The 115,343-nt window shown below is 40.1% G+C and carries 89 protein-coding genes, 2 tRNA genes and 6 pseudogenes (2 of these 97 cut by a window edge); 34 read left to right on the forward strand and 63 right to left on the reverse strand.

All coding sequences use genetic code 11. The features are described 5' to 3' along the window. Positions 1-660, reverse strand: the 5' portion of a protein-coding gene (locus tag C427_RS13860; RefSeq protein WP_007638704.1) for an ice-binding family protein. It extends 486 nt beyond the left edge of the window; the window shows 660 of its 1,146 coding nt (coding positions 1-660); the start codon lies at positions 658-660; its stop codon lies off the left edge, out of view. Between the two features lie 1,653 nt (positions 661-2,313). Between C427_RS13860 and C427_RS13865 the strand changes: the two genes are divergently transcribed. Both C427_RS13865 and asnB read left to right on the forward strand, forming a co-directional pair. Continuing rightward, a complete protein-coding gene (locus tag C427_RS13865) occupies positions 2,314-4,785 on the forward strand; it encodes a CehA/McbA family metallohydrolase (protein WP_007638706.1) in 2,472 nt (823 codons plus the stop codon). 131 nt (positions 4,786-4,916) lie between these two features. Then, positions 4,917-6,833, forward strand: coding sequence for an asparagine synthase (glutamine-hydrolyzing) (asnB, locus tag C427_RS13870; RefSeq protein ID WP_007638708.1), 1,917 nt, complete (start codon positions 4,917-4,919; stop codon positions 6,831-6,833). A gap of 52 nt (positions 6,834-6,885) precedes the next feature. On the opposite strand, the gene C427_RS13875 is transcribed toward asnB, so the two are convergent. The 3 genes from C427_RS13875 to C427_RS13885 all read right to left on the reverse strand — a co-directional run bounded on the left by C427_RS13875 (position 6,886) and on the right by C427_RS13885 (position 9,261). After that, entirely contained in the window at positions 6,886-7,713 is an 828-nt protein-coding gene (locus tag C427_RS13875; protein ID WP_007638711.1) for a cache domain-containing protein, read from the reverse strand. 99 nt (positions 7,714-7,812) lie between these two features. After that, positions 7,813-8,490 carry a spermidine synthase gene (locus C427_RS13880; protein ID WP_007638713.1) on the reverse strand — a complete coding sequence of 226 codons (678 nt, stop codon included), beginning with the start codon at positions 8,488-8,490 and terminating at the stop codon, positions 7,813-7,815. 270 nt (positions 8,491-8,760) lie between these two features. Beyond that, positions 8,761-9,261 (reverse strand): lactoylglutathione lyase family protein, encoded by a 501-nt coding sequence (locus C427_RS13885; protein ID WP_007638715.1) that lies wholly within the window; start codon positions 9,259-9,261, stop codon positions 8,761-8,763. A 92-nt stretch (positions 9,262-9,353) separates the two neighbouring features. On the opposite strand from C427_RS13885, the gene C427_RS13890 reads away from it, so the two are divergent. From C427_RS13890 to C427_RS13905, 4 genes are all read left to right on the forward strand, one after another. Continuing rightward, complete coding sequence (locus C427_RS13890) at positions 9,354-10,226, forward strand: LysR family transcriptional regulator (protein WP_081589021.1); 873 nt, start codon at positions 9,354-9,356, stop codon at positions 10,224-10,226. 94 nt (positions 10,227-10,320) lie between these two features. Then, on the forward strand, positions 10,321-10,737 hold the full coding sequence (locus tag C427_RS13895) for a DUF3429 domain-containing protein (protein WP_007638719.1): 417 nt from the start codon (positions 10,321-10,323) through the stop codon (positions 10,735-10,737). A gap of 1 nt (position 10,738) precedes the next feature. Next, complete coding sequence (gene ubiG / locus C427_RS13900) at positions 10,739-11,341, forward strand: bifunctional 2-polyprenyl-6-hydroxyphenol methylase/3-demethylubiquinol 3-O-methyltransferase UbiG (protein WP_015430968.1); 603 nt, start codon at positions 10,739-10,741, stop codon at positions 11,339-11,341. A gap of 617 nt (positions 11,342-11,958) precedes the next feature. Continuing rightward, entirely contained in the window at positions 11,959-12,558 is a 600-nt protein-coding gene (locus C427_RS13905) for a Yip1 family protein (protein WP_007638727.1), read from the forward strand. An 82-nt stretch (positions 12,559-12,640) separates the two neighbouring features. On the opposite strand, the gene purF is transcribed toward C427_RS13905, so the two are convergent. The 20 genes and pseudogenes from purF to C427_RS13995 form a co-directional block, all read right to left on the reverse strand. After that, on the reverse strand, positions 12,641-14,158 hold the full coding sequence (gene purF, locus C427_RS13910; RefSeq protein ID WP_007638728.1) for an amidophosphoribosyltransferase: 1,518 nt from the start codon (positions 14,156-14,158) through the stop codon (positions 12,641-12,643). Between the two features lie 13 nt (positions 14,159-14,171). Further along, a complete protein-coding gene (locus C427_RS13915) occupies positions 14,172-14,660 on the reverse strand; it encodes a CvpA family protein (protein WP_007638736.1) in 489 nt (162 codons plus the stop codon). A 179-nt stretch (positions 14,661-14,839) separates the two neighbouring features. Beyond that, complete coding sequence (locus C427_RS13920) at positions 14,840-15,505, reverse strand: SPOR domain-containing protein (RefSeq protein ID WP_007638738.1); 666 nt, start codon at positions 15,503-15,505, stop codon at positions 14,840-14,842. A gap of 4 nt (positions 15,506-15,509) precedes the next feature. After that, positions 15,510-16,799 (reverse strand): bifunctional tetrahydrofolate synthase/dihydrofolate synthase, encoded by a 1,290-nt coding sequence (gene folC, locus C427_RS13925; RefSeq protein ID WP_007638739.1) that lies wholly within the window; start codon positions 16,797-16,799, stop codon positions 15,510-15,512. A gap of 3 nt (positions 16,800-16,802) precedes the next feature. Then, on the reverse strand, positions 16,803-17,651 hold the full coding sequence (gene accD / locus C427_RS13930) for an acetyl-CoA carboxylase, carboxyltransferase subunit beta (protein WP_007638740.1): 849 nt from the start codon (positions 17,649-17,651) through the stop codon (positions 16,803-16,805). A gap of 150 nt (positions 17,652-17,801) precedes the next feature. Next, on the reverse strand, positions 17,802-18,587 hold the full coding sequence (gene truA, locus C427_RS13935) for a tRNA pseudouridine(38-40) synthase TruA (protein ID WP_007638741.1): 786 nt from the start codon (positions 18,585-18,587) through the stop codon (positions 17,802-17,804). 114 nt (positions 18,588-18,701) lie between these two features. Beyond that, the gene (locus C427_RS13940; protein ID WP_007638742.1) at positions 18,702-20,048 is read right to left on the reverse strand and encodes a sigma 54-interacting transcriptional regulator; all 1,347 of its coding nucleotides are present in this window, start codon (positions 20,046-20,048) and stop codon (positions 18,702-18,704) included. Continuing rightward, on the reverse strand, positions 20,048-20,614 hold the full coding sequence (locus C427_RS13945; protein ID WP_007638744.1) for a hypothetical protein: 567 nt from the start codon (positions 20,612-20,614) through the stop codon (positions 20,048-20,050). Before C427_RS13945 ends, C427_RS13940 begins: the two co-directional genes overlap by 1 nt. Continuing rightward, a complete protein-coding gene (locus tag C427_RS13950) occupies positions 20,611-22,017 on the reverse strand; it encodes a sensor histidine kinase (RefSeq protein ID WP_007638745.1) in 1,407 nt (468 codons plus the stop codon). The genes C427_RS13945 and C427_RS13950 overlap by 4 nt, the downstream gene beginning before the upstream one ends. Positions 22,018-22,110: 93 nt before the next feature. After that, on the reverse strand, positions 22,111-22,386 hold the full coding sequence (locus C427_RS13955) for an EF-hand domain-containing protein (protein ID WP_007638746.1): 276 nt from the start codon (positions 22,384-22,386) through the stop codon (positions 22,111-22,113). Positions 22,387-22,852: 466 nt separating this feature from the next. After that, positions 22,853-23,296, reverse strand: a complete 444-nt coding sequence (locus C427_RS13960) for a tellurite resistance TerB family protein (protein WP_007638747.1) — start codon at positions 23,294-23,296, stop codon at positions 22,853-22,855. 6 nt (positions 23,297-23,302) lie between these two features. Then, positions 23,303-24,328, reverse strand: a complete 1,026-nt coding sequence (locus C427_RS13965) for an NAD(P)/FAD-dependent oxidoreductase (protein WP_007638748.1) — start codon at positions 24,326-24,328, stop codon at positions 23,303-23,305. After that, a complete protein-coding gene (locus C427_RS13970; RefSeq protein WP_007638749.1) occupies positions 24,325-25,380 on the reverse strand; it encodes an ABC transporter ATP-binding protein in 1,056 nt (351 codons plus the stop codon). Before C427_RS13970 ends, C427_RS13965 begins: the two co-directional genes overlap by 4 nt. Positions 25,381-25,387: 7 nt before the next feature. Next, positions 25,388-27,052 carry an ABC transporter permease gene (locus C427_RS13975; RefSeq protein ID WP_187292361.1) on the reverse strand — a complete coding sequence of 555 codons (1,665 nt, stop codon included), beginning with the start codon at positions 27,050-27,052 and terminating at the stop codon, positions 25,388-25,390. Between the two features lie 43 nt (positions 27,053-27,095). Next, on the reverse strand, positions 27,096-28,109 hold the full coding sequence (locus C427_RS13980) for a Fe(3+) ABC transporter substrate-binding protein (protein ID WP_007638751.1): 1,014 nt from the start codon (positions 28,107-28,109) through the stop codon (positions 27,096-27,098). 83 nt (positions 28,110-28,192) lie between these two features. Next, positions 28,193-28,663, reverse strand: a complete 471-nt coding sequence (locus C427_RS13985) for a GNAT family N-acetyltransferase (RefSeq protein WP_007638753.1) — start codon at positions 28,661-28,663, stop codon at positions 28,193-28,195. Between the two features lie 19 nt (positions 28,664-28,682). After that, positions 28,683-28,892: an ATP-binding protein gene (locus tag C427_RS27590; RefSeq protein ID WP_226991174.1), complete on the reverse strand. Its 210-nt coding sequence runs from the start codon at positions 28,890-28,892 to the stop codon at positions 28,683-28,685. A 371-nt stretch (positions 28,893-29,263) separates the two neighbouring features. After that, positions 29,264-29,722 (reverse strand): annotated as a pseudogene (locus C427_RS27595) (PP2C family protein-serine/threonine phosphatase); the annotation flags it as partial. Further along, positions 29,647-30,327 (reverse strand): response regulator, encoded by a 681-nt coding sequence (locus tag C427_RS27600; RefSeq protein ID WP_015430972.1) that lies wholly within the window; start codon positions 30,325-30,327, stop codon positions 29,647-29,649. The pseudogene C427_RS27595 and the gene C427_RS27600, both read right to left, overlap by 76 nt. A gap of 17 nt (positions 30,328-30,344) precedes the next feature. Next, a complete protein-coding gene (locus C427_RS13995; RefSeq protein WP_007638755.1) occupies positions 30,345-30,650 on the reverse strand; it encodes an STAS domain-containing protein in 306 nt (101 codons plus the stop codon). A 153-nt stretch (positions 30,651-30,803) separates the two neighbouring features. On the opposite strand from C427_RS13995, the gene C427_RS14000 reads away from it, so the two are divergent. The 3 genes from C427_RS14000 (at position 30,804) to pheA (ending at position 33,295) form a co-directional block, all read left to right on the forward strand. After that, the gene (locus C427_RS14000) at positions 30,804-31,124 is read left to right on the forward strand and encodes an SUI1 family translation initiation factor (protein WP_007638757.1); all 321 of its coding nucleotides are present in this window, start codon (positions 30,804-30,806) and stop codon (positions 31,122-31,124) included. 24 nt (positions 31,125-31,148) lie between these two features. Then, entirely contained in the window at positions 31,149-31,949 is an 801-nt protein-coding gene (locus C427_RS14005; RefSeq protein ID WP_007638769.1) for a response regulator, read from the forward strand. A gap of 161 nt (positions 31,950-32,110) precedes the next feature. Continuing rightward, a complete protein-coding gene (pheA, locus tag C427_RS14010) occupies positions 32,111-33,295 on the forward strand; it encodes a prephenate dehydratase (RefSeq protein WP_007638772.1) in 1,185 nt (394 codons plus the stop codon). A gap of 1,373 nt (positions 33,296-34,668) precedes the next feature. Here pheA and rpsO read toward each other — a convergent pair. From rpsO to C427_RS14065, 11 genes are all read right to left on the reverse strand, one after another. Further along, positions 34,669-34,938 carry a 30S ribosomal protein S15 gene (gene rpsO, locus C427_RS14015; protein ID WP_007638781.1) on the reverse strand — a complete coding sequence of 90 codons (270 nt, stop codon included), beginning with the start codon at positions 34,936-34,938 and terminating at the stop codon, positions 34,669-34,671. 155 nt (positions 34,939-35,093) lie between these two features. Beyond that, a complete protein-coding gene (gene truB, locus C427_RS14020) occupies positions 35,094-36,053 on the reverse strand; it encodes a tRNA pseudouridine(55) synthase TruB (RefSeq protein ID WP_007638783.1) in 960 nt (319 codons plus the stop codon). A gap of 5 nt (positions 36,054-36,058) precedes the next feature. Further along, positions 36,059-36,487, reverse strand: a complete 429-nt coding sequence (gene rbfA, locus C427_RS14025) for a 30S ribosome-binding factor RbfA (RefSeq protein ID WP_007638784.1) — start codon at positions 36,485-36,487, stop codon at positions 36,059-36,061. Between the two features lie 103 nt (positions 36,488-36,590). Further along, a complete protein-coding gene (infB, locus tag C427_RS14030) occupies positions 36,591-39,191 on the reverse strand; it encodes a translation initiation factor IF-2 (RefSeq protein ID WP_007638786.1) in 2,601 nt (866 codons plus the stop codon). Positions 39,192-39,212: 21 nt separating this feature from the next. After that, the gene (gene nusA / locus C427_RS14035; protein ID WP_007638788.1) at positions 39,213-40,706 is read right to left on the reverse strand and encodes a transcription termination factor NusA; all 1,494 of its coding nucleotides are present in this window, start codon (positions 40,704-40,706) and stop codon (positions 39,213-39,215) included. Between the two features lie 50 nt (positions 40,707-40,756). Further along, a complete protein-coding gene (gene rimP, locus C427_RS14040; RefSeq protein ID WP_007638790.1) occupies positions 40,757-41,215 on the reverse strand; it encodes a ribosome maturation factor RimP in 459 nt (152 codons plus the stop codon). Positions 41,216-41,867: 652 nt separating this feature from the next. Beyond that, positions 41,868-41,944: transfer RNA gene (locus tag C427_RS14045), tRNA-Met, on the reverse strand. Between the two features lie 99 nt (positions 41,945-42,043). Then, a tRNA-Met gene (locus C427_RS14050) sits at positions 42,044-42,120 on the reverse strand. A 237-nt stretch (positions 42,121-42,357) separates the two neighbouring features. Continuing rightward, positions 42,358-42,660, reverse strand: coding sequence for a 4a-hydroxytetrahydrobiopterin dehydratase (locus tag C427_RS14055; RefSeq protein ID WP_007638792.1), 303 nt, complete (start codon positions 42,658-42,660; stop codon positions 42,358-42,360). A 169-nt stretch (positions 42,661-42,829) separates the two neighbouring features. Then, positions 42,830-45,523 (reverse strand): TonB-dependent receptor domain-containing protein, encoded by a 2,694-nt coding sequence (locus C427_RS14060; RefSeq protein ID WP_007638793.1) that lies wholly within the window; start codon positions 45,521-45,523, stop codon positions 42,830-42,832. Between the two features lie 318 nt (positions 45,524-45,841). Beyond that, entirely contained in the window at positions 45,842-46,291 is a 450-nt protein-coding gene (locus tag C427_RS14065; protein ID WP_007638795.1) for a MaoC family dehydratase, read from the reverse strand. 141 nt (positions 46,292-46,432) lie between these two features. On the opposite strand from C427_RS14065, the gene C427_RS14070 reads away from it, so the two are divergent. Beyond that, positions 46,433-47,335: a LysR family transcriptional regulator gene (locus C427_RS14070; RefSeq protein WP_007638797.1), complete on the forward strand. Its 903-nt coding sequence runs from the start codon at positions 46,433-46,435 to the stop codon at positions 47,333-47,335. Between the two features lie 422 nt (positions 47,336-47,757). Here the strand turns inward: C427_RS14070 and C427_RS25015 are convergent, their stop codons facing one another. After that, complete coding sequence (locus tag C427_RS25015; RefSeq protein WP_007638799.1) at positions 47,758-47,994, reverse strand: hypothetical protein; 237 nt, start codon at positions 47,992-47,994, stop codon at positions 47,758-47,760. Between the two features lie 301 nt (positions 47,995-48,295). On the opposite strand from C427_RS25015, the gene C427_RS25935 reads away from it, so the two are divergent. Next, entirely contained in the window at positions 48,296-48,418 is a 123-nt protein-coding gene (locus C427_RS25935) for a nucleotidyl cyclase domain-containing protein (protein WP_007638801.1), read from the forward strand. 263 nt (positions 48,419-48,681) lie between these two features. Here C427_RS25935 and modC read toward each other — a convergent pair whose 3' ends face one another. The 8 genes from modC to C427_RS14115 form a co-directional block, all read right to left on the reverse strand. Then, complete coding sequence (gene modC / locus C427_RS14075; protein WP_007638803.1) at positions 48,682-49,821, reverse strand: molybdenum ABC transporter ATP-binding protein; 1,140 nt, start codon at positions 49,819-49,821, stop codon at positions 48,682-48,684. After that, on the reverse strand, positions 49,811-50,506 hold the full coding sequence (gene modB, locus C427_RS14080) for a molybdate ABC transporter permease subunit (protein ID WP_007638805.1): 696 nt from the start codon (positions 50,504-50,506) through the stop codon (positions 49,811-49,813). The genes modC and modB overlap by 11 nt, the downstream gene beginning before the upstream one ends. Next, entirely contained in the window at positions 50,503-51,282 is a 780-nt protein-coding gene (gene modA / locus C427_RS14085; protein ID WP_007638807.1) for a molybdate ABC transporter substrate-binding protein, read from the reverse strand. The genes modB and modA overlap by 4 nt, the downstream gene beginning before the upstream one ends. A 290-nt stretch (positions 51,283-51,572) precedes the next feature. Further along, a complete protein-coding gene (locus C427_RS14090) occupies positions 51,573-52,112 on the reverse strand; it encodes a DUF924 family protein (RefSeq protein WP_007638809.1) in 540 nt (179 codons plus the stop codon). 46 nt (positions 52,113-52,158) lie between these two features. After that, positions 52,159-52,533: a DUF6768 family protein gene (locus tag C427_RS14095; protein WP_007638810.1), complete on the reverse strand. Its 375-nt coding sequence runs from the start codon at positions 52,531-52,533 to the stop codon at positions 52,159-52,161. Positions 52,534-52,790: 257 nt separating this feature from the next. Beyond that, positions 52,791-53,084, reverse strand: coding sequence for an RNA polymerase sigma factor (locus C427_RS14105; protein WP_007638812.1), 294 nt, complete (start codon positions 53,082-53,084; stop codon positions 52,791-52,793). A 95-nt stretch (positions 53,085-53,179) separates the two neighbouring features. Beyond that, positions 53,180-53,632, reverse strand: coding sequence for a rhodanese-like domain-containing protein (locus tag C427_RS14110; RefSeq protein WP_161601926.1), 453 nt, complete (start codon positions 53,630-53,632; stop codon positions 53,180-53,182). Between the two features lie 23 nt (positions 53,633-53,655). Further along, on the reverse strand, positions 53,656-54,126 hold the full coding sequence (locus C427_RS14115; RefSeq protein WP_007638817.1) for a CreA family protein: 471 nt from the start codon (positions 54,124-54,126) through the stop codon (positions 53,656-53,658). A 308-nt stretch (positions 54,127-54,434) separates the two neighbouring features. On the opposite strand from C427_RS14115, the gene C427_RS14120 reads away from it, so the two are divergent. Further along, positions 54,435-55,724: a DEAD/DEAH box helicase gene (locus tag C427_RS14120; RefSeq protein ID WP_007638818.1), complete on the forward strand. Its 1,290-nt coding sequence runs from the start codon at positions 54,435-54,437 to the stop codon at positions 55,722-55,724. 477 nt (positions 55,725-56,201) lie between these two features. Here the strand turns inward: C427_RS14120 and C427_RS14125 are convergent, their stop codons facing one another. Next, a complete protein-coding gene (locus C427_RS14125) occupies positions 56,202-57,020 on the reverse strand; it encodes a LytR/AlgR family response regulator transcription factor (protein ID WP_007638821.1) in 819 nt (272 codons plus the stop codon). Continuing rightward, positions 57,017-58,024: a sensor histidine kinase gene (locus tag C427_RS14130; protein ID WP_007638823.1), complete on the reverse strand. Its 1,008-nt coding sequence runs from the start codon at positions 58,022-58,024 to the stop codon at positions 57,017-57,019. The genes C427_RS14125 and C427_RS14130 overlap by 4 nt, the downstream gene beginning before the upstream one ends. A 392-nt stretch (positions 58,025-58,416) precedes the next feature. Between C427_RS14130 and C427_RS14135 the strand changes: the two genes are divergently transcribed. Further along, positions 58,417-59,991, forward strand: a complete 1,575-nt coding sequence (locus tag C427_RS14135; RefSeq protein WP_007638825.1) for a sugar porter family MFS transporter — start codon at positions 58,417-58,419, stop codon at positions 59,989-59,991. 360 nt (positions 59,992-60,351) lie between these two features. On the opposite strand, the gene C427_RS14140 is transcribed toward C427_RS14135, so the two are convergent. Genes C427_RS14140 through C427_RS14150 form a run of 3 tightly spaced genes read right to left on the reverse strand, consistent with a single transcriptional unit; the run spans position 60,352 to position 65,675 of the window. Next, a complete protein-coding gene (locus C427_RS14140; protein WP_007638827.1) occupies positions 60,352-61,299 on the reverse strand; it encodes a glycoside hydrolase family 17 protein in 948 nt (315 codons plus the stop codon). Then, a complete protein-coding gene (locus C427_RS14145) occupies positions 61,289-62,176 on the reverse strand; it encodes a glycoside hydrolase family 17 protein (RefSeq protein ID WP_007638828.1) in 888 nt (295 codons plus the stop codon). The genes C427_RS14140 and C427_RS14145 overlap by 11 nt, the downstream gene beginning before the upstream one ends. A gap of 52 nt (positions 62,177-62,228) precedes the next feature. Further along, positions 62,229-65,675, reverse strand: a complete 3,447-nt coding sequence (locus C427_RS14150; RefSeq protein ID WP_015430975.1) for a hypothetical protein — start codon at positions 65,673-65,675, stop codon at positions 62,229-62,231. A 902-nt stretch (positions 65,676-66,577) separates the two neighbouring features. Here C427_RS14150 and C427_RS14155 point away from each other — a divergent pair. The 6 genes and pseudogenes from C427_RS14155 (at position 66,578) to C427_RS14180 (ending at position 75,558) form a co-directional block, all read left to right on the forward strand. After that, entirely contained in the window at positions 66,578-69,547 is a 2,970-nt protein-coding gene (locus tag C427_RS14155; protein WP_007638839.1) for a TonB-dependent receptor, read from the forward strand. A gap of 254 nt (positions 69,548-69,801) precedes the next feature. Then, positions 69,802-71,354 (forward strand): annotated as a pseudogene (locus tag C427_RS14160) (tryptophan halogenase family protein). A gap of 75 nt (positions 71,355-71,429) precedes the next feature. Next, positions 71,430-72,158 carry a SapC family protein gene (locus C427_RS14165; RefSeq protein ID WP_007638842.1) on the forward strand — a complete coding sequence of 243 codons (729 nt, stop codon included), beginning with the start codon at positions 71,430-71,432 and terminating at the stop codon, positions 72,156-72,158. Between the two features lie 31 nt (positions 72,159-72,189). Beyond that, complete coding sequence (locus C427_RS14170; RefSeq protein ID WP_007638843.1) at positions 72,190-73,206, forward strand: cupin-like domain-containing protein; 1,017 nt, start codon at positions 72,190-72,192, stop codon at positions 73,204-73,206. 124 nt (positions 73,207-73,330) lie between these two features. Beyond that, a complete protein-coding gene (locus tag C427_RS14175; protein WP_051075221.1) occupies positions 73,331-74,767 on the forward strand; it encodes a tryptophan halogenase family protein in 1,437 nt (478 codons plus the stop codon). Positions 74,768-74,838: 71 nt separating this feature from the next. Next, positions 74,839-75,558: a DUF6445 family protein gene (locus tag C427_RS14180; RefSeq protein WP_007638845.1), complete on the forward strand. Its 720-nt coding sequence runs from the start codon at positions 74,839-74,841 to the stop codon at positions 75,556-75,558. A 342-nt stretch (positions 75,559-75,900) separates the two neighbouring features. On the opposite strand, the gene C427_RS14185 is transcribed toward C427_RS14180, so the two are convergent. Beyond that, the gene (locus C427_RS14185; protein WP_007638846.1) at positions 75,901-77,352 is read right to left on the reverse strand and encodes an MFS transporter; all 1,452 of its coding nucleotides are present in this window, start codon (positions 77,350-77,352) and stop codon (positions 75,901-75,903) included. Between the two features lie 368 nt (positions 77,353-77,720). Between C427_RS14185 and C427_RS14190 the strand changes: the two genes are divergently transcribed. The 4 genes and pseudogenes from C427_RS14190 to C427_RS14200 all read left to right on the forward strand — a co-directional run bounded on the left by C427_RS14190 (position 77,721) and on the right by C427_RS14200 (position 84,388). Further along, the gene (locus C427_RS14190) at positions 77,721-79,952 is read left to right on the forward strand and encodes a glycoside hydrolase family 3 N-terminal domain-containing protein (RefSeq protein ID WP_007638848.1); all 2,232 of its coding nucleotides are present in this window, start codon (positions 77,721-77,723) and stop codon (positions 79,950-79,952) included. A gap of 79 nt (positions 79,953-80,031) precedes the next feature. Continuing rightward, positions 80,032-80,891 (forward strand): annotated as a pseudogene (locus C427_RS27605) (glycoside hydrolase family 3 protein); the annotation flags it as partial. Beyond that, on the forward strand, positions 80,865-81,782 hold the full coding sequence (locus C427_RS27610) for a glycoside hydrolase family 3 protein (protein ID WP_236613784.1): 918 nt from the start codon (positions 80,865-80,867) through the stop codon (positions 81,780-81,782). The pseudogene C427_RS27605 and the gene C427_RS27610, both read left to right, overlap by 27 nt. A gap of 845 nt (positions 81,783-82,627) precedes the next feature. Further along, positions 82,628-84,388, forward strand: a complete 1,761-nt coding sequence (locus C427_RS14200; RefSeq protein WP_187292363.1) for a protein adenylyltransferase SelO — start codon at positions 82,628-82,630, stop codon at positions 84,386-84,388. Between the two features lie 196 nt (positions 84,389-84,584). On the opposite strand, the gene C427_RS14205 is transcribed toward C427_RS14200, so the two are convergent. After that, entirely contained in the window at positions 84,585-86,489 is a 1,905-nt protein-coding gene (locus C427_RS14205) for a propionyl-CoA synthetase (protein ID WP_007638864.1), read from the reverse strand. 248 nt (positions 86,490-86,737) lie between these two features. Between C427_RS14205 and C427_RS14210 the strand changes: the two genes are divergently transcribed. Beyond that, positions 86,738-87,637, forward strand: coding sequence for a DMT family transporter (locus C427_RS14210; protein WP_081589022.1), 900 nt, complete (start codon positions 86,738-86,740; stop codon positions 87,635-87,637). Positions 87,638-87,797: 160 nt separating this feature from the next. Here C427_RS14210 and C427_RS14215 read toward each other — a convergent pair whose 3' ends face one another. Beyond that, positions 87,798-88,472: an exonuclease domain-containing protein gene (locus tag C427_RS14215; protein WP_007638868.1), complete on the reverse strand. Its 675-nt coding sequence runs from the start codon at positions 88,470-88,472 to the stop codon at positions 87,798-87,800. 9 nt (positions 88,473-88,481) lie between these two features. Continuing rightward, entirely contained in the window at positions 88,482-90,359 is a 1,878-nt protein-coding gene (locus C427_RS14220) for a putative nucleotidyltransferase substrate binding domain-containing protein (RefSeq protein WP_007638870.1), read from the reverse strand. A 332-nt stretch (positions 90,360-90,691) separates the two neighbouring features. On the opposite strand from C427_RS14220, the gene C427_RS14225 reads away from it, so the two are divergent. The 5 genes from C427_RS14225 (at position 90,692) to C427_RS14245 (ending at position 95,640) form a co-directional block, all read left to right on the forward strand. After that, entirely contained in the window at positions 90,692-90,946 is a 255-nt protein-coding gene (locus C427_RS14225; RefSeq protein WP_034899515.1) for a DUF4212 domain-containing protein, read from the forward strand. Further along, complete coding sequence (locus tag C427_RS14230) at positions 90,946-92,682, forward strand: sodium:solute symporter family protein (RefSeq protein ID WP_007638871.1); 1,737 nt, start codon at positions 90,946-90,948, stop codon at positions 92,680-92,682. The genes C427_RS14225 and C427_RS14230 overlap by 1 nt, the downstream gene beginning before the upstream one ends. A 214-nt stretch (positions 92,683-92,896) precedes the next feature. Next, a complete protein-coding gene (locus tag C427_RS14235) occupies positions 92,897-93,334 on the forward strand; it encodes a hypothetical protein (RefSeq protein ID WP_007638876.1) in 438 nt (145 codons plus the stop codon). Between the two features lie 316 nt (positions 93,335-93,650). Next, on the forward strand, positions 93,651-94,202 hold the full coding sequence (gene gloA / locus C427_RS14240; protein WP_007638878.1) for a lactoylglutathione lyase: 552 nt from the start codon (positions 93,651-93,653) through the stop codon (positions 94,200-94,202). A gap of 499 nt (positions 94,203-94,701) precedes the next feature. After that, positions 94,702-95,640: an IS4 family transposase gene (locus C427_RS14245; RefSeq protein ID WP_148285918.1), complete on the forward strand. Its 939-nt coding sequence runs from the start codon at positions 94,702-94,704 to the stop codon at positions 95,638-95,640. A gap of 874 nt (positions 95,641-96,514) precedes the next feature. On the opposite strand, the gene cyoE is transcribed toward C427_RS14245, so the two are convergent. From cyoE to C427_RS14285, 7 genes and pseudogenes are all read right to left on the reverse strand, one after another. Then, positions 96,515-97,450 carry a heme o synthase gene (gene cyoE / locus C427_RS14255; RefSeq protein WP_007638883.1) on the reverse strand — a complete coding sequence of 312 codons (936 nt, stop codon included), beginning with the start codon at positions 97,448-97,450 and terminating at the stop codon, positions 96,515-96,517. 10 nt (positions 97,451-97,460) lie between these two features. Then, on the reverse strand, positions 97,461-97,784 hold the full coding sequence (gene cyoD / locus C427_RS14260; RefSeq protein WP_007638889.1) for a cytochrome o ubiquinol oxidase subunit IV: 324 nt from the start codon (positions 97,782-97,784) through the stop codon (positions 97,461-97,463). Next, entirely contained in the window at positions 97,784-98,431 is a 648-nt protein-coding gene (cyoC, locus tag C427_RS14265) for a cytochrome o ubiquinol oxidase subunit III (RefSeq protein ID WP_007638890.1), read from the reverse strand. Before cyoC ends, cyoD begins: the two co-directional genes overlap by 1 nt. After that, positions 98,428-100,413, reverse strand: a complete 1,986-nt coding sequence (gene cyoB / locus C427_RS14270) for a cytochrome o ubiquinol oxidase subunit I (RefSeq protein ID WP_007638891.1) — start codon at positions 100,411-100,413, stop codon at positions 98,428-98,430. The genes cyoC and cyoB overlap by 4 nt, the downstream gene beginning before the upstream one ends. Before the next feature lie 5 nt (positions 100,414-100,418). Next, a pseudogene (cyoA, locus tag C427_RS14275) lies at positions 100,419-101,318 on the reverse strand (ubiquinol oxidase subunit II); the annotation flags it as partial. Positions 101,319-101,498: 180 nt separating this feature from the next. After that, entirely contained in the window at positions 101,499-101,900 is a 402-nt protein-coding gene (locus C427_RS14280) for a hypothetical protein (protein WP_226991172.1), read from the reverse strand. An 860-nt stretch (positions 101,901-102,760) separates the two neighbouring features. Further along, positions 102,761-103,741, reverse strand: coding sequence for a hypothetical protein (locus C427_RS14285; protein WP_007638899.1), 981 nt, complete (start codon positions 103,739-103,741; stop codon positions 102,761-102,763). A 130-nt stretch (positions 103,742-103,871) separates the two neighbouring features. Between C427_RS14285 and C427_RS14290 the strand changes: the two genes are divergently transcribed. The 3 genes and pseudogenes from C427_RS14290 (at position 103,872) to C427_RS14305 (ending at position 109,735) form a co-directional block, all read left to right on the forward strand. Continuing rightward, a complete protein-coding gene (locus C427_RS14290; protein WP_081589023.1) occupies positions 103,872-104,513 on the forward strand; it encodes an AAA family ATPase in 642 nt (213 codons plus the stop codon). Between the two features lie 826 nt (positions 104,514-105,339). Next, positions 105,340-105,558: a hypothetical protein gene (locus C427_RS14300; RefSeq protein WP_007638908.1), complete on the forward strand. Its 219-nt coding sequence runs from the start codon at positions 105,340-105,342 to the stop codon at positions 105,556-105,558. A gap of 753 nt (positions 105,559-106,311) precedes the next feature. Further along, positions 106,312-109,735 (forward strand): annotated as a pseudogene (locus C427_RS14305) (PAS domain-containing hybrid sensor histidine kinase/response regulator). On the opposite strand, the gene C427_RS14310 reads toward C427_RS14305, so the two are convergent. Next, on the reverse strand, positions 109,736-110,392 hold the full coding sequence (locus tag C427_RS14310; RefSeq protein ID WP_007638911.1) for a response regulator: 657 nt from the start codon (positions 110,390-110,392) through the stop codon (positions 109,736-109,738). A 104-nt stretch (positions 110,393-110,496) separates the two neighbouring features. Next, positions 110,497-112,435: pseudogene (gene acs, locus C427_RS14315) on the reverse strand (acetate--CoA ligase). A gap of 151 nt (positions 112,436-112,586) precedes the next feature. Here acs and C427_RS14320 point away from each other — a divergent pair. After that, positions 112,587-113,705 (forward strand): DcaP family trimeric outer membrane transporter, encoded by a 1,119-nt coding sequence (locus tag C427_RS14320; RefSeq protein ID WP_007638915.1) that lies wholly within the window; start codon positions 112,587-112,589, stop codon positions 113,703-113,705. Between the two features lie 770 nt (positions 113,706-114,475). Next, positions 114,476-114,937, forward strand: coding sequence for a PaaI family thioesterase (locus C427_RS14325; protein WP_007638917.1), 462 nt, complete (start codon positions 114,476-114,478; stop codon positions 114,935-114,937). A gap of 368 nt (positions 114,938-115,305) precedes the next feature. Here the strand turns inward: C427_RS14325 and C427_RS14330 are convergent, their stop codons facing one another. Continuing rightward, on the reverse strand, positions 115,306-115,343 hold the 3' portion of the coding sequence (locus C427_RS14330; protein WP_015430984.1) for a PAS domain S-box protein. Its footprint extends 3,901 nt past the window's final position; 38 of the gene's 3,939 nt are visible here — the last part of the coding sequence; the start codon falls outside the window, past its right edge; it ends in the stop codon at positions 115,306-115,308.

Below are 115,343 nucleotides of genomic sequence, written 5' to 3' on the forward strand. Positions count from 1 at the left end.
GTTTGCGGCTACAGTCACAGCAGTTCCTTCCCAGACTCCAGCCTCAAAAATAGCACTTCCATAACCCACATCCAATTCAAAATCAGAATCGAGGCTAGATAAGACTTCTTGGGCACTAACTATTTGTTCTAAAGCTGCGTCGACGTCAAAGGTATCTTTATATAAACTAATATCAGAAGCAGTAGAAATAAAAGCTGTTTTGCTGTTTGCCCCATCGCCAGTGATGGCCGCTGCGGCATATACGTCTTGTGAAATAGAAAGCGCGCCCAGAGTGACTGCTGCGGCAGAATAGATATTTCCAGCCAAACCACTAGCGGCCAATGTAACGGCGGCGTAAGAGTATATGTCTCCAGAAGAAGCGCCAGCCCCAACACCTGCGGCTGCGCCGGCATATATGTTTCCAGCGCTCCCCAAAGCCCCCGTAGAAACGGCGCCAGTGCTAGAAGATAGATTAGCGGTATTAGAGCCAGCACCGGTACCAATGAAAGCAAATGCTGCGACATCATTTGTTACAAGTGCTTCTGCTGATATATTAAGTGCGGCGCCAGACACCGCAGAATACCCAATCAAATCAGGACCGAGCAATAAGATTGCTGCAGGCCCTGTTGAGATAGATAATAATATGCTTCCTAAAAACAGTTTTGATAATTTACTGTTCATGATGAGTCCTAGTTTGAAATATAAACATTATTGATAATTCCATTGATGTTGTTACCAACAGCTAACTCTAATGTCGGCTTTCAAGTAATAAACAGTGCTGAAAAAGGAGAAAGGCATATCTCTCACCTATTGACTTTTTAGAGCAGAATTAACAGCGTCTTTTTATGCAGAGATTGCTTTTATAAATTTGCCTTCAATACAGCTTAGAATACCCTCTAATTCGCTAAGGTTTGATACCTGAGCACTTGCCTAAATATTGAAACCTTAATCTTACAACATTATAAAACTTATAAAGCTTGCCCGAAATTGAACTTTAGTATGTTGAACTTTAGTCTCATAAGGATCTGTATGCAGAAACTAGTTGGATAGCATTGCGCTAAATAAAGTCACCACATATCTAATTGAATAGAGCTTGATATCAGATAACTACCGCACGTACTAAGAGCTAATCTTGAGAATGAGAAGTAGAAAAAATTGTTGCGAAGGCTAGCTAATAAATCGATTTAAAACATTTAAGAACGCTTCAAAAATCAGTGTTGAGCATCCAAATGTGGGGTGTTGAAGTGCTTTTAGGGCGATCAGAACAGTTAAATTGACTCGTGAACACTTGTGGTAATGTATAGCTGTTCATAAAAACTTTTGATACTCAAAATTGAGCTTCAAAAGTGGATGATAAGCTGACACTGATTAAATTTAATAATCTTATAACAATGAGTTCACTTGGCGTTAACCACTACATTTTTAATTGCCGTTTTTAAGAGCGTTAAGATAAAAATTTATTGCGGGCTATACTTAGTTCGGGATAGCACATGTCAATGCTATTCTGGTTTGAGAAATAATCCCAGTGCGTTTTAAAATACTTTAATTCAGCATATAGTTGCATTCTTGGCCACTTGATGCGTGAAACTCCCGCCTCAGTTTTTTATCCAGAGTGCAACGGTTTCCTTCAATACATCCAACGAACAATCTAAATTGTGTAAGCGGCTCAGGGAGCGCGTATCATACCAAGGGTATCATCTGCCTGAAGATTGAGCTGGTATGTGACTGCGCCTAATTGTTGTTGCTACATCATTCGGTTAACCGGTAAAGCAAGTTGAGTGAGTTTTTTCTTACTTTTGTTACTGACTTTTTAATGTGCTTTATGGTGACCCGACAATAAAACTTTATGTGTCAGTCGAAAACAGAATCACTAAGATAAAAGTATCCTTCAGTAGACCATTCATAGCTTACGTCATTAAAATTAGAGATGGCATTATAAGAACAGCGGCTCTGACGATAAGGTTACTTTGTTTTATTTTTAACCATCCGCAAGCCATGTATCAAATCTAACATCTACTTTTATACTCACTACAAAACATACATTTTAGGTTAAGGTCCTGAATTAATTAGTAATAGTAATTAGGCTATGAAGTAGTGAAAACTCTTACTTGCTTGACTTAGCTAAGGTTACTCAAAAAATGACATAGCATATATTTCTAAGGTTCAAGCAGAATCCAATTAACTTTTTTACAGTATTTACATTTTTACCAACTTTACAAATAGAGTATTCGCAAATGACGCTAGTTACCCGAACAAGTTGTATCGTACAACTTGTATCGAACAAGGTATAATTGTATGTTGGTTTATATTCAGATAACTGGAATCAAATAGTTCATGCCAAGTCACAATAAAGCACCCGTGTATTTGCTACCCGCATCATTCTTACTGACTGTATTGATCATAATACAGCTGTTTTCAAATGTTGCGTTAGCGCAATGGGTTAATCACTACCCAAAACTTGATGATTTTGGTCATCATACTTACCTAGAGCAACATGAATTACCCATACTTGCATACGGTGTAACCGACCCCGCCCCCTCTCCTGATGGAAAAAGTATCGCCATCGCTTCTAAGGGTTGGCTATGGTTATTGGATATAGAAACGGGTGTGGCTAAGCGTTTAACAAATACAGAGGGTAATGATTCTCGTCCTCGCTGGTCACCTAATGGCAAGCGTCTAGCTTTTGTTCGGGATTATGGCAACGACACAGCGGTTGTGATCAAAGACATTAATAGTGGCAAAGAAACCCTTATTAACAGTACTGCTATTGATCTTGATCCTGAGTTTTCTGATAACTCAAGATTCTTGTTTTATACCAGCGGCATTTCAGGATCTCTTGAGCTGTACCAAAGAGATATTCAAAGTGGCACTCAACAGCAAATAACTTCATTGCCCGCTGTGGTCAGAAATACAAGACGTGTGGCCAATCAGCAAGGCATAGTTTACCTACACGGTAATGGCGCCCATCGTGTGTTAAGGCATCGTGATTTTTTGACTGGTTCCGATGAGATAATTCAAGCTCAAACCCTTGCTTATCATTTATCCAGCGATGTGCACCCCACTCTGCCATTGCTGGTTTATAGCGCTCCGATAGACAACAACTACCACCTGTGGACCATGGATATGTCTGATAAAAGAGTCAAACATAGGTTAACTGATGGTGAAAGTTTTGCTCTCACACCGGCCTTTAGTGCCGATGGAAATCATATCTATTTTGTTGAACTGGACGAAAACCGACAGTTTCGGCTGATGCAAATACCCACTTATGGTGGAAAACCTTCACCACTGCAAATAAAAAAATGGGTTTATGGTGAGGCCACAGGCACCCTAGATATTGCTATTTCAGATGAAAATAAAACGCCTATTGCAGCACGGGTTTCAATTATGTCTGCAAAAGGTCACTCGGTTGCCAATCCCATGGGTGCAACCTATGTCGACCCACAAACTGGGCGCAGTTACTTTTATGTCGATGGTTCAATCGATTTAACCTTGCCTACTGGTAAATATCAAGTGCTCGCAGCGCGTGGCTCTATTACAGAAATATTTTCAGCTAATGTAGAAATCAAACAGTCAAAAATCAATCATGTAAACATATCGCTTTCACCATTATGGAACAGCGCCGACGCAGGTTATGTTTCTGCTGATTTTCATGTGCATTTAAATGGAGATGGTCACCACCGTGCTAAACATGATGACGCATTGTTGTTAATGCGCGGAGAGGATTTAAATACACTGGCACCCATGTCTTGGAACCGCTGGGAAAGGCGAATAGACAGTGGGATTATTGGTAAGCGCAGCATTCAAGACGCGTATCAAATCATTCAAGGTCAAGAAGTCCGCTCACATTTTCATGGGCATATTGGGTTGCTTAATCTCAGTGAACCTTTTGCCCCTTGGTTTTTTGGCCCGAATAATCCGCTATTAGGCTCCCCTGACTTAACCAACGCAGACGTTTTTGCGTTTGCCAATAAAGTAGGCGCATTTGCGACTTACGTGCATCCAGTTGCTGCTGATGGTGACCCATTCGCTGAGGATGTGATAGCAAACATACCACTTGAGTTGTTGTCAGACGGTGTACTAGAACCCAAAATGGGCCTTGAGCTAGTATGTGCTTGGACTAGCCCATTAGGCACCTCCGATTTATGGTACAGGTTATTAAATATTGGTCGCCCCATTGTTGCAATGTCAGGCACAGATGGCTGGGTAGACTTTCACCGCACCCCAGCCGTTGGAACAGGGCGGGCCTACATCCGTCCATTAACCAATGAAAAGACAACCGATCCTGTTCTTGCCGGTGCGCTTGCAGGACGGAGTTTTGTCACTACTGGACCAATGCTCACATTTTCACTGGGCAACGGGATTAAACCTGGTGGCATTATCGATAGTGGCAAACAAGAATATACATTGAACATCACCAGCACCGTTGACTTAGAAATAGTCGAAATCATGGTGAATGGTCAAGTAGGGCAAACACTCAAGGGCATCAAGGCTGGTAAAACAACACGTTTTCAAGGTTTCATTGAAGTACCTGAAGGTGGTTGGGTTGCTGCGCGGGCTTATTCCGCAAATCAGCGGGCTGATAGTTGGCCCACTATGCATGTAAGACCTTTTGCGCATTCCTCACCCATTTGGATAAAACAAATTGGTAGCACCGATAAAACTGCAAAGGCCGCGGCGGCGGCAGACCTTATTCGCGCAATAAATGCAGCACAAGATAAAGCTAAAAAAGCTTATGGAGAACGTCCTATGCCAAGGCTGTATCAACGTTTCAAGGATGCAAATAAAGCACTTGAGGCTATGCTCTAAAGGCATGAGTAATGATAATTACTTATTAATTTAATGGAATTGCTGTAGGTGTGTTCAGTCATACTTTTTAGTTTAACTTTGCATAATCCACCGGCTGAGTAACCTGATAAAGAGTATTAAGGAAGCAACACATGTGTGGAATATTTGCAGCGATGACACGAAATGGACTGCCAGCTGATCGCTGCAAAGCCGCCATTAATTCTTTATACCATCGTGGACCAGACGGCTCTGATAGCTGGACATCAAATGATGGGCGTTGGGTACTAGGGCACACTAGGTTATCTATTATTGGTTTGAATAATGGCGAGCAACCTATGATTAGCCCTGACGGTGCGATTCATTTAGTGGTCAATGGAGAGTTTTACGGTTACCGAGAGATCCGTGAAAAACTCCAAGCAAGCGGCTATCAATTTAAAACTGACAGCGATAGTGAAATTGCCTTGCATCTTTATCATGAGCGCGGCATGCAAGTTGCCACTGAATTGCGCGGTGAATTTGCGGTTATCATTGCCGATGAGCGCAAGCAAATTATGATCGCTATACGCGACCGCTTTGGGGTTAAGCCTCTTTATTACGCTGCAATAAACGGAAACTTTTATTTTGCCTCAGAAATAAAAACCTTATTAGCATTAGGCGTACCTGCAAAATGGGATCTTGAAGGTGCGTCAGCAGGTCCAAGTAGAGCCCATGAAACAACAGAGTTTGCTAACATCTACTCAGTGCCACAAGGGTGTTATGCCATTGCCAAAGACGGGAACGTGCGGATTTATACCTATTGGGATTGGGAGTTTCCAACCGCAGCACAAATGAAAATGGATCAGCGCAGTGAAGCTGAAGTAGTAGACGAATTTCGTGAAGCACTGCAGGGTTCTATTCAGCAAAGGCTGGTTGCCGATGTCGAAGTCGCTTCCTACCTCAGTGGGGGCATCGATTCCTGTGCGGTTTTGGGGTTGGCACAACAATGCATGGATCGGCCTATCCGTGCGTTTACATTAACGTTTGATAATCCATTATACGATGAAGCTGCCATTGCTGAGGCGACAGCCAAACATGTTGGTGCTTCTTATCACCCCATACATATAACAGGACGTGACATTGCAGATTCTTACTCAGAGGCAGTTTGGCATAGTGAAACCCAAATGTTTAACGGCCATGGCGTTGCAAAATATCTTCTTAGTCGTGAAGTCCAAAAAGCAGGGATCAAGGTAGTTTTTACCGGTGAAGGGGCCGATGAAATGCTGGGAGGGTATCCATTTTTCAGAATTGATGCTCTGAACCATAATCCCGACTTGAGTAGCGCCGAAAAAGTGGCATTTATGAAAGAAATGTTGGGTAGTAATCAAGCCACAAGCGCGATCACGATGCCGGAGCAAATTAACGATGAAGAAATGCAGGCCATTCAGCGTCGGCTTGGATGGGCGCCTGCGAGTCTAAATGTCAGCATGGCAATGAGAAATGGAATAGCCCCATTTTGGTCCAACGAATTAAATGAGCAAGTTCAACAACGCCATCCAATAGCATCAGGTCTCGACCGTTTACATCTTGCTCAACGTGTTGCAGGACGCGATCATCTGAATCAGGCGTTGTACATTCATTCTAAAACTATGTTGCCTAATTTTATTCTGAATTATTTAGGTGATCGCATGGAAATGGCGCACTCCATTGAAGGGCGAGTGCCTTTTCTTGATCACCATGTGGCTGAAGTAGCGGCTCGTGTACCAGTGAACATGAAAGTAAAAGGTATTCGCGAAAAACATGTACTTCGAGAAGCAGCTAAAGACGTTCTACTGCCCGAAGTTTACAACCGTCAAAAACACCCTTTTACAACACCACCCGCACGTGACAAAAAAGACCCGATATTAGCGTTTTATCATGATACGTTCACGTCGCAAGCAGCTAAAGAACAACCTATTTACGACATGCAAAAAGCCAATTCAGCTCTGGATAAACTATTTGAGTGTTCTGATGAACAACGTATGGCAACGGAAGCCTCTTTACAACGAATTGCTAGTGCGATCATCATGCAACAGAAATTTGGCATGAGTTAAATACCAAACTAATTCAGGTGAGTAACTCAATAAATAAGAGTATGTGATGCAGTTAATCAATTACTTTGGATACGTTTGCCACGACATACCAATTCATACTTGGAATATAGCTGGCACCCAACAACCTATCTGTCGCTGGGTAGAACTCCATAAAGCCAGAAGCATTTGGCTGCAATAACCTATCAATAATGTCCTTAGAAAACACATTTTGCAGGCTTTTGATACCTGCAACATCGGCTTCTGCATGAACTTGAATTTTGCCTAAATTATCGACTAAGTAAATGTCACCATGTTTAGCAAAAAGTGAATTTTTTAATATCTCCAAGACGCCATCAAATGAAGTGGCAATACCCGACAATCCATTGCCATCTGTTTGCTGATAATTAACATAAACGTCAACACGATTTTTGTTTTTATCGTGATATACACTGATAAGGTCTGACTCACCACTTTTTAAATACGCAAAATACCAAGTATCAATTTCTGGCTGTAATACTCTTAAGAACCCTTCGTGATTCCAATACTTATGGGTGTTTTTATCCGCAAACGAAGCACTAGTAAGGCCGTACTCTTTGACTAAAAAACCAAGCTTATTAACTAATATTGACTCTTTATCAGCCGTAAATCCTGTCGCTACCCAGTCATGAATATGTTTATCATTGGCAAGGGTTTTAGCGATTAATTTCATACTTGAGATGCGGGCATCAATGTTTTGACTGAGGTTGACCAGCGAAAAATTAAACTGTTGCTGCAGCAAGCGTTTCTCGGTCGTTTTCGCATCTATGCAAACATAGATGAGTAACAGCGACAAACACACCATAACCAATAAACCTGATGCGATTAGTTTATTGATATGTTTGGCTAAAAAGGGTTTAGACATTTATAAGGCACTCTCTATTATAAGTTTCAGTATGTTTGAACACTGGCTAAAAATGTTTATTTAAATGGGGCAATGTTGTTAGCATCGACTCAACATACATTAAGGTTTACGGGCCAAGAAAATAGTATGCCGACTGCCTTTTCCTGGGCGTGCCCGCACAACACGTGAATCAGCTTTAAATCCAGCCTTTTTTAGACGTACCGTGAACTGTTCATCAGGACCAGCGGACCATATGGCCAACATCCCTTTCGGTCGCAGGGTTTTGTATATGTTGTCCAAGCCTTGCAGTGAATAAATACTGTTATTGCCCTTTTGAGTCAACCCCTCAGGGCCATTATCAACATCCAATAAAATAGCATCGAAGGTAGGTTGTTTAATATTAAGTAGTACCCTTACATCGCCAATATGCACCTTAGTGCGAGAGTCTTGCAGAGGATTGTTTGCGCAGTTACCAAGAGGCCCTTGATTCCACACCACAACTTCAGGGATCAGTTCTGCCACTGTGACTTGAGAGTTTGAAGTAACTGCTTTTAATGCTGCAGCCAAGGTATACCCCATACCTAAACCGCCTACTAAAACTTGTGCATTGTCGGTTGAATTAAGATAAGCACAGCCCAGTTCTGCAAGCACTTTTTCTGAGTTGTACAGACGACTATTCATTAGTTCGCCGCGAATACCCGAAAGGCGAATAGAAAATTCATCTCCTCTTTGAGAAAACTTTAATTCACCACCATTATTGGGAATTTGTGCGCTGCCAAGTTGGGTCCATGGGATCATAATACTGCCTAATGAATATGTGTATAGAGAACTGTGGACGCGGACTTTAGCATAATTGACAATACAAACTTTATACATTGCCAGCTACTCAATAAAAAACCAAGCTGAGTCATGTTTGAGTCATAACATGGAACACACGATCTACAAATGCCGATTTACAAATGCATATCTACAAATCCGTACTTACTATCACTCATCTATCGACTGTCAAGGAAAGGAAAGGAAAGGAAACGTTACCAACACAATATTGGTAACGTTCAAAATAATTACCTAATACGCGCCATCGGCATACGTTAACTCGTAGCTATGGCTGTATATTTCCAAAATATTACCAAAAGGGTCTTCCATGTAAATCATACGATAAGGTTTTTTGCCCGGATAGTAATAACGGGGTGCTTGCATGCGCTTTTTACCACCAGCAGCCACTATTTTATCTGCTAACCCCTCTACATCAGGATCTTGAACACAGAAATGGAATACACCTGTTTTCCAATATTCAAAATTATCCTTAGGGTTTTCCTGTCCTTTAAATTCGAATAATTCAACACCGACCCTATCGCCTGTAGACAGATGTGCAATGCGAAAATGCTCCCAACCGGCACCAAAAACATCAGTACACATTACGCCAATAGAAGAATCATCTTCAGTAATTTCAGTGGGTGTCATAATAAGATACCACCCAAGTACCTCCGTATAAAACTTAACCGCTGCGTCTAAGTCAGGCACGGAAATTCCGATGTGGGAAAATGTTCGTGGATATTGCTTGTTCATTATTTGTCTCCTGTTAATTGATTGACAAAGTATACATTTCACATTACATCACTTAAAATTATCATTCTTTATGAATATAAGTACTTTTTGTAATGATAAATCAAATTCTATTAAAGACTTTTTGTACCCTTGCAAATGTAGGACATTTCACCCGAACGGCTGAAAAGCTATTTATGACGCAGTCGGGAGTAAGCCAGCATATTAAAAAATTGGAAAATCAGCTTGATAGCCAATTATTAATTAGAGAAGGGAAGTCATTTTCATTAACGGCGGCTGGATTTCAGTTACACCAAAAAGGCCTTGAACTTTTACGTGCAAGTGATGAGTTAGAGGCATTAATTAAACAAGATAAGGCTTATGTTGGCCGAGTCAAGATTGCCTCGCCTGGCAGTGTTGGTTTAAAACTTTATTCTCATTTACTCAACTTACAGCAACATCATCCAGAGTTAGTGATTGATTTTAGATTTGCTCCCAATAAAGCGATACAACAAGAGTTAGTAGACCGAACATTGGATGTAGCTCTGATCACAGAATTGACTAATAATAGTAGTTTGCTAAGCGAAAAAATTGCTGAAGAGCCTCTAGTATTAGTCACCTCGAACGAGGTTAGGTCGGTGAATTGGCAAACGTTGATAGAGCTAGGCTTTATTTCACATCCCGACGCTGAACATCATAGCAGACAACTACTGAGTATGAATTTCACAGCCTTTGAGCATGTAGAACAATTTCGCTGCAAAGGTTTTTCAAATCAAATCAGTTTGATATTGGATCCTGTCAGTAGAGGATTTGGATTCACTGTACTTCCATTGTTTGCAGTAAAAGCATATTCGCACCAGAATGCTATAAAGATACACCCATTAAAAACATCAGTGAGTGAAAACCTCTACTTATGCGTTAACCGGCACTCAATCCTGTCTAACAGAACTCAGTTTATTAAATCGGTGGTAACCGATTATCTGCAATAATCATATTGTATTCGACACGTTTGATCCTTTTGACTACTGAGTCCTTAAGCAACAGTACTAAGTTTATTTATATTTAAGGTCTAAAACCTACACAATGCCATCAACTATAAAAATACTGGGTTATGCAGGGTTAATTCCGTTTTTTGGCTTAGCTGTTTTATCTTTAACATTAAACGACAACACATTGGTCATAGACTCCCTTTCCCTTTATGCATTTGGTATTTTCACATTTTTATGTGGCGCTTGGTGGCCAACAACGGATATGCAGAACGCTAAATTCTGGCGTATTGTATTAAGTAACTTCTTATTTCTAACTGCATTTTTTGTATTTTTACTTTTATCTAATCAATGGTTAGCAATAGGATCGCTATTATTCATACTTATTTGGGCGATTGAACGTTTCAGTTCATTAATTCCCCAGCACTCTCTTTCCTACAGTAAAATGCGCACGGTCCTGACATTTGTCGCCAGCCTAAGCATGATAACAACTTATCTATTTGGAGCAGTATAAAGTGGCAAACCTGAAGTCAGTAAATATTGACCCTAAAGAAGTCGCCTATTATGAAAAACTGGCGGGAACATGGTGGGACATTGATGGCCCGTTCTGGCCTCTACATAAACTCAATGCACTAAGAATTGACTGGATTCTGGGGCAGCTTAAAACACAAAATCAAAAGCAACAGCCGTTAGCTGGGTTGAAAGTCCTAGATATTGGTTGCGGCGGTGGCATATTGAGCGAGTCATTGGCTAAACAAGGTGCCGATGTAACGGCAATAGACGTGGTCGATAAAAATATTATGGTGGCTAAAGCGCATGCGAAGCAGAACGGGCTTAAAATTGACTATAAATTAATCAGCGTTGAAAAAATGGTTGAAACCAAACAACAATTTGACTTAGTGTTTAACATGGAAGTTGTTGAACACGTAGTAGATGTAAGCAGCTTTATTCGCAGTTGTAATGCATTGGTGAAACCCCAAGGCACACAGTTTATTGCTTCTATCAATCGTAATTGGCTAGTCTTTTATCATCGCTTATTTTTGGTGCAGAGTATGTCACTGGTTTATTACCAAAAGGCACACATCACTATAATAAGTTGGTTAAGCCAAGTGAAATAATACCTTTGTTACATGACGATGGATTTGAGTTAATCGCCACCACTGGGGTAGCCGTTAACCCCATAAAACGTAGCATGAAGTTAATCAAACCAACTTGGGTGAATTATATGTTGGCGGCGCAAAAACAAAGCAGGTAATCAAGGCGAGGGGAAAACGGGAAAACTAATCAAGGGCCTTAAAAAGGTGAAGTATCAGCATCATAGCGATGACTCTCGCGATTATAAATGCAACCATATGACCAGCATTCAATCTAATTGCAGACCAGTTAAATGGTTACTGTTTCGGAATAAAAAGTAATAAACAACATTATTAGCGAGATTGTAAAATTTCGTTATCCTGGTTGTTTTTGAATATAAGTAAATATAAAAATATCCAGTGCTTAACATTTAAGCACTTAAAATCTCTTATCTCCGCTTTTTTACAATTTCATACCAGATTAATACTTAACCATATATTTAACTAAGCAAGTTAACCTTGATCAAGATCAATTAGCTTACGAAGACCATGATAAAAAGGTTGACGCTTAGAGTCTACTCACAGACAATAAATGTTAATGATATGTTTAATATAGATTAACAAAACGTATTTACCTTTAATAACATAAGAGACTGATCTGTATGATTTTAAACCACCTGTGGGGATTATATACACATCCAAAAGAAGAGTGGCACTCAATCGACCAACGTCACGAGAGTTACTTTTACAGTTTGAGTCATATAGCCGTCATTTCTTTAATACCTGTTTTGATGGGTTATTATTCTGCGGCGCATCTTGGTTGGAGTATCGGTGTAGGTGATATTATTAAATTAACACCGAATAGCGCTATGCTGATGAGCATAGGTATGTACTTCGGTTTAATGACAGGTGTGATCGCCTTAGCAATGTTAATTCATGAACTAGCTAAAGCATTCGATGCAACACCGACTTATACCCAGTCACTTGAACTGGCAGCTTATACTGCAACACCACTGTTTATGGTGGGCTTTGCAGCTTTCCTTCCAGTGTTATGGTTTGTTATGCTTGTTGGGTTAATTGGCTTAACCTATTCAGTATATTTACTCTATGCAGGTACACCAATATTAATGCATATTCCAGAAGGAAAAGGGTTTATTTATGCAAGTTCAGTGGTCACTTGTGGCTTAGTATTGCTCGCGATATTAATGGCAGCGTCGGTTATTCTATGGAGTATGGGCATGGGCCCTGTGTACGTGGGTTAAAGCCTATATGTGACGTACAAAAAAGCCACGTTTTATACAAACGTGGCTTTTTTATGCTTTTAAAAGTGACAAAAAGTATCGCCTAGTCTTGACTCATATTGTGCATTTCTAAATTACTCAATTCTGTTTGCATACCTTCATTTTTTGTTTCTTCATTACGCATATTATCTATACGCTGCAAATATGCATTATCTACATCACCCGTAATATAATTTCCATCAAACACTGAGGTTTCAAAACGTTTAATGTCAGGGTTCAACTCACGAACCGCATCAATTAAATCATCGAGGTCTTGAAAAATCAAGCCATCAGCACGGATCAGATCACTGATCTGTTCAATCTCACGACCATATGCAATCAGCTCATTAGCTGATGGCATATCAATACCATACACATTAGGAAAACGAATTTCAGGGGCTGCAGAGGCAAAGTATACTTTCTTAGCGCCAGACTCACGCGCCATTTCAATAATTTGCTCTGATGTAGTGCCTCGAACGATCGAATCATCCACCAAGAGCACACTCTTATCTTTAAATTCTGAGGGAATAGCATTCAGTTTTCGGCGCACCGACTTACGGCGCATGGTTTGTCCTGGCATAATAAACGTACGGCCAATATAACGGTTTTTAACAAACCCTTGGCGATAAGGTTTATCTAACTCGAGAGCAATTTGAAGTGCAACATCGGTAGACGTTTCTGGAATAGGGATAACCACATCAATATCTAAATCAGCCCACTCTTTAGCAATTTTTTGCCCCAGTTTTCGGCCCATATTCACTCTAGAGGCATAGACAGAAATGCCGTCAATAAACGAATCTGGACGAGCAAAATACACGAACTCAAATATGCAAGGAGCACTAATAGGTTGATGCGCACATTGTTGAGTGTGCAACTCGCCTGACTCGGTCACATAAACTGCTTCGCCAGGTGCCACATCACGGATAAAGGTAAAACCAACCGCGTCAAGTGCCACACTTTCTGAGGCCACCATATATTCATCACCGAACTCAGTTTTGCGTTTACCTAAGGATAACGGGCGGATCCCAAATGGGTCTCTAAATGCCAACATGCCATTGCCAATAATAACAGCGACAACAGCGTAAGCACCGCGGATTTTTAAATGCACCTTGGAGACAGCTTTAAACACCTCTTCTGGTGTTAAGTGTAAACCTTCACAATTTTGCAATTCATGGGCAATAATGTTCAACAACAACTCAGAATCTGAGGTGGTATTGATATGCCTTTTGGCCACTTTTGCCACTTCATCTTTAAGCTCGTGTGCGTTGGTTAAATTACCGTTATGAGCAAAAGCAATACCGTAGGGAGAGTTAACATAAAAAGGTTGTGCTTCTGCTGAGCTTGAACTGCCAGCAGTGGGATAACGAACGTGACCAATACCAAATTGCCCCGTTAGTCTTTTCATATGACGAGTATGAAACACATCTCGAACCAATCCATTGTCTTTCCTGAGATGGATCACACCATCATCTACAGTGACTATGCCAGCGGCGTCTTGGCCACGATGCTGGAGTACAGTCAAGGCATCGTACAAAGCTTGATTAACAGGGCTTTTACCCACTATTCCGACAATACCACACATGCTATTTACCTTTTTATACTGGCTTTATAAAACTTGAGTTGTTTTGTAAATATTCAAAAAACCACTCAATGATTAAACTAAATTCTGGAATAAGAACGGACGTTTCCCACCATGTTGATGCTGACACAGGGGTAAAAGTATCTAAGAAAAATAACAACGCACTCACAATTAAAACACCTCGCAAAGCACCAAAAACCAGTCCTAACGCACGATCTGTACCTGTCAGCCCTGTGAACTGAACTAATTGAGAAATCAGATAATTCACTAATCCACCTATCACTAAAGTCGATACAAACAAGATGGCAATGGCTACACCATTACGGATCATCAAGTCATCAAATTTAGTGAGATAAGTGGCAAGGTCTGCATAAAATTGGCTGGCTATAAAAAACGCACTAAACCAAATTGCCAAGGAAATAGCTTCTTTTACAAAGCCTCTAATTATGCTGATTACAGCGGAAAGTAAAGTTACACATAATATGGCGTAGTCAATCCAATTCATAAGATTCGTTTTTACCGCTTAAATGACGTAACGTTAAGATGAACTAGCTTCCTAACGCCACAGAATTAAATTCGCGCGCATTCTACCAAAAGGTCTAGCGAAAATCCTGATAATTTTGTTACAACTTGGAATAACTGGGAATCTTTTAACCAATTTACTGTTGAACATTACCCGATGAATTATTGAACAGTAAAAGGTGTCACCCTACCCTGCAAGTTAGTTAATTCTTTTAGGTGGGAAAGTGCATTTTCTAAATTATTTTTTTGCAGATCAGGACCAACAAACACTTTTGTTAAGATCCCGGAATTGGTTTTCACTGGACGGCTGAAAGCCCGATAGCCTGCTTTCTCTAAACGATTTAATAACTCTTTTACATTCTTCTGATGGCGAAAGCTGCCTAGCTGAACCACCCAACCTGCACTGGCTAATAGCCTATCAACATCTTGTTCTACAACTGTTTGCTGCTGTAAACTGCTGGTTTTGGTTTTGTTTGCCTTTGATGTTTGCACCACTGCGGCAGACTCGCTTGCTTGGTATACATCAGGCACTTGCACATCTGTAGTTCGGCTTTCAGATTTGGTCGCAGCAGGTAAGTTAGAAGCGAGGTTATCATCGACTGCTTGCTCAGAAATGACTTCGACTTTACGTGTCGCCGCTTCTTTTACTTTATCGGTGTCGAATGAAGAAGGTGATTGAACCGTTTTCATTGAAGGCTTTTGTGGCAGTTTAACAAATAAATCACGCTTTGATTCTTGTTTCCCATCTAATAAGTCAGGTAAAAAAATCACGACTATGGCAACAACTATTGCGGTTCCTACCAAGCGATTTTGTAATGCGGATGACACTCTTCTACACCTTTTCTTGAGGGGTTATCGTCGCAATTTTCAATACATTTGTAACCGTAAAAAAAGATCCAAAAACGACTACTAAATCATCTTCTTTGGCATTTTCTAAAGCACATTGATAAGCGACTTCGACTGAGACATATTCTAACACTTTTTGCTTTGAGCTTAACACAGCAGAAACCAATCTACTTGACTGCGCCCCTCGAACAACATCTAAAGTAGCGCAATACCAAACTGATACAACAGGCAACATGTGAGAAAGCGTTGCCTCAATATCTTTGTCTGCCAACATACCTACAACCGCTATAACGCGTTTATATTGCATATTTCTAATATCGAAGGCTAACAAACTCGTAGCATGCGGGTTATGTGCTACATCTAACATAACGCAGGGTTTATTTTGTATAACCTGGCGCCTTCCGGGCAAACTGGTTTGATTAATTACCTGTGTCATCTGGAAATCGTCTAAATTCAATCCTAATATTTCGATGACTTGTAATGCTGTTGAGGCATTTTGAGCGGGGATATTAGGAATAGGTAGATTGTCATAACGACTATTAACACCTTGCCAATGAAATCCTTTCGTGTCTAGTTGGAATTGAAAATCAGTACCTTGCCATACAGGTTTGACCTGATAACTAGAGGCGGCCTCTACTAGTGTAATGGGGGGATGGGGTTCACCAATAACAGCGGGAATATTAGCTCTAAATATACCCGCCTTTTCAATAGCAATTAATTCTTTAGTATGACCAAGCCAATCTTGATGGTCTAAATCAATACTGGTTATTACAGCGATAGTGGCATCGACAATATTAATAGCATCTAATCGCCCACCTAACCCCACTTCTAACAACAAATAATCTGCACTGGAGTCAGCCATGAGTTGCAGTGCCGCTAGTGTGCCAAATTCAAAATAGGTTAATGAAGTAACGCCTCGCGCTTTATCTACCTTCAAAAATGCTTGGCAGTGAGCTTTTTCTGTCAGCATGGCGCCAGCAACTCTGACACGCTCACGGTAATCTAAAAGGTGCGGTGAACTAAATACAGCGACTGAATGTTTTGACGCCAATAAAGCTTGCTCAATAAAGGCACAGGTAGTGCCCTTACCATTAGTACCGGCAACAGTGATAATGGTTCGCTGGCTGAGATCCACTTGCATATTGCAAAAAACCTCGGCAACCCGTTCTAATCCCAACTCAATGTTGCTTGGATGAACCTGTTCAAGATAAGTCAGCCATTGGTTTAATGTCCAAGCCTCTTTTTCAGAGGCTTGAGTGGTGGAGATATAAGACATTATTTAATGATGTTGGTGATGCAGTTTCGACAATAAACTATATAACTTGTCGCGCATTTCACGGCGATCGACAATGATATCAATCGCACCTTTTTCTAACAAAAATTCACTGCGTTGAAATCCTGCAGGTAATGTTTCACGCACCGTTTGTTCAATCACTCTTGGACCTGCAAAGCCAATCAAAGCTTTAGGCTCTGCTACGTTCACGTCACCCAACATAGCTAAACTTGCAGAGACGCCACCCATAGTCGGATCAGTCATAACTGAAATATACGGCAACCCTTTATCGCTCATTTTAGCTAATGCTGCACTTGTTTTAGCCATCTGCATCAAAGACAAAAGTGCCTCTTGCATACGTGCTCCTCCACTCGTTGAAAAACAAATAAGTGGCGTATTATTTTCTAAACAGGCATTCACTGCTTTAACAAATCTAGCACCCACAACTGAAGCCATCGAGCCGCCCATGAAGGCAAACTCAAATGCAGCCACAACAACGGGCATACCGTTCAGTTTACCCTGCATCACAACTATCGCGTCTTTTTCTTTGGTGGCCTTTTGAGCGCTACTTAATCTGTCTTTATATTTCTTGGAATCTTTAAATTTCAGTAAATCTTGTGGCTCTAAATCTGCGCCCAACTCGACCCTATCACCTTGGTCTAAAAAGTGATTGATCCGTGCGCGTGCGGTAATACGCATATGGTGATCACATTTAGGGCAAACGCCTAACTGCTTTTCTAACTCTGTTTTATACAGAACAGCTGCACATTCACTGCATTTAGTCCAAATTCCTTCTGGCACGTTACTTTTAGTCAATGACTTAGTGCGTGGTAGTATTTTTTCAATCCAACTCATATCAAATCCTGTTATGCAATTTGTTAATCTTAACTAATTGACAATATTCAACGGTTCGTTTAATACCCGTTTTAAGCCCTGTAGGCCGAAAGAAACCCTATTAAATCACATCAAGCACATATCAAGAATACAAAACTGGTCTTAGAAGTATTAATCTGGTAAAAATAATGGTCCCAAGGGTGTAGTCGGTAAATCAAAAACTTCGGGGTAAGTAACATGAACTAAGTATAAACCATTCGGTTTTGCAGTGGATGCAGCTTTAGTTCGGTCTTTACCTTCTAACAATGTCTTCATCCAAATTGTGGGTTTTTCTTTTTTACCAATCGTCAAAAGAGAACCTGTAATATTGCGTACCATATGATGCAAAAATGCGTTCGCGGTTACATCAATCATAATGTAATCACCAAATCGGCTCACATTGATATGAGTCATCTGGCGGACCGGAGTGTTAGCCTGACAGTCCACAGCTCTAAACGCACTAAAGTCATTTTTACCTAACAAATGTTGAGCTGCTTGATGCATCAACTTATGGTCCAACTCATTATGTATATGCGTTACGCCTTTGGGTAAGATGCTATTACGTAGACGATGATTATAAATGACATATCGGTAACGCCGTGCAGTAGCAGAAAAACGCGCATGAAACTCGTCATCCGTATTTTTAACCCATTTTATTGCAATTGAGTTAGGTAAAAAGCGATTCAAACCGATAGTCCATGCACGGTCAGGCCGCTGAATATTTGTATCAAAATGTACCACTTGGCAAGTAGCATGCACCCCTGCGTCAGTTCTCCCGGCACAGACTGCCTTGATAGGTTCGTCGGCTATAGTTGTTAACGCTTCTTCAACGTGCTGTTGCACACTAGCCACAGTTTGTTGGCGCTGCCAACCGTGGTAGGGTGCGCCATTATATTCAATGCCCAGAGCTAATCGCATCAGTCCACTTTCGTTATTCAAAAAATTCGCGGTATTGTAAGGAACTTATCAGTAAATAACAGGGGTTTTTAAACAAACCGCAGTAAAGAGCATTCTTAGGCTCGAACCAATCATTTAATCTCGCTTAAAATCGACCGAGTGAAGATCATGTTTTTTTATCAGTTTGTGCATATCAGTTCGATTTCTTCCGGCTAATTCTGCTGCCCGAGTCACATTACCATCCGTCATTTTAAGCAACCTCAATAAATATTTTTGCTCAAAGGCATCCCTTGCTTCTGTCAAAGTTGGCCATTTCTGCTCTGATGCAGATAAAGCTTGTTCAACTAAATGTGATGCAATAATGGGAGTTTGAGTTAGGGCGACACATTGTTCAACCACGTTAACGAGCTGCCGAACGTTACCTGGCCACAAACAAGTAGTCAGGAGTTGCATTGCATCATCAGAAAAACGATTAACCTTAACCTGATGGCGTTCTGCGCTCGTTTTTAACAAGTGGCGTGCTAGTAATGGGATATCTTCAGAGCGTTCTCTTAGTGTAGGTAAAGTGATATTCACTACATTGAGTCGGTAATACAAATCTTCTCTGAAATTGCCCAGCTCCATTTCTTTATTGAGGTTTTTATGGGTCGCGGATATAACTCTCACATCAATTGGAATTTGTTTACTGCTGCCCACGGGACGGATAGTTTGTTCTTGCAGTGCTCTAAGTAACTTAACTTGAAGCGGGATGGGCATATCGCCAATTTCATCTAAAAATAAAGTACCACCATCGGCTTCTCTAAAGAGTCCATTATGTTCATTAACCGCCCCTGTAAATGAACCTTTAGCATGACCAAACAGTTCAGATTCGAGCAAGTTTTCTGGTAAAGCCCCGCAGTTGATCGCTACAAAAGCTTTATCCACTCTTTTACTGGCTTTATGAATGGCACTGGCCAAAAGTTCTTTTCCGGTGCCACTGGCACCGCTTATTAACACGCTAACATCGCGCTTGGCAACACGGTAAGCTTGATCAAGCAGTTGTTCCATTTGCATCGAACGGGTAATGATTTTTTCACACCACTGTCCATTTTGCGCTCCTTGGCTTTGACTCACCGCTTTTTTCATCAAACTGCGTAATTCATCATGATCTATGGGTTTAGTCAAAAAACCGAATACACCTCTTTGTGTCGCTTCAACAGCATCTTGAATAGTGCCGTGAGCGGTCATTAAAATAACAGGCACATCTTTTCCAAGTGCCATAATTTCTTCAAAAAGGTTTAAACCGTCTAATCCTGGCATCCGCAAATCACTCAATACCACGTCAAAATTTTGGGTGTTGATTAACCTTAATGCCTCTTTACCGCCGCCAGCACTTTGAACATTGTAACCTTCACCTTTCAACCTAATGGCCATTAAGCGTAATAAACTTTCATCATCATCAACCAACAGAACATTAGGATCTGATGTATTCAACTGATTCATTATCTAACCTCTTCGATACTTTGAATAATAGATGCTTCGATATTAAGCAACTGATCTATCTGACCTTGTTGTTTTTTTAAGAGTATTTGTAGCTCTTCAATTTTGAAAGATTGTTGAGTGTTAATTTTACTCAAAGTCACTAACGCAGATTCCATTTCCAGCAAATCCTGGCTCGGGTAATAGAGTGCAACTAAAATAAAACGGCGCATCTGTGAAGTTAACTTCGGTAAAATTGACTCTACCCAACCTTGTGCTCGCAAACGGTCTTGAAACGGAGTGCTTTTACCTTGGCTAAGCAGTACTTTTTTCAATACATCAGCATCTTGTTCAGACAATGCTTCTATGTGTTTTTTACGCTCAGGCCATGATACATCCTCAATTTCGTACCAAAATTTCAACCAATATTCGATTTTACAATTATTGCCTTGTGAGGAGTTTAGCCATACACAGGCAGGTTGTATGATTAATACTTCAGCGCTATTTGGGGGGGTATTTAAAGACGGCAGCAACTCACAACTGGAAAACAAAATAAAGGTGCTCAACACTGTTAATAATTTCGATTTCATATACTCGCTTCTTTACCTGGGATCTGCACACGAATACACACGTCTGCATAATCCACTTCAACCATTTCAGCTTTGCCAAACATCATTCTGGCGCAATCGGCAACGATGGATAATCCAAGTCCAGAGCCTGTTACCCTATCATTTCGCACGCCCTCACCACGACTAAAAGGCTGAAATAGAATATGCCGTTGATCCATATCAATTTGTTGACCGCGATTAGCAAAATCTAAAACCTGCATGTTACCTTTCTGATAGAGTCTAATATTAATCGGACTGCCTTTACTGCCGTGAGCAATGGCATTTGACACCAAGTTATCCAAAATCCTTCTAAACAACGTTTGATCAGCAAAAACGGTGGCTAATTCTAATTTCATATCTATCTGATTATCATGCTGTTTAATCGCCAAACTGTTTTCTGTCACAAATTCATTAAAAAAACGTTCACTGTTGATTTTTGAAAACACTGGCTTAGCTTGTTGTAGCAACAAATTGTAATCAAGCAGTTGCACAATAAGTAAATTTAATCTGTCCGTGCTGCTGTTTAGAAGTGATAACACCTCTTCTTGGTCTGTATTCAGAGGGCCTACAACTTGCTCAGTCAACAATGAGCAGCCTTCTTTGATACTTGCCAAGGGCGTTTTTAACTCATGGGATGCATGACGCAATAAAGCATGTCGTAAATTTTCTAATTGAATTAAGCGACCTGCTAATCGGTGTAATTTTTGCTCTAATACAATTAGTTCTTTTGGACCTGACGTGGCAATTTCCGGTAATATATCTTCCTGCCTCGACATGGCGGTAATAATGCGCTCAAGTCTAGAGACAGGTTTTAATATCGCCTTGGAACCGAGTGCAATTAATATAAATGAAGCACCTAATAAACAGGCTGTTAACCAAAATTGTGTTTGTTGTACCGAACTCACATATATTTGTTGATCTTGGATCCTTCGGTCAAGACTGCTATCTACTTGAGCCGATAAGTCATATAGGTTTTGTTTAAATTCAGCTAATTGTGCATCCAGTAACAACTGGTCGTCAGTACCCGAATATTGGTTAATCCAATCAACACGCTCAGTTAAATTACTACAGTTTGTCTTTTCTGTCAGCTTCTCGCAAACAGGTATTTGGAATTCGGTAAAGCGCTGAGATGATTTTCCGATTAAGGGTTTCAGCGCGTCCTTCTTTACAATATGGTATTGGCGCACGAGTCGCTCAATATCAACCGATAGGCCTTCCATTTTACTGACGCGTCTAACAGTATTGACCGAATATTCAGCTTCATTAGTGGCAATTTGACCTATTTCGCTTAACTTAATTTGGCTGTAGCCGACCAGCAATGCCAAAGGCACAAGTACAACGACAAAACTAATAAGTGTTAATTGCCGTAATGAGCCTAGTTGCATGGCAACTCCCATTTGTATTTTAGTTTATCGAAGTGTCAGCATAATAAAAAAAGATCGAACAAGTCGATCTTTTCTGGTTTTATTTTTTAGTTTTTATTCAGACTTACTCATGATTTTTTCTTCGGGCAGAGCCACTTTAATTTTGGCTAGTTCAGTTGAACTTATCTTTCCGTTGCCATCTGTATCAATTTTCCCAAATAAGGCAAGTACAGCAGGATGTGCAACCGCTTCTTTAATCGTGATTTGACCGTCTTTATCCAAATCAAGTTTTTCTATCAATTCATTATCAGCCCTTACAGATGCTGATATAAACAATTGCATAGATGCAGCAATAAACACAAATGGAACAATATAATTAGTCTTTTTCATATCATTATAATCCTTTGCTAAATGAGATCTGACAACCACTAAAAATCATCAAATTAAAAAAATAAGGCATCCATACCGTCAGTGATACCGATTTAAGTTCGCATCAAGGATACTAATACTATTATATGCAAACGCCAACGCAGCCAATAACAAACCAGAAATGTACTAACATCCTTCACAACACTCACTGTCCATGCTTTACACCTGAGAAACCAATCAGATCGAATGTGATTACTGAAATACACTACATAGTTCGTGCCAAGAATTAATTTATTATAAATTTCAACAACTTAAAGAACATTAACGGATTTATACAGATAGCTTTTAAAAAACTAGTCACTATATGTCTTAAATTTGAGACACTCGTACCAGTGGTTTAGATTATGCTATTGATATCAGTCAGTTATGGTGTCTTTTATTTAAGACATCTAGAAGAATTAGCATTTGAAAGGAAAAAAGTGACACGTTAATCAGGCTTAATTGACAATTTACTTTGTATAAATTGGCTATGAGGTATGTAAAGTAAATCGGCTATTTTTCTGATGGTGTAATCTTCATCAGGGCTAAGTTCATGGTCAGCGTATGCCACTGACCATAATGAATCAAGCACAGCCCTTTTCTCGTCTGCGCCATAAATATCATTGATGACTCTTGTAAACTGCTGATAATCTGCCGCATCGTCCGCTTTGGATTGACTCAACTTGCAAAGGATTTCAAGCTCAGTACCACTCAAAGAAAAATGATTCTTAAGCTGGTTGCGATAACTATTTTGCTCTAATTGTTCAAACTTATGATCCGCACGCATTACCTCATATAACAACACAGCTGTCGCCAATTCGATCGTATGTTGAGTATCATTGTTATCTGTTTCTAATTGATCTTTAAACCACTCTTGGATACTGTTAATCATAGTACTTTACTCTCCCGTTATTATTGCTTGACTAAGTGTGAGAGCCGCTTCATAAGCTGACTCAATAGTGGCCCCAAAGCTCCAATCACCCCCAACATATAATCCGTATTCCTGCTGACTCAAAATACCCAAGGGCGATTGCCCAATGCAAGGTTTAGCATAGCGCCAATAGTGCGCATAGGTATTAGATATTGACTTATCAGATAAATCAAACAGCTCACAAAATCTTTTTATCGCAATAGATATCGCCTTCTCTCTGCCAGACTTTCCTAAGTCATCTGACAATACGTTAGCCAGTTGCGCCACCCATATTTCACTCTGTCCTGCCGCTTCTGAAGGCATGACATGAGGTCTTAATGGTTTGCTTGAATCACGCACTAAGGTCTGTATAGATTGATCATCTAGGTACACTAAATCAATATTATTAGCGACTGAATGGTTTAATTTTAAGCCAATCGACCAACAACTTGTCCAAGATTGAGATGCATCAGGTAGTTTTATCGGCAACTCAGATTGTTCAATTAATGCCTGGGTTTGTGGCCAAGGAGCAGTTAATACGACTTTATCAAACAACGCAGTCTGCCAGACATCGTTTGATTTTAGCTGCCATCCCTTGTCAATAATGAAGCGAATTTGACTGATTAAATGGTTTGTGTGTAAATTAGCTTTTTTTATCCAATGTCGACATGCGGCGTTCATCTTGCTGTTAAACACAAAATGTTTTGTGTCACTGACAACATTTTCTAATGGTTGATGAATGTCAGTCTTTTGATTCGCTAAAAATATGTTCTGAGGCCATTGACTGACAATTTTTTGGTCACATAAGTCTTGCATAAAATCTATAAAGTCGACTTTCTGGGCAGGTACAATGCTAGCTCCTAAATCACACTGTCCCCAGTCAGTTTGTTTGGTGCTAGCTCGTCCACCACAGCCTCGTGATTTTTCAAAAATACTGATATCCATACTTTCTGAGTTGAGAAAATTTGCCAACAAACAACCTGTAAACCCGGCACCTACAATAGCCACTTTCATGCAACATCACCATTATCTTTAAATACAATAAGATGTTCCAAGTCTAAACGAATTCCGATCAGTTCATTCAATTGGTGATCATGATGACTAAGAGCCAAACACAATACCCTAGCGTGACCAACATGTTGCAATTCTAGTTGGTACAAAATATGAGAGCCTTGAAACGACCTATCCACTACTTTTGCTAAGGTTTCACTTTCATCATCATGAATGATATCGTCTGGACGAACTAAAAACACCACCTTATCACCCTGCTTAAATCCACTCTCAGGATTAATAGGAAACACCCCTAAACCGCTATTTAACTTAATGTTGTTATCTATCGTTGCAGACAAGAACACGCCATCACCCACAAAGGACGCCACAAAACGATTTACCGGGCGATGGTAAAGCGCGTAAGCATCGGTCCATTGCATTAAACGCCCTTGATCCATAACCCCGATTACATCAGCCATCGCAAACGCTTCATTTTGATCGTGAGTCACCATAAGTGCCGTGGTATTTTCGTGTTTTAAAATGACTCGAAGCTCTTTAGCAAGATCATCTCTTAACTCTGCATCTAAACTAGAAAAGGGTTCATCTAACAATAATAAATCGGGTTTAGCAGCCATTGCTCTCGCTAAAGCAACACGCTGTTGCTGGCCTCCTGATAAAGCATGAGGATATCTTCTTTCGTATCCGGGTAATCCTACTAACATCAGCAACTCAGTTACTCGCTGGAACTTTTGGGCGCGGGTATATTCATGTAAACCAAAAGCAATATTTTGGGCAACTGTTAAATGAGGAAACAACGCGTAATCTTGAAACACTACTGCGACACGGCGCTTTTCAGGCTCAACATGACTATGCTTAGCACTAACCAGCTGTTGACGTAGTGAAATTTGTCCTTCTGCTATCTTTTCAAATCCCGCCACTGCTCGAAGGAGGGAGGTTTTACCACATCCTGATGGCCCTAATAAACAACCTATTTGCCCAACGCCTAATTCAAAAGTAACGTTTTGAACGGCTTGGGTTTTTTGGTAAGCAACAGATACATTATTGAGACTTAACATAAGCTCCTTAATTGACTTGTGAACTTTGTTGACTGGGTTTGTCCATTAACAAGGTCAACAAAATAACAGGTAATATACCAACACTGACAATGGCTAAAGCAGGGAGCGCAGCGTCCATAAGACGTTCGTCTGAAGCAAGCTCAAATGCTCTGACTGCCAAAGTATTAAAATTAAATGGACGTAAAATTAAGGTAGCAGGAAGTTCTTTTAACACATCCACAAATACTAATAATAAGGCACTAAGTACACTGGTTTTCATTAAAGGCACGTGAATAACTCTGAGGACTTGTAAAGGTTTATACCCTAAGGAACGAGAAGCATCATCCATACTTGGTTTGACTCTAGACAAGCCTGTATCGATATTGTGCATAGCGACAGCTAAAAAGCGACTGCTGTAAACTAAAATCAGAGCAAACAATGAACCTGAAAATATTAAGCCAACACTCACGTCAAACCAGTTTTCAGTCAGAGTATTTAATTTTATATCCAACCAACTCAGTGAAATCATGGCGCCGATAGCAATCACAGTTCCGGGCACTGCATATCCTAAATTAACCACGCCCACTAGAATTTGTATCGGCTTAATAGGATTAAGGCGTTTTCCATAAGCAAAGATAAGTGCCAATATCACTGCGGTGATGGCTGCAATAGCGGCTAAATAAAAACTATTCCATAATAATAACCAAAATTCACTAGTGAGTTGTTTGGAATACGTCATTGATGCCCATTTCAACAATTGCAGAACGGGTAGCATAAAACCAAAAAACACCGGTATCACACATAAAAATGGCACCCAAAACGCTTTTCTACCGCTTAATTTTTGCCTGTTAACTTGATTAGTTTTTTGTCCTTGAAAATAATAGCTAACCTTTCGCCTAGACAGATATTCAAGGATCAGTAGCAACACTACAAAACTGGTTAACATAGCAGCTAATTGCGCCGCGGCAATACCATTACCTAAGCCGAACCAAGTTCTAAAAATACCGGTAGTAAAAGTACTCAGGCCAAAATATTGTACTGTTCCATAATCTGCAAATGCCTCCATCATAGCCAGAGCTGCGCCCATTAAAATAGCGGGTCGCGCCAGGGGTAACACTACCTTAAACAAGTGTTTACTGGGGGATATACCTAGGCTTCGTGATACCTCTTCAAGGCTTGCTGGTTGTTCACTAAAAGCAGTTCTCGCTAACATGTATACATATGGATAAAGCACCAGGGACAACATAATTATAGCGCCTGGCAGGGAGCGAATATCAGGAAAATAATAATCGCCATATTGCCAGTGGAATGTATCTCTTAATAATGTTTGCAAAGGACCTGCAAAGTCCAACAAACCTGTGTAGGTGTAAGCAATAATGTACGCGGGCATCGCCATTGGTAGCAAAATCAACCATTGTAATTGTTTTCGGCCTGCAAATTCATACCTAGCAATACACCAGGCTAAGACAGTACCAATCAAAATCACTAAGAAGCCAACGCCAAAGGCTAATAACAGAGAGTTAACAATATAATCAGACAAAACGGTTGAATATAGATGTTGCCATATTTCAGTTTGCGGGAAAAAAACACTTACAAAAACAAGGCCTACTGGCGCCGCAAGGATAATACAGCCTAAGGTGATACTGACAAACCAAGGATTGAACCAGCTATAAAGCCAGTTTATGAATTTCATAAACTGGCTTACTTTATTATCGTCAAAATAGAAACTTTTAGGCTCACTTCCACCCGGCACGATCCATCATCTTAACCGCTGCTGCATTTAACTCACCTAGTTGACCTAGGGGAACTTGTTCAGTCTTGAATGTGCCGAAAGACTCAAGTAGATCACTCCAAGCAATATTAGCTAAAATGGGGTATTCGTGGTTGGTAGTGGCGTACCATAGTTGTGACTCATTACTGAGTAAAAAATCGATTAACTTGAGCGCTGCGTCCTTGTTTGGGGCACTTTTTGCTAAAGCTACGCCAGATATATTGATGTGAGTGCCACGGCCAGCTTGATTTGGCCAAATAACTTTTACTTTTTTAGCTTGCTGCTGGGTTGTTTTATCTTCAGAACTCAACATTCCTGCAAGGTAATAAGTGTTAGCAATAGCGACATCACAAAGGCCTGCTGCTACGGCTTTAATCTGGTCTCTGTCCCCACCTTGTGGAGGGCGAGCAAAATTATTAACCAAACCATTCACCCATTCCTGAGCAGCAGACTCGCCTAACTGCGCGATTAATGCTGCCACCATAGATTGATTATAAATATTGCTAGAACTGCGAATACACACCCGCCCTTTCCATTCTGGGCTAATTAAGTCTTCTACGTTGGCAATAGTTTGGGTATTAACTCTATCAACTGACACCATCATTGGCCTAGCCCGTAATGATAATCCTAACCAATGCCCCTGCTCGTCACGAAAGTTATTAGGCAATGCAGCAATTGCGGGGGACACTGATATAGCCTGTGTTAACCCTTGTTCTTTAGCACGATATAAACGACCTACATCTGTTGTTAATAATAAATCTGCAGGGCTATATTTGCCTTCACTCTTTAAACGAGTGATAAGGTTATCCGCCTTGCCAGTGACTAAATTGACTGTAATGCCCGTTTGTTGAGTAAATTTATCTAACAACGGTTTTATTAACGCTTCTTTGCGCGCTGAATACAAGTTTACTTGTTCTGCCATAATGGATGTAGACAGCATAGTGGTGATAACAAGCATACAGAAATTGATATTTTTCAAAGGTATTCCTACTTTATAAAGGCAAATGCAAAGATAGAAACTGGATGTTAATCTAATTGATAATTATTCTCAATAGCAATTTCTTATTCTTCGTACATCAAATAATGGGTTGGATGCATACCCAAAGACTCATACGTTTTCTGGGCGATTAGGTTTTCTTTTTCTACGTATAACCTAAAACCACATACATTCTGTTGTTGCTCAGCCAACGCTTTAACTTGGGCATACAACTGTGCATAAATACCTTGGCGCCTAAAGTCTGGTGTAATATAGACACTTTGAACCCACCAAAAAACAGCATTGCGCCAATCACTCCACTCAGTGGTTACCATTAAACTACCCACCACTTCATCATTTTGTTCAGCAACCAAATAAAAACCTTTAGTATCATCAATAATTAAAGCTGACACACCCTTAGATAAAGTGTCCTCGTCTAACTTTTTTTGTTCGGTTTCCCAAGCCATTAGTTGATTAAACTTCACCAACGACGATACATCTTGGAGCTTAGCAACCCGTATATTAATTTTTCCCAATTTATTTACACCTTTATTCATAGCTCTATTCACAACTTATTTAAATTTTAAAAATGACATCTACTGTATTGCCTTTGTTCGTGTACTCAACTGATTCGCACAACTCTTTTACCAGCGAAATGCCACGTCCGTAACTTTTTTCAACATCTTCCAGTTTTGATATATGTCCCTGTTCAAAGCCTTTGCCTGAATCTTTAATTCTGATTGCCAGAGCGTTTTCATGAGGTCGAGACTCTGCAGAAATAACAATTCTGGCGCTCTGTAATGCCGAAAGCCTCTTTTCTCGCGACGAAAATACTCAAAAAAACCGTCATCAGATTGTTTTAATCGTGAATCAAGTTCTAGTATGCCATGCTCTAGGTAATTGTTGTATAGCTCACTCAACACCGTAAAGAGTTCTGAGTGAATTTCATATAAGCTCAGCTGGTTGGTCACTACATTGACTAAATCAACCACAGGATCAGCAGACTTAATATGCTCGGCGTTCAGTTCAATCACAATTTTAATAGGAACCTTCGAAGCATGCCCCTTTTTTTCAACCGGTTTAAATGGCTGACTGGTAAAAATGATGACTGTAATATCGTCGTTGCGCTGCATTGAGCCAAGATATTCTGTAGCTTTACTGACAACACCCGCAACACTGATATCAGGTTGGTTGTTTAACCACTTTTCAATACCCTCATCACCCAGCATTTTACGTTGTTCATTTTCAAGTTCGACAATACCATCGCTATAAGCCACCAGCCTGTCACCAAATTGCATTGTATAACGCTCGACATCTGATACAAACTCATGCTTTTCCAATATCCCCAGAGACATATGTCGTGAAGCAAAACACTTGACTATTTTTCCATTACGATCTTGTAATAATAAGCTAGGCATCCCACCATTCCAAATATCTAATTGCTTTCCGGTGTTGTTGATCTCAACAATTGCCGAAGCAAAAAACATATCGTCAGGAAGCAACATCAGCAAAGTTTGGTTAATGGTTTCAGCCATTTCCATTAAAGAAAGTCCTTTATTGGAAATCGTATGGAAGGCTTGTGATACTGGTAGCGCACCAATAGCCGAAGCTGACAATGGCCCGTAAAATCACCGATTAAAAAGTACATTCCGCCGGTGGGACTTTCACTGGCTAAAAGTAAGTCACCATTAAAATCACTAGCGGGGTTCAAGCTGTAATCGAGGTATGGAGTGAATGATTTCTTAACGGAAAGCGCATTGGCAAAAATATGATCAACAATTTTATTCTCGCGCTCCATAGAGTTTCGATAAAAAGAAAGTTGTTTATTTTGCTCATAAGCTTTCTTATTTAATAACCGAGTACGAGCATGAGCTCGGATTTTTGCAGCCAAGATAACTTTATCGAAAGGTTTAGTAGCAAAATCATCTCCACCTACCTCTAAGCATCTAGCGAGTGACTTATCATCTTCAAGAGCGGTAATAAAAATAATAGGTAAGTAAATATCACCAGCTAACTTTTTTAGTCTTGTGGCGACCTTGTAACCGCCCATACATGGCATTACAACATCAAGCAATACAAGCTCAGGATTGATACGTTTAGCCAATTCAATCGCCACCGCCCCATCCTCGGCTTCAAAAGTATCCATATACCCCTGTTGCTCGAGCATATGTACTAGCAAAAAACGATTAAGCGTGTCGTCATCAACAACTAGAATACGCACATATAAGTTACGATTGACTATTTAATATCGAATTTTTTGCCAAAACGGGCAATCTGCAGTATTTTTAAAACCTGCGGGCGGCAATATGTAATTTTAAATGAATTCACAGAATCTTGTAAATTTTTTTGCATGTTCAACAACATACCTAAAGCAGAACTATCCATGTATTCAGTTTTTTGTAAATTAATAATAATGCTATTTACTGCAGCGGTACCTTCTGAATAAGCTAAGCGAAAGTCTTGAACTTTGCCGAAGTCGAATTTTTCTTCTAAATAAATAGTTAATTCTTTACCATCTTCAGAAAACTCTCTATCTAAATTCATGTATTTCCCCAACAAGAAAAAAAATGTATTAGAGCATCTCATTCTAAGATGATGTTATTAAATAATAGTTTTGCATCTTTGCCTACAAAAAATCACTTTTTTTTATTAGAATAAGCGTCTTAATTGCTCGGCATCAATATGGTACAGCTTAAAATGAGTGAAAATAGATTAGTGTACAGTACACAAACTGGCCGAATTCAAAATAAAGAACAACGTAAACCCTCAATAGTAACAGATGGTGTAGTGCGTATCCGCCGCGAAACTAAAGGCCGTAAAGGCAAAGGTATGACAACAGTAACGGGGTTGGACTTACCTGAGAAAGAGTTAAAAGACTTATGCAGCCAATTAAAAAAATTGTGCGGAACAGGTGGAGCATTAAAAAGTGGGATAATTGAAATTCAAGGTGACAACCGCGATAAAATCAAAGCAACACTCGAGCAACTAGGCCATAATGTAAAATTAGCAGGTGGTTAATAGCAATAGAAATGAGGAGTAACAATGCACCGTCTCGCTTTGTCAGAAGTTAGTATCATATTAGTTGAACCCTCTGATACACAACGTAAAATTATCATTAAGCAATTAGCCGCAGCTGATATTCATCACGTAGAAGCTGTAGGTAGCGTTGCGCAAGCCATTGATGCGATTACTAAACACGGTGCAGACTTGGTTGTCAGTGCGATGTACTTCGAAGACGGTACCGGACTAGACATCATTAAACAAATTAAAAATGATGAGTCACTTGCCTCAACCGCATTTATGCTGGTTTCCAGCGAAAATCGGGTCGAGAAACTTGAAGAGTTTAAACAATCTGGTGTGGCAGCTATTTTACCCAAACCTTTTTCTCCTGAAAATTTATCAACAGCATTGAAAGCGTCGCTTGACTTGATCAACTCAGATGAACTGGATTTAGAGTTATTTGATGTACATGAAGTGAGAGTACTTTTGGTTGACGACAGTAAACTCGCACGCAATCATATTCGAAGGGTCTTAAATGGTTTAGGGCTACAAAAAATTCTTGAAGCCGAAAACGGCGCACAAGCACTCACTGTATTAAAAGAAAATACCTTTGATTTGGTAGTAACTGATTATAATATGCCTGAGATGGATGGCAGAGAACTTTCCGAATTTATTCGCTTTAATCCTGAAACTGCACATATACCTATTATCATGGTTACCAGTGAATCAAGCTCCAGTTTGCATATGGCAAATATTCATCAAACGGGTGTTAATGCTTTATGTGACAAGCCTTTTGAAGTAAATGAAGTACGCAAAATGTTAGCCTCCTTACTAGGAAAATGAACAAAATAATTAGACGTTATTCATTATTTGTAAGAAACAAAAAAATTGTGCTTAAGCAAAACATTGACATATAAGTAGTGGCTTTATAAATTCTTAACTGTAATACAAATATTTAAACCTCCCTATCGAGAGGTTTTTTTTGAAACAACTAAGTGGACATCATGTCATCATCAGAATTAGAAAAACTTAGAGTCAAAATCACCGAACTTGACACGCACCTTTTGACTTTTTTAGCCAAAAGGCAGCAATTTACAAATCAAGTCGCTGAAACAAAGATCAAAAATAATATCCCTGTACGTGATCAAAAACGTGAGGAACAATTGTTGATTAGGTTGATAAAAGAAGGCAAAAAGCACGGACTAGATGCCCATTATGTCACCCAGTTATTTCATGTCATCATTGAAGACTCGGTACTGAACCAACAAGCATTGTTAGCGTCAAGGGCCAACCCTGGTGGCAGCCTTACAGTCAACCGCGTGGCTTTTTTGGGTGACAAAGGTTCCTACAGCTATCTAGCCACACAAAAATATTTTTCTAGGCGTCCAGGTAAACTTATTGAAATAGGCTGCCAAAGCTTTTTAGAAATCATAAAAAAGGTAGAGACTAACGAAGCTGATTATGCAGTATTACCGATTGAAAACACCTCTTCAGGGAGTATCAATGAAGTTTACGATCAACTGCAACACACTCACCTTTCAATCATTGGTGAACTTACTCATCCAATCAAACATGCTTTATTAGTTAATCAAGAAACCGATGTCAGCAAAATAAAAACCTTGTACGCCCATCCACAAGTTTTCGCTCAATGTAGCCATTTCCTTGCCGAACTGGGTAATGTCGAAGTGAAGCCTTGCGATAGTACTTCTGCAGCCATGTTGACAGTGGCCGAACTAAATAGAGATGATAGTGCGGCAATGGGCAGTGAAACGGGTGGTAGTTTGTATGGTTTACATGCCATTAAATCAAACTTAGCCAACCAAAAAGAAAATCACAGTCGCTTTTTTGTCGTTGCTCTTAAGCCTGTCAATGTTCCATTACAGGTACCTGCAAAAACAACATTAGTGATGTCTACGGTACAAAAACCCGGAGCTTTAGTAGAAGCTCTGATGGTACTTCGAGACAACAAAATTAACATGACTAAGCTAGAGTCTAGGCCTATAACTGGTAACCCTTGGGAAGAAATGTTTTATCTTGATGTGGAAGGTAATGTTCAAGACGGGCCTATGCAGCAAGCTTTAGAAGAGTTACAGGCCATGACACGATACTTTAAAGTATTGGGCTGTTATCCAAGTGAAGAGATAAACCCAACAAAGGTCGCGGCAGTGATTGCTTTAGATGGGCTGTAACAAATTTTATGTAACTGCTTATCATAAATTACTTTATTGAGAGATAAGGATAGGCAATACTACAGAAATTTTTACTCTAAAATATGACGGAAGCCTTTTGGGAGGAGGTGTAGAAAATGTCAAGAACAGTAAAACAGCTGAAGAGGACGGCACTGGTGAATTTTCCCATGATATTATTGGGTCAAATTATGTTTCCAAGCCTGATCCCGCCTTTAATCCAGAATATGCAACTGTGTTAATCTGTTCTTCGCGTCAAAAAATGAAATGAAATTGTCGATGAAATTCTATGACACTGGCGAATTTAAACAGAACGAGCTCACTTTTAAGTATAAGGTTTATGGCGACAAAATCACGTCAAATACAGATAATAGTATAATGCTAGAATTAACAATTCGAAAAGATGGTAGTTTAATAGATGGTGAGGATATCGATTTTTTTAAGCGAAATTAATAGAACACTGATTGAGTGTTTTATTGAGTTTAATTGCGGGTTTCGTAAAGAGTTATTACCCTTCTTATTCACTATGGCGTGAATACTTATGAATATACACTCAAAAAAAAATTATTATTGGCCACATTTTTTTCTGGTAGGTTATTGATGATCAAGATATTAACTAGTTATGCAATAATTATATTTGGCTTAATCTCATGCGGTAAAGTGACGTTTGAAGGTACTTATATGGCCGCTGGCGGCATGTAAGAGTTTCATTTTAAAGCTAGTGGTTATGTTGCCCAATCACTAGCAGATAATAAATTGTCGAATACAAATTTGAAAAAAACGATGATGAAATAAAAATTTAAATGAGTGAAAACACAGCACAAATATTTTCTTTATAAGAAAACTGTGCACTTATTGGCCCTGGGGGCATAACATTAAAGCAAAAGACTAAGCTAATACCAATTTGATTAATTAAGCGTTATACATTTCATGTCTGACAATTAGCAAGACCCTCATGCCAGTTATTGCCGAATCCACCCAGAACGCCTAATCAGCAAAGCAGATGCTCTTGACCTACCCTGAACTAAGGCGCGCCAGTTATATTGTGAACTGAGTCTGTTGGTGCGGCTTCCGCTTGCCGGGACCAAGTGCAAACGACCTGTTTAACTTACAAAATAATCGGATGAAGAGCATTGCCCTCGAGCGGCTTTTCTCTAGTTACTCTTTTTTAGCTGTAGCAAAAATATAACTGGGTCAAAGGGATTCGAGTCAAAAACCGCAAGGAAGCGGTTAAACGCAATGCATTCATTTATTCAAACGCTTATAAAAAATCAACTAGAATAGCCGCTGATTAATACCTAATTCACAGAATGTGAAACTTTCTCACAGGCATAAAAAAAGACGCTTCCGCGTCTTTTTTTCAAAGCATATGTCGATTAACGACGTAGGCCTAAACTTTTAATAAGAGATTGATAACGTTCAAGGTTTTTACTTTTAAGATAGTCAAGTAACTTACGACGAGTACTAACCATGCGAAGAAGACCACGACGAGAGTGGTGATCTTTCTTATGATCTTTAAAGTGACCTTGCAACTTGTTGATGTTGTGAGTTAATAAAGCAACTTGAACTTCAGGAGAACCTGTATCGCCTTCTTTAACTGCATACTCAGCAAGGATTGTTGCCGTTTCTTGTGTACTTAGTGACATAATTTTCTCCAATAAATAAGAGTTTAAAGATACAACCCGCCAATCACTAATTCAGCGAGTCAAAAAAGAGCGCATATTATAGCGATGCCTATCTTAAAAACAAGTCTTATATTGACAGAAGTTTATAACTGCCACATACACAAGTTCTAATATGTTTAGCTATAAACAACCGAGCGTTTTGGTGCAACTTTGCCGTCAGAGTCAATAAACCCCACGCCTAAAAACAATCCACTATCCTTGCTATACACTCGGATTAATGTGTCTTGGGGATATTCTGTGGAGCCAGTAAAGTTAACAGGATTACCATTTCTGAAAAAACCTTCAGCAATTTGTTCTACTTTAGCTGAATCAAGGGTTTTAACTGCAGAGTCCATAGGCATCAATAATTGATCCAAGGCAGTAAAAGTTTGGTCATCCAATAAATCTGCTGATTCGTTATCTATTTGGTCCCTGAGTGCTTGTAATGACTCCATTGTCATCATTTTATCCGCTGGATAATCAGTCACTTGGGTACGGTGTAACTTACTCACATAAGCACCACAGCCTAAAAGCTGACCAATATCATCCACTAAGGAACGAATATAAGTACCTTTACTGCTATGTACAGTCATATCAACTTCATCCGTTTCAAATCTATCAATGGATAGACTAAATATAGTGATGTCACGAGCTTCTCTGGGAATATCAATGCCTTGGCGAGCATAGAAATATAAAGGTTTGCCTTGATGTTTTAATGCTGAAAACATAGAGGGTACTTGTTTAATGGGCCCTTTAAACTGCTCACAGGCAGCAATCAATTGTGCTTCAGTTACATTGACAGGATGAGTTTCTACTACCTCTCCATCTGCATCTGAAGTCGTAGTGCGCACTCCAAGCTTAGCTGTTACTTTATAAGTTTTATCTGTGTCCAATAAAAACTGAGAAAACTTAGTCGCTTCACCTAAACAAATTGGAAGCATGCCTGTTGCCAGTGGATCTAAAGCACCGGTATGCCCTGCTTTCGCGGCATTAAACATGCGTTTAACTTGTTGCAGTGCATGATTAGACGACAGGCCTAGGCCTTTATTCAATAATATGATGCCGTTAACGGCACGACCTTTTCTTGTTCTTGCCATAAATACTACTTTTGCTCGTCTTCTTTAGACTCTTGCTCATCCAAAGAACGCCCGGCCAATTTAGCTCGTTCTTCATCTTTGTTTAAGGTGTCACTCACTAAATTGGCAATACGTATACCTTCAGCTAAAGAACCATCGCGGACAAATTTTACTGCTGGCACAGCACGCATACGCATCCGATTAGCCAATAACGTTCGGATAAAACCTTTATTGTCTTCAAGAATAGTTAAATAATTTTTGACTTGTTCTTCATCATTTTCGAAAAACGTCACATAAATTTTAGCGTGAGCTAAATCCCGCGATACTTCAACACCAGACACAGTTACCATGCCAAGGCGAGGATCACGATTCTTAAATTCATTCTGTAAAATACTGGCGATTTCTTTGTGAATTTGTTGACCGACTCTGTCAGTACGTGAAAATTCTCTGGCCATATTAACTTCTCCTGGTACCTAAGATACCTTTTCAGAAACAAAACGGAGGCCGTAGCCTCCGTTTATTCTTGTTAGCTAAAAGCTTATTGAACTTAATGCAAACTTACAGTTCGCGCTTAATCTCAACGGTTTCAAATACTTCGATTTGATCACCCACTCTCACATCATTATAGTTCTTCACTCCGATACCACATTCCACCCCATTTCGGACTTCTTGTGCATCATCTTTGAAGCGTCGCAATGACTCAAGTTCACCTTCATAAATAACTATATTGTCACGTAGAACACGGATAGGACTGCTACGTTTAACAATACCCTCTGTGACCATACAGCCGGCAATTGCACCAATCTTAGGTGATTTAAATACGTCACGTACTTGAGCTAAACCGATTATCTCTTGTCTGAATTCAGGTGCTAACATACCACTCATGGCCTGTTTCACTTCATCAATCAATTGATAAATAATACTGTAATAACGTAAGTCAATCTCTTCAGTATCGATGACTTTACGAGCTGATGCATCAGCTCGAACGTTAAAGCCAACCACAATTGCGCCTGAAGCTGCAGCTAAACTTGCATCAGTTTCGGTAATACCACCTACACCACTACCAACAATGTTCACTTTTACTTCATCAGTAGACAACTTAGTCAAAGATTCAGATATAGCTTGAACAGAACCTTGAACATCAGCCTTAAGTACAACATTTAACTCGCTAACATCGCCAGCTTCCATATTGGCAAACATATTTTCCAATTTGGCTTTTTGCTGTTTAGCTAATTTGAGCTCGCGTTGTTTAGTATGACGTTTAGTGGCAACTTCACGGGCTTTACGTTCATCTTGCACCACAATCGCATTTTCACCCGCAATAGGTACCCCTGATAAACCAAGGATTTCTACTGGTGTTGATGGACCGGCAACTTTTACGTCTTTACCATTTTCATCACGCATGGCTCGAATACGTCCGTATTCTTCACCACATAACATGATGTCACCAGCACGAAGCTCACCTTCTTGGATAAGCACAGATGCAACAGGACCACGGCCTTTATCTAGGCGTGACTCAATAACGATACCTTTTGCAGGACCAGTTGGCACTGCTTGTAAGTCAAGTAACTCGGCTTGTAGGCTGATGGCTTCCAATAGCTCATCTACTCCTTGACCCGTTTTAGCTGAGACATAAACAAATTGGTGCTCACCGCCCCACTCTTCTGAAATCACTTCAATCTGTGACAATTCAGTTTTGACTCTATCTAGGTCAGCCGATTCTTTATCAACTTTGTTAACCGCAACAATTAACGGTACACCAGCAGCTTTTGCATGTTGTACTGCTTCTTTAGTTTGCGGCATAACACCATCATCTGCAGCAACAACCAAGATAACGATATCAGTTGCAACAGCACCACGAGCTCGCATAGCAGTAAACGCAGCGTGACCAGGAGTATCTAAAAAGGCGATACGTCCGCTGGCTGTTTCAACACTGTAAGCACCTATGTGCTGGGTAATACCACCGGCTTCACCATCTGCCACTTTCGCACGTCGAATATAATCAAGTAGCGATGTTTTTCCATGGTCAACATGACCCATTATAGTCACAACAGGTGCACGACTAGATTTTTCACCGCCAGAAGCTTCAGCAATTAGCTCATCTTCAAGTGCGTTATCATTAACCAGCTCATATTTATGACCCATTTCTTCAACCACTAACACAGCAGTTTCTTGGTCAAGTACGTGGTTGATAGTAACCATCTCACCCATTTTCATTAGGGCTTTAATCACTTCAGTAGCTTTAATAGCAAGTTTGCTACCTAGTTCACTTACTGTAATAGTTTCGCCTATACGAACAACACGCTCGACAGGTTGTGCAGGTTTATTAAAAGCGTGTTTTAAATCTGAACCGGCATTTTTCTTAGACTTTTTGCGTCTACGGCCGCCAAGTTCAGTTTTAATATCATCGGCATCTTCAGCTTCTTGCGCGTAGCGGTTTGAATGCACATGCACTTCTTCTTTTTCTTGCTTTTTACGACGTTCTTCTTCTTCCTTCCAGCGACGTGAGTTCTCTTCAGCAAGCTTTTTAGCTTCTTCAGCAGCGTTTTTAGCATCTAATTCAAGTTTGCGTTGAATCTCTTCATCTTGAGCCTTACGAAGTTTTTCAGCCTCAGAACGATTACGCTCCTGCTCTGCTTTCTCTTCTGGACTCAAAGCTGACTCTTCAGCAGCACGCACTTCTTTAGCTTTTTCAGCACGTGCAGTACGTTCTGCATCTGCCTTAGCTTTTGCTTCAGTTGCTTTTTGTGCTTTTTCTAGAGCAGCATTTTTGGCATTTTCAATAGCTTGTTGTTCAGCTTCAAGTCTAGCTTGCTGTTCATCAGCTAAACGTTTAACTTCATCTTCAGCCATTTTTGCTTCTTCAACATCAGAACGTTTCACATAAGTTCGCTTTTTACGCACTTCAACCGTCACAGCTTTAGACTTTCCCGCACTCAATGTGCTGGTTGTCTTGCGCTGTAATGTCATACGTTTTGGCCCTTCTGATCCAGCACCGCCATGTTGCTTGCTCAAAAAATCTAACAATATGCGCTTTTCGTCTTCTGTTACTTCACCGCCAGCTGCTTTATCAATGCCTGCACTTTTAAATTGCTGAACCAACCGGTCAACCGAAGTGCCTATATCAGTGGCAAGTTTTTCTATGGATACTTCTGCCATATGGGAATTCCTCCTGTTGACCTATTCTTCGTTAAACCAAACGATATTACGGGCGGCCATTATTAATTCACCGGCTTTCTTATCGCTTAATTCTTCTATATCTGAAATCTCATCAGTGCCTTGTTCTGCAAGGCCTTCAAGATCGGTAATGCCGCGACTTGCTAGGGTATAGGCAACGTGTCTGTCCATACCTTCAAGATTTAACAGCTCTTCTTTTGGCTCTGCAGCCTCAAGCGTTTCTTCAGTAGCTAATGCGCGAGTCGTTAAGGTTGCACGAGCGCGTTCACGCAACTCTTCAACCATCTCTTCATCTAATCCCTCTATATCGAGCAATTCGTTTATAGGCACATAGGCTATTTCTTCGAGTGTCGTAAAACCTTCATCTACCAAAATAGAAGCAAAGTCTTCGTCAATGTCTAAACCAGCAGTAAATACAGTTAAGACTTTAGCGTTTTCTTCTTCATGTTTGGCATTTAAAGCATCTACTGTCATTACATTTAATTCCCAGCCTGTTAACTGGCTGGCTAATCTAACGTTTTGACCGCTGCGACCAATAGCTTGTGCTAGGTTGTCTGCTTCGACTGCCACATCCATTGAATGTTTGTCTTCATCGACAACAATAGAAGCAACTTCAGCTGGAGCCATCGCATTGATTACGAATTGCGCTGGATTATCGTCCCAAAGCACAATATCAACCCGCTCACCACTTAGTTCACCCGAGACAGCTTGAACACGAGAACCTCGCATCCCAACACATGCGCCTACTGGGTCTAAGCGTTTGTCGTTAGTTTTAACAGCAATTTTAGCTCTTGAGCCTGGATCACGTGCCGCTGCTTTTATTTCTAACGTTTCTTCTGCAATTTCCGGCACCTCGATGCGGAACAACTCAACCAACATATCAGGATGAGTACGGCTAATAAATAATTGTGCACCACGAGCCTCAGGGCGAATAACGTAGAGGAGACCACGTACTCGGTCACCGGGACGGAATGTTTCACGAGGCAACATATCGTCACGGTAAATAACACCTTCTGCATTATTTCCTAAATCAATAATGACGTTGTCACGATTAACTTTTTTAACGGTACCTGTGACTAATTCGCCAACTCGGTCCTCATATTCTGCTATGACTTGGTCACGCTCTGCTTCACGTACTTTTTGAACAATAACTTGTTTAGCTGTTTGTGTGGTGATCCGGTCAAATGCGATTGATTCTATTTGCTCTTCAACGAATTCACCCAGCTGTTTATCTGGTTCGTCCATTTGAGCAGTAGATAAACACATTTCAGCCGTTGGATTTTCTTGTTCGTGATCATCTGCAACCACTAACCAACGACGAAAAGTATCAAAACTGCCTGTTTCGCGGTCGATACTGACGCGCACTTCGATCTCGGCTTCACTTTTCTTTTTGGTAGCGCTGGCAATAGCAAACTCTAACGCCTCGAAGATTTTTTCTCTTGGAACCTGTTTTTCGTTTGAAACGGCTTCAGCCACTAACAGAATTTCTTTATTCATTGTTGCCTCACTGATTACTCTCTTACGACAGCCCTTGTCAGGTCGCCATCTTAATCAAAAGATGGGACTAGATTACCTTTCTCAATATTCGCAATAGCCAAAACATGTGTTTGATTATCAATTTCTAATGTCAAATTGCCTGTTTCGCAAGCTAACACTTTTCCCTTAAAATTACGCCTATCGCCCATAGGTATTCTTAACTTAAGCGACACTACTTCACCCAGGCACTCAGAATAGTGAACTTCTTTAAATAGGGGCCTGTCCATTCCAGGTGATGACACCTCTAGGTTGTACTCTACGCTGATAGGATCTTCAACATCCAGCACTGCGCTAGCTTGACGACTTACTTCAGCACAATGTTCAACGCTAATACCATCTGGATGATCAATAAATACACGCAAGGTAGAATGTTTACCTGCGCGTAAAAACTCAACACCCACCATCTCAAAGCCTAATGCTTCGACAGGTGCCGTTAACATGTCCGTTAGCTTTTGTTCGAGTTGCGACAAATCTTTGCTCCAAAAACGAAAAAAGGGCCAAATGCCCAGAAAGAAAATCGAAATTTAAAACACAAAAAACCCCGTACAAGCGGGGTTATTTGATTCTGGACCCTAGTCCACTAATTTACTAAAAGCTGGTATTTGACCAACTTTTAAAAGTGGTTGTGAAACTGCGATACCAACTTTGTAACAAGTTGAACGCCGAATAATTTCACACTATGAAACGTTACTATCATCATAAGATGAGGGAGATCGCTTCTCAAGTGCGGCGTATTCTACAGAGGACAAAGGCGACTTGCAAGGCTCGAGGGAACTGAATGCCTAAAAAATACGATAAGGCGCGGATTTAACGTCTATTATTCAACTTATAGAAAGTGTTGAATTGTCAGGGCTAAAATATGACTTAGACCTAAATTCTTGGTACTTGATGATGCTATTAATAGTTATATAAAATATAGGATGCTTCTGACACGATGCATTAAGCTTATCTGCCCTGAAATTAATTATATGTATTAGATGGATAACAAGTAGAAAGTTACACCCTACACAACTTGGCCAGACACCATGTACTACAATATGTCTATAATATTAATTAAAAAACTAAACTCAGGATTTATTCCAAAAAAAAGACCAACAATTAATCTTGTTGGTCCTCTTAATATGGTTGCGGGAGCAGGATTTGAACCTACGACCTTCGGGTTATGAGCCCGACGAGCTACCAGACTGCTCCATCCCGCGACTGAAACTTTACTCTTTGAAACTCTAATGAGTTTCAAAGTACATCTAAACTACTAACTTCATATAAACAGACTAAAAATATCTGTTCACATTTTAAGGTGGTTGCGGGAGCAGGATTTGAACCTACGACCTTCGGGTTATGAGCCCGACGAGCTACCAGACTGCTCCATCCCGCGACTGAAATCTTCTTTGATTGGGAAGCCTTTATTTTCTGCCTCTCCTCAAGTGGGGCGTATTATACATAGCAAACTTAGGCGCGCAAGGGGTTAATACAGATAAATCTTAAAAACCGCTTCAACCGTTTAAACTACATACGATATGTATAATTAAGCAACGACTTAGGGATTTTTCCGCATATTTTACAATGACATTATTTATGTCTGTGTTGTGGGCAACACCAATTAGCACTTCAATTATTTTAAAAACAATTCCATTTTTTCAGCTAATTTAAAGTCTAATTCACTTATACCACCTGCATCATGCGTGGTAAGTTTCACTTCTACTTTATTATAAACATTAAACCACTCTGGATGGTGGTTGAGTTTTTCAGCCCATATAGCGATTTGAGACATCCAACCAAAAGCACGGATAAAACTTTTAAACTTGAAGGTTTTTGTCAACTTGCCTTCAACGACTTGCCATTGCTGTTGCGACTCAAGTTGTTGGTTTATATTTTTTAGCTCAATTTGAATTTTTTCTTCTGAATATTTATCCATTACAGATTTCTCATTATTTTGTTTAATTAAATCATCCCCTATGATGTGGAAATAATTGGACAAATAAAAGTCAAAGGCGCTAATTATTATTATAACAACTGGAAAAAGTAGTTTACAAAAAAATCCCCGGTCATTGCCGGGGATTATATGTACTTACATTCGATATTAACTAAAACTCAATTGCTAAACGCGCGTAAACCTGACGACCACGTGGGTCATGCACTTTAGAATCGAAACCAGCATTAGTAAATAATTGCGGTGGATTTTCATCCGTAAGGTTTACTCCGCCAAACGAGAGGACGTAAGCACCTTCAGTTTCAAATAATCTACCCAAGTCAATGTTAACTTGTGCGTCCCACGTCAAATGGCTATCTACATCTTTAAAGCCCACGGTACAAGCAGCTGAGAAAAGATTACCATCGGCGCAGTTTTGATCATCACTATAACTATCCACGTAACGAGCAAAAATATTTGCTGAGTATTCTTCATGTTTCCAATTTAATCCTAAGTTTGCACGCAACTCAGGTGTAGACACACCAATATTACTATTATTACGCGAACCAGCACCATCAATTGGACCCGCTTGAGGGTCAACCAAATCATAGGCCAAGATATACGTGGCACTAATACTTGGAGTAAAGGTACCCATCTCTGTTTCTAATCTATAACTAGAAACAATATCAAGACCTGAAGTTTCAAGAGAGCTGGCGTTCACATAGGTAGTTAAAACCTGAAGCAACGGACCATTTAATGGGTCACCTGCCCTAATAACTCTTTCAGGATCTTGAGGTGTATCATTTAAAATGGCTTGGAAATTTTCTTTAATGATCAAATCAGTAAAGTCAAAGCTCCAGTAATCTACTTCAACAGACCAATCATCAACAGGCTCTAACGAAAATCCAAGGTTATAAGCTGTAGACTCTTCAGGTACTAGTTCATCATTACCAGAGGTTCTATCTGCAGCAAATGCTGCACCGCCAGTTAAAGGGTCCACCATTTGATTCAAGCTAGTACCGCCACCATCTTTTTGAAAGATAGAAGGCGCTCTGAAAGATGTTGAAATAGAACCTCTTAAAGAGAAATCATCCGTCGCTCTCCAAGATACAGCTAACTTAGGATCAATAGTATCGCCTGTTGTGCCGCCGTAATCCTCATATCTTAGCGCTATTTGAACATCAATTTCATCACTAACGGGTAAAGCTAACTCACCAAATAAAGCAATAACATCTTGCTCACCGTAAATATCGGCATTACCTATAACGAATGAAAACCTGTCTTGATTAGACAGCGAATCATAGTCTTGGGTTAAATCTTGATAACGATACTGGGCACCAAATGCGAATCCAGCTGCACCACCATCCATCTCAAATAATTCAGTAGAAATAAACGCTTCTGCCACTTCAAGATTTGACTTAGAGTCGATTTCTTGACGTGCTGTAAATGCATCAAATACATTCTGTGAATTTGGCGAAGTAGTAAATGAGGTAGCAAATGGGTTGAAATACTCGCAAGCACCTTCGCCTGCAGAACCTGATATGGGATCACAACCTTGTCCACCAAATCCTCTTAGAGCATTCTGAAATTGTTGCCCCAAGGTATCGTTAACGGTAAATAAGTAGTCATTTCTAGCAGCTGTATAGCTTACTTCCCAAAATCCAGCAGCTAACTCGCCTTGCAGCTTAGTGCTGAATCTAAATGTATCAGACTCTGTGTTAGCTGGGTCACCAGGGAAAGAGGTTCCATCACCAACATTACCTTTTTCACGACCAAAATAAGAAACATCTGTTCCAAACGGGTTATTAGGATGGCTTGCAGGTACAGTTGGGAAAGTTAATATTGGAAAGCTTGGTGAACCACCGCGTTCCGCACGATTTCGTGCAGTAGATATTTCAGTTGTCCATTCAATACTTTCTGTTAGCTGTTTTTTTGCTTGGATAAATGTAGATAAACGTGTTTCATCAGGTACAAACGAATAAGTACGACCAAAATCAAACTGACAAAATCCAATTTCTAATCCTGGTACAGTGCCTGATGGGGCAAGTAATCTTTCAGAACCACCAAATTCAGTACAACCTGTTGGGTCAATAAAAGGTGTGGCACCTATAAAGTAAGAACCAGGGCTACCTAACGAACTGGTGTCGTCTTGTGGACGACTTAGACGACGATCACCAGTAAGCATTGGCGAGCGATTAGTGTAACTAATGGCAGCCATTACGCTACTGTCATCGCCGACAGAACCCCACAAACCTTGCACCGTATATTCTTTATTATCACCGTGTGCACCATCTTGATAATCAAGAGATACCTGCATACCTTCATAATCACGTTTGGTAATAAAGTTAACAACCCCAGCTACAGCATCAGAACCGTATAACGCCGAAGCACCATCCTTCACAATCTCCATACGATTTAAAGCAATCATGGGTATCAGAGAACTAGTGTCAACAAAATTGACGCCACCGTTATTAGGCTGGGCAGTAACTACTTGGCGTTTGCTGTTGAGCAGCACTAAAGTCGATGCGACACCAAGGCCGCGTAAATTAATATTTGACGTACCTGCGGTTGCATTTTGAGTAAATGCATCAGGTGTATTTTCGGCACCTGTGTTAATTGTCAGTGTTTGAGTTATATCACCAATGCTCTTGGCACCTATAGCGTCAATGGCAACACTGTCAACAATGGCCAAGGGTGAAGGCGATGAAAAGTTTTCACTATGCCTTACAAAACTACCTGTGACCATAATCAATTCGAATTCTTGTTCCTTATCGGCACTTTCTTCTTGAGCAATTGCGAAGTTACCCATAGGAATAAGCTGGGCAGAAATCGCCACTGCCAATGCTGTTAATTTAGTTTTCATTTTCATAATGTGTTCCCAATAGGTGAGCTATTAGTTATTAGATATTAGATATTAGATATTAGATATCTAATCCAAAAGTGGACGTTGAAGGACAACCTAAATAAAGACCATCAAACTATTTAATTCTAATAATATTATTGTTTTCTAAGTGCCTGATAAGTTAATTATAAGCACGGCCCCGATAATAAGTTGGAGAGCCTGACATGTAAATAGATTGTTATTTATATGTGAACATCAATTACTGCTATGGTCTGACCAGATAGCTCAAGAATAAAATAGGGTAAGTACTTAGCATTTTTTAGATTAAATACATTTACAGCGCCACTAAGCACCCGCTAACAAGGTCAGAAAAACGCCTTTCATGGCAGGTTTATCTCGGCCTTCTATCTCTGCAACAGTTTCAAAGTAAAACAACATGCCCGAAGTCTTTTGTTCTGTTTTAATTAAAGTTGATATAAACCTTATTTTATCTCCCGCTCGAACGGGTTCAATAAATCGAATTTTATCAACCCCATAATTGAGTAACGTTTTATATGTTGGGTCGGGTTGAATAGATTGATAAAGAGAGTTAGGCATTAGAGTGACCGTTAAATACCCGTGCGCAATAGTAGTTCCAAAAGGACTCTCTTTTTTACACCTCTGTGGGTCAACGTGTATCCATTGATGATCATTTGTGGCCTTAGCAAACAAGTCTATGTCTGCTTGCGAAATACATACCCACTCACCTACTGGTAGTTGTTCTCCCAGTGTTAACGCTAATAATGTTTTAGTCATATTACTGTCTCCTTTGTCAATTGATTTAATAGTCTAACAAGCTTCCATATATCAATGTAATGAATATTAACTATAGCTAAACATTGATTTAACTAATAAATAACGTATCCTGTTTGTAGATATTCCGCATAGGTACTGTTTATGAATTTGCACCGTATTGACTTAAACTTGTTTGCTGTTTTTGATGCTATCTACACAGCTGGCAGTTTAACTAAAGCCGCTGATGTGTTGTGTATTACTCAACCAGCGGTCAGTAACTCCTTAGCGCGTTTACGAGAAATGTTGAACGACCCTTTGTTTGTGAGAACTGGACACAGTATGACTCCTACTCCAGTGGCACAAAATATCATTGGGCCAGCTCGAGAAGCCCTTGGCTTGTTACGAAAAAGCGTGCAAGAGAGTCACATTTTCGATCCATTAAAAGCAGAAAAAACCTTTAATTTTGCTTGCAGAGATTTACTTGAGGTCAGCGTGATCCCCCGTTTGCTAGGGCAATTACAAAAAAGTGCTCCTAAAATATCACTAACGAATTACGAAATGGAACGTAAAAACATTGTGTCAGCTATGGCCAGTGGCAATCTAGATTTCTATGCGGATGCTTCTTCATTTAGCGACCAGCATTTATGTAAACAAAAAATCGCTCAAGACAGGTTTGTGGTGTTGGCACGTAAAAATCATCCCTCATTATCACAAGGTATGAGCATGGATGCGTTTTTGCAGCTAGGGCATATTAACGTTTCTCACAGAAAAACCGGTGTCGGTCCAATAGACGTGGCGCTTGATAAAGCAGGAGAAAAACGCAGAGTAGTGATGCGTAGTCAGCACTTTTTAACCATCCCATCAACCTTAGTTAAAACTGATTTAATAGCTTGTATGCCTTATCATTTAGCCAAACATTATGATTTATCTATGTATGAATTACCTTTTGAATTACCACTACTTGAATACTTTTTATATTGGCATGTAAGTGCTGACTTAGATGATGCGCATATTTGGATGCGGGACCAGATTGCGCGAGTTGCGCATGCTTTTCATCCTGATTAGTAGATAGCCATCTTTCTGCCAGTTCTGTCACACTATTTGCTTAAGCATTCTAAACTTGAATACATATTTGAAAAAAACATACTCCTTAGGTGCTTTCGTTCCCAGCGATAACCACTGAAACATTCAATGTGAAAAGTATGTATTTTCCCTCTTTAACTCTAAAATAGCCTCTTTTGAGGCTATTTTATTATGGGTTATATAAAAAACGTCCATCAAAGAGGGCACAACTTAGACTCGCAAAGACAGATTATTTGTTTCTTTATACAGACATTAACAGTGGTGAGCCTATTTTTCTGATGCAATATGCAATTATGTGAGTGTTATTTTATAGTGTAATAGGAGGCTATTACATGCTGATAGAATTAAACGTTTTCGTTTTAGCTGTTATTTAATGAAAAACTAATTTTGTGTTTCTTATTGTTCTATTGCTGTGACGCTTCGTCTGAAAATGATGCTGCGATAGTCGATGGCAGGTTAGGTTTAAGTGCTATTATAAGTGAAATTAGATAGACTAGATATTCCAACACTGAGCAAGCTAAGGCGCTTGCAATCGAAACGTTAAATACCAGACTGTCCCGCGGCAACATCAAACAACAGATACAAATCTCTAAAATAATTGGCGAATTAGAAATAGAACTCGCCAATAATGTGGCTGCCATTGATTACGGTTCGACCGCCTTATCATTAAAAAAGAGCTTAACGGACCAAGTTTACTTATTGATATGCTCAATATACACACAGTAATATTTCAACAAAATGGGGCGTTGTCGCAGTCCTTGAGGCGGCCGATAGTGTCATTGAGCTCTCGAAAACTTACGCTTTCATACTGCAAAAAGGGATAGCGTTGCATAACAAAGAATATATTTTTTATATACAGGGAGAATATGTTCAAGCGAATAACCACTTTTCAAAAACAAAAAAACATACCAATCCGTAGGAGACAACAAAAAACTGGTTCAATTGTTAGACGATGAGGTGGCTCGCTGGAGTGGAGATAAGTTTTTAGTCTTTTTACCAGAAACCACACTTGAACAAGGCATTCTTGCTGCTGAAAAACGCGACAGGTTGTTGAAGAACTCATAATAGATTATGTGTAACCGGGTGGCGTTAAATCGCAAAATCTGAATCTTACCAATACGTCCGGCGTTGCCAATGCCTGGAGCGATGATATTAGTAGTGACTTTATTATTGTCAGGGCTGATAAGGCTTTGTATGAAGGGAAATAACGGGGTAGGAAATGTGTAATTTCACTCTAAAAATAATGGATCCGATTCAGTCTGATGTCAGATAGAAACTTAATGATGACTCTACAGTTATATTGATTGGCGGTAATATACCCTCATACCCTAACGAACTATCGCGGCTGACTTAATTTGTATCCATATATAGTCGCCCAATGTTAAAGCCAGCTTGTGTAATGATCTTTGGGTCAAACGAGCCACTAAATAACTGGCTCCCACTTTTAATCGGACTAATGACATAGCAGGGTCTTGGTCATTGATTATTTCTGCTATTTGTCCTGATAACACGTTGAGAATACTACTGTCGGTATGCGGTGTTAAAGTCAGGCTAACGTCACTGGCCAGCACACGCACTCGTTGTAGTGTATTTTGATTATTTTCAACATTGGGCAACCAGAGTTCACCACCGTCAAACTCAACGCGCATCAAATGCCAATGTTTGTCTCTTTCTATTACTTTACACTCAAGAATAGCCCCAACTTCATTACCCACGCCAAGTGGTAGGTCAGCTCTAGAAAACAGTTCTGTTATTGCTCCTTGAGCCACTACTTTTCCATGTCGCATGATCACAGCATGGTCGGCTAATCTGACTATTTCATCGACAGCATGACTTACATACAAAATAGGGATACTAAAACTGCTGCGCAGACTTTCTAAATAGGGCAAAATCTCAAGCTTTCGAGCGGTATCTAGCGACGCCAGAGGCTCATCCATCAGCAGTAGCTTGGGTTGGCTTAATAATGCTCTGGCAATCGCCACACGTTGCCTTTCGCCACCAGACAGTTGTAGAGGATGTTTCGACAATATGCCTTCAATCCCCATCACACTGACGACTTGGTTTAATAATTCAGGTTTAGCGATTTGATTGCAACGTTTTATGGCGTAACGCAGATTGCCGCTAGCAGTTAAATGCTCAAATAGACTGGCCTCTTGAAAAACATACCCCAGGTTTCGTTTATATGTAGGGACAACCATTGAAGTATTTTGCCAAAGTTCACCATTCACCTGCAAACTGCCAAAAGCGTTTGTCTCCAGACCTGCTATACACCGCAGTAAAGATGTCTTACCCGAACCAGATTCGCCAAAAACAGCAGTAATACCCTGCCCCGGAATATTAATATCAACATCGAGCTCAAAAGTATTGGTTGCTGACTGGGCATATCCCAGTTGAAAACGCGCATGTACTCCCTGATCAGATGTTAATGGCGCATCTGAACCTTCTATTTTATCAGCCTTATCTGCCATAAGTCATACCTACCGCTTTACGCTTACGCTGGAATGTATAAAGCAAAAGCAGCACCAGGAATGAAAATGCAATCATCACGCCCGATAAAGCATGCGCTTGTGCATATTCTAATGCTTCAACATGGTCGTAAATTTGCACCGACACCACTCGAGTTTCACCAGGAATACTGCCACCTATCATCAATACAATGCCAAATTCGCCCACTGTGTGAGCAAAACCTAATATGGTAGCAGTTATAAAGCCCGGTTTTGCTAGAGGTAACACCACAGTAAAAAACCGGTCTATAGGACCGGCCCCAAGAGTAGCAGCCGCCTCTAAAGGTCGATTACCAATAGCTTCAATTGCATTTTGAATGGGCTGTACTACAAAAGGCATGGAATATACCATCGACGCCACCACTAACCCCCAAAAGGTAAAAGGTAATGTACCTAGCCCTAATGCTTGAGTGAACTGCCCTATTGCCCCATTTGGCCCCATAGCAAGTAACAAATAAAAACCTAAAACGGTGGGTGGAAGCACCAATGGTAAAGCCACTATGGCGCTCAATGGCCCTTTAAACCAAGAGCGTGTTCTGGCTAACCACCAAGCGAGCGGAGTGGCTAATAAAAGTAGTAATATCGTAACGGTAGTAGCTAGGCGCAAGGTCAACCAGATAGTGGCTATATCGCCATCCGTAAGACTCATAGACTCTGCCCTTCATAGGAACTAAGCGTAACCAAATAACCGTATTCGGCGATAATCTTTTGAGCCTTATAGCTATGTATAAAATCTAAAAATGCTCTAGCACCTTGGCTTTTCTCAGCAGAGCGTAATAACACAACATCTTGCTTAATTGCATGATGCATGTAGTCAGGCACCAACCAATATGAGCCTTGTTTCACTTTCCTAGTGCCTAACAACTGCGACAATGCGACAAAGCCTAAATCCGCGTTACCAGAGCTTACAAACTGATAAGTTTGTGCAACATTTTCACCTCTTACCCATTTGGATTGAGTAGACTCGAGCAACGATAAATATTTAAGCACTTCGAGTGTTGCTGCACCATAAGGGGCTAATTTAGGATTAGCGAGTGCCAATTTATTAAACGCCCCCTCTTTTAATTTAGTTTCTATTGTATTGGCGAAATCAGACCGAGCACTCCACACAGCGAGGCGACCTATAGCATAAGTAAATCGACTATTCGCAATCACTAGGCCATCTTTTTGCAAAGCGTCTGGTTTAGCCTGATCAGCTGAAAAGAATAATTCGTAAGGGGCGCCTTGTTTAATTTGTGCATAAAATTTTCCCGAGGAACCAAAAGATATTGCTATTTGATAATCAGATGTTTTCTCAAACTCTGTGACCAAACGTTTCATGCTGTTACTGAAGTTCGCAGCCACTGCAACATGAACAGGTTTAGCCTCTGTACATAAAGTAAAAACACTAAAAACAATTAATCCAAGCCACTTTATTATTTTCATACTCTCGGACTCATTCACTCAGAAAAACGCTAGACAATTGATTTCTGCGATTTTATCACAGGCCTGTTTGTTGTGATAATTTTTCAGCTAATTGTGCTACAGACCCCATAAGTATTGATTAGGGAACATACAAAACCCGTATTATAATTCACTTGGCTTAATGTCATGCTCCAGCAAAAGTCAGACTTTCCTAGGGAGTAAATATAATCACCTAAGGCAACTTCAGAAGTTTATGAAACCTGCCCACCAGCTTGACTAGGTGTATAATGATTATTTAGTTCACACTTTGCTTAGAATGAAGAATTATCTTGGGTTAGAAACTCAAGCTCTACCTGAGTCGAAGTACGACTTAAAATAGAATTTCTATGGGGATAACGGCCAAATTCTGCAATGATAATTCGATGCTTGATCTCAAAATCTAAAGAATATTGAGAGCCGTTATCTGTGTATAGCTTCACAGCAGCACCATGAATGATTAACGACTCACTATGCATAAATGGCATAAATAAGAAGCTTCGTTGACCTTGATTTAACTCAGCATCAGCACCGACAGAAATGGCCTCCTGAGCCAATGCTAACGCTAATGGATCAGCAGTAAAAGACAATGCGCTGTTACGAAACATATTCCGCGAAAATTGATCTAGAACGATTATTTCTGCCAAACGTCCTTGTGCTGTTTTTCGCCAATCAGATAACTCACAACACTTTGCTGCTCGATGTATGTCTGAGAAACGTTTCTTTATCAAGTCATCAAAATAATGGTCTTTACTCCACCATTTACATGACTCAATTTTTTCAAACCAAAAAGTGATGATATCTTGACTCGTCATTTACTTGCCTTTTCAAATCATTGCCGCATCTTGAAATCAAACCACGTTACTTTTGATAAGACTCAGCTAAAAAAGAGATTTGTAATGCTACACGTTTAACTTCACGTATCACCGATAATCGATTTAGCTCCATAAAAAACCATATACGGGCAATAGCAAATGCAACAACTGTTGACAATGTACCTGCAAGCCAATTGATTTTTAAACCTACATCTACCTCCTTTACCAAATGACATGCACAATAAAGGGCAAACCCTGCAAATATTAATTGTAAGCTAACCACCACTGCAAAGCTTAAACGAAAAGTACCTTTAAAACTTTGCCCAATTAATTGCAATGAATTGGCTTGTTCTTCTGAAAACTCATGTGCGGCCTCATCATCTTTTAATGCTTCGAGTATTTTTTGATTTATATTTTTCATAAGATTTCTCCCATTTGACTATTTTGTATTAGTTTTCTTGATTGATGCAGGCTAGACTTAATGGTCCCTGTAGGCATAGCTAACAAATCGTTTATCTTAAGCATGCTAAATCCTTCTAGATAATGCGGATGCACAAGTTGATATAGCTGCAGCTCCAACCCACTCAACATTTGTTCAAAGTGAAAATCTTCTGGCCCATTATGCAAGGTTGCTTGGCAGCATGTACATCCTGAAACTTCACATATTCATTACATAGCTTATCTTGCTTTTGCTTTTTCCAAATGATGACAACGTCCTTGTTTTGTACTAATTTGGTACAACCATTTAATAAAAGAACCCAGATCTTTTAGTTTACGGATGGTTTTACTGACTGCTTCGAAGGTATTTTGTACTGCATCTTGTGCTTTTTGTTCGTCACCTAACTCTCGAGAGGCATAACGTAATAACTTGGGATACCAAATTTTCATCAGTTGTTGTAATGCGTCGGCACAACCCAATTGGCAGTTCACCACTAACCATTCTGATAAAATGTGTTGATTATTTCTTTTCATAACTTAAAGTCGTAGTAAAGTTGAAAGGGGTTCAGAACATTGGGCGAAAATTGTTAATAAAGTATACTCAATATGTAAGGGTCTGAAGATTATGGTTACTTGGTATGTATGCAATGCACATGTTGGTCAAGTAACTTAGCCCAGTGATGATCATAACCGTGTACGGCTAACGTTGGCACTTGGTATTGTTTGACTAAGGATTTGTAATCATTTGCCCAAGCAAATATGCCACCGTATAAATTCCTTACATTAGAAAATCCAGAGGCTATGAGTTTCTCAGCTATTTTTTCGCTGCGCACTCCTATTGAGCAATACACCACTACATTTACATTTTTGGGCACCTCAGACACCTTGAGCATACAAAAATCATTATACCCTACCCACTTTGCAGCAGGTAAATGGCTAATTTCGAATTCGGCCGCTTCGCGGCTATCGAGTATTAGCCAAGCAGACCCGCCACTAATAGAATCAGCCAACATGTCGCAGCTAATAACAGCAACAGAGCCTTGCAACATTTTCTTTAATGCCTGTTCTATTCTAACTGACACAGGAGAGCCAGGTTGTGTCACATTCATAAGGTAGAGGTATTAAACTTGTTATATGCTTGAGTACCCCACAATGGAACAGTTGAAAGGCTATGTTTAAAACTGCCTGACGTTTCTTTAGTGGAGTAAGACACATACATCAATGTTTGACTTTGTTGATCATACACACGACGAATCTTCATGCTTTTGAAAAAGATACTTTTTGATTTTTTAAACACCACATCACCTGATTTTGATTTATCAATAGCAGCAATCATGGCTGATGTTATTTCGCCTGTTTGCCGGCATGAAATAGAGCTATCAGAAGGATCAGACAAACTAAGATCCGCTTCTATACTGGCAACATGGCAAGTCACACCCGTGACAATAGGGTCAACCAAAGTATTTAACTTGATATCCTTCGTAGTAAAAGCTCCAAGAGAGATATCACCCACTTCATTTTTGTCACAGCCAACTAACAACAAAGTGAGCCCCAAACATACACACAACCCTTTCATTTTAAATCCTCAATATTGTCAGTTTATTATAAAAATTATTTTTTAATTAGTTTTGAACTTTTTACCCAAATTGCACGACTTAGTATTGGTAGCCTAGTGAACTGCCATCTCCCTGGGCCGTTTAGCGTAAATACTATGCTAGCGGCTTTTTACTTTCTGTCAAAGCCTCTGTACCTCAGATTTACCTACCACCATACAAGAACACACAAGAACAAAAATAGTGTTCACAAAAACCACAAACAGTCTGACTTAGTGGTTAAAATGCTGTATATTCCCGCCTCGCTTTTTGCCCTTGCACAGGAATCAGTATGAAATTTTCAAATTTAGGTTTAGCCAATGAAATCCAACAGGCCCTCGAAGTCTGTGGTTATACTGAAATGACGCCCGTTCAAGAACAGGCAATTGTTCCTGCCCGCAGAGGCAAAGATCTTTTGGTTAATGCCCAGACAGGTACCGGTAAAACGGCCGCTTTTGCTTTACCTATTTTACAGCAAATGCTGGATAAACCTAAAGACACCTTATCGGGTAGCCCGCGAGCATTAATTTTAACCCCAACTAGGGAGCTAGCTGAACAGCTCGCCAACACTATTGGCGCCTATGCACAATTTTTACCTTTAAAGGTAACTGCGCTTTATGGTGGCGTGAAAATGGGTGGCCAATCAAATAAACTTAAAGATGGCGTGGATATCCTGATTTCAACACCAGGGCGCTTAATTGAACATTTAGAATTGAGTAACGTTAATCTTGCCAACGCTGAGTTTGTAGTTCTCGATGAAGCAGACCGTATGTTAGATATGGGATTTGTTGCTGATGTACAAAATATATTAAAGTTCACCGCTAAAAAACGCCAGACATTGTTATTTTCTGCTACTTCATCTCCAGCCGTAAATGAATTATCCCATAAGTTATTGAACAATCATCAGGTGTTAAGAGTTACCAAAATTAATGCCACGGCCGAGACAGTTTCACACGTTATGTACCCAGTGGAAGAGTCACGCAAGATTGATTTGTTCAAAGCCTTATTAAAAGAGCAAAACTGGTTTCAAGTACTGGTTTTTACTAGTACAAAGCAACAAGCCGATGAACTCATGGCTGCATTAAAACGCAGCAAAATTGATGCTGCTGTGTGTCATGCTGACAAAACCCAAGGGGCTCGCCGCCGTGCTATTGCCGATTTTAAATCAGCAAAACTACAAGTGTTAATTGCTACAGAAGTAGCGGCGCGAGGCTTAGATATTCAAGGTTTAGATTATGTGGTCAACTACAACCTACCTTATCTACCTGAGGATTATGTGCACCGCATTGGCAGAACAGGTCGTGCAGGTAAAGAGGGGTACGCTATATCATTCGTTAGCCGTGAAGAAGAAAACACCGTAGCTCGCATCGAAAAAATGATTGGTAGCAAAATAAAACGTATTGTAAAAGCAGGCTTTGAAGTCAGTAACCGCATGAGTTTGTTGAAAAGCGTTGCAAAAAACACCCGAAACAGTCGCAGTAACAAAGCTAGTGAGACCCAAATAAGTCATGATAAGTCTTCACCGTATCAAGCAAAAAAATCAAAGGCACGGGCTTCCAAACCCAACAAAGGTAAAAAATAAGATACTGCTGATAGCATTATTCTAAGACGATCCAAGCAGATTCGACAGCATTCTATTTCTAACTAAGAACGAATCTGAAAATGGTAATGAGTGAATTATAGTCATTTTTAAAATGGACCTTTCGTTTACTAATTGATAAATATGCCAGTAAATATTAACCAACGAAAAAAGAATAATAAAATGGGTAATTTAATGTTGATACGTAGCGATATCAAACACATTATAGAATAAAACTAGTTTGCTGTTTTTATAGGCTTTTTTATTCTTGGGGGTGACGTGTTTATTGGTAATCAAGTGGCCAATTGACGCATATCCACATGAATAGTCTGCTTAAATCCAGCAAACATTGTATATCTAAAAAGTATTAAATCTAGTGAAGCCTGATCCATCGTACTTTATTTACGACTAAATACTCTTATCGGAACAGTGTCCTAAGCTCAAAACGTGTCGCTAGAAACTCGTATATTTGAGCCCATATCATCCCAATAAAAAATGCTTGATTGCATCTTTGTAGTTACGACTAACTTTTATTTTCTCAAACTCCCCCAATAACAAGAAAAATTCTCCTTTAGTATGGGGAATAACCTTATCGATAAAGTTCAAATTGACTATGGTAGAGCGATGAACCCGCTTAAAAATATTGTCATCCAATTCAGACAATAACTCTTTTAAGGTACTGCGCTTGATGTGGGTTTCTCCTTGCGAATGTAAACACACATAATCGCCAGCAGCGTCGACCCATTCAATATCCGATTGTTTTAAGATAGTGATTTCATCACGGTCTTTAATCACTATTTTTTTATCTACAAAGGTGTTCATGGGAAATAAGCTGGGTATACTTCTATTGCTGCTTGTTTCAGAGTTTTTTCTTTGATTAATGCTATCGATCGCTCCTAAAATTCGCGGTTTGTCTTCTTGAGTATCAACGCCCTCCAATCGTTCTTGAGCTCTTTGTACCGCACGCACAATTCGCTCATCATCAATGGGTTTCAAAATATAATCGACCGCGTGAACGTCGAAAGCATCTAGTGCATATTGTTCATAAGCTGTGGTAAAAACAATAAGGGGTAAAATATCACTTTGTAAGCTTTTAACCACGTCAAAGCCGTCTAAACCAGGCATCTGAATGTCTAGAAAAATCAGTTGGGGAGATAAGTCTAGAGTGGCAGCTATGGCTTCACGGCCATTTTTGCATTCACCTACGATCTCAATGTCAGGTATTTTATTCAACTTGGCGCGAAGCAGTTTTAGCGCCAATGGTTCATCATCAACTATCAGCGTTTTTAATTTGGTCATACTTTATACTCATTTTCTGACAACCGTTCTTGATTAATAATTGGATAACCACTACCAGTAGTGCTGTATTCACAGGGGATCTCTATAGTGGTTCTTAATCCCCCTAATGGCAAGAGGTCAATATTCACCGAAAAATCGTTTTCATACAGTACTTTTAGTCGTTCATTGATGTTACGTAGACCAACCCCCCGCCCCTTAGAACTTTCCATTTTGCTTTTACCTATTTTACTGCCACTACCCGTGTCACTTAGCTGCATAATAAGCCGTTGCTGAACTACTTTAGCTTGGATTGAAATAGTGCCACCTAACTCATTTTGAGCAATCGCATGTTTCATGGAATTCTCAATAATGGGTTGTAACAAGAGGCTGGGAACCATGGCTAGTTTAGCCTTCTCATCAATCTGAAAATCCAAACTCAATCTGTCACCAAATCTCGTTTTTTCTATTTCCAGATAAAGATTAAGAGCCTTAACTTCATTTTCTAACGATAATTTGGTGTCTGGATTATTATCCAGAGAGTGACGTAAAAAACGGCTCAATTGCACCGTCATGCTTTGTGCTTTTTCTGATTCATTCACTTCCACCAATGAACTGATAGCATTTAGGGTATTGCACAAGAAATGGGGGTTTAACTGATAACGTAGCATTTTTATTTGAGCGTCTCTAGCAATGGTTTGAGCATGCATACGTTTCATCTGCTCTTCACGGGCTTCAGCCTCAGCTTTAAGCATGATCCTGTGTTCTGTTTGCAGTAAATCGTTGTAACGCATGCCATGAAACAGACCGGTCCAACATAAAAATATAAATACACTGGCAAAGTGCCAACCACCAAATTCGCTCCACTCTGTAATGATATCAGTCAAACGAATAAAAGCTTCAATCCTAAATAATGTCCAGATCAGTGACACCACTAACACCATTATAAATCCAGCGGTAGCGCGATAAATAAAAGGTTTATGCCATATATGCATAAAACCAACATATAAAAACAAAGTAAGAATCAACCCGAGTATCGCCTGCAGAATAATGTGTACAATGTGACTCCAATCATAAGGTCCGTACCACAGCGTCAGAGAAAAAAAGCTGATTGTACTGACAAATGCCCAGAATCCTAGGTGCAATAATCCAAACTGGTAGACCCTATAACGGCCGATCATTGTGGGAGGATGTTCAAAAAATGAGGTCACATGGCTGTCCTACTTAAGCCAACATCGTTAGCATTAACTTCAAAATTCAGTTTACACACTGTATAGGTTGCTCGCCAGCAATTCAGTCCGTACTATCGCTAACAATGACCGCTCTATCGCAATTAAATATATTTTTAGGAGCAATAGTCTAGCTTGGCAGAATCTGTGTGAATAGTATTTATTAATAATCCAAATTATAGGCAATAATAATGAAAAACAATCAGCCTCAATCCATTATCTACGTATTTTATGTATCTATCATAGTGGCATTGGGAGGATTCTTAATGGGCTTCGATGCATCTGTTATTTCAGGTGTGGTCAAATTTATTGAACCAGAATTTAATTTAACTAAAATTCAATTAGGCTGGGCTGTGGCTTCATTATCGCTCACCGCAACGTTCGCCATGATTACAGCCGGACCGCTAAGTGACCGATTTGGTAGAAAAGTCATATTGAAGGTAGCCGCACTGCTGTTTTTTGCATCGGCCATTGCTTCAGCATTTGCACCCAGCTTTTTACTGTTAGTTATGGCGAGAATGCTCGGTGGTTTGGGTGTAGGTGCAGCTCTAATAATTGCCCCTATGTATATTGCTGAAATTGGTCCTGCTAAATATCGTGGCCGTATGGTATCCCTTAATCAGCTAAATATTGTACTGGGCATATCGGTAGCCTTTTTTACCAACTACTTGATATTGCAGGCTGCTAATTCTGATAGCGACTGGGTGCAAACCTTTGGTTTTGACCAGTGGAATTGGCGCTGGATGTTAGGTATTGAGGCAATCCCAGCACTAATATATTTTATTTGTTTATCCATAGTGCCAGAAAGCCCACGCTGGTTGATGATGAAAGGCCGCGTTCAGGAAGCAAGCGTTATTTTGAAAAGGGCGTTAGGCCAGCAAAATGCAGAAAAAGAAATCCAGCAAATCAACAACAGCATCAGCCTCGCGCAAAACCAAACGAAAGGCGCATTCATGGACTTACTTAAACCCTCTATGCGCCTAGTAATGATTGTCGGTATCTCAATTGCCATATTGCAGCAAATTACCGGTATTAACGCCGTTTTCTTTTATGCCCCGATGATTTTTGAACAAACCGGTCTAGGTACTGATGCCTCGTTTATGCAAGCGATATTGGTGGGCATCACCAACGTAGTATTTACCTTAATTGCCATTGCACTAATTGATAAAATTGGGCGTAAATCATTATTATTAGCCGGTGTCTCTGGAATTATTGTATGTATGTTTAGTTTGGCCTATCAGTTTAATGCCGCCACTTATACTCTTACAGCTCAAGCTATCAGCAGCCTCTCCACAGAAATAGATATTCAAGCGTTACAACCCATAGTTGGCGCGACATTTAACAGTGACTTAGCATTTAAATCAGCAATCACTGACCTTCTAAGTGCAACCCAAGTGGTACAATTTGAATCAACCTTAGTATCTGCAGCCATCCAAATGAATGGCACCATGATTTTAGTGAGCATATTAGGTTTTGTAGCCTGCTTTGCAGTGTCTTTGGGGCCAGTTATGTGGGTATTGTTTTCAGAATTGTTCCCTAACCGAATTCGCGGTATTGCTATTTCGTTTGTTGGCTTAATCAATTCGGGTATAAGTTTCTTGGTACAACTTATATTCCCTTGGGAACTGGCAAACTTAGGCGCCACATTTACCTTTGCTATTTATGGCGGATTTGCCTTCATTGGTCTGATGATTATTCTCAAGTTTTTACCTGAAACTAAAGGGAAGACATTAGAAGAATTAGAGATTTTGTTGGTCAAACAATAAGGATAGCAAAATCACTAGGTTTTGATTCAAATGTCAGGCAATCATGACCTAGTGGTTGTTTTATAGACTTTATCTAAGGATGGATCGACAAGTTCAACAGATTATCAGTGGGTGATTTTTTACTTACGCTGGTTCAAGTCAGCATCAACGCCCTATTTATTAGTGACGTGCCGAGAGACATAAGCTAGATAGCAGCCAAACAATATTAAATCCTTCACACGAATAGGACGTAAAATTCATTTGTGTGAAGGAAAATATTGAGGATGATTTACTCAGCCATTGTAGAAAAGAAAATATGAATAAATTTCATACTACATTAAGTATTACAATGTTGTTGCTATTTAGCTCCGAAGCCTAAATCTAGGCTTCCTGCATGACCTGTTTGGGTTTACGATCAACCTTAAAAAGACCCCAGTGTTTCTCTGGCTCTTGTGGATCATCTGAACCTTTCCAAGGCTCATCAAACGCTTCAAATACGAAGGTAAGTATGCGTTCTTTTGTGGTCCATTCTAACAACTGAGCGTAATACGCAGTTTGTAATGCTTCTGATGCATTCCATGACTCAATACCCTGACCGTTTGACTGAGTGGTCCAGCCCGCTTCAGTAATGACGATAGGTTTATGCGGGTGACAAGCCAACACCTGATTGTAATTATTTTTTGTATATTCAAGGGCATTATCGATATTCTGATATTCCCAAACTGGATAAGTGTGGATTGAAATAAAGTCCAACTCCGCCACTAAAGGCGCCAATTTATTTGTCCAAGGTACGTAGTTTTCACAGAAAGTCACAGGTTGTGCAATATTGGCTTTTATACGCTGCACGTAATTCACCAGACTATCTACGGGTACCATATGATCGGTCCATTCCACACTGGCTTCATTCCCCACAGACACAGAAAACACGGATTTTGGATAGTGAGCAGCTAATGCAATAAGGCGGTCAATTTCATCACTGTTGTGACGTTTATTTTCCATGAGTTTTTCATCGTCAAAATGCGCGCCCCAGGGGCAATTAGGATTACTGACTTCTGCAGCCATATCCACTCCCAACATAATATGAAAATCTAACTTTTCTGTTTCAATCACACTGAGCACAGTTTCGGCATGTTTGCTGCAGTCATATAAACGTAAATAAGACCAATTATCAGCCAACAACAGTAAATCTTCTTTCACTTGCGCATAACTTGGAAAAATTCCTAAACGTGGATCTTGACCCTCTCTGTAACCCGAATAACAAATGCTATTACCATGTTTTAGACCTGTCAATTTTTCAATAGAAGATTGAGTAGTCAGACTACTTTGCATACTTGTGATTTCCATCTTTATCTAAAATACCCCAATAAGCACCCACGTCACCTTCATCAGCTACTTTCCAATCTTCATCAAATGAGGAAAAATAAAACAAGTCAATTCCCTCTTCTTGTGTCCAGTGGTAAGAGTCTACAAAATAACGGATCGCATTTTCATAAGATGGCACCGCGGCTCCCTCAGCACTGCCTTGGTCTGGCCAGCCAGTTTCGCTGATAATCACCTGTTTACCCGGCGCGACCTTTTGTGCTCTGCTGTACATATCTTTCATGTAAACCAATGCATGCTCTGCAAGGTAACCTTCCCAAAAGGGATAACAATTAGCAAAAATCACATCGCAGGCGTCGGTAACTTTCTGATTGTCTTCAAATAAGAAATACGCATCCACGTATCCTACCGGTACGCCGGGCGCACCTTGTTTGGCGCGCTGAATATAATCTATTAATTGGTCCTGTGACATTTCTTCGCGCAGCAACACTTCGTTGCCCACAGCGAGTAAGTCGGCGTGTCCCGCTCGAGCCACTTTGATAGCATTTGCAAGCTCTTTTTCGTTATTCTCGAGGTCGCCTTCTAGCCATACACCAACTAACGTTTTCAAACCATATTCAGCGGCTATTTTAGGGATTAACTCATTACCTTCAGTGCAAGAGAAAGTTCTAACCCATTTCACATGAGGCGCAATAAGTTGCAAGCGCTGATGAATTTGCTCTTCAGTAATTTGGGTACCAGGCCCTTGCCCAGAAATATAAGGACTAAAAGACAAACCATGAATTTTATCAGCTAATAACCTGCCGACTTCAGCTTGCATTTCATTTATCGACGATTTACCAACATGAAGTAAATTAGCGCGATTTCTATAATAATTTCCAGACATAATGACCTCTATATTATATATATCTCAACATCAACAAAACAAACTACGACTATTATACGTCAAGCAGTTGACTGGCGTTTAACGTGATATGAATTTGTTTGATGAAATCTGTTCTGTTAAATACTGCATGACTGAACTCGCCAGTCAACGTCAGGTCGCTGGAAGTTCTTTGTTTTCCATCAGACAAGGTTACCGTAAGCGTGGATGCACCAATGCTTAGTTCATATACAACAGGTACTTGACACCAAGTAAACCCGATACCATTTTTTGGAACAATCACTTGCTGCCATTCATTTTGTACATCTAGGTAACGGAATGGCTTTTCATGAGATACAAATTCACTACTGCGTAAAAGACTAGGTTTAAACTCAACATCACCGTTGTGAACATGAATACCTAACTCACCAAAGCGACTCAAAATTTCTTCTTTAACCTGTCCTGTCATACCAGGTTGTTGTGCCCCAGCATGCTTAGGGGTGTGAGAGTAAGGATCACAAGGAAATGCGCCATATTCTTCAGGTGATTTGTTAAAACCAATGCCACCACGTACCCGGTAATAAAGTCCGCCTAAACGTTGAATAAGCTCAGGCTCGGCCTCTTCTGCAACTGCAGTATAAAAGTTTTCTTTTAATGCTAGTAGTAGTTTTGACACCATGTGCCAATACACGCTGCCTAAACCTTCAAAACCAAACATGCCACCAGATCTACCAGTAAACGATTGATGATTAAACACTTGCTCATACAGGCTCTCAACTTTAGACAACATTGTTTTATCCAATGCAGGATAGTCAGCACTTATCGCATTAAGTTGAATAATCAATTCACCATTATTTTTGATATTAGGATTAAAACGATAATAACCTGCAGCGTCTTGCATGACGATACGGGCATCAGCGGCGGCTACCATTTGTGCTAAAACAGACACCTGATTGAACGCAGCCAAAGTGATCACATTTTTATCTAAAAATGGGGTCTGAATTCTGTCTGGATATAGCATAAAGGTTTTCTGATCAGCACGATAAACATCACTAGCAAACAATGCATCCAATACGTCTGCAGTCTGCTTAGGGTTAATAGCCCCGGAACTGATTGCCGCCACTTGTCCTTCGAGCATGGGATAAAGATTTTCTACTGTGGCTTTGTTACCATCGAAATCTAATAAATTATATGATTGGTATAAACCATCAGCACCTACGTTAGTTTGAATTGTATGGTCGATCACAATCAATGCATTACTGAGTAATTGATTGATCATTTCAAGCGAACACTTATCTTTATGACTAAAGATTTGAGTTTTATACACCTCTTCACGATAACGCCAAGCCGCTTGGCCTAAATCCTGTAACACTTCAAACCGCAAGGTATCAGAAACTGCTATACCAGCTAGTTTTGGACTTAATTTCTGTAGTATTTCGGTGGTTTCCCTAAGCCACAATGCGACTTCATGTGATAGTTCAGTAGTTTCTGTCTGTGTCTTTATTAAATCTTGGAGAAAACGCACATAACGTCTTAGATAATTCAGTGTGACCATAGACAAGCCTTGACCCACCAAAGCATTGTTTGCATCATTCCATTCTGGTCTCTGGGCGTTTAACCAAATACCACCGTCGACGACCAAGTTACCTAATTTACATAACAAAGGTACTAAAAGTTTTTCAAGTAAATTAACTTGATAAACATCACCATTTTTATCCAGTATTAACTTACCATCGGCACCAAATTGTTCGACTTTTTCAGCAATACGTTGTGCAGAATCTTCATCATAAGTCACAGTGCTTTTTGCATTGTTCAACATATCGTCAAATGACTTGATTCGATAAGGCACATTGGCATAACTAAAAATAGATTTATTCAGTAATTGCGCTAATAACGTGGGGTGAAACTGTTTAGACAATTCCAACATTTTAAGCAAATAAATGATCTGGTGATCACCCCAATATCCAATGTAACTCCATGGGTCATCTGGCTCTTCCACTTCCCAATCTATTCCCCCTTTAGTAATACGGTAGGGGTTATAGCCATCTATGGTGGATGCATTCACGAATTTGGCGATAACACATTCAATAAATTCTGGATAACTGAAAGTTAAGGCTTCCCAATTTTGAAAAATATCACGCCAGTTACCTTGATATGACAATAAGCGATGTCCGGCATCATCTTTTAATTTGATTTCAAATTGGTTCCATGGACGACTAGGGTCGCCATGTCTACGCCCAAAAGTAATAGGCAAGTATTCAGCAGCTAATCGTTCTAGCTGCGAGTCATTAAGAGAGGTGATAATGCTAGAAAAATCCTGTAAAGCGATCTGTTCTGGCAACTGAGACAATCCTTCTAAATGCTTGCTGTACACATCGATATTAAAGGTTTTTAAGGTGGCAATAAAATCTCTAGTTGATAAGGAGTATTGATTATCAAACACGCCACCTCTTAAATTATTAAACAAAGTATTGGCGTAATGGTGTACTGACACATTTTCTTCATTAGTCAGCTGAAACCCGTCGGTCGCGGCCATAATACGAGCCAAAATATCAGAGCCTTTACTGATTGAGTCGGTCAATTCAGTGAGCACTTTACTTGGGTTACCTAAAGCTTGGATCAACGCGCTGACCTGAGACTGATTTTGCTCAAGATTGGCGACCTGCTGCCATTTTTTAATTTTCTTTGGAGCTAATTCAAACTCTGCATTGATAAAGTAGGCACCCCGTATACCACGTTTATGACTCTCAGACTCTAGGTCTTCATTGCGCCAAAAGTGCTCAAGTTGAGCATTACACAGTAAGACTTTGTATTCATCGAAACCCATTGAAAATACAGTATTGGCCTTCAACGATTCACTGGGTTCTGCTCGGTCAGTAATACCCGAGTATAGTGTAAACATTGCCAAACCAGTTGGCCTATGCAACTCACTCCATTTATAGGCATCAACCAGGTTACTGGAAACCGTTTGAGTAAAACGTGGAGTGCCCGCAGGCAATATATTCTGCAAACCATCAATCATGTTAACCGATACATTTTCGTCAGCTAAATTGTGTAATTCACACTCACGACAAAAACCAAACTCATCACTGGTCATCCACGTGTAACGAAATGCCAACTGGAGGTCATGATTAACTTCTTCAAAACAAATTTTATCTCCCAAAGTATTTTTATATAAATTTTGGCTGATTTTATATTGGTGATTAAAATCTTTATTAAATGCTTCCCACTTGTAAGTTTGACCTTGCTTGCTAATTTTAAGCAGAGTTTTACACCCAGTATTAGCCGCGCTCTCATGGATTTTATCTACTGGTGCATAAGGAAATAAAGCCGTTTCAGGAGAAACTCTGCCCGCGGTCAAACCACCAGTGGAGGAAACAAATAACCAGTGGTCACTGTCTGAAATTAAACTGATAAAAAAGGGTGCCATGTTCTGCATATTGCGGATGGCATAATAACGCTCACCTTGCATATCGATAAATTGGCCTACTGCATCACTACTATTTGGGGCTGAAATTCTCATCGCCACACTCTCTTAAATTTAATAAATTATATATTTATAATTTTCTATGAAACGAAATACAACCTGAGCCATTTACGGACATTTCAATTAAAACCATCTGCTATGGTTATTAGTTAAACTCACTTTAGATTGACGCAAAACAAAGAATCAGATTTTCATTGATTGAAAACAGTCAAACACTAAGCTATGTATGACTTAACGCAACGTAAATAAGTCAAGAGGGACTGGGCTTGCGACTAACCAGATTTACAAATTAATAGCATCTACACAGTACTTACTGGGACAAATAATTGAATTTAAGCGAATAAACTTTGATTGATAATAAGTTCTACTTTTACCTATTTTTGTCATTTCACTGCAAAGGTTGGCATATTTATATATTAAGGACAGACTTCATACTTTAATCCTCATTTATATTTAATTTAATTATTTTTTTATAAAACGGAGAATGTTTAATCCAATAGTTACTGTATAAACACAACTTTAATAAAGCCCATTAACAGCTAAAAGCTTCCCATTTTTATTAGAGCTTTTTTACTCATTGAAGAGAAAATTGTATAGCCATAGCAGCATTCAATCCACATTTAAATGTTTCACTACAATCGGAATCGTTGATCACTCGATGTGTTTAGATCTTGCACTTAATCCATTCCACCTTTCATTAATACCGCCCCACCGTATTTAATGCCATCTTAATTAACCTCTGTGTTACAACTTCGTACATAAAATATTCATATTGGTCATGTAACCAATCTTAGCTGCAAGAATTTTATGAAGACGTAGAACCTTTTGTTAAAAATATCGTAATAATTAAAATATTTTAACTTGGCGCAGGCTCGCTAGATAATAATAGTTTGAACACGATTTCCACTACTATTGAAAACAAAAAATTGAGGACACACATGAAAACCAAAATATTTAGTAAGACTCCTATAGCGGCAAGTATGTCGCTTATATTAGGCATCGCCGGTATAGCGCCAAGCTTTGCACAAGAAGCAGGAGATGAAGTAGAAGTGATCAGCGTTAAGGGAATACGCAGCAGTATGATCCAGTCTCTGGATATTAAGCGCTCTTCAAGCGGAATTGTTGATGCGATTAGTGCCGAAGATATAGGTAAGTTTCCAGATAGTAACTTAGCAGAATCTCTGCAACGGATCACCGGTATTTCCATTGAACGCTCTAACGGTGAAGGTTCCAAGGTCAGTGCTCGTGGTTTTGGCCCAGATCGTAACCTAGTGACTTTAAATGGTCGCCAAATGCCAACCACTACAGGTGAGCGTTCATTTGATTTTTCTAATCTTGCTGCTGAAGGTGTCAGCGGCGTAGAAGTTTACAAAACATCAAAAGCAGATGTGCCTACAGGTGGTATTGGTGCCACTATTAATATTTTAACTCACAAACCACTCAGTAACCCTGGTCAGAAAGCAACTTTTAGTGTGGAAGCATTAGATGACACCACTACGAAGAAAGGCAGCACAACCCCACAATTGTCTGGACTCTACTCAAATACATCTGACGACGGTAAGTTTGGTGTGTCAATATCAGGCAGTTATTCAGAACGCGAAAGTGGAAGTCAACAAGCCAAAATAGCATATTATCGCTCTTTTTCAGGTATCCAAGATACTAATTGGAGTGGTTCTAATGCAGTGTGGGGCGGTGTAGCCAAAGACGCTTCACAAACAAATCGTCCAGGTGACAATGACATATATTCAGTACCGCAAAACACCATTTATAAGTTTGAAGAACAGCAACGAAAAAGAACTAATGCTCAGTTAGTTCTTCAATATAAACCTATGGATAATCTTACCGCAACAGTCGATTACACCTATGTGTCAAAAACGAACGACACACAAAGCAACGTTATTTCTGCTTGGTACAATTTTGGACCTAGTGAAAACATTTGGACAGATGGTCCTATCGCTTCACCACTGGTATATTCTGAAACCTTTGGTAATCCAGCAGATGTCGCCATAGGTGGTAGTGACTTCAGTGTTAAAGATGAAACTAAGTCTCTAGGCTTAAACCTAGAATGGCAAGCCAGTGACAACTTAAAATTAAAACTTGACCATCATGAATCTAATGCTGACAGTAACCCAAATAGTGTCTTAGGTTCGGGTAATGAAATCCAGCTAGCTGCTTTCGTTCGTCAAGCTTCTGCCACAGATTTTAGTGGTGACAGACCTGTTTTATCGATTGTAGGTGGTAATTCTATTGTTGCAGCAGACTTTGTGGTTACCGGAAGTGTGTTTACCAACAAAAAGAACGAAGCTGACATATCTCAAACCCAGTTTAGTGGTGAATACATCCTAGAAGAAGAACTAGGTAGTATCGATTTTGGTTTATCTTTAACCAGCTCAGAAAACCGCGCAAGACTTAAAAATGTGCAACGTAATAACTGGGGTGGAGAAGGTGCCGCTGGTAACTTTGGTGATAATTTGTTTCCGCGCGGAAGCATTTCAGCTCAATTTGACAACCTAAGTGGTGGTAATTTTGATGGGTTTGGTGGCCAAGTAGAGGTCTTAGATAATTACTTCCCATTTAACTTTAATGCTGTACGAGATATTGCTGCGAGTACTTTGAGTGTGCAACCCGCAGCTTTAGGCGATTGCGGCAATTCTTTCTGCCCATCAAGTGACTACGGCTCAGAAGTAGACCAATTTACCAAAGAAGAAATGACATCTGTTTATGTACAATATAATTATGATGGTGAAATAGGTGATATGTTTTATGACATTCACTTTGGCTTACGTTATGAAGAAACCGATGTAACTGCCACTTCCTCGGTGCCTGAGTATATTGATTCTCCTCTTTGGAATGGTGTCAGTGAAGTTACCTTAGTGGGATCTGGGAACATCATATATGAAACCAAACAAGCCAGCTATAACCATACTTTACCAAGCATTAACTTTAATTTAAATGTGACTGATGACGTGGTTCTTCGCCTAGCTTATAGTGAAACAATTGGTCGTCCCAGATACGATCAAATGATTGGTGGTACTAACTTGCAAGCAGGTGCAAGAATTGATGGCGGAATTGGCAATACTGGCAACCCAGCTTTGTTGCCACTTGAGTCTCAGAACATCGACATTTCAGCAGAGTGGTATTATGGCGAGGGCAGCTATGTCTCTTTGGGTTATTTCACCAAAGATGTTGAAAACGATATTTTAACACTACCAGTCGACACTCAACTTAGCATAGTTAATCCGGCTATTGGGCCTTATGGAGATGAAGCTAGGACTGCTGTTGGTAACGATACAACGTTACAGCGTCAGTACATATATGACACTTATGGTGCAACTGACCCGCTTGTTACTTTAGAAGCTGGCAATATCGTTATTGCAGGTAACACAGCAACTGACCCATTAATGAACTTTAAGGTTAATACTCCACTTAATGTTGCGGGCACTACTGGTTATGATGGTTTAGAATTTGCAGTGCAACACTTATTTGGTGAAAGTGGTTTTGGCGGCATAGTTAACTATACCAAAACGAATACTGATAACGAACATGATGACTTTGTGTTAACACCTCAACTAGCTGAATTAGGTATCAGTGATTCGGCTAACGTGGTTGGCTTCTATGAAATGGACGGTTTCTCTGCACGTATAGCTTACAACTGGAGAGATAAGTTCATAGTAGCCCTTGTGCAGGATGGTGGTGCAGGTCCAGGTCCTCGTTACATTGAAGAATATGGCCAAATAGATCTAACTGTAAGTTACGATTTACCTCAAGTTGAAGGATTAAATGTATACTTTAATGCTATTAACCTGACTGCAGAAAATCTACGTACTAGTGGCCGAAGCGAAACACAGGTACTTGATTCTATTCAACAGGGTGCACGCTATGTATTAGGCGCACGTTACACTTTTTAGTAACAGCTTAATGTATTAAGTCAATTATTGAGGCCGCTGGATTAACGTAAATCAGCGGTCTTTTTTTATTAACCAAAGTTTTTTTCCAAAAAAGATAAAATAATACTTACTATGAAACCTAATTTACCTGTTACGTATGATCAACATTGTCTTTTTGACCGTAGAAGTAATGTATTAAAGGGTTAAAATTAAGCGCAAATTATAGTGATCCTACTTTTCCTTTTTTTGAAAAATGTTTAATATTGAGTAACCAAATGCACAAGCCATTAAAAAAAATAGTGATAGTTGGTGGTGGGTCTGCTGGATGGTTAACTGCAGGTATCATTGCCGCTGAACACTCCACAGATGCCGTTTCAGGCATTGAGGTCACACTTGTTGAATCGGCAGATGTTCCCACTATCGGAGTAGGTGAAGGTACATGGCCAACTATGCGAAGCACCCTTAAAAAAATGGGTATTTCGGAAACCGATTTTTTACTTGAATGTGATGCCAGTTTTAAGCAAGGCACAAAATTTATAAATTGGCAGACCAATACCAATGAGTATTATTATCATCCTTTTACACTACCGCGTGGATTTAATGAAACCAATCTTGCCCCATTTTGGCAACCTTTCAGAGATAAAATAAGTTTTGCTGATGCAGTGTGTATGCAAAGTCACTTGGGAGAACATGACTATGCACCAAAACAAATTTCAACTGCTGAATACGACTTTAGTGCCAACTATGGCTATCATTTAGATGCTGGTAAATTTGCGTTTTTTTACAAAAACATGGTGTAAAAAATTTAGGTATCAAACACATAGTCGATCATGTTGGCCAAGTTAACGCCGCAGAAAATGGAGATATTGCCTCTATAACTACCCAGCAACATGGTGATATATCAGGTGACCTATTTATTGACTGTACTGGTACCTCATCAATTTTGTTAGCTAAACACTATTCAGTGCCTTTTGTTGGTAAAAAACATATTTTATTTAATGATTCTGCCTTGGCCGTGCATGTGCCTCACCAAACCCCAGACAGCCCAATTTCTTCTTTTACATGTTCTACAGCACAAACTGCAGGTTGGGTATGGGACATAGCTCTGCCGTCTCGTCGAGGCGTCGGTTATACCTACTCCAGCGCTCACCTCTCTGATGAAAAAGCAGAGCAAACATTACGCAACTATATTACCCCTATAATAGGTAAAAGTGCGGCTCAGGTTAGTAGTATTCGTAAAATCGGCTTTAACCCTGGGCATAGAGAAAAGTTTTGGCACAAAAACTGTGTAGCGGTGGGCTTAGCCGCAGGATTCATTGAGCCTTTAGAAGCGACTGCATTAGCATTAATTGAGCTTTCGGCCAAAATGATCAGCGAACAACTACCCGCCACACGCCAAACAATGGACATAGTAGCGAAACAATTTAACATTAAGTTTTTGCATCGCTGGGACAACATCATTGAGTTTCTAAAGTTACACTATGTATTAAGTAAAAGAGTTGATTCAGATTATTGGCGAGATAATAGGGATGAAACGCATTTCCCTGAAGGTTTACAGGAACAATTGATACTTTGGAAAACCCAGTCTCCATATCACTATGATGGTGACGAAGCAGGAAAAATGTTTCCCCCAGCTAGTTTTCAATATATTTTATATGGTATGGGCTTTATTACCAACTCTGCTCGCAAAAAAAGAATCGATTTATCTAAAAATGCTGATAGGTTATTTAATGAAAACGTTAAGCACAGCAGACAACTGCTAGCTGCTTTACCGACTAATCGTGAATTGATTAATAAAATTAAACAATATGGCTTACCAAAAATATAGCCAGCACATACGTTTTAATAAACAACTGGCTATCAAAATGTTAAGCAGTGTTAATGAACAAAATTTGGAATGAAAATGGCAAATAATGTACTACTCAATAGTATCGAACATCAAGAATTAAAAGTAATTACCGAACGTTCAAAACAATACGGTGATAACCTTTGGTATAGCCTTACTTTTCCAACCGAGTTTAGAAGTGTTCAAGCTTATTACCCAATATTTTTTAACAAAGATGCCAGTACAGGGCAATTCATTTCTGTGGCATTATTTGGTTTTCAAGATCAGGAAAACTTGTTTTTAACAGGGAACAAATGGGACGCAGAATATATTCCATTAAGTGTAGCCAGACAACCCTTTTTAATCGGTGTTCAAAAAATCAATGAGGATGGGGAAGATAAGGAACAAAGGGTATTACACATTGATATAGACCATCCAAGAGTCAACAAGGAACAAGGCGAAGCATTATTTTTAGAATTTGGTGGTAACACACCTTATTTAGATAGTTGCGCCGATATGCTTGAAACCATGCATCATGGGATCTTGGATAGTCAGATTTTTATAGGCCTGTTAATAGAACATGAATTATTAGAGCCGTTCTCTTTAGACGTTGAGTTAAACGATAATTCCAAACACCAAATGGTAGGGTTTTATATAATTAATGAAGAAAAATTAACTGAACTCAATAGCGAAATATTAACGACATTACATGTAAGCGGCTATCTGCAAGCCATTTATATGGCTATTGCGTCACAATCTAATATACGGGGTTTATTAAATAGAAAAAATAAGCTTTTAGGTTTGTAGTTATTAACTGCATGTTTTAACGGATATTCTTTTGCTAAATATAAATAAAAAAGTCAAAGAAATTAATTATTGCCAGCCAGGTGATATTCCTGAATTTGTCCTAAGCTCTTCGCAACCATTAGTTCTTAAAGGTTTTGCAGACAAATGGCCTGCAGTAATTACAGGCAAAGAATCCTCTAGCAAGGCTGCTGATTATCTACGGAATTTCTATGCAGATATCCCTGTTAATGCTTACTACGGCGAGCCTGAAACAAAAGGCCGGGTTTTTTACAACGACAAGATGACTGGGTTCAATTTTGTAAGTTCAAAAGCTAATCTAAATCAGGTATTAGACAAGTTACTTGCACACATCGACGATCCCAACTCTCCGACTATGTATGTAGGTTCTACCGAAATTAATAAGTGGTTTCCAGGATATAATGAAACCAATAATGCGTCCATCGATCACCTGAATCCATTAATTACGATATGGTTAGGCAACCGCAGTAAAATAGCGGCTCATTATGATGTTCCAAATAATTTGGCTTGTTGTGTGGTGGGACGTCGAAAATTCACATTATTTCCCCCAGAACAAATTTCTAACTTATATGTTGGTCCAATGGAGTTTTCACCTGGTGGACAAGACATAAGTTTAGTTGACTTTGATGAGCCTGACTTGGTTAAGCATCCAAAATTTGAACAGGCATTAGCATCCGCACAAGTGGCTGAATTAGAAGCCGGTGATGCTCTTTTCCTTCCTAGTATGTGGTGGCATCATGTTGAAAGTTTAGATGCACTGGGAGTATTGGTTACTCACTGGTGGCGAGATAGTCCCGCATTTATGGGCCGCCCTAACAATGCATTAATGTTAGCTATGCTTAGTTTACGAGATTTACCATTGGCACAGAGACAAGCATGGAAAGCGCATTTTGATTATTATGTTTTCAGTCACGATGAGGAAAATCTAGAGCATATTCCTGACACCGTGAAGGGTGTGTTGTCAAAACCACACGATAAATTAGCAGCAAAAAGATTAAGAGCTGACCTTTTAAATAAATTAAAACAATGATCGATACACATTAAGTTAGTTCGTCAGGCTAAACGTTAACATTAATTACTAAGGTTTCATTTTGAAAACACAATATAAAAAAATCAATAAGGTAGTTATTGCCGGAGGCGGCACTGCAGGATGGATGGCTGCAGCAGCATTTGCAAAATTAATAGGTAAAAATCTAGAGATTGTACTGGTTGAATCTGATGATATCCCGACGGTTGGTGTTGGAGAAGCCACCATTCCCACATTGCATATTTTTCATCAGTTATTGGGGATCAGTGAGCAAGAGTTTATGGCTGCTACTAATGCTACCTTTAAATTAGGTATTTCCTTTGAAAACTGGCGCGATGTTAAAAAAGACTATTTACACTCTTTTGGCTTTTTAGGACAAGGTTGTTGGGCTGCTGGTTTTCAGCACTTCTGGCTAAAAGGACGTGAACGCGGTATCGCCTCTGATATCGGTGATTATGTTCCAGAGCATTTGGGTGCTAGGGAAGGAAAATTTGCGGTGCTAGCTGGACAGGACCTAAATCATGCTTATCATCTTGACGCTGGTCTTTATGCCAAATTTTTGAGAAAGATAGCTGAAAAAAACCATGCCAAACGTGTCGAAGGAAAAATTGATAAAGTCAATTTGAATGATAAATCAGGCTTCATTGATTCACTTACTCTTGCATCTGGTCAAGTAGTCGAAGGCGATTTATTTATTGACTGTACCGGCTTTAAAGGATTATTGATCGAAGAAGCATTACACACTGGTTATGATGACTGGAGCCATGTTCTTCCTTGCGACAGCGCCATTGCAGTACAAACTAAAACCGTAGGTAGACCCGTACCTTATACCCGGGCAATTGCACACGATGCTGGCTGGCAATGGCGAATTCCATTACAAAATCGAACCGGTAATGGTTTTGTTTTTTGCAGCAAATATATGTCTGACGATGAGGCTAAAAAAACATTGTTAGCCAATATTGAAGGTGAGCGTTTAAACGAACCACGCGTCATAAAATTTAAAACTGGCCAGCGAAGAAAACACTGGGTTAAGAACTGCGTAGCAATGGGGCTGTCATCTGGGTTTATTGAACCATTAGAGTCCACTGGCATACATCTGTTTCAAAGGGCAATTGTGCGCTTATTGCTAATGTTTCCGTCACAAGGTATTAAGCAGTCAGATATAGATGAATACAATGTTCAAACAAAAGAAGAAGCAGAGCACATAAGAGATTTTATTATTCTTCACTATAATTTGACCGAGCGAAAAGACACCCCTTTTTGGCGTCACTGTAGCAGTATGGAGGTGCCAGAAAGCCTGAAACATCGTATGACTTTATTCAAAGACAGTGGACAAGTATTTAAGAAAGCAGACGAATTGTTTGGTGAAACCTCATGGATACAAGTAATGATGGGGCAAGGGCTAATGCCAGAACAATATCATCCTATTGTCGATATGATGGGCGATGATGAACTGCGTGATTTCTTAAATAATATTAAATCTGGGGTGAAGCGAAAAGTTCAAAATTGGCCGGATAGTAATGATTTTATCAAGCACTATTGTCCATCTAGTGTGAACACATAGCTTCTACACTGTTTAAATGGGTGAGAACACTACCTGTCTCACCCTTATAATTTTTAGGATCTTATTAACGCATGCAAGAGAAACAACCAAGTTTCCTAATTAATCCCCATATTAAAGCTGAAATTATTCAAGTAGGGGTAGAAAATACACCTCTTATAATAATCGATGACCTTGCAATCGATAATACTGATGTCATCAATTTTGCCTGCACTGCAAGCAAGTTTTCTGATGATCAAGTCACCTTTTATCCTGGTATTCGTGCCACTTTACCTCAACCATATGTCATAACTGTCCTGCAAGCGGTCTATCGTGGAATTTGTCAAGTTTACAAGATACCAATCGAGTTAAACCTTGAGCCATTGAATCAGAGCTATTCCCTGCTGACTAAACAAGAAAGCGAATTACACTTTTTACAGTGCATGCCTCACTTCGACACCAGCAAACCCTACCATTTCGCAGTGTTACATTATTTGAATCCAGGCTCTCATGGAAACACCGGTTTTTTTCGTCATATTCCAACTGGGTATGAGAGGATCAGTGAAAATAGATGTGAAAATTATGTTGATTCTGTAAAAAAGTACGTCACTAAAAATGGAGAACCTTCAAAGAATTATGTGACGAGTTCTGATAAGCATTATGAGCTTTATTATGAAGTTGAATATAAGCCAAATCGCCTAGTTATATACCCAGGAAATTTATTGCATTCAACTATAGTCAAAACAAAAACAGACATTGATAGTTCCCCCTACACAGGTCGCCTGACAGCCAATATGTTTATAGATTTCCGTTGATATAACAACATTTTAATTAGCTTCTAGGTTGGTAAACAATCGAGGATTGCAGAGCGATATGATGTCACCGACAACGTAGCTGGTGTAACTAATCTAGTTGAGAGTAAGCGGCATTTTATTTTATTCCCACCGACTCAATTAGATAGTCTATACATCTGCCCACTGGATTTCACACCTGCTTGCGCGCTTTTTAGTGAATAAACTAAATAGATAAATTTCTAGTGTTCAGCCGCTGATTAAAACTCGTAAGTTATGGCATTGTATCTAACAAAAAAAAGCATGGAGGCATTGATTTCATGCTTTTTTCGTTTCTCAATCTTACAATTTTAAGGCTTTAATATATTAGGTCGCTTGCCTTCTTCTTTCTAACTCTTCACGAATTTCAAGCGCCTTTTTTTCAGTAATTGGGTATTTGTAAACCATCCAGATTGCAATGCCTGAACAGAGTGTTGGAATAAAGGCATCAAAAATGCGCATCAAATAAATGGTTTGTTCGGACTGTGCGCCGCCTAACTTTACGTCGAAGCCAGTGTAATTCAATAATATTCCACCGCCAGCGAGCGCTACAGCCATACCCAGTTTGACCACCCACCAAAATATTGAACCATACATACCTTCACGTCTTTCGTGAGTATTCAATTCATCCATATCACACACATCAGCAATCATTGAGCCCATCAAAGTGAATAAAGCTCCCAATCCAAAAGCCATGAAGGGTGCCGGTACCAACACCAGCCAAGGGTAATCTGGATGATAGAAGAACCACTTCAACGAATACCCAACCATTGAAACCGCAGTGGCATAATAAAAGGCGCGTTTTTTACCCACTTTGGTCGATAACCAAGAAACAAAAAATATAACCGCAAATGTGGTGCCTGCCATAACCGTTCCAGCCCATCCAAAGTACTCGGCACCCATAGATTGGTCGCCTCCAAATACATAATAAATAATCACGTAAATTTGAAATGAAGCCACCAATTGAAAACCGTTAAATACCAAAAATGTAGCAGCACACAAATAGAGAAAAGGCTTAAACTTCAGAGTAACAATAAAACCTTTAAAAAAGCCTTTAATAGCGCCTTTAATCGATTTGTCATTTGGATCAGATATGCTGTCTGGCATAGGCTGACCAGCTGGAGGGACAATGAAACGTTCTTTTAGCAACAATGCTGGGAGTACACCGACCGTAACCGTAAAAGCAGCAATAATAATGGCTAACCAACCCGCACCATCAATAATGTCATCGAAACTATCAAGCTGCATAAACCACACAAACCAAGGTGCGACTAAGTACGCCACATAACCCATCGCATTTTGCACCGCCATCAAACGCGTCCGTTCGTGATAATCAGGTGTTAATTCATAACCTAATGCCACCCAAGGAGTAGCAAACAATGTGTGGCCCAGTAAAAAAATAATTGAACCTATCAGGAAAAACCAAAAATAAAATTCTTCGCTGTAACCTCTAGGAAATTGCCATAACAGGGCAAAAAGAACACCCGCCGCGATTGCCCCAAAAAATATGTAAGGCCGTCTCCTCCCCCACTTAGACTTGGTATGATCAGAAATATACCCCATCAGCGGATCGGTAATCGCGTCTGTTAGACGGGGTAATGCGCTCACTAAACCCACTAACGCCGGATTCATTCCCAACCCTAAATTTAGGACGACTACCATGCCTCCCATTGCGGCAGCTAAAATGTTGTTTACAAATGCGCCTAAGCCATAAATAAGCTTTTTGGAGAGTGATATTTTGTCTTCGGGTGCTGTTTCGAAATGTTGCTGGGCGCTCATATACGTTTTTCCATCACTGGGTTAGGTCGGATGAAAGAGACTATTACAGGTAGATAACCCAGTGGTTCTCAACACACACGACATGATTGTTAACGACACTACACAGAATATAGTAATCGACAATACTAAAACGACAAAAGAGGACAATTAATAAGTTGAAGCGGTTTTTTACATAACCATAACATCTTAAAGATGATTATTATTGACGACTAAATACCCTATCCAACCTATCTCACATCAAGTCCATCCTAGCTTGTTTAGATTGTGTAAATCCCCCAGTAAAATACTGTTAAGCATATAAGTAAATGTATTGTTAACAACACACAACTTAGCCTCATTTTGGTCATAAGGGTTGTCACAGGTTTTTAATGTCATCAAGTCTTTCAAACGAAGTATCAATTGAGCCCCACTCGCGCTCCGCTGAACCCGATATGTTGGTCGGTATTTTGGATAGTATGACAGTGCAAGAAAAAATTGGCCAAATGAGTCAGATTTTTAGTCACTCGGAACATATAACTGAACACCTTGCCTACTCGATTCGCCAAGGCCGGGTAGGCTCGATACTTAATGAAGTTAGACTACACACGGTAAATGAGTTACAACGTCTAGCAGTGGAAGAAAGTCGACTAGGCATTCCTCTGCTAATTGGTCGTGATGTAATCCATGGTTTTAACACTATATTTCCAATCCCTTTGGGACAAGCCGCAAGTTGGTGCGTTGAAACGGTCAAGCAATGCGCTCATATCAGTGCACTAGAGGCTGCCTCTGTAGGTGTTAATTGGACCTTTGCGCCAATGATCGATATTAGCCGGGATCCGCGTTGGGGTAGAATTGCAGAAAGTTTAGGTGAAGATCCTTATTTATGTTCTGTCCTAGGTGTCGCCATGTTGCAAGGTTTTCAGGGTGATGAATTACATAAAAATGGCAGTATTGCGGCCTGCGCCAAACATTTCGCAGGATACGGTGCGGGTGAAAGTGGTCGTGATTACAGCACCACTAATATTCCAGAAAATGAACTTCGCAATGTATATCTGCCGCCATTTAAAGCAGCTGCCGATGCGGGTGTCGCCACGTTTATGGCAGCTTTTAGCGATCTAAATGGTGTGCCCGCCTCAGGTAATAAGTGGTTAATGACTGACATATTGCGTGAAGAATGGGATTACAAAGGCTTTGTAGTTAGCGATTGGGAGTCAGTTATACAATTAACGACTCATGGTTTCAGCAAAGACAACAAAGACGCAGCTTACGAAGCCGCAAATGCTGGGATTGATATGGAAATGGTTAGCTCCGCATATTTTGAGCACTTACCAGATTTAGTAGCCGAAGGCCGCATAGACATGCGACAAATTAACAACGCGGTCAAAAAAATATTACACCTTAAGTGGCAGTTAGGCTTATTTGACTCTCCGTACACTGATGCAAGCTTGCTACCTAAACCTCTCAACTCGCAAAATTTACAGGCAGCCAAAGATGCTGCAATCAAAAGTTGTGTGTTGCTCAAAAATGATAAAAATATACTGCCACTATCAGCAGGTTCTTTACACTCAGTCGCTATTATTGGGCCATTAGCGGATGATCCTTATGAGCAACTAGGCACCTGGATATTTGACGGTGATCCCCAGCACAGTCAAACCTGTTTAACCGCTATTACACAAGAATTGTCAGGTAAGGCCAATATTCATCATGTTAAGGCGATGCAAACATCTCGCAGTCATGATCAGGCTGACTTTAAACAGGCAGTTAAATCGGCTTCCACTGCAGATGTAGCCATATTAATTTTAGGTGAAGAGTCCATCTTATCAGGCGAAGCTCATTGCCGAGCTGAAATTGATTTACCCGGTTGCCAAGAGCAGTTAATCAACGCTATCGCCGAAACAGGCACGCCCATTGTGTTAGTGATCATGGCCGGTAGACCCTTAACGATAGAAACAGTATTGCCTAAAGTAGATGCGGTTTTGTTTGCTTGGCATCCAGGCACAATGGGTGGACCCGCCATCGCAGATTTATTATTTGGTAAAGCCTGTCCCTCAGGTAAGTTGCCCGTTACCTTCCCCAGAAAAGTAGGACAAGTGCCGATTTACTACGCACAAAAACATTCTGGCAAGCCTGCAACGGAACAGGCTTTTATACACATGGATAATATACCTGTGCATTCACCGCAAACCTCACTTGGTATGGCCGCCACTCATTTAGACACTCATTTTAGTCCCTTATTTCCATTTGGTTTTGGCCTTTCTTATACTCAATTTAGTTATCAAAACCTTGAGCTTAGCCACAAAACATTAAAGCTAGGCGAGACATTAGTGGTTCGTGTGTTGTTGACTAACGTTGGCGATACTGATGGCGAAGAAATAGCACAGTTGTATATTCGCGATCTAGTGGGCAGTGTGACCCGCCCAGTCAAAGAATTAAAAGATTTTAAGCGTGTAAAGCTCACTGCTGGCAAAAATGAATGGGTCACATTTGAACTGAGTACTGATAAACTGGCGTTTTATGATAGGAATATGCAGCTTAAAACAGAGACTGGACAATTTCATCTTTGGTTGGGGGCTTGTTCACAAACTGGGCTGAAGGATGAGTTCGAGATAATTGATGATTAAAAACCCAAAAGATACAGCACTCAAAAATAGAGTAATGGCTTTATTAAGTAGCATGACACTTCAACAAAAGGTGGGTCAAATGACTCAGGCTGAACGTACAACATGTTCACCAGAGCAAGCGAAAAAATATCATATTGGTTCCATATTAAGCAGTGCAGGCTCTTGCCCGGGTAACAACCAACTGCAAGATTGGGTAGAAATGAATGACGCCTATTGGATGGCATCAACTGAAAAAGACCAGAACCATTTAGGCATTCCCATTATCTATGGGCTAGATGCAGTTCATGGTAACAACAATGTAAATGGTGCCACTGTATTCCCACATAATATTGGTTTAGGTGCCGCTAATGATACCCAGCTGATAAAAAAAATAGCCCAAGTAACAGCAAAAGAAGTACTGGCCACAGGTGTTGACTGGACGTTTGCGCCTAACTTAGCCATGGCTCGAGACCATCACTGGGGCAGATGTTACGAAAGCTTCTCTGAAATGCCCGCGATCACCAGCCAATATGCAGCAAAAATAGTTGATGGTTTGCAAGGGCAGTTATCTGAAAACGCTGTCATGGCCTGCGCTAAACACTGGATTGGTGACGGCGGCACTCACCATGGTATTGATCACGGCGATACCATATTAAGTTTTAACGAGCTACAGGCTTTACACATGCCGCCTTTCCAAGCAGCTATCAAAGCTGGGGTATTAAGTGTAATGGTGTCGTTTAGCAGTTGGAACGGCGATAAGTGTCATGCCCACAAATTTTTATTAGTCGACACGTTAAAAGAAAAATGGACTTTAACGGTATTGTTATATCAGATATGCAGGGTATAGATTATTTGGCTGATGACTTTTATTTAGGCGTGGCGAAAGGTGTTAACGCTGGTATTGATATGTTTATGGTGCCAAGAAATTGGCCAATGTTTATAGAGCATTTACTCAGCCATGTTGAATTGGGCACTGTGTCTATTGATCGTATCAACGATGCAGTAAGCAGAATATTAACGGCTAAGCTTGCTCTTGGCCTCTTTGAAAAGCGCAGGCCTAGAGATCGCAAATGGTCTAATCATGATTCATTTGGCAGTATTGCACATCGACTTGTCGCCCGAGAGGCCGTAAGGAAATCATTAGTTCTACTCAAAAATGAACATAATATTTTACCCTTATCAAAATCGACTAGAGTATTGGTCGCGGGTAAAAGTGCTAATAATATAGGCCATCAATGTGGTGGGTTTACGATTACTTGGCAGGGCGTGTCGGGCAATGAAAAAATTGCAGGTGGCACCTCAATTTGGCAAGGAATAAACGACATAACAAAGCACGCACAGTTAAGTGAAAACGGTGCTGGTTTAGATGCAGATCCACAGCAACATGATGTGGCAATAGTCGTTATAGGGGAATCACCTTACTCAGAAGGCATGGGTGATATCAGAGACGATGATAAAAAAATCACCGACGTCGGCTCAAATATTAATGGCCAAGTTAAACTATTAAAGGCTTATGGGCATTCCATTGAGTTAAGCAAACTTTACCCTGAAGATTTACAAACCATCAAAAATATCAGCAGTAAAGGCATTCCAGTAGTGACGATTATAATTTCTGGTAGACCATTAATTGTGGACCAAGAGCTAGCTCATTCAGAGGCTTTCATTACTGCTTGGTTACCTGGTTCAGAGGGGCAAGGGGTTGCTGAGGTATTGTTTGGAGACTTCAATTTTCAAGGAAAGTTGTCCCATAGCTGGCCACAACTTTCACAACCAAAAATGCATGAAAGTGATAAAAATGATAAAAGTTACCAACCACTTTTCTCCTATGGGTTTGGTTTAAATTATCAGTAAATCGAAATATGATAACAAATATTAATTAGCATTAATCCGAATTACTATTAGATAAACCCTATTGTATTAATGTTGTTTCTTAACCCATATTTCATGCACAACTCATCTAGAATTAATTGTTTTGAGTAATTCAAATGTTTTGCTGTCCAATACTGTCATTCCTGATTTATGCGGTGCTCCTCCTCTAGTTAATCCTGTACCTATTCCTACTCTAATTTGACCCGAGTCAGTTCCCGAACCCAAATACCAACCATATTGATGGTCAAGCACATGCAAGAAAGAAAAGAGCCTTACTAGCGAATATTTTAATTGAAGGCGGAATATTGCTTCACCTCAAAAAACCATTACGGGTTTTACCAATTATTGAACGACACCAATAATATTAACTTCACGTTGGTGCCTCACTGTAGAAATTTAACTAACTCTATGCAAAAATATAAAACTTAACTCTGTTTGTAATAATTTCAAATAAATATTCACACTGATTTTTCTCAAAAACAGCCTGCAACCAAGTTTTTTCGTTGCGAAATTTTGATCAACCAACTGGTCATAGGTTGCAAGCAACATTAATGACGCCATAAATATTACTACTGACATTTAATTTTGTTCTGCCCCTAATTTATTAATTGGCAATTGGTGATAGCATGCGTTTCAAAGTTTACGTGCTGCTCATAATCATCCAGCTAATAATTGGGGATAAATAGCAAATACACGAATAGAAAAAATTTCTACATCAGGTCAATGCAGATACGTTTATGTTTTGCATACAGACAATTATCAGTTGCGGTGTGTGGTTTTTCCGCAGCTGCGCAGTATTTATAACGCCATTGGCGTGGAGTATTTTTATGACTAATCAACTGCCCAAGGTAACGTCTCCTTCAATCGTAACCCTTGAGGATCTCGCAGAGTTGGCAGATTACTCACTGCAGGACACGCTTAATTGCGACCCTGATGCTAAAGAAAATGGGATCGATTACTTGCCGCGACAAGTTTTCACGGGTCATTATGTGCCCGTCAATCCCACTCCAATCGAAGATCCCGAGTATATAGCCCATAGCAAACATTTTTTTCGCGAACTAGGCTTCGCTGACAGCATGGCAACATCAGCCGACTTTATAAGCATGTTTTCAGGTGATTTATCTCAGTTGCCAAAGCCGATGCGTAAACTCGGTTGGGCGACTGGGTACGCTCTTTCCATATATGGCAACGAATATGTACAGCAGTGTCCGTTCCAAACCGGCAACGGATATGGAGATGGTCGCGCCGTTTCAGTCCTTGAGGCCGTCATCCAAGACCAACGCTGGGAAATGCAGCTTAAAGGTGGCGGACGCACACCCTACTGCCGCGGCGCGGACGGTCGTGCTGTCTTGCGGTCGAGTATTCGAGAGTTTCTTGTTCAGGATCATATGCATTCGCTTGGCGTGCCCACATCACGGTCTTTGAGCTTGTATGTTTCTAAGTCGGAAAACGTTAAACGACCTTGGTACTCTGAGGGCTCGCGCTCCAAAGATCCCGACATGCTTATATCGGAACCGGTCGCCATATCGACCCGCGTTGCACCGTCTTTCATCCGAGTAGGTCAACTTGAGCTCTTTGGTCGTCGTGCCCGCAAAAATGAACACCCAAAAGCGATGCAGGAGTTAGAGAAAATCGTATTGCACGCGATCGAACGTGAGTATGCTGATGTCATCGATAATCAACTATCCACCGCCGAAAAAGTGTTGATGTTGGCATGTGAGTTTCGCAGCCGCCTTACATCGCTTGTAGCAAACTGGATCCGCGTTGGGTTTTGTCAGGGCAATTTTAACAGCGACAATTGCTCAGTAGGTGGATTCACACTTGATTACGGTCCATTTGGTTTTTGCGATGTGTATGATCCACACTTCCAATCATGGACTGGTGGTGGCCATCATTTTTCGTTTATGAACCAGCCGGTGGCAGCACAACAAAACTTCAAAAGCTTTTGCAACGCATTGCGGCCATTGCTGACGTCGTACCAGGGCACTTTGCAACACGAACCTTCAAAAAAGAACTCGCTGCAACAAGACTATCTACAACAGCTTGATGAAATCCAAGATGGTTTTTCAAACGTGATGCAAGCTCAAATGGAAAAGATGTGGGCCGGCAAACTTGGACTCAGCACTTTTAACAAGGCATTGTTTAGTGAGCTCGAATCTCTGATGGCGCAAACGCCAGTAGATTACACTCTCTTTTTCCGCGAGCTCTCAATGCTGCCTGAGAACATTGCCCCTCTCAAAAAAAGCTTCTACAAGGACTCAGAAGACATGGACCTACGTTGGTCAGAATGGCTTGCAAAATGGAAGTCGCTCATCGCCAGCGATAATGTTGCTGCGCCGCGCAGTGACGATGAAATCTCTAGGCAGATGAAACTCGTCAATCCAAAATATATATTGAGAGAATGGTTTGTAGTGCCTGCGTATCAGCAAGCGACCGCTGGAAACTACGCGCTAGTAAGAGAGTTGCAGAAAATCATGACGCAGCCATACGCCGAGCAGTCGAAGGAAATTGAGGATAAATACTACAGGCTAAAACCATTTGAGTTTTTTGAACTGGGTGGGACGTCGTATTACAGTTGTTCATCGTAATTGTCGAACCCCCCCTCACAAGCAAGTCAATGTATGCGGCCTCCACCGCTGCTTACATTGCTGCCTTTCACGCCTAATAATCAGTCCTTATTAAACTGCGTAGTTAAGTAAAGTTAGCCTCTTTAAAATTTGAAAATGGTTAACTTATATCTAATTTATCCAATCCATCTAATCAATAAAGGTTAATGCACTAACTTCACGCTTGCGCTGTTGGTTTTACCAATCCATTGTTTTGCATAATTGCCCTAATTTCGTCGATACTTGCAGGATCATCGATAGTGGAAGGGATAACAAACTCTTGATTTTCTGCTATCTGGCGTAACAATTTACGCAGTATTTTCCCTGATCGGGTTTTGGGTAAACGCTCAACAATCAGTGTTTGCTTCAAACAGGCAACGGCACCTATTTCTTTTCGTACCATAGCAACTAACTCAGCTTGTAAGTCTGCCTCACTTATATTCACACCGTCTTTTAATAGGGTTAATCCTACTGGCACTTGGCCTTTGATATTATCGTAAACACCGATAACGGTGCATTCTGCTACGGCGTCATGAGCAGCGATAACCTCTTCCATTTCACCTGTTGATAAGCGATGCCCTGCAACATTAATAACGTCGTCGGTTCGACCCATTACAAACAAATAGCCGTCTTCGTCGATATAGCCACCATCGCCTGAGCAATAATATCCAGGATATTCGCTTAGGTAGCCCGAATCAAAGCGACCAAAATCGCCCCAAATGGTGCTAAGGCAACTAGGAGGTAAAGGTAATTTAATCGCAATAGCACCTTGCGAATTCGTTGGAAGAGGCAGTCCGTTTGCATCAAGTATCTGTACATTAAAACCAGGCACTGGTTTGGTCGCCGACCCCGGTTTTGTAGGTAACCTTTCAATCCCAATTAAGTTTGCAGCAATGGCCCAACCTGTTTCTGTTTGCCACCAATGATCGATGACCGGCTTTCCGGTTATCTTCTTAGTCCATTCATAGGTGGGAGGGTCTAGTCGCTCGCCTGCCATAAACACACTTTCTAAGCAGGATAAGTCGTACTTCGCCAGTAATTTAGCATCAGGATCTTCTTTTCGAATAGCTCTAAATGCGGTGGGTGCAGCAAAAATAGCTTTGACTGCATACTCTTCAATCACTCGCCAAAATGCGCTGGCATCAGGGGTTTTTACTGGCTTACCTTCATACACTATAGTAGTGCACCCATGTAACAGTGGCGCATACACAATATAAGAATGCCCCACTACCCAACCAATATCTGACGCAGCCCAAAACACATCACCCGGTTGCATGTTGTAAACTGCCGACATTGAGTATTTTAAGGCAACAGCATGCCCGCCATTATCACGAACAACCCCCTTAGGTTTGCCGGTTGTTCCTGAGGTATAGAGGATATAAAGCGGATCGGTTCCGCTTACGCTAACACAGTCGGCAAGTGGCGCTGAACCTTCGGCATCAGCCCAATCAATATCGCGGCCGTGTTGCATGTTCGCAATACACTGTTGACGTTGCAACAAGATAACCCGCGCCGGCTTATAAGCCGCAAGTTCAATTGCCTCATCAATCATAGGTTTGTATTCAATAATACGGTTAACCTCGACCCCACATGATGCCGTTATCAATAGTTTCGGCTGCGCATCATCAATACGTACAGCAAGTTCGTGAGCAGAAAAGCCACCAAACACCACCGAATGCACGGCACCAATACGAGCGGCCGCCAGCATCGCAATAACAGCTTCGCTAATCATAGGCATGTAAATGACCACTATGTCGCCCTTACCCACGCCGTTGGCTTGCAATAAGCCTGCAAAGCGTGATACTTTTTCAAGTAACTCGCGATAACTAAATTGCTTTTTTGTTGCGGTAACAGGTGAGTCATAAATGAGTGCGACTTGCTCGCCACGCCCCTGAGCAACATGATGATCGAGGGCCATATAGCAGGTATTCATTTCGCCATCAGCAAACCATCGTTGAATACAATTTTTATCAGTAGACAATATTTTTTCAGGCGCTTTAAACCAAGGCAATTGTTTGGCCTTGTCACCCCAAAATATTGCGGGTGAGTCAATTGAGGCTTGATATTCTGTAGCGTAAGACATAACGATAAACCTTCGTAAATTATTGAAAATAACGATTTAGCAAATTTCAGCTTGTGTGCATATTTGGGTGAAACACATAACCGTATACCTAAGTAAATGATTGTAGGTAACAATTTAGCAAACTGCGCCTTGTGTCCCGACTTTACTCAACAATACTGTAAAGATTTTATGAGTGATATGAGACTTCAGTCCTATGTGACCGTATTTATTTGCATGGTAACATCACCCTATTCATATTTAATGAAGCAATGCCCGTGCTTTCTACCTTAAAACCCTTCTATCCCCTTATTTTTTTGCTCGTCTGGAGCGCTGGTTATGCAATGGCAAAATTAGCGTTAGTTTATACCCAGCCTTTAAATTTACTCGCCTTTCGTTTTGTCGGGGCTTTTTTAGCGCTGACTCCTTTAGTTATTTTGTGGCGCTTTCCTATTCCTAACGTTCGAAAGTCTTACGCTCTCATTGGAACCGGCTTATTTTTACACATAGGACATTTTGGGAGCATTTATGTAGGAATGAAGCTAGGCGCAAGTGCCAGTATTATGGCGTTGTTTGCAGCTTCACAACCAGTACTGGTTATCATAGCAAGTGCGTTATTAGCGCGAAAGGTACCAGCCTGGAACATATGGGCTAGTTTGACTTTAGGACTGCTAGGTGCAGCACTGATTGTGGGGGTGAATATGCAAGGAAACGAAGGGTACTTACTAGGCGCAATCCTAGGGTTCACTGCAGTCGTTGCGTTATCCATTGGTCAGGTAATTGAAAAACAGCGCAAGATAGGTGTACATCCCATTGTGGCCACGTGGGTACAATATGCGTTTGCATCGGTTATTTCTATTCCATTTGCATTGGCGTTTGAAGGACTTGTTTTTGAAAATGCTTTACCTTTTTGGGGAGCCATCGCCTTTTTAGTCTTCGGCAATTCGATTGTAGGCATATTGTTAATGTTCACCATGGTTAGGCAAGGATCTATAGCGAAGGTGGCTTCGATTATGTTTATGGTACCTGGTGTGGGTGCGCTCATTGCTTGGGGTGTTGCAGATGAAATCCCCAAATTAATTGCCATTCCTGGGTTTATACTTGCGATGTTAGGAGCGCTGTGGACCAATAGAATAGCGAATAAAGCGTTGCCAACAAATGCCTCACAGTGAGATGAAATTTACGCACCTAATGCAAAGCGGTCAAATACTTTGGTGTGACCTAATGCTTTATGTTTAACTTACCTTGCTTACCCAAGCAGTAAATTTGAGCGTATAAGTGAGTTAACTTAGCTAAAGGTATACTGTGCTAGCTTGATAAATATTAGCTTGTTTATAATAAATCCTTTAGCTTTGTAGCGCCTGTTTTTTGCTGTACCAGAAGTAATTCAGCAGTAGCAATCGCATCGCTAAGTGCATTATGAGCAAAGTGATTCGGTAAATTATGTTTGTGCCGTAAAGCAGACAACCTCAATTCTTGAGGGTCGTAAGAAATGTCACTTCGATCAAGCTTACGTTTCGCCATCGCCAGGGTATCCAAGATCATCAAAGGGGGGGACACGCCATATAATTCTAGGCAAGCTTGCCTTAAAAATTGCTTCTCAATTCGGGCAAAATGTACCAACATCACCTTCCCTGCTAAGGCTTTTAATAACGCTTCGACGACAACCTGTAAAGATTTACCTTGAGACTTTTGTTGGTCAGTAATGTGATGAATAATCACATTGTCTGCATCAAGGCGGTGTTCAGTGTTAATAATTTGATGGTAACAACTGCCTAGTTTAATTTGGCGTTTATCAATGCTGACAAAACCAACGCTAAGCAGTTTGTCAGACATTGCATTTAACCCCGTTGTTTCAAAGTCTACAGACAGAATAGGTAGCTCGGATAAAGATGTTGCTTCGCTAGGAAACGGCACGGATAAAAAATCATGGAGCGCCCCACTAGGCACTTTTTTTAAAAGCCGTTTTCTGCGCGCTTCGTAACCGAATAGACTATTGAGAAACAAGGTAACTCCCTAAAGAACAGCTGATTGACGATAATCTTGCATTGATTTAATGACTTTAAACGCATCTTTTAAATGCTCTCTTTCCAGCTTCGAAATTTGTTTAGGATCAATGTAACTATCAACGGAGAGTTTATTACGCAACAGTTTTCCTTGATGTTCAAGGCGCACAGAAGTCAGAAATGCATATGCATCTATCAAGTTTTCTGCTGAGGCTTTGGTCAATGATTTGCTGCCTGAACATTGCTGTAATCGCTCAATTGTATTGACGGCAGCCACACCTTCGCTTAAAGCATAAATACGAGCTAAGTCCACAATTGGGGCAATGCCATTGTGTTTTAAATCTAGTGTGGCTTTGTGTTTACCGTCTTGAATTAGCACAAAATCTCTAAAAAACCCCAAAGGCGGCCGAGACCTTAAAGCGTTTGATGACATATGTGCAATAAACAAGGTACTGCTTTTGGTTTTTGCTAGCATCTGCTGACGCACGTTTTCAAGTAAGTTGACATCACCATGAATGGTACTTAAATCAAAAAACACGCTACTATTTAACAAGGCTTTCGGGCTAGGTTTATCAACCCAGGCATCAAAATATTGTTGCCATTTGTTCTGTGTTTGACGCCATTTAATATTAGTAGCCATGATATCGCCAGGACAATAAATAAAGCCACATTTGGCTAAGCCGTCACTCACAAAAGTGGATAAACGCATAAACCAGACATCATCTTCTGGTTTCATGCTGTCACAAATAATTAAGGCATTGTCTTGATCAGAGTGCGCAAGTTGTTCTTGCCTTGCTTGTGAACCCGCTGCTAACCAGGCATATGGAACCGGCGCGGGTCCTAAATCTTGTTCAGCCATTTCTATTAGGCGGATTGTAAATGCCATGGTGATCGCACTAATGCTTTTGCCAATATGGTCAGCATTTGAACCAAGTTGGGTGAGCTTTACTTGTAGTTTATTTAACAACTTGCTGATGGTAATTAACTCGTCAAGCGTGCTGGCTTTGTGAATAATGCTGGTCATGTTAACGGCGTTATGTTCTTCGTTATTCACCAAATCAGTCACGCTTACCATGCCTGCAAGTTTGCCGAATTTGGTCACCGGTAAATGATGGATATGTTTGCTGGTCATGGCAATTAATGCATCATATGCATTGCACTTAATATCAATGGTGACAATGTCCTTGGTCATTATATCGTTTACTGGATTAGACGTAGGCAAACCTAATGCAACACAACGTCGTCTAATGTCTTTATCGGTTATGATGCCTATCTGCATATCTTCGTTGTGCTCATGCGACTCATTATCGTCAACCACCACTAGGCAAGAAAACCCCAGTTCGGTCATTTTGACGGCTGCGTCTTGTATAGAAGCGCTAGGTGATATGGTTGCGATGGGATGATGATAAAAGTCTTCAACTGAGGTATGACTAATAGAAGACGATAAGATAGCGTCGTCACTTAGCTTGTTTTTTTTGCTATGCAGGCGTTGTTCAGAAGAATGCTCTAAAAACTCAATCACCTCTGGTGAATCAACTAGCAATGCTTTAAGAATTTTATAATCTAGGCTGTAGATTAAAGAGTCTTCATCCACAATGACGGCGATACCCGTATTTAATTCACTTCTTTTTTGACAGAAAACACTGCAAATATCACCTTCAGCATATTTAGCGTTTAGTTCTTTATCTGCAGCTAAATAGCGCAACGCCCCTTTACGTAATATATACAATTGAGGTTGCACAGTATCATCAGGTGATAGGTGTTCATCCACCCTTAAATAACTAATGCTAATTTCTCTTACTAGCTTATCAAGTAATGTGTCAGGTAATAAATCAAAGGGCGGAATACTGGCTACAAAAGCGCTGACTTCTGCTAGTTCATTGTCCATATCAAGACCTTTTGGTAGTTTTTTCAAAAAACTTCAAAACAAATTCAAGAGTATTTCTTAATTTTATACAGCTAATTTGGGACGACTTAAGCACTAAGTCAACGGGTAAATGCTCATATAAGACCAAGGTGGTATATCTGATAAAAAAAAAGCTTGCTAGTGTTGTAGACAGTCAAAGTTGTATATGAATTGTTATAAGTTATCTTCAAGTTTGTTACTGGAACACTTAACGGCATGTCTATATTCAAACTTTTTCTCGAAAAAAAAGAGTTATTACAACAAAACACAGTGTATGTAATAAATAAAATAGCATGCAGTGCTTGGAGAATAAGATGGAAAATAAAACAACATATTGGCAGGAGAACTTGCGCTTGATAGCAATATGCTTAGTCATTTGGTTTATCGTATCATTTGGCTTTGGCTTGTTATTAGTAGAACCACTAAACGAGTTTCGACTCGGTGGGTATAAGCTCGGATTCTGGTTTGCTCAGCAGGGTTCAATTTACACATTTGTTGGGTTAATTTTTTGGTATAGCCACAAAATGAACAAACTTGATAAAAAATACGAGTCTGAGGACGGATCATAATGGAAGAGTTAAAACTATATACCTACATCGCGGTCTTTGGCACTTTCACCCTATATTTCATCATAGCATGGTGGGCTCGTGCCGCTTCAACCAGTGATTTTTATGTTGCAGGCGGCGGCATAACTCCCATCCAAAACGGCATGGCAATTGGTGCTGATTGGATGAGTGCAGCATCATTCATTTCAATGGCTGGTTTAATTGCTTTTTTAGGATATGGCGGCTCCGTATTCTTAATGGGTTGGACAGGTGGCTATGTATTGTTAGCCATGTTGCTGGCACCCTATATGCGAAAACACGGTAAGTTCACCGTGCCTGAATTTATTTCTGATCGTTATTACTCAAAAACGGCTCGCATTGTCGCTGTTATTTGTTTAATCATCGCATCATTAACCTATATCATCGGTCAAATGAAAGGCGTGGGTGTGGCATTTTCTCGCTTCTTAGAAGTTGACTACGGTTTAGGCTTAGCTATCGGTATGGCCGTTGTTTGGTTCTACGCAGTACTAGGTGGTATGAAGGGCATTACATACACGCAAATTGCGCAATACGTTGTGATGATCTTTGCTTATACCATTCCTGCCGTTTTCATCTCTTTCCAATTAACCGGTAATCCCATTCCACAACTTGGTTTAGGTTCGACACTAGCTGATGGTAGTGGTGTTTACTTACTTGATAAGTTGGACCTAGTTGTAACTGAATTAGGCTTTAAAGAATATACCACAAGCAACATGAATGGCTCATTAGATATGTTCGCCTATACCATGTCGCTAATGATTGGTACTGCTGGTTTACCCCACGTTATTATGCGCTTTTTTACGGTTCCTTCTGCACAAGCTGCACGTTCTTCAGCAGGTTATGCACTAGTTTTCATCTCGTTATTATATACGGTTGCTCCTGCTGTTGGCGCAATGGCACGTCTTAATTTGATGAGTACAATCGAACCCACTGCCGGTCAACATTTAGAGTATGAAAAGCGTCCTCAGTGGTTTAAAGACTGGGAGAAAACGGGTTTATTAGCATTTGAAGATAAAAATGGTGACGGTAAAATTCAATATTCAGCAGACAAAGCCACCAATGAAATGGTGAAAGTTGATAATGATATTATGGTGCTAGCGAACCCTGCTATTGCTAACTTACCAAACTGGGTAATTGCATTAGTGGCTGCAGGTGGTTTAGCGGCTGCACTGTCAACAGCTGCAGGTTTACTACTCGCTATATCATCATCAATTTCTCATGATTTGATGAAAGGCGTATTAACACCCAACTTGTCAGAGAAAAATGAGTTGCTGACGGGTCGAATTGTTATGACAATTGCCATTTTAGTTTCGGGTTACCTCGGTTTAAATCCGCCTGGATTTGCTGCTGGGACGGTGGCGTTAGCCTTTGGTTTGGCTGCATCATCAATATTCCCTGCACTAATGATGGGTATTTTCTCTAAGAAAATGAGTGGCACAGCAGCCATTGCCGGGATGTGTTCTGGTATCGGAGTCACCATGCTTTATGTATTCCAACATAAAGGCATTATGTTTATCCCTGGTACAGATTTCTTAGGTAGTATGAGTCAAAACTGGTTCTTTGGTATCTCACCCAATGCCTTTGGTGTTGTGGGTGCGTTAGTTAACTTTGGCGTCGCTTTTGTTGTACTTCAGTTCACAGGACCAGCGCCTAAGCATGTTCAAGATTTAGTTGATAACATGCGTCGCCCTGGTGGCACTGCTGCAGTCAGCAATCACTAAGCATGACTGGACGAATCCTGTTATTAACATGATTTGATAAATATGGTCATTGAATAATAAAGGCTAAAGAGTTTTTCTTTAGCCTTTATTTTATAAATATTTAAATCAAAAATCTTGAGTGAAAATCAGTTAGCATAGATCAATAGTCATGTGAAAACGCTTTTATTTGATATTCAATCATCAAAAACTTTAAAGCCTTATAAAAGATAAAATAATGAATAAACATACAAGAACTGCATTTATGGTGGCACCAATTTTAGCTGTAATTGGGTATATTGCTGCAGATTATTATGAAGAAGACCAAGCTGAAAAACAGAAAGTGATCCAGTTAGTGCCTTTTGAAGACTGCGATGTCATCAATCAGAAGTGTATTTTAAGAGCTGGCGATTTCGAAGTGAATGTCTTTGACAAAGACAACTTAACAACTGTCAATTCAACGTTTCCCTTAGACAGTGCAACAATATTTCTGGTTGATAAAAACAATCAGCCAACGGCCTATCCATTAGGCATGATACAAAGTCCCTATTATTGGCATACCGAAACTAATTTAAGAGAATTAATAGGTGTTTCAGGGCAAGGTTACAAACTTAGACTTGTAGCAAGCATTAAAGGTGGACGTTACATCTCAGAATTTTATACAACAACCAAATAACATGCACAAACGCTGTGATGCCTAAGCTGTATTAGCTGTAATTTGACAATCAGCAGACGTTCCCCCTTAACTAGACAACCGAAGCAAAAAGTATTCGTTTTTAGCAAAGTAAAATGACGACAATAGATATTTATACATTATCTAAAATCAACGTAATAAATTAAAAATAATTATTTATAGCATGTAGTTAAGAATCACACTCAAATTACTAAAACGATTCACTGCATCGATAACGTCACAAACCCTTTCAATACATCCAAAATGTAAGATAGCATATGCATGCAAAGCTTTAATAAAACAGAACACAGGAGACAATATGAGCCGTCATTTTGACCAAGCCCAAGGCTTGACAGAAGAACACGACCCAGCCACCCATGAGTTCGTGTTCAACCAAACCATGTTAAGAATCAAAGACCCTGAGCGCGCACTAAAGTTTTATACCTCAGTGTTAGGTATGACGCTTATAAAACGATTAGATTTCGACGAAATGAAGTTCACACTATATTTTCTGGCATGTATACCACCAGAGCGTCTCATTGATTGGTCTAACGATGACAATCAGCGCATTGTGCAAACCTTTAGTCGCCCTGCAATGTTAGAACTTACCCATAATTGGGGCGATGAGAGCGACGACAGTGTGTCTTATCATAGTGGCAACGAACAGCCTAAAGGCTTTGGTCACATTGGTTTTGCAGTTCCTCATATTGATGATGCCTGTGAACGATTTGAATCTTTAGGTGTTGAATTTAAGAAGAAACCGAACGATGGCGGCATGAAAGGCATTGCCTTTATTAAAGATCCAGACGGATATTGGATTGAGATTTTCACACCGGACCGCCTGCCAGATTTATTAGGTGGCCGTTTATAATAGATGATGAATAACAACATTTCTGTCAATAATAAAGTTAAATCGAAAATGAATAACAGCAATAGAGGTCTAGCAGTAGGCTGCTAGACCAATGTCGCGTTTCATTTGAAATGAATTATGTACTAGTGTGATTACCAAGGGAAACTGTCGGTCTAAGTACCGAACGATTTTGTTGTTGCCACCGAAACAAGTCATGCCTCATACCAGAATATTATAGTCGCTATTTAGAGTTCAAACGATGTATATATTTTACGGATTTTGCTGAGATAGCGGACAGTCAGGACTTTTTAAGCAATTGGCGCTTTGTGTTAATTGCGGTATTGGGCACCTTTGATTGTTACTTCGGCTATACGCCCAACAATGTCATTAACTTAAGGTTAATTGGCGCATTTACAATAAGTTAGCTAGTTGATAATCTGTCAATGAATTAAAAATTTAGAGAAATTACCAATGCGCTGTTCAGTATTTAACTCAAATAGTACAAAAACTAACCAACAAAATTCATTCAACTGAGTTTTTAGAAAATCACCGCAAAAAACCTACAGATTTCACTCGAAATAGAACCCTTACTTTCCCTCGTTTAATGAGTTTTATGTTGAATGCTCCCAATGGTTCAATTCAAGCTGAACTTGTTCGGTTTTTCAATGTTATCGATGATAGCTACTTGTCAACAAAATCAGTTAGCACTGCCGCCTTTTGTAAAGCCAGAATGAAACTATCTCATCAGGCATTTATTGAGTTAAACGATGACTTAATTCACACGTTCTATGAAGCTGCAACCATTGATAAATGGCAAGGCCATAGACTGTTAGCTGCTGATGGTTCAGTCACACAATTACCTATATCTAATAAACTACTTGAGCATTTTGGTAAAGCTCGCCCACATGCTGCTATGCCTCATGTTCGCCTTTCACAACTTTATGATGTTAAGAATAATATTACCCTAGACTTACAGGTTGAAAGTCATTCAACAGGAGGGCGTGAAATGGCACTAAAGCATTTAAATAAAACCCAAGCAGGCGATTTAGTCGTTTACGACAGAGGTTATCCTGCCGTTTGGTTTTATAAGTACCATAGTCTAAAGAATGTTGATTTCTGCATGCGCATTGTTCAAAGCTCTAATGTGGTTAAAGCCTTCTTAGAAAGTGGAAAATATAGTGATGTCGTTGACTTTCCTTGTATTGAGAAGTCTCTTCGTCGATGCAGAAAAGATAAAATATCGACCGAATCACTACGTTTAAGATTAGTGCTAGTTGACCTGCCGTCAGGTGAGTCGGAGGTTTTAGTTTCATCATTAACAGATCTTAAAACTTATCCAACTGCTCTTTTTGCTGATTTATATCCCCAGCGCTGGGGAGTTGAAGAAGATTATAAAGTATTGAAAAGTCGCCTCAATATTGAGAATTATTCTAGTGTTTCTGTTGAAGGTGTTTTATAAGACTTACACGCTAAGCTATTGACTAAAAACCTTGCAGCTTGTGCAATACATGATGCAAAACAAAAAATAAAGACACCCAAAAACAATAGGCTCTATGAATATAAAATCAATTTCACCTTTGCAGTAAATCAGCTAAAGGATAATGTTGTCAGGTTCATTATGAAACTAGCAGAGCGTGAGTTATATGAACTGATGATAAGTAAAATATCAAAGAATTTAAGTGTCATTCGGCCTGATCGTAAGTTTTTGCGACAAGACCGTAGAAACAAGACAAATAAGTACCCAATGAATTATAAACGTATGTGTTAAATCCTTAAGTTAATGACATTGATACGCCCAAAGCGGACCTTGGTCTTAAACTATTTTATACCTGCTTCATCCGACATGGCTGACATTAGTTCGATTGAGCGATTTCCAATTACATCACGAATAATTTAACTTTGTTCTGACCCCGATAGTTATGCCGATAGTTATGACCCCGATAGTTACACGATAGTTAATTCACCAATAAAGTGAGGATAGACCTCGTTCTCGCCTTCCCAGCCTAGCGTCCTCACTGCAAAAGTTAAAAAGGTAGGTTCGCCAATATTTAACACCGTAAAATCATTGTTTTGCAGACTGGAACGCTTATCGTGACACCCATTGTAACAGTAGCAAAGCTACCAAAACGAGTATCGACAAAGTCGATACTCGTGATTTCAATGGCTCTTGACCCCGCAGATTGAAACAAGCCTTTTTGTGCTCTAACTTTAAATACAGAAGATCAGTGGCGGAGCCACCAAAGCAGCCATCGGTAAAGCCGATTTTCTTGTCATCTTACAATGGGTGTCTAGTTAGAGTGTCCTCTAGTTATTAAATAATTATTTCGTTTAATTTAATCGATGAAACTTATTAGAGGTGCTGGTTGTATGGCTTGAAAATCTAGCGACATGGTGACGCTTAGTGCCGTAATAGTGATGATCGAAATTATAAATACTCGGCGTGCCCAGCTACTAACATTAATCTCTTGTCGGTAGCCAAGCAAGGCCATGACTAACCACAAAAAACTGGTAATGCAAGCCACGGTCATAAACACCCACCCAGTGTATCCTGCGAGTGGCAGCAACACACTGGCTACCGCAAATACCGGGATGTACAGCACAATATGTAGTTTGGCCTTGGCAATGCCCTGCGCTACGGGCAACACTGGAATATTGGCAGCAGCATAATCCTTATAGCGAAATATAGCGATGGCATAAGAATGGGGCATTTGCCACAAACTAAACATCAATAACAAAATCAACGCAGCTGTATCTACTTGCGCAGTTACCGCGCAGTAACCCACTACTGGCGGAACTGCACCAGATATACTCCCCACTAAGGTACCGTAGACTGAATGACGTTTCATGTACAAACTATACAAACCAACATACACCACATAACCAATAGCGGCGAACGTCAAAGCAACCGAGTTAGTAAACAGCGCTAACATAGTAAACCCCAATAAGCCGAGGGTTATACCAAATAGTAGTACAGCGTATACCGATAGTTGTCCGGTCACAATTACCCGTATACGGGTGCGCTGCATAAGGGCATCGATGTCACGATCAATACAATTATTAATAGCGCATCCTGAAGCCACCACCAAAGACAACCCGACAGTAGTACAAATCAACAACAGGTAATCAATCTCGCCACGGGCGGCCATAAAAAAGCCCCCCGCTACCGAAATAAGATTACCTATAATAATACCTGGCTTAGTTACTTGTATGTAAGCCTGCAAAACACTTTTTAGCTGCATGATATTTGGCTGTGACACATAGGTAATCATAATAAGCGACCTACATCATTAAGGCGTTAGCGGCATAGATAATCCATACCGATAAGCCCACGACCATGATAATGATCATCGCAGTAAATAAAAATGAGAATGTACTGAGCTTTCCTTCCGTTGAAAAATCTAAATGTAAGAAGTACTTCAGATGCACCACAATTTGAGTAATAGCTAACACCAAAACCACGCCTAATGTTGTACTCTTATCAAATTGATGAGTCATCACCGCCCAAAATGGGATAGCGGTTAACACCACCGACAATGCAAAACCAATCAGATAAGATTTAACACTACCGTGTGAATGATCTTCAGAAATATGAGTTTGGCTCATCACAATACTCCTAATAAATAAACAACGGTAAATACGCAAATCCATACGATATCAAGAAAATGCCAAAACAAGCTCAAACAACTTAAACGCGTTATCGTTCGTTGACCTAAGCCAGTTGTGAACATTTCACCCATCATGATTAACATCCAAATTAAACCTGCAGTAACGTGCAAACCGTGCAGACCCACTAGGGTAAAGAATGCCGATAAAAAGGCACTACGCTGCGGTCCATTGCCATGTTCAATCAAGTGGTTAAACTCGTACAGCTCCATACTTATAAATACACAACCTAAAGCAAAGGTCACCAGCAACCAAAACAAAGTTGCTGAGCGATTTTGATTTTTAGCACAAAGCAAAGCAAAACCAAACGTAATACTGCTGACGAGTAAGGCCGCGGTTTCGATCAATACAAAGTCTAGTTCAAAAATATCTTTACCCGATATACCCCCGTCGGTGCTCATAAAAAGCACCGCATACGTGGCGAATACCGAGGCGAATAAAATACAGTCGGTCATCAGATATAACCAAAATCCGAAGACTGTATTTGCGCCGCTATCATGGTGTTCGTCATGGTCGTCGTCAAGATGCGGCATGTGTCGTTCGCTCACCGCATCTACCTTTAATTTATCTGCAATAGCAATGCTCATAAATGCCCCTTCGCTGCGTTGTCTAAGTGTGCGTTTTCAATCTTTTCGATTTCTTCCGGTTGAACGTAATAATCAACATCTGAAGTATAAGCTCGTTGCAAAAACAGCCCAAAAGCACCAAGCATACCAACAATAACCAGCCAGTTAATATGCCAAATCGCACCAAAACCAGCCGCAGTAACACTCATACTGATCAACATCCCACTGACGGTATTTTTAGGCATATGGATCGGGCTATATTTTTGATGACGCTGGTAAGCCTCGCCTTTCTCTTTCATGTCGGTAAAAGCATCAATGTCAGACACCACCGGTAACTTAGCAAAGTTATAAAATTGCGGAGGCGAAGACGTTGACCATTCTAAGGTATGACCATTCCAAGGATCGCCAGTCAAATCTCTATTCTGCTCGCGGTCGCGGAAACTGACGTACAGTTGAACAAACTGAAGCACAATACCGACTAAAATAATGGAAGCACCTATACCCGCTAAGTAAATCCAAAAGTTCCAAGCGGGATTATCGGTATGACTAAGCCGACGTGTCATACCTAAAAATCCCAGCACATATAAAGGCATAAAGGCTATATAAAAACCAACCTGCCAGCACCAGAATGCAATCTTTCCTAAGCGCTCATTTAGCTTGAAGCCCATCGCTTTGGGAAACCAATAACTGAAACCAGCCATATAACCGAATACCGCACCACCAATAATAGTGTTATGAAAATGGGCAATCAGAAATAAGCTGTTATGTAACACATAGTCCGCACCTGGCAATGCCAGTAAAATTCCTGTCATACCTCCAATAGTGAAGGTCACCATAAATCCTAAAGACCATAATACGGGTACAGTAAGACGCAAGCGGCCTCGGTATATAGTAAATAGCCAGTTAAATAGCTTCACCCCAGTGGGTATCGCAATAATCATCGTCGCCACCCCAAAGAAGGCATTGACATTGGCACTGGAACCCATTGTAAAGAAGTGATGCAGCCATACCACAAATCCCAAAATTGAAATAACGCCACTTGCCCACACCATAGAGGTATATCCAAACAAACGTTTGCCCGTGAAGGTTGAAATAACTTCTGAAAAAATACCAAAGGCAGGCAAAACCAGAATATAAACTTCAGGATGTCCCCACGCCCAAAACAGATTGATATACATCATGGCGTTACCACCGCCTTCATTCGTGAAGAAGTGAAAGTCTAAATAGCGGTCCATCGTGAGCATAGCTAACACCGCGGTTAAGATTGGAAATGAAGCGACAATCAAAATATTTGCCCAAGTACATGTCCAAGTAAAAATAGGCATCTGCATTAACTTCATACCCGGTGCGCGCATTTTCAATACCGTAGCTAAAAAATTAACGCCAGTTAGGGTCGTGCCTATACCAGATATTTGTAAGGCCCAGATATAATAATCAACCCCTACACCCGGACTATAAGCCAGTTCAGATAACGGTGGATACGCCACCCAACCTGTTTTGGCAAACTCACCGACAAATAACGAAATATTAATTAATATTGCACCGCCTGCAGTTAACCAAAAACTCAGATTATTTAAGAACGGGAAGGCCACGTCTCGTGCACCAATTTGCAGGGGCACTACTAGGTTCATCAGGCCAACCATAAATGGCATCGCCATAAAGATGATCATGATCACCCCGTGTGCCGTGAAGATTTGGTCATAGTGCTCAGGTGGAAGATACCCCTCTGCACCACTAGTGGCCATAGCCTGTTGAGTACGCATTAAGATAGCATCAGAAAAACCACGAATTAACATGATAAATGCCAATACAATATACATAATGCCCAATTTTTTGTGGTCAACCGAGGTTAACCAATCATTCCAAAGCACTAACCACTTTTTGTGCTTGGTAATCAATGCACCAACCACTGATCCCGCAATCGCCACTATCGCAAAAGTCCAAATTAAAATCGGCTCGTGGATCGGTATCGCGTCTAAACTTAATTTTCCGAAAAAAGACATAATTACTCCATAGCCCCGTGTTGAGGAGCTGAATGTCCAGATTGATGTTGATGTTCCATGCCCATTTCTTTATGCATATATTGCATTAAAACGTGCTTGAACATTCCGTCACTAACAGAGCCATAATATTCAACAGAATTGTTTTCACTTGGCTCAGCTAGTAGTTTGTAACTATCAGGATTTAAGGACTGACCTTGTTTTTTTAGCTTGGCTATCCAGCCAGCAAAATCCTCATCCGTGTTTGTGGCAATGGCTTTAAATTTCATGCCTGCAAACCCTTCCCCACTGTAGTTGGCCGAAATTCCATCAAAGGTACCTGGCTCATTAGCAATAAGATGAAGTTTGGTTTGCATGCCAGCCATTGAGTAAATTTGACTACCCAACTGCGGAATAAAAAAGGAGTTCATGGCAGTGTCAGAGGTGATCTTAAACGCCACAGGTACATTGGCAGGAAAAGCCAATTCGTTGACCGAAGCCACTCCGTAGTCAGGATAAATAAACAACCACTTCCAATCTAGCGATACCACCTCAACGTTGATATGATCACGTTCATGTTCTAGAGGGGTGTAGGGGTCCAAATCGTGGGTCGACTTCCAAGTTATGACACCCAAAATAATGATAATAATAATCGGTACTGCCCACACTACCGTTTCAATCTTGTTAGAATGCGCCCATTTAGGTGTATAGATTTCATGGTCCCGTCCTTCGCGGTATTTCCAAGCGAAATATAAGGTCATGAAAATAACCGGTAATACAACAATCAACATCAACAAAGTTGCGACAATAATTAATTGCTTCTCGTCTATACCGACTTGACCTTTAGGGTCCAGTACACCGCCTTCGCAGCCCGTTAACACCATAAAAGATGCCGCGGTCGCTGCTTTACTTAAGTTACTAATTAACAAGGGAATTTCCTGTGAAGCGAGTTTCTAAAGCTGCTGACAGTGAACCGACAACAGTACTTGTAGCTTAGTAAATAAATCATCAGCTAACAGACTCGCAAAAAAACCAGCGAGTACAGTCACTTAGGAGCAAGACTAGTGAGTCAGCACCAAGATTTATTTAATGAAAAAGCAAATTTAAGTTTAAGAAATCAACAAAGAAGGTGGCGCGCGGCAACCGTGGGCGGAATGTTCTGAAGAACGTAAAGAAGGAGCAGTAAAAGCTAATCTAATACTGTTTAATGCAAGGCCATACAAAACTTTAGCTAAGTAATAGAACGTTCGCCAAACTTGAGAGATCAACCAAGGGTTAATCAATAAAACACCAAGTAAACTTAAAGCAACACCTTCTAACAGCAAACCATCTTTGAGCAGCAAGAACCACTCAGTGATATCACCGACATTACCTAAAGATATGGATAACATGTCAAATACAAGGAAGACTGATAGCAAAACGTAGAATCGCCCAAAGCTAACCAATCCAAAACTAGATGGCAAACTAGGTAAATATTTATCTAGTACAGAGGTACAAAAATATCGTTTCAAAAAATCATCCGATTAGCGTTTGGTTGATGTTGTGTAGTAAACGCGAAAGCCTTTTTTTCATCACAACATAAGTCGAATTATAACAAAAAATAGAAAGCAAAAAAGGGTTAAAATGCTTTAGTTCAGTAACAATCAATATAAAAACCCTAATTTAAACAGACATTTAACATGAATTTAACGTAGTTAACTTAAATTGATGGAATAACTAAAATTATATCTTAATTACGAAGTGGACATTATTTGAGATCAATCAAAATATCAGGAGAACGTTAAAATTTTTAAGCCGTAACATGCACACAACTGCTAACGGTCTCAATATCAACATTAAATCTTATGGCCAAGCTGTAAAGCAGTACTTGGCCACGGAACTAGAAAAAATCTACTGAAAACGATGCCTGATTATCCACTTTGCACGGCCACCGCTATACTGTATATAATTGGTGCTGTTTGGCTTAGATGTTGTTATTTAATAAAAAAACTGTATGAACCACTGTGTAAATAGTTCATTAACAAGGCTAACATCCATTAATAAAGCAGATATTAGAGCGTTAGAAGCGCAACTCATCGAATTGCCTCAGACACAGAAAAACATTTTCTTAGTTTGTTATCACAGCTTATTGAATCTCAGGTGAAAACTTAATTAAGACACCCAAAGTAATAAAGTACCCAATCACAGCCAAGTCAACAAACGTAAAGTGATGGGTATGTTCTGACTCTTTGATTTTAAATTTCGAAATCTGAGCTTTTTGGGGGATGTGGCGTGTGAAAGCAGCTAAATCATTCCTCCCACTCAAATTTCAGGCAACGCCATTGAGTACAGGTTGTGAAGGTAGCTTTTAATGAGTGTGATGCTGAACTGTTCAGGCGGATTGAAGTAAAGCTCTGGCCTTTGCCATACCTCGTATACGTTGATGGTGTGTGTGATGTTTGAATTGTTGTAACATGTGCTCACTACCTACAGCGTTACTGAAGTGTTGTTCGAACTCGGTAGTGAGAGTCAACCACTGCTCTGAGTCGAGGCCTAGGCACGCTAAAATAGGGCTATGATGTTGCTCTATATAACTCGCTTTATCCTCTCGAATACAGCGACCTGTGCAGTCCACTAGTTCACAATAATCAATCAAGCTGTAAGCGATGCCTTTAGGCATGTCTTGTCTGTGATTGCCCACAAAACACATCAGGTTTTTAGGTTGTTCGCCTTTGATGAGAGCCTGAATACGGTGCTGAATACTGGTGTGTTTTGACGTTTCTGGGGTGGTTTCCATTTTGGCGCGAATAGGATTTAAGTCCACATAGGCCATACAGGCTAATACTGCACTTTCATCTAACAATGCTTGAGATTTGAATCGTCCTTCCCAAAATCTGCCTGTGCAACCATCTTCCTTATTAGCCACTCGGGCTATGTGTTCATTGAGGTTACGCATTAACCAACTGATATCGTATAAACGCTGACGGTAAATCGTCACTGTTTCTTCTAAGCTGATAAGCTCACCTTTACTGAGTGTATCTCCTCTTTGGTACTTTTGACTTAATAACGTGCCTTGGTAAAGTTGGTGCCAACGCTTTACCACTTCTTCTGTCGACCAACCATCAGCCATGTCTTTGTCCACACAAACCACTACATGTGTATGATTACTCATGACCGCATATGCACAAATACTGATTGAAAACACTGACGATAGAAACAACAATCGCTCTTCCACCCAACCTCGGCGATGTTCGTAACTCTGTCCCGTATACTTATCCGTACCGCACAAAAACGAACGGCGAACACAGCGAGAAACACAATGGTAATAGGGGGTATCAATTAAACTGACTTGCGTTTTACGTGACTGAGGCATGACAGACCATCCTTGGTTGTTTGAGTACCTTAAAGATTAGAACATAACGGCTGTTTTGCTACTTTTTAAAAATGGGTGTCTTGTTAATTTTGTTTTTTAATTTTGGGGTGAGGTTTTCAAAAGCGTTTCCATTTCTGGCGATAACGATATCCCTATTAACAAACGAGGAAGTGGTGTTAAGCGGCTAGTATTAATAAGCTTCTTTCGTGCTGAGGCAGAAAGACGGCAACTTGAGGCGGGTTTGCCAAGTGTTGTCTATGCAATCGAAGAGCCTGAGACGTCTCAGCACCCAGATCACCAACGCGCACTGATAGACGCTTTAGTTGCTTTATCTGGGGTGCCACGCACACAAATCATTCTTACTTCACACAGTCCCGAAATCATAAAACGGTTAAAGTTCGAAAATATTCTATTAATAACAGGACAAGACTCAGCATCAATTCGACAGGTGCAAGAGCATGAGCTACCTTATCCTAGCTTGAACGAAGTCAACTATGTGGCTTTCGATGAACCATCCTCTGAGTATCACAATGAACTTTATGGCTATATAGAGTCGCGGGGAGCACTTGCAGCATATAAAGCTGGGAAGTCAACCGTTGCTTATAATCGGTTAAACCGTGATGGAACCACTACTCAACAACAGATACTCTCAACCGAGTATGTGCGGCATCAAATACACCATCCTGAAAATACCAGCAATCCTAGATTCACAGCTGCCCAGCTAAATCAATTTATTGAAGATATGCGAGCGCACATACAGGCAAATCCGTGACCGAAGAAAAGCACATAACAAACGCCTGTTGTCAGACGTACCTAAGCTGCGCTTCGGTAAGCCGCAAAGCCGAGCGTTATATTTTTTTACTAGATGGAGCTAATCGATGAGTATGTCTAAAGATGAAATTGAAAAGTTAAAAAAATATTGAGTATTTACTTGGTGGAAAATATTACCCTTCAGATAAAGATAAAATGGTATCCGTATCTAAGTACTTCCGATATCTATCTGAATGTATTTCTTCTGATGAAATACTAATAAATTGCGATAAAGAACTTTTAATGAGTTTTGAAGCTATTTATTTGTGGTTACAAGAACAGTCAGCATATTTACCTTCACATTTAAAAGACCAAATAGAAAATATCAATAAACGTCAAAATTGTGCGAGTTATTTGCAATATTATCTAGCTTAAGTGATAAGGAAATCTGGTCAATCAGTCGACGCAGAAGACTTAATGCTTCTTTTGGCATCTTTGCCAATGTAATTAGTATACGAAGTTACTCTGAGTTAGAAGAGTCTCAACTAGTATCAGGCACTAATTTAGTTGAGGCAAAAGTAGCTCTTACCAGGCTTTGTCAAGTTACATTGTTCGCATCAACCAAAGTTGATAATGACTTTTTTATTGATGATGATATTGAAGACGTTTCGTAACGTTATAATCCTAATATTATAAATAAATCTAAAATTATAGCGTTAGTTAATCTATTAAAATCTCAATTAAATGAAGTTGAAGAAAACGATGACGTTTAACTTATTCTAGAAAAACTAGATGTAGTCGAAAAAGAGATAAATAAACGTAAGCCACGATGGGGGGTAATATTTTCTGTGCTTTTTCTTGTTTTTGGTTTTATTGCAGATTTAAAAACATTAAACCCGGTTATATATACAAAACCACTTCAAACAGTAGAGGTTATTTTGCTTAACCTTCATGAAGAAGGACAAGTTGAAAAGAGTACTTCTTATAATTTACCCCATTATCCTCAAGAAAAACAAAGCAATGAAAATAAATATGCGCTGTTTAGGAAAGAAGAGTTTGAAAACTAGGTAACTTTGTAGCTACAAAGATATAACGAGCTAATTAATAAGGACAAAAAACAGTTGGCTGTTTTCGTTCCTCAACATTTTAACCAACAATTTTTTTCTTCATTATTAGGGCGTTGAAACCTGCGTGGTCAGAGACACTTATTTACGCAGGTAGCACTACTCGTTAAGGTCTGCAACTCGCTCATTGCCGTCAGTCAAGTTTGATTAATCGTATGATGATTTTTCGCTAAATATAGTCTAATAGTTCGAATTCTCTTACGTCCGCTTTAGGTCGAAAACTGACCTAATCCCACACTATCAGATAATTTTCTGTGTGTCTGTTTTTCGCTGGGAAGGAGTCATACCTCAATTTTATCGACAGTATCCTAACGGCTAACTTGAGACGGTCACTCAGATAGGACTAAACTTCTATCGCGGTAGGGTTTCCCCTAATTCAAATTTAATTATGACCAGTTTGTGCTCAAACTGCTCATAATGTTGGCGATAAAGAGTGACCGTTAAGAAGCAAAAATCAGTTCAGTGCCGATTAATTCAACTCAAGCACAAAAAAGCGTGAACCTAGGTTATTTTGCATGGCTTAAGACCTTATAAATTGAACCTACTTGGGGTTTCTTAGCTGTTGTTGCTTTATACCAGTGCATCAGCGCAATGAGACAATGGTCTTAGGCCCTCAAAGATATTTAAAAGCTGTGCTAAAGTAATTCTAATGTGAAATATATACTGTGTAACGGTGTAAGAAAATTGGAATGAAGCATGGCAATGGGTTGGGTAGCGTTAGCATTGGTGTATTTAGGTGGGCTATTTTGGCTTGCCAGGTGGGGTGATAGCGATTCTCCATTAGCCAAAAAAATTAACCTCTCATCCTGCGATCTATTCGCTTGCACTTGCAATTTATTGTACAGCCTGGACCTTCTTTGGTTCTGTTGGTGAGGCAAGTCGAAATAACTGGCAGTATTTACCTATTTTGCTTGGCCCTATGCTGGTTTACGTATTTGGCTTTCGATTTATCCAAAAACTAACCTTGGTTAGCAAAAAACAACACATCACCACCATCTCTGATTTTATTTCGTCTCGCTATGGTAAACGTCAGACCGTAGCGTTACTGGTGACCATCATTGCGCTTCTGGCAACTATTCCCTATATGGCGTTGCAACTAAAAGCCATCGGCTCAGCATTTCAGCTGGTATCCGATCAGCAAGACAGTGAGTTGATTGTGTTTCTAGCAACCATTTTTATTGCTATATTTTCGATTTATTTTGGCACACAAAAAACAGATGTGACGGAGTATCGCAGAGGCTTGATGCTCGCTATTGCTTTTGAGTCCAGTGTCAAACTCCTTGCCTTGCTAGTGATTGCAATCGTCGCATTTTTCATGTGGTACCCACTCAGTACAGCCCCACTCTTACAGTCATTTATTACACCTGAAGCACTGAGCACGTTTCAATCATTTCCTTTCATCGCACAGACCATTATGGCTGGTGCTGCAGTTATTTGCTTACCTAGGCAATTTCATGTGGCCGTTGTTGATAATTTAAGTTTGGAACATTTGAAGACTGCACGATGGCTGTTTCCTTTGTACCTTGGACTCATTGCCATAACCATTCCGGTGATTACCGTAGCAGGGCAAACACTATTGGCACACACAACATCTGAAACAGATACGTATGTACTTGAGCTGGCATTAATTTCAGGCTCTGGGTTAGTGCAGATGCTGGTATTTGTTGGTGGTCTATCCGCTGCTACAGCGATGATAATAGTCGCTACATTGACACTGAGTACGATGTTGACGAATGACGTGATTTTGCCAAGAATGCTGGATAAACACAGTACTGCGTATCATCAGCGTAACGTCAGTAAAGTCATCCTCGTTACTCGTCGCTGCGTCATTGCTGGGTTATTATTATTGGCATATTTGTATCATCAACAAATGGGAAATAGTCGTTCATTGGCATCAATCGGTCTGATTGCCTTTTCGCTCGTCATTCAATTACTGCCAGCCATAGTCGGTGGTTTGTATTGGAAAAAAGGACATGCCCATGGCGTGTATGCGGGCTTAATAAGTGGCATTATTGTGTGGGTTTTGTGGCTGATGTTACCCGCTTTTGAAGGAAATATTAATACTCAGTTAAATAATGATAATATTTCTTTTGTGGCCATTATTAGCTTGGTTACAAATTTCATAGCGTATTTTTTCTTTTCATCATTCGCCACAGAGCGACTGATTGATCGCATTCAGGCCCAAGCTTTTGTTGCTCCCCGCGAAAATCTTAATGACCGACCTAAGAAACCTTCGACTTCGGTAACCACCGGTGATCTAACAACATTACTCTCGACCTTTCTGGGCGAGACCCGTTGCAATGGATTGATTGAAGACTTTCAACGTAACAACGATATTACTGTTCATGCAGATACAGCACCACCTGAAAATTTTGTGACTTTTTGCGAACGTGCATTAGGAGGAGTGTTGGGTGGATCCAGCGCTAGAGCATTGATTGATAGTGTATTGAGTGGCAGGAAACTCGGTTTTGAAGAAGTGATTAATTTTTTCGATGACTCCACTCAAGCCATAAAATTTAATGCTGGCGCTTTGTTTACCTCGATAGAAAGTCTCGACCAAGGTATCAGTGTCATCGATAAAAACCTGAATCTGGTTGCCTGGAACAAACGTTATTTAGAACTATTTAACTATCCACAAGATATGATTTTAGTAGGCACGCCAATTGAAAGACTGGTTCGCTACAATGCATCTCGTGGTGATTGTGGGTTAGGTGAAATTGATGCTTTAGTAAAGAAACGCTTAAGTCACTTAAGGCGTGGATATGCGCATAAATTTGTGCGACAACGAAGTGATGGCAAGATGCTTGAGATGGTCGGAAACCCTCTTCCTGGAGGTGGTTTTGTGACCAGCTTTAGTGATATTACATCCCATATTGAGTTACAGGTTGCGCTTAAGGAAGCCAACATTGACTTAGAGAACAGAGTCAAAATACGTGGTGAAGAAGTTCAGGCTGTTAATGCCGAACTGCACAATGAAATTGCCCGTCGAATAGATTTGGAACGGGAACTGATTGATGCTCGTCAAATTGCCGAAAAAGCCAATGCCGATAAGACTCGGTTTCTGGCATTGGCTAGTCACGATATATTACAACCTCTAAACGCCGCCAAACTATACCTTTCGGCGCTAGATGAAGTCACAATGCAAGACAATGTTCGCACCATCATCAATAAACTTGGAGAAAGTGTTTCTTCAAGTGAGGTGCTTATCGCAACATTGTTGGACATTGCACGCTTAGATCAAGGTGAATTAAAGCCTGTTAAAGCATCCTATTCGATTCTCAAAATACTGTCTCCGTTAATACACGAGTTTTCAATGCTGGCACAAAGTAAAGGCCTCAAATTCAGTTCCCGGATTGCAGATGTCTGGGTTGAAACGGATAAAACCTATCTTTATCGAATTGTTCAAAACTTGTTATCCAATGCGGTTAAATACACTAATACTGGTCGAATTTTATTCACGGTCAGAACGCGCAATAATTCAGTGCTGATCCAAGTTTGGGATACCGGAGTGGGAATATCTGCCAGTGAGCAACAACATGTTTTTGGTGATTTTTATCGTGTAGACGGCAGCAAAGAGCGCGGAGCAGGTTTGGGGTTGGGGGTGGTGTCTCGGTTATCAGAAAAACTCAATGCCCCTTTAACCATAAAGTCTAACCTGCGAAAAGGCAGTTGCTTCACTCTTTCATTGCCGATGGTTCAGGCAGAGACTCAAGGTCTAGTGCCTTTATCCAAAAGTTACACTGGGCTGACTGGTCTTAAAGTTTTGTGTGTAGACGACACGGTTGAAAACCTCGATGCAATGCAAACCTTACTTGAGAAATGGCAAGTGATATGTTTTAAGGCAAGTGATGCTGATGAAGCGCTGCAAAAAGCAGGAGAACATCAACCTGATGTGTTATTGGTTGACTATCATCTTGGCAACAAAATGAACGGTCTGGAATTAATTCATAAGCTTAGAATAGACGCTGCCAAGGAAATACCCGCGGCGTTGGTGACAGCTAATCAAGACGAAGAGGTAAAAAAGAAGTGTGTGACTGCAATGATAGGCTATCTGAGTAAACCAGTGAAACCCGCTAAACTAAGAGCGTTGTTATTAAGTCTTAAGAATAAAAAGCAGTGATCAGCAAGCTTGCACACTGGGTGGTGGCTCTAACTGTAGCTGAGAAGCAATTAGCACAGCTTGCGTTCGATTGTTGATTTTTAACTTCTTAAATACGGCTGTTACATGTGCTTTTACCGTAGCAACAGCAATGTCGAGCTCGTAAGCAATTTGTTTGTTAAGTAAACCATCTCGCATAAAACACAGCACTTTATATTGAGCAGGTGTGAGGCTAGAAACTGACTCCGCAAGTTCGACAAAAGCTTCATCAAAGTCGGTCACATCAGAAGGCATTTTTTCTGGTACCCACACTTCGCCTTCTAATATGCTGGCAACCGCTTTTGCCACTTCTGAAGCTTGGGTTGTTTTAGGAATAAAGCCAAGCGCCCCAGTGTTCATCACTTTGGACACAATCCCAACATTTTCAATACCTGATACAACCGCCACAGGTATCTCTGGGAACAACTTGCGAATATGAATGAGACCAAATAAATCAGTACTTCCAGGCATATGCAAATCAAACAGCAGCAGATCGACATCGTTCTCATGTAACGTTTTGACGGTCTCATTCAAATCGCTAGTTTCCAGCAAATTTAAATCGTCTAAATGGAGCATTAGTGCTCCTCTAAGCGCGTCGCGATACATGGGATGATCATCAGCAAGCAGTATTGTCAGCATTTCATTTCCTCAACTTAAGAAAATTATTCTAACAATTTGTTGTTTATTTGCAATTGTTCTGTGATTGATAAGTCGAAAAAATGTAAATAATTAGTTAACACATACTATACGTTAAGCCTATTCGCTATCAGACTGTCTACAACAGCTGGATCAGCCAATGTTGAGGTATCACCTAACTGTTGATATTCATTGACTGCAATTTTGCGTAATATTCGGCGCATGATCTTACCCGAGCGAGTTTTTGGCAATCCTGAGGTCCACTGAATTAAATCGGGGGTCGCTATAGGACTGAGTTCCTTTCGCACCCAAGCACGCACTTCAGCGGTAAGTTCATCACTTGGCAAAATACCTTCTACCGGTGTCACAAAAACGTAAATGGCTTGGCCTTTGATGTCGTGAGGAAAACCCACCACTGCGGCTTCAGCAATTGCCTTATGGGACACCAGCGCACTCTCTATCTCAGCCGTACCTAAACGATGTCCTGAAACATTTAGAACATCATCAACCCGACCAGTGATCCAGTAATAACCGTCTTCATCCCTTCTTGCACCATCGCCCGTAAAATAGACATTATCGTAGGTGCTGAAATAAGTTTGAATAAAGCGCTCATGATCTTTATAAATAGTTCGCGCTTGTCCAGGCCAGCTGTCTTTTATACCTAAATTGCCTTCTGCAGGGCCATCAAGCTCAACGCCTTCACTATCAAATAACGCAGGCACAACACCAAATAAAGGTAACGAAGCAGAGCCGGGTTTCAAATCAGTGGCCCCAGGTAAAGGTGAAATCATCATGCCTCCTGTCTCTGTTTGCCACCAAGTGTCCACTATCTGACAGCGACCTCGCCCTATAACATCATAATACCAGCCCCACGCTTCTGGATTGATAGGCTCACCGACCGAGCCCAGCAAGCGTAATGATTCTCCGTGAGTATCCGATGCTGCAAAGTCGCCATGAGCCATCAATGCTCGAATAGCGGTTGGCGCGGTATATAAAATGCTGACCTGATGTTTATCTACTATTTGACAAATCCGCCTCACATCTGGGTAGGTAGGCACCCCTTCAAATAACAACGTAGTCGCACGATTGGCTAAAGGACCATATACCATGTAGCTATGACCGGTGATCCAGCCAACATCCGCAGCGCACCAGTAAACTTCTCCAGGTTGATAGTCAAACACATATTTATGCGTTATTGCAGTGTAAAGAAGATAGCCACCTGTAGTGTGAACCACTCCTTTTGGTGTGCCTGTAGAGCCTGATGTATACAGAATAAAAAGAGGATCTTCGGCGTTCATTACTTCTGGTTCACAGCGACTACTGCAATCACTCACCAAATCCCGCCATAAGCAATCAAGAGCACCCATAAGTACGTCTGCTGCGGTGTGTTTCCATACTATGACTTGTTCAACACAAGGGCAGCGATTATTCAATAACGCCTCATCAACGTTAGCTTTCAATGGGACTGGTTTTTCAGCTCTAAGCCCTTCATTAGCGGTGATGACTATTTTAGCACCGCAGTCATTGACACGATCCGCAATGGCGTGTGGAGAGAAGCCTGCAAAAATAATAGAATGAACGGCTCCAAGCCTTGCGCAGGCTAACATTGCATAAGCAGCTTGTGGGATCATCGGCATATATATTGCGACTCGATCGCCCTTCTCGACTCCAAGTTTTTTCAAACCATTAGCAATTTTACATACTTCATCGTGTAAGGATTGATAGGTAATATAGGTACTGGTTTCCCCAGAATCACTTTCCCACACTATTGCGTTTTGATTAGCATGTTCTGCAAGATGCCTATCAATACAATTATAAGAGACATTTAACTCCCCATCTTCAAACCACTTTATTTGCGCATCTTGTTTATTGAATGATGTATTTTAATTTTTTAGGAAATTTATACCAATCTAAGACTTTGGCCTGCTCCGCCCAAAATGAATCGGGAAACGCCACCGACTGTTGATACATTTCTAGGTACTGCACTTTATTAAGATGTGTGTGTTTTTTTGCCTGTTCAGACACAGGATATATTGTATCGGTCATATATTATTTCCAGCGACATTAACTAATCATTATAATCTACTCTCTACTAGAAACAGTGGAATGAGACTTTGGTCTTATAGACCATGAGCTTATATGCAAACTTATAATTTTAGTTCAAGGTTCAGATAGATTCAACAAATTGGACTATCACATGAATAATTTTATTAAGAAAACTGCAGTGTTGGGTTTCTTGCTAATGGGTACAAGCTTCATCACCACAGTTGCAAATGCAGAAGCATTAGAATTAGACTTCAAAAACGGTGACAAAATGAAGTTTGGCGGTTACCTAAAGGTGGATGCTCGATATGTCAACGGCAATTTAAACTATCAAGATTATTGGATTGGTAATAATCCTGGCGCGGTGGAGACTTCGAAACTGGGTTTAAATGTAAAAGAGAGCCGATTTAACATTTCTTATATTCATAATGATTGGACCGGCTTTATTGAAATGGATTTTTATGGCGGCGGCGGTAACGAAATTATCAGTAATTCGGTGAACCCGCGCTTACGTCATGCATTTGTAAAAAATGAAAACTGGTTAATTGGTCAAACATGGTCAACTTTTATGCCACTAGCTGCATTAGTTGAATCTTTAGATTTTGGTGGGCCAATGGTCGCTGAAGGGTTTATCAGACAAGTACAAATCCGCTATACAGTTGGTAACTGGCAATTCGCTATTGAAAACGCACAAACATTTGGAGACACCGATGGCAATGGTGGTTCTGGTAATGTAGGAGTAACTGGGGCCAACAATGACCCAGATAGTAATATTCCAGATATTGTTGCCCGATATAACTTTAAAGGCGACTGGGGTCAAGCCAGTGTGGCTGGACTCTTGAGAAAAGTTGACCAAGGTGGCATCGATGCCACAGCCACTGCATTTAGTTTATCCGGCAAGATAAATGCTGTGGGTAAAGATGATATTCGTTTTCAACTAACCCTTGGTGAGTCAGGTCGTTATGCTGGAGTAACGTTAGCCACAGACATCGTGGTCGATCCAGTCAGTGGTGAAACAAAAGCAGAAAAAACAACCGCTTGGTATGTTGGTTATAGAAGAATGTGGAGTGACGAGTATCGCAGCACGATATTTTACGGTAACGGTGAAACCGATATACTCAGACATGACCGTTCACATTATGCAGTTAACCTAATCAGACAATACACCCCTAACATGATAATTGGCGTTGAGCTTGGCAAATATGTAGTCGATGACCAAGGTTTAGATCTTGATTCGAGTTACCTGCAAACATCAGTGAAGTTCACTCTATAGAACCAGTATCAAAAAAACGGTTAAAGAAGAAGGAAGTAACTTCTTCTTTAACCAGCTAATACTCGTCGGTTTTGTAAATGCTTGGGGTAAATTAAGCACTAAACTCAGAACTCTTGAATTAACATATTTAAATCAGCGCATTTAATTAAGCACATTGGCACCTCAAAAAGTCCATAACTTCACGTTACGATCGATTTTTCGTTTAATAATTTAAAAAAATTATTATATTAGCCAAAAACAGGCACTGCTTTGTTATCTCAACGCCTGCGAATCGTTGCTCTGAGTACCATGACTATATTAATGCTATGAGGAAAGCTATTAAGAACAACAAGGATAACAAGAGGCTCGTGAAAGCGGTTATACAATCCTTATTAAGTCAAACAGTTTAATTAAGCTAGCATCGAACTTTTGTTAATTATTTATCTGCACCATCAAAATATGCTGCCACCTCTTGCATTATTACTGGTCGGTTACCTGTCATATATTAACGACAAGCTAATGAAAAATTTGAAGAAGCCTATTTGAAGAAGCCTAGTGTTACGATCAAGTATGCTGATACACAGCACTCTATTATTGGCATCTGACTCAAACAAAAACTAGTCACCGTATTCCTACTTTTTTCACATAATCGTTAACTGACAGATATGACAGAAAATAGTATATAAGTGTTTTATAGCTAGTTGAATAGTGACAAATAAAGCTTAATATTTTGTTCCCGTAATTTTCAGCCCAACAGCTCGGCTGTTATTTAAACAATAGGAAAGAGTGATATGGATGCAAGTGAACATTTTGAATATCTGATCAGAATGCATGATTCAGTAAAGATAAACGAATTTTATCAACCAACACTTGCAGTGGGTGAAGGTACAGCAGAAATAGAAATAAATTTGTCTGAAGCGTTTCACCATGCAGCAGGCGGAGTTCACGGGTCTGTATACTTTAAAATGCTTGATGATGCCGCTTGGTACGCAGCTAACTCGCTAGAGCAAGAATATTTTTTAGTCACGGTATCCTTCACTACATATATCACTCGCCCAGTTTCTTCAGGAAAAATGAGAGCGGTAGGGAGAGTTGTTAATAAGAATACATCACAATTTATTTCAGAAGCTGTGGTTTATGATGCTGATGGTCGCGAAATTGGTCGAGGTAATGGGGTCTTTGTTCGAAGTAAAGCGCTATTAGCTAATGCACAGGGTTACACATTAAAAACGGCTCAAACAAACCCTAAATAATGTTTTGGTCAATTCCACGAAGACTCTAAAATAAAGGCCATGAATTACAAAACCTATTAGCCTGATTAGCCTAAAAATATAGAAAGAAGATATTCAGGCTCTTCGACTAACGCAAAATGTGGCGCATGGAAAACAGAAAAAACTAGGGAATATTTCCAATATTAATCAAAGTAATATCAAACCCATGGTCTGAATACTTGCCTGATAAGTTCTAATACGACAACCACTTCATTTAGCCCCGGTTGGTTCATCGCTGTCTATCAGGTTCGATACAAACCCATCTAAAAACGATTAAACTTTAACGAATATTTCAGGCCTTTAATCGCAGACAATAACTCGATAGCTAAAATGTTATTTTAACACTGATATCAATTATTCAAATGCGAATAAATGACGCGTAAGGTAT

The organism is Paraglaciecola psychrophila 170 (assembly GCF_000347635.1).
Classification (GTDB): domain Bacteria; phylum Pseudomonadota; class Gammaproteobacteria; order Enterobacterales; family Alteromonadaceae; genus Paraglaciecola; species Paraglaciecola psychrophila.

What these genes read in the sequence shown, in the direction of transcription:
- C427_RS14115 (WP_007638817.1), bottom strand. Translation starts at nt 54,126, where the DNA reads ATGAAAGGGTTGTGTGTATGTTTGGGGCTCACTTTGTTGTTAGTTGGC.
- C427_RS14225 (WP_034899515.1), top strand. Translation starts at nt 90,692, where the DNA reads ATGGAAAATAAAACAACATATTGGCAGGAGAACTTGCGCTTGATAGCA.
- C427_RS13970 (WP_007638749.1), bottom strand. Translation starts at nt 25,380, where the DNA reads ATGTTAAGTCTCAATAATGTATCTGTTGCTTACCAAAAAACCCAAGCC.
- cyoB (WP_007638891.1), bottom strand. Translation starts at nt 100,413, where the DNA reads ATGTCTTTTTTCGGAAAATTAAGTTTAGACGCGATACCGATCCACGAG.
- nusA (WP_007638788.1), bottom strand. Translation starts at nt 40,706, where the DNA reads ATGAATAAAGAAATTCTGTTAGTGGCTGAAGCCGTTTCAAACGAAAAA.
- infB (WP_007638786.1), bottom strand. Translation starts at nt 39,191, where the DNA reads ATGGCAGAAGTATCCATAGAAAAACTTGCCACTGATATAGGCACTTCG.
- C427_RS13880 (WP_007638713.1), bottom strand. Translation starts at nt 8,490, where the DNA reads ATGATCCCATGGACCCAACTTGGCAGCGCACAAATTCCCAATAATGGT.
- C427_RS14180 (WP_007638845.1), top strand. Translation starts at nt 74,839, where the DNA reads ATGCAAGAGAAACAACCAAGTTTCCTAATTAATCCCCATATTAAAGCT.
- C427_RS14190 (WP_007638848.1), top strand. Translation starts at nt 77,721, where the DNA reads ATGTCATCAAGTCTTTCAAACGAAGTATCAATTGAGCCCCACTCGCGC.
- C427_RS14210 (WP_081589022.1), top strand. Translation starts at nt 86,738, where the DNA reads ATGCCCGTGCTTTCTACCTTAAAACCCTTCTATCCCCTTATTTTTTTG.
- gloA (WP_007638878.1), top strand. Translation starts at nt 93,651, where the DNA reads ATGAGCCGTCATTTTGACCAAGCCCAAGGCTTGACAGAAGAACACGAC.
- C427_RS14070 (WP_007638797.1), top strand. Translation starts at nt 46,433, where the DNA reads ATGAATTTGCACCGTATTGACTTAAACTTGTTTGCTGTTTTTGATGCT.
- C427_RS14165 (WP_007638842.1), top strand. Translation starts at nt 71,430, where the DNA reads ATGGCAAATAATGTACTACTCAATAGTATCGAACATCAAGAATTAAAA.
- C427_RS14235 (WP_007638876.1), top strand. Translation starts at nt 92,897, where the DNA reads ATGAATAAACATACAAGAACTGCATTTATGGTGGCACCAATTTTAGCT.
- C427_RS13875 (WP_007638711.1), bottom strand. Translation starts at nt 7,713, where the DNA reads ATGTCTAAACCCTTTTTAGCCAAACATATCAATAAACTAATCGCATCA.
- C427_RS14090 (WP_007638809.1), bottom strand. Translation starts at nt 52,112, where the DNA reads ATGACGAGTCAAGATATCATCACTTTTTGGTTTGAAAAAATTGAGTCA.
- C427_RS14055 (WP_007638792.1), bottom strand. Translation starts at nt 42,660, where the DNA reads ATGGATAAATATTCAGAAGAAAAAATTCAAATTGAGCTAAAAAATATA.
- C427_RS14060 (WP_007638793.1), bottom strand. Translation starts at nt 45,523, where the DNA reads ATGAAAATGAAAACTAAATTAACAGCATTGGCAGTGGCGATTTCTGCC.
- C427_RS13895 (WP_007638719.1), top strand. Translation starts at nt 10,321, where the DNA reads ATGCCATCAACTATAAAAATACTGGGTTATGCAGGGTTAATTCCGTTT.
- C427_RS13985 (WP_007638753.1), bottom strand. Translation starts at nt 28,663, where the DNA reads ATGAATAAAGGTGTAAATAAATTGGGAAAAATTAATATACGGGTTGCT.
- C427_RS13965 (WP_007638748.1), bottom strand. Translation starts at nt 24,328, where the DNA reads ATGAAAGTGGCTATTGTAGGTGCCGGGTTTACAGGTTGTTTGTTGGCA.
- C427_RS13945 (WP_007638744.1), bottom strand. Translation starts at nt 20,614, where the DNA reads ATGAAATCGAAATTATTAACAGTGTTGAGCACCTTTATTTTGTTTTCC.
- C427_RS14205 (WP_007638864.1), bottom strand. Translation starts at nt 86,489, where the DNA reads ATGTCTTACGCTACAGAATATCAAGCCTCAATTGACTCACCCGCAATA.
- C427_RS14310 (WP_007638911.1), bottom strand. Translation starts at nt 110,392, where the DNA reads ATGCTGACAATACTGCTTGCTGATGATCATCCCATGTATCGCGACGCG.
- C427_RS14005 (WP_007638769.1), top strand. Translation starts at nt 31,149, where the DNA reads ATGCACCGTCTCGCTTTGTCAGAAGTTAGTATCATATTAGTTGAACCC.
- rpsO (WP_007638781.1), bottom strand. Translation starts at nt 34,938, where the DNA reads ATGTCACTAAGTACACAAGAAACGGCAACAATCCTTGCTGAGTATGCA.
- C427_RS13960 (WP_007638747.1), bottom strand. Translation starts at nt 23,296, where the DNA reads ATGATTAACAGTATCCAAGAGTGGTTTAAAGATCAATTAGAAACAGAT.
- truB (WP_007638783.1), bottom strand. Translation starts at nt 36,053, where the DNA reads ATGGCAAGAACAAGAAAAGGTCGTGCCGTTAACGGCATCATATTATTG.
- C427_RS14120 (WP_007638818.1), top strand. Translation starts at nt 54,435, where the DNA reads ATGAAATTTTCAAATTTAGGTTTAGCCAATGAAATCCAACAGGCCCTC.
- cyoC (WP_007638890.1), bottom strand. Translation starts at nt 98,431, where the DNA reads ATGAGCATTGCTATTGCAGATAAATTAAAGGTAGATGCGGTGAGCGAA.
- C427_RS14320 (WP_007638915.1), top strand. Translation starts at nt 112,587, where the DNA reads ATGAATAATTTTATTAAGAAAACTGCAGTGTTGGGTTTCTTGCTAATG.
- C427_RS14230 (WP_007638871.1), top strand. Translation starts at nt 90,946, where the DNA reads ATGGAAGAGTTAAAACTATATACCTACATCGCGGTCTTTGGCACTTTC.
- C427_RS13890 (WP_081589021.1), top strand. Translation starts at nt 9,354, where the DNA reads ATGATAAATCAAATTCTATTAAAGACTTTTTGTACCCTTGCAAATGTA.
- C427_RS14140 (WP_007638827.1), bottom strand. Translation starts at nt 61,299, where the DNA reads ATGCAAAGTAGTCTGACTACTCAATCTTCTATTGAAAAATTGACAGGT.
- C427_RS13975 (WP_187292361.1), bottom strand. Translation starts at nt 27,052, where the DNA reads ATGAAATTCATAAACTGGCTTTATAGCTGGTTCAATCCTTGGTTTGTC.
- C427_RS25015 (WP_007638799.1), bottom strand. Translation starts at nt 47,994, where the DNA reads ATGGCAGCCACATTATTGGCGAGTTCTATTTCTAATTCGCCAATTATT.
- C427_RS14285 (WP_007638899.1), bottom strand. Translation starts at nt 103,741, where the DNA reads ATGCCTCAGTCACGTAAAACGCAAGTCAGTTTAATTGATACCCCCTAT.
- purF (WP_007638728.1), bottom strand. Translation starts at nt 14,158, where the DNA reads ATGTGTGGTATTGTCGGAATAGTGGGTAAAAGCCCTGTTAATCAAGCT.
- cyoE (WP_007638883.1), bottom strand. Translation starts at nt 97,450, where the DNA reads ATGATTACCTATGTGTCACAGCCAAATATCATGCAGCTAAAAAGTGTT.
- asnB (WP_007638708.1), top strand. Translation starts at nt 4,917, where the DNA reads ATGTGTGGAATATTTGCAGCGATGACACGAAATGGACTGCCAGCTGAT.
- modA (WP_007638807.1), bottom strand. Translation starts at nt 51,282, where the DNA reads ATGAAAATAATAAAGTGGCTTGGATTAATTGTTTTTAGTGTTTTTACT.
- C427_RS14155 (WP_007638839.1), top strand. Translation starts at nt 66,578, where the DNA reads ATGAAAACCAAAATATTTAGTAAGACTCCTATAGCGGCAAGTATGTCG.
- modB (WP_007638805.1), bottom strand. Translation starts at nt 50,506, where the DNA reads ATGAGTCTTACGGATGGCGATATAGCCACTATCTGGTTGACCTTGCGC.
- C427_RS13950 (WP_007638745.1), bottom strand. Translation starts at nt 22,017, where the DNA reads ATGCAACTAGGCTCATTACGGCAATTAACACTTATTAGTTTTGTCGTT.
- pheA (WP_007638772.1), top strand. Translation starts at nt 32,111, where the DNA reads ATGTCATCATCAGAATTAGAAAAACTTAGAGTCAAAATCACCGAACTT.
- C427_RS13915 (WP_007638736.1), bottom strand. Translation starts at nt 14,660, where the DNA reads ATGAATTGGATTGACTACGCCATATTATGTGTAACTTTACTTTCCGCT.
- C427_RS27610 (WP_236613784.1), top strand. Translation starts at nt 80,865, where the DNA reads ATGTTTATAGAGCATTTACTCAGCCATGTTGAATTGGGCACTGTGTCT.
- C427_RS14185 (WP_007638846.1), bottom strand. Translation starts at nt 77,352, where the DNA reads ATGAGCGCCCAGCAACATTTCGAAACAGCACCCGAAGACAAAATATCA.
- C427_RS14105 (WP_007638812.1), bottom strand. Translation starts at nt 53,084, where the DNA reads ATGAAAAGAAATAATCAACACATTTTATCAGAATGGTTAGTGGTGAAC.
- C427_RS14175 (WP_051075221.1), top strand. Translation starts at nt 73,331, where the DNA reads ATGGCTGCAGCAGCATTTGCAAAATTAATAGGTAAAAATCTAGAGATT.
- C427_RS13940 (WP_007638742.1), bottom strand. Translation starts at nt 20,048, where the DNA reads ATGAATCAGTTGAATACATCAGATCCTAATGTTCTGTTGGTTGATGAT.
- modC (WP_007638803.1), bottom strand. Translation starts at nt 49,821, where the DNA reads ATGGCAGATAAGGCTGATAAAATAGAAGGTTCAGATGCGCCATTAACA.
- C427_RS14150 (WP_015430975.1), bottom strand. Translation starts at nt 65,675, where the DNA reads ATGAGAATTTCAGCCCCAAATAGTAGTGATGCAGTAGGCCAATTTATC.
- folC (WP_007638739.1), bottom strand. Translation starts at nt 16,799, where the DNA reads ATGTCTTATATCTCCACCACTCAAGCCTCTGAAAAAGAGGCTTGGACA.
- C427_RS14000 (WP_007638757.1), top strand. Translation starts at nt 30,804, where the DNA reads ATGAGTGAAAATAGATTAGTGTACAGTACACAAACTGGCCGAATTCAA.
- C427_RS13885 (WP_007638715.1), bottom strand. Translation starts at nt 9,261, where the DNA reads ATGAACAAGCAATATCCACGAACATTTTCCCACATCGGAATTTCCGTG.
- C427_RS13905 (WP_007638727.1), top strand. Translation starts at nt 11,959, where the DNA reads ATGATTTTAAACCACCTGTGGGGATTATATACACATCCAAAAGAAGAG.
- cyoD (WP_007638889.1), bottom strand. Translation starts at nt 97,784, where the DNA reads ATGAGCCAAACTCATATTTCTGAAGATCATTCACACGGTAGTGTTAAA.
- C427_RS14125 (WP_007638821.1), bottom strand. Translation starts at nt 57,020, where the DNA reads ATGACCAAATTAAAAACGCTGATAGTTGATGATGAACCATTGGCGCTA.
- C427_RS14135 (WP_007638825.1), top strand. Translation starts at nt 58,417, where the DNA reads ATGAAAAACAATCAGCCTCAATCCATTATCTACGTATTTTATGTATCT.
- rbfA (WP_007638784.1), bottom strand. Translation starts at nt 36,487, where the DNA reads ATGGCCAGAGAATTTTCACGTACTGACAGAGTCGGTCAACAAATTCAC.
- C427_RS14200 (WP_187292363.1), top strand. Translation starts at nt 82,628, where the DNA reads ATGACTAATCAACTGCCCAAGGTAACGTCTCCTTCAATCGTAACCCTT.
- C427_RS13995 (WP_007638755.1), bottom strand. Translation starts at nt 30,650, where the DNA reads ATGAATTTAGATAGAGAGTTTTCTGAAGATGGTAAAGAATTAACTATT.
- C427_RS14065 (WP_007638795.1), bottom strand. Translation starts at nt 46,291, where the DNA reads ATGACTAAAACATTATTAGCGTTAACACTGGGAGAACAACTACCAGTA.
- C427_RS14145 (WP_007638828.1), bottom strand. Translation starts at nt 62,176, where the DNA reads ATGTCTGGAAATTATTATAGAAATCGCGCTAATTTACTTCATGTTGGT.
- accD (WP_007638740.1), bottom strand. Translation starts at nt 17,651, where the DNA reads ATGAGTTGGATTGAAAAAATACTACCACGCACTAAGTCATTGACTAAA.
- truA (WP_007638741.1), bottom strand. Translation starts at nt 18,587, where the DNA reads ATGCGATTAGCTCTGGGCATTGAATATAATGGCGCACCCTACCACGGT.
- C427_RS14095 (WP_007638810.1), bottom strand. Translation starts at nt 52,533, where the DNA reads ATGAAAAATATAAATCAAAAAATACTCGAAGCATTAAAAGATGATGAG.
- C427_RS13865 (WP_007638706.1), top strand. Translation starts at nt 2,314, where the DNA reads ATGCCAAGTCACAATAAAGCACCCGTGTATTTGCTACCCGCATCATTC.
- C427_RS14325 (WP_007638917.1), top strand. Translation starts at nt 114,476, where the DNA reads ATGGATGCAAGTGAACATTTTGAATATCTGATCAGAATGCATGATTCA.
- C427_RS13955 (WP_007638746.1), bottom strand. Translation starts at nt 22,386, where the DNA reads ATGAAAAAGACTAATTATATTGTTCCATTTGTGTTTATTGCTGCATCT.
- C427_RS14220 (WP_007638870.1), bottom strand. Translation starts at nt 90,359, where the DNA reads ATGGACAATGAACTAGCAGAAGTCAGCGCTTTTGTAGCCAGTATTCCG.